108 protein-coding genes and 1 pseudogene (2 of these 109 only partly in view) are annotated in these 113,170 nt (G+C 73.6%); 50 read left to right on the top strand and 59 right to left on the bottom strand.

Going from position 1 to position 113,170, the window contains the following annotated elements; genetic code table 11:
• On the top strand, window positions 1–709 hold the 3' portion of the coding sequence (locus PVK74_RS06195) for a patatin-like phospholipase family protein (protein WP_274478458.1). It extends 125 nt beyond the left edge of the window; only the last 709 of its 834 coding nucleotides appear in the window; the start codon falls outside the window, past its left edge; it ends in the stop codon at window positions 707–709.
• 6 nt (window positions 710–715) lie between these two features.
• Here the strand turns inward: PVK74_RS06195 and PVK74_RS06190 are convergent, their stop codons facing one another.
• A complete protein-coding gene (locus tag PVK74_RS06190) occupies window positions 716–1,936 on the bottom strand; it encodes an RNA polymerase sigma factor (protein ID WP_274478457.1) in 1,221 nt (406 codons plus the stop codon).
• Window positions 1,937–1,955: 19 nt separating this feature from the next.
• On the bottom strand, window positions 1,956–2,348 hold the full coding sequence (locus tag PVK74_RS06185; RefSeq protein WP_043324033.1) for a YciI family protein: 393 nt from the start codon (window positions 2,346–2,348) through the stop codon (window positions 1,956–1,958).
• 90 nt (window positions 2,349–2,438) lie between these two features.
• Here PVK74_RS06185 and PVK74_RS06180 point away from each other — a divergent pair, with 90 nt between their 5' ends.
• The gene (locus PVK74_RS06180) at window positions 2,439–2,903 is read left to right on the top strand and encodes a peroxiredoxin (RefSeq protein WP_274478456.1); all 465 of its coding nucleotides are present in this window, start codon (window positions 2,439–2,441) and stop codon (window positions 2,901–2,903) included.
• Between the two features lie 65 nt (window positions 2,904–2,968).
• Window positions 2,969–3,655 carry a hypothetical protein gene (locus PVK74_RS06175; protein WP_064446491.1) on the top strand — a complete coding sequence of 229 codons (687 nt, stop codon included), beginning with the start codon at window positions 2,969–2,971 and terminating at the stop codon, window positions 3,653–3,655.
• A 63-nt stretch (window positions 3,656–3,718) separates the two neighbouring features.
• Here the strand turns inward: PVK74_RS06175 and cydB are convergent, their stop codons facing one another.
• Complete coding sequence (gene cydB / locus PVK74_RS06170; protein WP_069089654.1) at window positions 3,719–4,717, bottom strand: cytochrome d ubiquinol oxidase subunit II; 999 nt, start codon at window positions 4,715–4,717, stop codon at window positions 3,719–3,721.
• Between the two features lie 17 nt (window positions 4,718–4,734).
• Entirely contained in the window at window positions 4,735–6,147 is a 1,413-nt protein-coding gene (locus tag PVK74_RS06165) for a cytochrome ubiquinol oxidase subunit I (protein ID WP_043324038.1), read from the bottom strand.
• Window positions 6,148–6,324: 177 nt separating this feature from the next.
• Here PVK74_RS06165 and PVK74_RS06160 point away from each other — a divergent pair, with 177 nt between their 5' ends.
• Entirely contained in the window at window positions 6,325–7,095 is a 771-nt protein-coding gene (locus tag PVK74_RS06160) for a lysophospholipid acyltransferase family protein (RefSeq protein WP_064445965.1), read from the top strand.
• A gap of 62 nt (window positions 7,096–7,157) precedes the next feature.
• Complete coding sequence (locus tag PVK74_RS06155; protein ID WP_274478455.1) at window positions 7,158–7,787, top strand: flavodoxin family protein; 630 nt, start codon at window positions 7,158–7,160, stop codon at window positions 7,785–7,787.
• A gap of 115 nt (window positions 7,788–7,902) precedes the next feature.
• On the opposite strand, the gene PVK74_RS06150 is transcribed toward PVK74_RS06155, so the two are convergent.
• Together PVK74_RS06150 and PVK74_RS06145 are read right to left on the bottom strand one after the other, a co-directional pair.
• Window positions 7,903–8,271 carry a DUF4180 domain-containing protein gene (locus PVK74_RS06150; protein WP_166457442.1) on the bottom strand — a complete coding sequence of 123 codons (369 nt, stop codon included), beginning with the start codon at window positions 8,269–8,271 and terminating at the stop codon, window positions 7,903–7,905.
• Window positions 8,264–8,707, bottom strand: a complete 444-nt coding sequence (locus PVK74_RS06145; RefSeq protein ID WP_262419216.1) for a helix-turn-helix domain-containing protein — start codon at window positions 8,705–8,707, stop codon at window positions 8,264–8,266. Before PVK74_RS06145 ends, PVK74_RS06150 begins: the two co-directional genes overlap by 8 nt.
• A gap of 88 nt (window positions 8,708–8,795) precedes the next feature.
• Between PVK74_RS06145 and PVK74_RS06140 the strand changes: the two genes are divergently transcribed.
• From PVK74_RS06140 to PVK74_RS06130, 3 genes are all read left to right on the top strand, one after another.
• Window positions 8,796–9,563: a glycerophosphodiester phosphodiesterase family protein gene (locus tag PVK74_RS06140; protein ID WP_064446492.1), complete on the top strand. Its 768-nt coding sequence runs from the start codon at window positions 8,796–8,798 to the stop codon at window positions 9,561–9,563.
• A 20-nt stretch (window positions 9,564–9,583) separates the two neighbouring features.
• The gene (locus PVK74_RS06135) at window positions 9,584–10,975 is read left to right on the top strand and encodes an MFS transporter (protein WP_043324045.1); all 1,392 of its coding nucleotides are present in this window, start codon (window positions 9,584–9,586) and stop codon (window positions 10,973–10,975) included.
• 83 nt (window positions 10,976–11,058) lie between these two features.
• Window positions 11,059–11,745, top strand: coding sequence for a thymidine kinase (locus tag PVK74_RS06130; RefSeq protein ID WP_369799353.1), 687 nt, complete (start codon window positions 11,059–11,061; stop codon window positions 11,743–11,745).
• A gap of 3 nt (window positions 11,746–11,748) precedes the next feature.
• Here the strand turns inward: PVK74_RS06130 and PVK74_RS06125 are convergent, their stop codons facing one another.
• The 6 genes from PVK74_RS06125 to PVK74_RS06100 all read right to left on the bottom strand — a co-directional run bounded on the left by PVK74_RS06125 (window position 11,749) and on the right by PVK74_RS06100 (window position 15,556).
• Window positions 11,749–12,207, bottom strand: a complete 459-nt coding sequence (locus tag PVK74_RS06125; protein WP_274478454.1) for an Rv0361 family membrane protein — start codon at window positions 12,205–12,207, stop codon at window positions 11,749–11,751.
• A gap of 165 nt (window positions 12,208–12,372) precedes the next feature.
• A complete protein-coding gene (locus PVK74_RS06120; RefSeq protein WP_274478453.1) occupies window positions 12,373–13,362 on the bottom strand; it encodes a tyrosine-type recombinase/integrase in 990 nt (329 codons plus the stop codon).
• Between the two features lie 104 nt (window positions 13,363–13,466).
• On the bottom strand, window positions 13,467–13,901 hold the full coding sequence (locus PVK74_RS06115; protein WP_030504676.1) for an Hsp20/alpha crystallin family protein: 435 nt from the start codon (window positions 13,899–13,901) through the stop codon (window positions 13,467–13,469).
• 74 nt (window positions 13,902–13,975) lie between these two features.
• Entirely contained in the window at window positions 13,976–14,485 is a 510-nt protein-coding gene (locus PVK74_RS06110; RefSeq protein WP_274478452.1) for a GNAT family N-acetyltransferase, read from the bottom strand.
• A complete protein-coding gene (locus PVK74_RS06105; RefSeq protein WP_274478451.1) occupies window positions 14,482–15,009 on the bottom strand; it encodes a DUF2087 domain-containing protein in 528 nt (175 codons plus the stop codon). Before PVK74_RS06105 ends, PVK74_RS06110 begins: the two co-directional genes overlap by 4 nt.
• A gap of 58 nt (window positions 15,010–15,067) precedes the next feature.
• The gene (locus PVK74_RS06100) at window positions 15,068–15,556 is read right to left on the bottom strand and encodes a GNAT family N-acetyltransferase (RefSeq protein WP_274478450.1); all 489 of its coding nucleotides are present in this window, start codon (window positions 15,554–15,556) and stop codon (window positions 15,068–15,070) included.
• Between the two features lie 108 nt (window positions 15,557–15,664).
• On the opposite strand from PVK74_RS06100, the gene PVK74_RS06095 reads away from it, so the two are divergent.
• From PVK74_RS06095 to PVK74_RS06085, 3 genes are all read left to right on the top strand, one after another.
• The gene (locus PVK74_RS06095; protein ID WP_274478449.1) at window positions 15,665–17,206 is read left to right on the top strand and encodes an ArnT family glycosyltransferase; all 1,542 of its coding nucleotides are present in this window, start codon (window positions 15,665–15,667) and stop codon (window positions 17,204–17,206) included.
• Between the two features lie 13 nt (window positions 17,207–17,219).
• Window positions 17,220–18,038 carry a TIGR04222 domain-containing membrane protein gene (locus PVK74_RS06090; protein ID WP_274478448.1) on the top strand — a complete coding sequence of 273 codons (819 nt, stop codon included), beginning with the start codon at window positions 17,220–17,222 and terminating at the stop codon, window positions 18,036–18,038.
• A 134-nt stretch (window positions 18,039–18,172) separates the two neighbouring features.
• A complete protein-coding gene (locus PVK74_RS06085; RefSeq protein WP_013286318.1) occupies window positions 18,173–18,481 on the top strand; it encodes a hypothetical protein in 309 nt (102 codons plus the stop codon).
• 66 nt (window positions 18,482–18,547) lie between these two features.
• On the opposite strand, the gene PVK74_RS06080 is transcribed toward PVK74_RS06085, so the two are convergent.
• Window positions 18,548–20,116, bottom strand: a complete 1,569-nt coding sequence (locus PVK74_RS06080; RefSeq protein ID WP_187692679.1) for an MDR family MFS transporter — start codon at window positions 20,114–20,116, stop codon at window positions 18,548–18,550.
• 68 nt (window positions 20,117–20,184) lie between these two features.
• Window positions 20,185–20,793, bottom strand: a complete 609-nt coding sequence (locus tag PVK74_RS06075; RefSeq protein WP_274478445.1) for an acyl-CoA-like ligand-binding transcription factor — start codon at window positions 20,791–20,793, stop codon at window positions 20,185–20,187.
• 328 nt (window positions 20,794–21,121) lie between these two features.
• Between PVK74_RS06075 and PVK74_RS06070 the strand changes: the two genes are divergently transcribed.
• Window positions 21,122–21,658 carry a DUF1062 domain-containing protein gene (locus PVK74_RS06070; RefSeq protein ID WP_274478444.1) on the top strand — a complete coding sequence of 179 codons (537 nt, stop codon included), beginning with the start codon at window positions 21,122–21,124 and terminating at the stop codon, window positions 21,656–21,658.
• Between the two features lie 46 nt (window positions 21,659–21,704).
• On the opposite strand, the gene PVK74_RS06065 is transcribed toward PVK74_RS06070, so the two are convergent.
• Window positions 21,705–22,877, bottom strand: coding sequence for a macrolide family glycosyltransferase (locus PVK74_RS06065; protein ID WP_420800531.1), 1,173 nt, complete (start codon window positions 22,875–22,877; stop codon window positions 21,705–21,707).
• A gap of 127 nt (window positions 22,878–23,004) precedes the next feature.
• On the opposite strand from PVK74_RS06065, the gene PVK74_RS06060 reads away from it, so the two are divergent.
• Window positions 23,005–23,598 (top strand): TetR/AcrR family transcriptional regulator, encoded by a 594-nt coding sequence (locus PVK74_RS06060; RefSeq protein WP_274478442.1) that lies wholly within the window; start codon window positions 23,005–23,007, stop codon window positions 23,596–23,598.
• On the opposite strand, the gene PVK74_RS06055 is transcribed toward PVK74_RS06060, so the two are convergent.
• The gene (locus PVK74_RS06055) at window positions 23,578–24,324 is read right to left on the bottom strand and encodes an SDR family oxidoreductase (RefSeq protein WP_274478441.1); all 747 of its coding nucleotides are present in this window, start codon (window positions 24,322–24,324) and stop codon (window positions 23,578–23,580) included. The two genes, PVK74_RS06060 and PVK74_RS06055, sit on opposite strands and share 21 nt — an antisense overlap.
• A gap of 254 nt (window positions 24,325–24,578) precedes the next feature.
• Between PVK74_RS06055 and PVK74_RS06050 the strand changes: the two genes are divergently transcribed.
• Window positions 24,579–25,301 carry a hypothetical protein gene (locus PVK74_RS06050; protein WP_274478439.1) on the top strand — a complete coding sequence of 241 codons (723 nt, stop codon included), beginning with the start codon at window positions 24,579–24,581 and terminating at the stop codon, window positions 25,299–25,301.
• A 3-nt stretch (window positions 25,302–25,304) separates the two neighbouring features.
• Here PVK74_RS06050 and PVK74_RS06045 read toward each other — a convergent pair whose 3' ends face one another.
• From PVK74_RS06045 to PVK74_RS06035, 3 genes and pseudogenes are all read right to left on the bottom strand, one after another.
• Window positions 25,305–26,165, bottom strand: a complete 861-nt coding sequence (locus PVK74_RS06045; RefSeq protein WP_274478438.1) for an MBL fold metallo-hydrolase — start codon at window positions 26,163–26,165, stop codon at window positions 25,305–25,307.
• 54 nt (window positions 26,166–26,219) lie between these two features.
• Window positions 26,220–26,711, bottom strand: a complete 492-nt coding sequence (locus PVK74_RS06040; protein ID WP_146074848.1) for a hypothetical protein — start codon at window positions 26,709–26,711, stop codon at window positions 26,220–26,222.
• Window positions 26,712–26,940: 229 nt separating this feature from the next.
• Window positions 26,941–27,872, bottom strand: a pseudogene (locus PVK74_RS06035) (TerC family protein).
• A gap of 226 nt (window positions 27,873–28,098) precedes the next feature.
• On the opposite strand from PVK74_RS06035, the gene PVK74_RS06030 reads away from it, so the two are divergent.
• Together PVK74_RS06030 and PVK74_RS06025 are read left to right on the top strand one after the other, a co-directional pair.
• Complete coding sequence (locus tag PVK74_RS06030) at window positions 28,099–28,875, top strand: class I SAM-dependent methyltransferase (RefSeq protein WP_274478437.1); 777 nt, start codon at window positions 28,099–28,101, stop codon at window positions 28,873–28,875.
• Entirely contained in the window at window positions 28,872–29,438 is a 567-nt protein-coding gene (locus PVK74_RS06025; protein ID WP_274478436.1) for a DinB family protein, read from the top strand. The genes PVK74_RS06030 and PVK74_RS06025 overlap by 4 nt, the downstream gene beginning before the upstream one ends.
• A 4-nt stretch (window positions 29,439–29,442) precedes the next feature.
• Here PVK74_RS06025 and PVK74_RS06020 read toward each other — a convergent pair whose 3' ends face one another.
• Together PVK74_RS06020 and PVK74_RS06015 are read right to left on the bottom strand one after the other, a co-directional pair.
• Window positions 29,443–29,913 carry a DnaJ family domain-containing protein gene (locus PVK74_RS06020; RefSeq protein WP_104114074.1) on the bottom strand — a complete coding sequence of 157 codons (471 nt, stop codon included), beginning with the start codon at window positions 29,911–29,913 and terminating at the stop codon, window positions 29,443–29,445.
• A 234-nt stretch (window positions 29,914–30,147) separates the two neighbouring features.
• Window positions 30,148–30,684 (bottom strand): GNAT family N-acetyltransferase, encoded by a 537-nt coding sequence (locus tag PVK74_RS06015; protein ID WP_064445981.1) that lies wholly within the window; start codon window positions 30,682–30,684, stop codon window positions 30,148–30,150.
• Between the two features lie 199 nt (window positions 30,685–30,883).
• On the opposite strand from PVK74_RS06015, the gene PVK74_RS06010 reads away from it, so the two are divergent.
• Window positions 30,884–31,534: a LysE family translocator gene (locus PVK74_RS06010; RefSeq protein ID WP_043324080.1), complete on the top strand. Its 651-nt coding sequence runs from the start codon at window positions 30,884–30,886 to the stop codon at window positions 31,532–31,534.
• Between the two features lie 54 nt (window positions 31,535–31,588).
• Here the strand turns inward: PVK74_RS06010 and PVK74_RS06005 are convergent, their stop codons facing one another.
• Complete coding sequence (locus PVK74_RS06005) at window positions 31,589–33,583, bottom strand: beta-galactosidase (protein WP_274478435.1); 1,995 nt, start codon at window positions 33,581–33,583, stop codon at window positions 31,589–31,591.
• A 115-nt stretch (window positions 33,584–33,698) separates the two neighbouring features.
• On the opposite strand from PVK74_RS06005, the gene PVK74_RS06000 reads away from it, so the two are divergent.
• The 5 genes from PVK74_RS06000 (at window position 33,699) to PVK74_RS05980 (ending at window position 43,150) form a co-directional block, all read left to right on the top strand.
• Window positions 33,699–36,062 carry a TIM-barrel domain-containing protein gene (locus PVK74_RS06000; RefSeq protein WP_274478434.1) on the top strand — a complete coding sequence of 788 codons (2,364 nt, stop codon included), beginning with the start codon at window positions 33,699–33,701 and terminating at the stop codon, window positions 36,060–36,062.
• Window positions 36,063–36,110: 48 nt separating this feature from the next.
• Entirely contained in the window at window positions 36,111–37,310 is a 1,200-nt protein-coding gene (locus PVK74_RS05995; protein WP_274478433.1) for an ROK family transcriptional regulator, read from the top strand.
• A 241-nt stretch (window positions 37,311–37,551) separates the two neighbouring features.
• Window positions 37,552–39,960: a beta-glucosidase family protein gene (locus PVK74_RS05990; RefSeq protein WP_274478432.1), complete on the top strand. Its 2,409-nt coding sequence runs from the start codon at window positions 37,552–37,554 to the stop codon at window positions 39,958–39,960.
• Window positions 39,957–40,976, top strand: a complete 1,020-nt coding sequence (locus PVK74_RS05985; RefSeq protein WP_274478431.1) for a LacI family DNA-binding transcriptional regulator — start codon at window positions 39,957–39,959, stop codon at window positions 40,974–40,976. Before PVK74_RS05990 ends, PVK74_RS05985 begins: the two co-directional genes overlap by 4 nt.
• Window positions 40,973–43,150, top strand: a complete 2,178-nt coding sequence (locus PVK74_RS05980) for a glycoside hydrolase family 95 protein (protein ID WP_274478430.1) — start codon at window positions 40,973–40,975, stop codon at window positions 43,148–43,150. The genes PVK74_RS05985 and PVK74_RS05980 overlap by 4 nt, the downstream gene beginning before the upstream one ends.
• Here the strand turns inward: PVK74_RS05980 and PVK74_RS05975 are convergent.
• From PVK74_RS05975 to PVK74_RS05960, 4 genes are read right to left on the bottom strand one after another with little or no spacing between them, the layout of a single operon-like run.
• On the bottom strand, window positions 43,147–43,656 hold the full coding sequence (locus PVK74_RS05975) for an NUDIX hydrolase (protein ID WP_274478429.1): 510 nt from the start codon (window positions 43,654–43,656) through the stop codon (window positions 43,147–43,149). The two genes, PVK74_RS05980 and PVK74_RS05975, sit on opposite strands and share 4 nt — an antisense overlap.
• Window positions 43,657–43,666: 10 nt before the next feature.
• Complete coding sequence (locus tag PVK74_RS05970; protein ID WP_240925950.1) at window positions 43,667–44,587, bottom strand: SDR family NAD(P)-dependent oxidoreductase; 921 nt, start codon at window positions 44,585–44,587, stop codon at window positions 43,667–43,669.
• A complete protein-coding gene (locus PVK74_RS05965) occupies window positions 44,584–45,891 on the bottom strand; it encodes a flavin-containing monooxygenase (protein ID WP_274478427.1) in 1,308 nt (435 codons plus the stop codon). The genes PVK74_RS05970 and PVK74_RS05965 overlap by 4 nt, the downstream gene beginning before the upstream one ends.
• A gap of 54 nt (window positions 45,892–45,945) precedes the next feature.
• Complete coding sequence (locus tag PVK74_RS05960) at window positions 45,946–46,596, bottom strand: TetR/AcrR family transcriptional regulator (RefSeq protein WP_227457361.1); 651 nt, start codon at window positions 46,594–46,596, stop codon at window positions 45,946–45,948.
• Between the two features lie 73 nt (window positions 46,597–46,669).
• Here PVK74_RS05960 and PVK74_RS05955 point away from each other — a divergent pair, with 73 nt between their 5' ends.
• Genes PVK74_RS05955 through PVK74_RS05945 form a run of 3 tightly spaced genes read left to right on the top strand, consistent with a single transcriptional unit; the run spans window position 46,670 to window position 49,910 of the window.
• Window positions 46,670–48,022 (top strand): MFS transporter, encoded by a 1,353-nt coding sequence (locus tag PVK74_RS05955; RefSeq protein WP_069089682.1) that lies wholly within the window; start codon window positions 46,670–46,672, stop codon window positions 48,020–48,022.
• A gap of 12 nt (window positions 48,023–48,034) precedes the next feature.
• Entirely contained in the window at window positions 48,035–49,261 is a 1,227-nt protein-coding gene (locus tag PVK74_RS05950; RefSeq protein WP_274478426.1) for a hypothetical protein, read from the top strand.
• Window positions 49,262–49,319: 58 nt separating this feature from the next.
• A complete protein-coding gene (locus PVK74_RS05945) occupies window positions 49,320–49,910 on the top strand; it encodes a pyridoxamine 5'-phosphate oxidase family protein (RefSeq protein WP_043324102.1) in 591 nt (196 codons plus the stop codon).
• Between the two features lie 6 nt (window positions 49,911–49,916).
• Here PVK74_RS05945 and PVK74_RS05940 read toward each other — a convergent pair whose 3' ends face one another.
• On the bottom strand, window positions 49,917–51,398 hold the full coding sequence (locus PVK74_RS05940; RefSeq protein ID WP_043330143.1) for a peptide MFS transporter: 1,482 nt from the start codon (window positions 51,396–51,398) through the stop codon (window positions 49,917–49,919).
• A 224-nt stretch (window positions 51,399–51,622) separates the two neighbouring features.
• Between PVK74_RS05940 and PVK74_RS05935 the strand changes: the two genes are divergently transcribed.
• On the top strand, window positions 51,623–51,964 hold the full coding sequence (locus PVK74_RS05935) for an RNA polymerase-binding protein RbpA (RefSeq protein ID WP_007070998.1): 342 nt from the start codon (window positions 51,623–51,625) through the stop codon (window positions 51,962–51,964).
• A gap of 180 nt (window positions 51,965–52,144) precedes the next feature.
• Here the strand turns inward: PVK74_RS05935 and PVK74_RS05930 are convergent, their stop codons facing one another.
• Genes PVK74_RS05930 through lnt form a run of 3 tightly spaced genes read right to left on the bottom strand, consistent with a single transcriptional unit; the run spans window position 52,145 to window position 55,151 of the window.
• Window positions 52,145–52,690 (bottom strand): FxsA family protein, encoded by a 546-nt coding sequence (locus PVK74_RS05930; protein ID WP_274478425.1) that lies wholly within the window; start codon window positions 52,688–52,690, stop codon window positions 52,145–52,147.
• Between the two features lie 53 nt (window positions 52,691–52,743).
• On the bottom strand, window positions 52,744–53,535 hold the full coding sequence (locus tag PVK74_RS05925) for a polyprenol monophosphomannose synthase (protein WP_043324106.1): 792 nt from the start codon (window positions 53,533–53,535) through the stop codon (window positions 52,744–52,746).
• 26 nt (window positions 53,536–53,561) lie between these two features.
• Entirely contained in the window at window positions 53,562–55,151 is a 1,590-nt protein-coding gene (gene lnt, locus PVK74_RS05920) for an apolipoprotein N-acyltransferase (RefSeq protein WP_274478424.1), read from the bottom strand.
• A gap of 112 nt (window positions 55,152–55,263) precedes the next feature.
• Here lnt and PVK74_RS05915 point away from each other — a divergent pair, with 112 nt between their 5' ends.
• The 4 genes from PVK74_RS05915 to PVK74_RS05900 are packed head-to-tail and all read left to right on the top strand — an operon-like array spanning window position 55,264 to window position 61,554.
• A complete protein-coding gene (locus tag PVK74_RS05915) occupies window positions 55,264–56,580 on the top strand; it encodes a low temperature requirement protein A (protein WP_069089687.1) in 1,317 nt (438 codons plus the stop codon).
• Between the two features lie 51 nt (window positions 56,581–56,631).
• Window positions 56,632–59,742: an ATP-binding protein gene (locus PVK74_RS05910; protein ID WP_274478421.1), complete on the top strand. Its 3,111-nt coding sequence runs from the start codon at window positions 56,632–56,634 to the stop codon at window positions 59,740–59,742.
• A 58-nt stretch (window positions 59,743–59,800) separates the two neighbouring features.
• Window positions 59,801–60,775, top strand: a complete 975-nt coding sequence (locus PVK74_RS05905) for an ATP-binding cassette domain-containing protein (protein WP_274478420.1) — start codon at window positions 59,801–59,803, stop codon at window positions 60,773–60,775.
• On the top strand, window positions 60,772–61,554 hold the full coding sequence (locus tag PVK74_RS05900) for an ABC transporter permease (RefSeq protein WP_140946602.1): 783 nt from the start codon (window positions 60,772–60,774) through the stop codon (window positions 61,552–61,554). Before PVK74_RS05905 ends, PVK74_RS05900 begins: the two co-directional genes overlap by 4 nt.
• Window positions 61,555–61,971: 417 nt before the next feature.
• Here the strand turns inward: PVK74_RS05900 and PVK74_RS05895 are convergent, their stop codons facing one another.
• Genes PVK74_RS05895 through kdd form a run of 6 tightly spaced genes read right to left on the bottom strand, consistent with a single transcriptional unit; the run spans window position 61,972 to window position 68,636 of the window.
• The gene (locus PVK74_RS05895; protein ID WP_274478419.1) at window positions 61,972–63,306 is read right to left on the bottom strand and encodes a glutamate mutase L; all 1,335 of its coding nucleotides are present in this window, start codon (window positions 63,304–63,306) and stop codon (window positions 61,972–61,974) included.
• Window positions 63,303–63,695 carry a 3-aminobutyryl-CoA ammonia lyase gene (gene kal, locus PVK74_RS05890; RefSeq protein ID WP_043324122.1) on the bottom strand — a complete coding sequence of 131 codons (393 nt, stop codon included), beginning with the start codon at window positions 63,693–63,695 and terminating at the stop codon, window positions 63,303–63,305. Before kal ends, PVK74_RS05895 begins: the two co-directional genes overlap by 4 nt.
• Window positions 63,692–64,447 (bottom strand): lysine 5,6-aminomutase subunit beta, encoded by a 756-nt coding sequence (gene kamE, locus PVK74_RS05885; protein ID WP_043324123.1) that lies wholly within the window; start codon window positions 64,445–64,447, stop codon window positions 63,692–63,694. Before kamE ends, kal begins: the two co-directional genes overlap by 4 nt.
• Entirely contained in the window at window positions 64,440–66,002 is a 1,563-nt protein-coding gene (gene kamD / locus PVK74_RS05880) for a lysine 5,6-aminomutase subunit alpha (protein WP_274478418.1), read from the bottom strand. Before kamD ends, kamE begins: the two co-directional genes overlap by 8 nt.
• Window positions 65,999–67,570, bottom strand: coding sequence for an amidohydrolase (locus tag PVK74_RS05875; RefSeq protein ID WP_274478417.1), 1,572 nt, complete (start codon window positions 67,568–67,570; stop codon window positions 65,999–66,001). The genes kamD and PVK74_RS05875 overlap by 4 nt, the downstream gene beginning before the upstream one ends.
• A 4-nt stretch (window positions 67,571–67,574) precedes the next feature.
• Window positions 67,575–68,636 (bottom strand): L-erythro-3,5-diaminohexanoate dehydrogenase, encoded by a 1,062-nt coding sequence (gene kdd / locus PVK74_RS05870; RefSeq protein WP_064446002.1) that lies wholly within the window; start codon window positions 68,634–68,636, stop codon window positions 67,575–67,577.
• A 143-nt stretch (window positions 68,637–68,779) separates the two neighbouring features.
• Here kdd and PVK74_RS05865 point away from each other — a divergent pair, with 143 nt between their 5' ends.
• Window positions 68,780–70,186 (top strand): KamA family radical SAM protein, encoded by a 1,407-nt coding sequence (locus PVK74_RS05865; protein ID WP_104115743.1) that lies wholly within the window; start codon window positions 68,780–68,782, stop codon window positions 70,184–70,186.
• A 59-nt stretch (window positions 70,187–70,245) separates the two neighbouring features.
• Here PVK74_RS05865 and PVK74_RS05860 read toward each other — a convergent pair whose 3' ends face one another.
• Window positions 70,246–70,440 (bottom strand): CsbD family protein, encoded by a 195-nt coding sequence (locus PVK74_RS05860; protein WP_043324133.1) that lies wholly within the window; start codon window positions 70,438–70,440, stop codon window positions 70,246–70,248.
• 160 nt (window positions 70,441–70,600) lie between these two features.
• Between PVK74_RS05860 and PVK74_RS05855 the strand changes: the two genes are divergently transcribed.
• Window positions 70,601–71,212, top strand: a complete 612-nt coding sequence (locus PVK74_RS05855) for a histidine phosphatase family protein (protein ID WP_274478415.1) — start codon at window positions 70,601–70,603, stop codon at window positions 71,210–71,212.
• Here PVK74_RS05855 and PVK74_RS05850 read toward each other — a convergent pair.
• The 5 genes from PVK74_RS05850 to PVK74_RS05830 are packed head-to-tail and all read right to left on the bottom strand — an operon-like array spanning window position 71,145 to window position 74,424.
• On the bottom strand, window positions 71,145–71,648 hold the full coding sequence (locus tag PVK74_RS05850) for an Lrp/AsnC family transcriptional regulator (RefSeq protein WP_043330145.1): 504 nt from the start codon (window positions 71,646–71,648) through the stop codon (window positions 71,145–71,147). The two genes, PVK74_RS05855 and PVK74_RS05850, sit on opposite strands and share 68 nt — an antisense overlap.
• A gap of 59 nt (window positions 71,649–71,707) precedes the next feature.
• Complete coding sequence (locus PVK74_RS05845) at window positions 71,708–71,923, bottom strand: DUF433 domain-containing protein (RefSeq protein ID WP_030502405.1); 216 nt, start codon at window positions 71,921–71,923, stop codon at window positions 71,708–71,710.
• A 9-nt stretch (window positions 71,924–71,932) separates the two neighbouring features.
• Window positions 71,933–73,075, bottom strand: coding sequence for an acyl-CoA dehydrogenase family protein (locus tag PVK74_RS05840; RefSeq protein ID WP_187693806.1), 1,143 nt, complete (start codon window positions 73,073–73,075; stop codon window positions 71,933–71,935).
• Window positions 73,072–74,181 carry a M24 family metallopeptidase gene (locus PVK74_RS05835; protein WP_274478413.1) on the bottom strand — a complete coding sequence of 370 codons (1,110 nt, stop codon included), beginning with the start codon at window positions 74,179–74,181 and terminating at the stop codon, window positions 73,072–73,074. Before PVK74_RS05835 ends, PVK74_RS05840 begins: the two co-directional genes overlap by 4 nt.
• 9 nt (window positions 74,182–74,190) lie before the next feature.
• The gene (locus PVK74_RS05830; RefSeq protein ID WP_274478412.1) at window positions 74,191–74,424 is read right to left on the bottom strand and encodes a hypothetical protein; all 234 of its coding nucleotides are present in this window, start codon (window positions 74,422–74,424) and stop codon (window positions 74,191–74,193) included.
• Window positions 74,425–74,509: 85 nt separating this feature from the next.
• On the opposite strand from PVK74_RS05830, the gene PVK74_RS05825 reads away from it, so the two are divergent.
• From PVK74_RS05825 to PVK74_RS05785, 9 genes are all read left to right on the top strand, one after another.
• Window positions 74,510–74,890 (top strand): YccF domain-containing protein, encoded by a 381-nt coding sequence (locus PVK74_RS05825; RefSeq protein ID WP_274478411.1) that lies wholly within the window; start codon window positions 74,510–74,512, stop codon window positions 74,888–74,890.
• 450 nt (window positions 74,891–75,340) lie between these two features.
• Window positions 75,341–76,063, top strand: a complete 723-nt coding sequence (locus PVK74_RS05820; RefSeq protein WP_210883278.1) for an FkbM family methyltransferase — start codon at window positions 75,341–75,343, stop codon at window positions 76,061–76,063.
• Between the two features lie 228 nt (window positions 76,064–76,291).
• Window positions 76,292–77,293 (top strand): LacI family DNA-binding transcriptional regulator, encoded by a 1,002-nt coding sequence (locus tag PVK74_RS05815; RefSeq protein ID WP_043324146.1) that lies wholly within the window; start codon window positions 76,292–76,294, stop codon window positions 77,291–77,293.
• A gap of 117 nt (window positions 77,294–77,410) precedes the next feature.
• The gene (locus PVK74_RS05810; protein ID WP_274478410.1) at window positions 77,411–79,087 is read left to right on the top strand and encodes an ABC transporter substrate-binding protein; all 1,677 of its coding nucleotides are present in this window, start codon (window positions 77,411–77,413) and stop codon (window positions 79,085–79,087) included.
• 87 nt (window positions 79,088–79,174) lie between these two features.
• Window positions 79,175–80,281, top strand: a complete 1,107-nt coding sequence (locus PVK74_RS05805; protein WP_209961861.1) for an ABC transporter ATP-binding protein — start codon at window positions 79,175–79,177, stop codon at window positions 80,279–80,281.
• Window positions 80,278–81,255: an ABC transporter permease gene (locus PVK74_RS05800; protein WP_043324151.1), complete on the top strand. Its 978-nt coding sequence runs from the start codon at window positions 80,278–80,280 to the stop codon at window positions 81,253–81,255. The genes PVK74_RS05805 and PVK74_RS05800 overlap by 4 nt, the downstream gene beginning before the upstream one ends.
• 3 nt (window positions 81,256–81,258) lie before the next feature.
• Window positions 81,259–82,305, top strand: a complete 1,047-nt coding sequence (locus PVK74_RS05795; RefSeq protein WP_209961859.1) for an ABC transporter permease — start codon at window positions 81,259–81,261, stop codon at window positions 82,303–82,305.
• Complete coding sequence (locus PVK74_RS05790) at window positions 82,302–83,309, top strand: ABC transporter ATP-binding protein (protein WP_210882980.1); 1,008 nt, start codon at window positions 82,302–82,304, stop codon at window positions 83,307–83,309. Before PVK74_RS05795 ends, PVK74_RS05790 begins: the two co-directional genes overlap by 4 nt.
• Before the next feature lie 39 nt (window positions 83,310–83,348).
• Complete coding sequence (locus PVK74_RS05785) at window positions 83,349–84,761, top strand: GH1 family beta-glucosidase (protein ID WP_113974051.1); 1,413 nt, start codon at window positions 83,349–83,351, stop codon at window positions 84,759–84,761.
• A gap of 27 nt (window positions 84,762–84,788) precedes the next feature.
• Here the strand turns inward: PVK74_RS05785 and PVK74_RS05780 are convergent, their stop codons facing one another.
• On the bottom strand, window positions 84,789–86,027 hold the full coding sequence (locus tag PVK74_RS05780; protein WP_069089703.1) for an ROK family transcriptional regulator: 1,239 nt from the start codon (window positions 86,025–86,027) through the stop codon (window positions 84,789–84,791).
• Window positions 86,028–86,172: 145 nt separating this feature from the next.
• On the opposite strand from PVK74_RS05780, the gene PVK74_RS05775 reads away from it, so the two are divergent.
• Complete coding sequence (locus PVK74_RS05775; RefSeq protein WP_274478409.1) at window positions 86,173–87,543, top strand: glycosyl hydrolase family 18 protein; 1,371 nt, start codon at window positions 86,173–86,175, stop codon at window positions 87,541–87,543.
• An 81-nt stretch (window positions 87,544–87,624) separates the two neighbouring features.
• Entirely contained in the window at window positions 87,625–89,028 is a 1,404-nt protein-coding gene (gene sthA, locus PVK74_RS05770) for a Si-specific NAD(P)(+) transhydrogenase (protein WP_209961855.1), read from the top strand.
• A gap of 123 nt (window positions 89,029–89,151) precedes the next feature.
• On the opposite strand, the gene PVK74_RS05765 is transcribed toward sthA, so the two are convergent.
• Genes PVK74_RS05765 through PVK74_RS05740 form a run of 6 tightly spaced genes read right to left on the bottom strand, consistent with a single transcriptional unit; the run spans window position 89,152 to window position 96,367 of the window.
• Window positions 89,152–90,939 carry a gamma-glutamyltransferase family protein gene (locus tag PVK74_RS05765; RefSeq protein WP_274478408.1) on the bottom strand — a complete coding sequence of 596 codons (1,788 nt, stop codon included), beginning with the start codon at window positions 90,937–90,939 and terminating at the stop codon, window positions 89,152–89,154.
• 11 nt (window positions 90,940–90,950) lie between these two features.
• Window positions 90,951–91,991 (bottom strand): ABC transporter ATP-binding protein, encoded by a 1,041-nt coding sequence (locus PVK74_RS05760; protein ID WP_274478406.1) that lies wholly within the window; start codon window positions 91,989–91,991, stop codon window positions 90,951–90,953.
• Window positions 91,988–93,010, bottom strand: a complete 1,023-nt coding sequence (locus PVK74_RS05755; RefSeq protein ID WP_274478405.1) for an ABC transporter ATP-binding protein — start codon at window positions 93,008–93,010, stop codon at window positions 91,988–91,990. The genes PVK74_RS05760 and PVK74_RS05755 overlap by 4 nt, the downstream gene beginning before the upstream one ends.
• Window positions 93,007–93,888, bottom strand: a complete 882-nt coding sequence (locus tag PVK74_RS05750) for an ABC transporter permease (protein ID WP_210882995.1) — start codon at window positions 93,886–93,888, stop codon at window positions 93,007–93,009. The genes PVK74_RS05755 and PVK74_RS05750 overlap by 4 nt, the downstream gene beginning before the upstream one ends.
• Window positions 93,885–94,829 (bottom strand): ABC transporter permease, encoded by a 945-nt coding sequence (locus PVK74_RS05745; RefSeq protein ID WP_030502381.1) that lies wholly within the window; start codon window positions 94,827–94,829, stop codon window positions 93,885–93,887. The genes PVK74_RS05750 and PVK74_RS05745 overlap by 4 nt, the downstream gene beginning before the upstream one ends.
• On the bottom strand, window positions 94,829–96,367 hold the full coding sequence (locus PVK74_RS05740) for an ABC transporter substrate-binding protein (RefSeq protein ID WP_043324168.1): 1,539 nt from the start codon (window positions 96,365–96,367) through the stop codon (window positions 94,829–94,831). The genes PVK74_RS05745 and PVK74_RS05740 overlap by 1 nt, the downstream gene beginning before the upstream one ends.
• Window positions 96,368–96,544: 177 nt before the next feature.
• Here PVK74_RS05740 and PVK74_RS05735 point away from each other — a divergent pair, with 177 nt between their 5' ends.
• Both PVK74_RS05735 and PVK74_RS05730 read left to right on the top strand, forming a co-directional pair.
• A complete protein-coding gene (locus PVK74_RS05735) occupies window positions 96,545–98,173 on the top strand; it encodes an acyl-CoA dehydrogenase family protein (protein ID WP_274478404.1) in 1,629 nt (542 codons plus the stop codon).
• A gap of 6 nt (window positions 98,174–98,179) precedes the next feature.
• Window positions 98,180–99,004 carry an MOSC domain-containing protein gene (locus PVK74_RS05730; protein ID WP_187692908.1) on the top strand — a complete coding sequence of 275 codons (825 nt, stop codon included), beginning with the start codon at window positions 98,180–98,182 and terminating at the stop codon, window positions 99,002–99,004.
• A 9-nt stretch (window positions 99,005–99,013) separates the two neighbouring features.
• Here the strand turns inward: PVK74_RS05730 and PVK74_RS05725 are convergent, their stop codons facing one another.
• Complete coding sequence (locus PVK74_RS05725; RefSeq protein WP_274478403.1) at window positions 99,014–99,568, bottom strand: GNAT family N-acetyltransferase; 555 nt, start codon at window positions 99,566–99,568, stop codon at window positions 99,014–99,016.
• A gap of 34 nt (window positions 99,569–99,602) precedes the next feature.
• On the opposite strand from PVK74_RS05725, the gene PVK74_RS05720 reads away from it, so the two are divergent.
• The gene (locus PVK74_RS05720; RefSeq protein ID WP_274478402.1) at window positions 99,603–100,811 is read left to right on the top strand and encodes a MalY/PatB family protein; all 1,209 of its coding nucleotides are present in this window, start codon (window positions 99,603–99,605) and stop codon (window positions 100,809–100,811) included.
• Between the two features lie 47 nt (window positions 100,812–100,858).
• Here PVK74_RS05720 and PVK74_RS05715 read toward each other — a convergent pair whose 3' ends face one another.
• Complete coding sequence (locus PVK74_RS05715) at window positions 100,859–101,437, bottom strand: DinB family protein (protein WP_274478401.1); 579 nt, start codon at window positions 101,435–101,437, stop codon at window positions 100,859–100,861.
• Window positions 101,438–101,523: 86 nt separating this feature from the next.
• Here PVK74_RS05715 and PVK74_RS05710 point away from each other — a divergent pair, with 86 nt between their 5' ends.
• Window positions 101,524–102,522, top strand: coding sequence for a helix-turn-helix transcriptional regulator (locus PVK74_RS05710; protein WP_274478400.1), 999 nt, complete (start codon window positions 101,524–101,526; stop codon window positions 102,520–102,522).
• 17 nt (window positions 102,523–102,539) lie between these two features.
• Here the strand turns inward: PVK74_RS05710 and PVK74_RS05705 are convergent, their stop codons facing one another.
• The 5 genes from PVK74_RS05705 to PVK74_RS05685 all read right to left on the bottom strand — a co-directional run bounded on the left by PVK74_RS05705 (window position 102,540) and on the right by PVK74_RS05685 (window position 105,432).
• Window positions 102,540–102,851 carry an NIPSNAP family protein gene (locus PVK74_RS05705; protein WP_113974039.1) on the bottom strand — a complete coding sequence of 104 codons (312 nt, stop codon included), beginning with the start codon at window positions 102,849–102,851 and terminating at the stop codon, window positions 102,540–102,542.
• Between the two features lie 23 nt (window positions 102,852–102,874).
• Window positions 102,875–103,075, bottom strand: coding sequence for a flavin reductase family protein (locus PVK74_RS05700; RefSeq protein ID WP_233514761.1), 201 nt, complete (start codon window positions 103,073–103,075; stop codon window positions 102,875–102,877).
• Between the two features lie 162 nt (window positions 103,076–103,237).
• On the bottom strand, window positions 103,238–104,407 hold the full coding sequence (locus tag PVK74_RS05695; protein WP_274478398.1) for a YeiH family protein: 1,170 nt from the start codon (window positions 104,405–104,407) through the stop codon (window positions 103,238–103,240).
• On the bottom strand, window positions 104,407–104,553 hold the full coding sequence (locus PVK74_RS05690; RefSeq protein WP_176722891.1) for a hypothetical protein: 147 nt from the start codon (window positions 104,551–104,553) through the stop codon (window positions 104,407–104,409). The genes PVK74_RS05695 and PVK74_RS05690 overlap by 1 nt, the downstream gene beginning before the upstream one ends.
• Window positions 104,554–104,640: 87 nt before the next feature.
• Entirely contained in the window at window positions 104,641–105,432 is a 792-nt protein-coding gene (locus tag PVK74_RS05685; protein ID WP_210883021.1) for a TetR/AcrR family transcriptional regulator, read from the bottom strand.
• Between the two features lie 222 nt (window positions 105,433–105,654).
• Here PVK74_RS05685 and helR point away from each other — a divergent pair, with 222 nt between their 5' ends.
• Window positions 105,655–107,826: an RNA polymerase recycling motor ATPase HelR gene (gene helR, locus PVK74_RS05680; RefSeq protein ID WP_274478397.1), complete on the top strand. Its 2,172-nt coding sequence runs from the start codon at window positions 105,655–105,657 to the stop codon at window positions 107,824–107,826.
• Window positions 107,827–107,865: 39 nt separating this feature from the next.
• Here helR and PVK74_RS05675 read toward each other — a convergent pair whose 3' ends face one another.
• From PVK74_RS05675 to PVK74_RS05665, 3 genes are all read right to left on the bottom strand, one after another.
• Window positions 107,866–108,675, bottom strand: coding sequence for an ABC transporter permease (locus PVK74_RS05675; RefSeq protein ID WP_064446023.1), 810 nt, complete (start codon window positions 108,673–108,675; stop codon window positions 107,866–107,868).
• Window positions 108,672–109,589 carry an ATP-binding cassette domain-containing protein gene (locus PVK74_RS05670; protein WP_274479251.1) on the bottom strand — a complete coding sequence of 306 codons (918 nt, stop codon included), beginning with the start codon at window positions 109,587–109,589 and terminating at the stop codon, window positions 108,672–108,674. Before PVK74_RS05670 ends, PVK74_RS05675 begins: the two co-directional genes overlap by 4 nt.
• A gap of 122 nt (window positions 109,590–109,711) precedes the next feature.
• On the bottom strand, window positions 109,712–110,590 hold the full coding sequence (locus PVK74_RS05665; protein WP_274478396.1) for an alpha/beta fold hydrolase: 879 nt from the start codon (window positions 110,588–110,590) through the stop codon (window positions 109,712–109,714).
• 97 nt (window positions 110,591–110,687) lie between these two features.
• On the opposite strand from PVK74_RS05665, the gene PVK74_RS05660 reads away from it, so the two are divergent.
• Together PVK74_RS05660 and PVK74_RS05655 are read left to right on the top strand one after the other, a co-directional pair.
• Window positions 110,688–112,643, top strand: coding sequence for an ATP-binding protein (locus PVK74_RS05660; protein ID WP_274478394.1), 1,956 nt, complete (start codon window positions 110,688–110,690; stop codon window positions 112,641–112,643).
• Window positions 112,644–112,681: 38 nt separating this feature from the next.
• A protein-coding gene (locus PVK74_RS05655; RefSeq protein WP_274478393.1) for a pyridoxal phosphate-dependent decarboxylase family protein crosses the window boundary here: on the top strand, window positions 112,682–113,170 show its 5' end (the start). The gene runs 903 nt beyond the window's last position; only the first 489 of its 1,392 coding nucleotides appear in the window; it begins with the start codon at window positions 112,682–112,684; its stop codon lies beyond the right edge, outside the window.

Below are 113,170 nucleotides of genomic sequence, written 5' to 3'. Positions count from 1 at the left end.
GGCCGGGTCGGTGGTCGGGGCGCAGGTGCGTTCGGGTACGCCGGTGACGCAGTTGTACGAGGCGCAGCTGCGGCCGCCCCGCGAGGAGGTGCCGGCGCGCCTCGGGACGGGGGTGCTGTTGCGCTGGGCGTGGGCCGGTGGGCGGGGCCGGGACGCGGCGCGGGCCCGGGCGCGTATCGGCGCGATGGCGTTGTCGGCGCGTACCCCGTCGGAGCAGTCGCGGCGGGCGGTGATCGCGGCGCGGCTGCCGTCGTCGGACTGGCCGGCGGCGCGGCTGCTGGTCACCGCCGTCGACGCGGCCTCCGGCGAGTTCGTGGTGTTCGACGCGGACAGCGGGGTGCCGCTGGTGGACGCGGTCGGGGCCAGTTGCGCGGTGCCGGGGGTCTGGCCGCCGGTGACGATCGGTGACCGGCGTTTCGTCGACGGCGGCGTCCGGTCGCCGGTGAACGCGGACCTGGCGGCCGGGTGCGAGCGGGTGGTGGTGCTGGCGCCGACCCGTGCGGCGGTCGGACCGATGCCGCGGCTGTCGGCGCAGGTGACGGCGCTGCGGGCGGCCGGCGCGCGGGTGGCGGTGGTGTCGCCGGACCGGGCGGCACGCACGGCGATCGGCCGTAACGTGCTGGATCCGGCGCGGCGGGCCGCGTCGGCGCGGGCCGGGTTCGCCCAGGCCGACACGGTGGCCGACGAGGTGGCCGGGGTGTGGCGGTGACCGCGATCAGGAGTCGCTGGTCAGGCGCGCCAGCCGCCGGTTGAGGTAGCGCTGTTCGGGCAGGCTGCCGGTGAGCCGGGCGGCCAGCCGGTAGTGCTCGGCGGCGGCCCGCGGGTCGCCGTGCAGCTCCAGCAGGTGGGCGCGGACGGCGTGCAGCCGGTGGTGGCCGCGCATGGCCGGGTCGGTCAGCAGCGGGCCGAGCAGCGCCAGCCCGACGTCGGGGCCGTGCGCCATGGCCACGGCGACGGCCTGGTTGAGTGTGACGAACGGGCTGGGGGCGACCCGGCTCAGCATGTCGTAGAGGACGCTGATCTGCAGCCAGTCGGTGCGGTCGAACGTCGGGGCCTCGGCGTGGGCGGCGGCGATGGCCGCCTGGAGCTGGTAGCGGCCCACCGGGCCGTGGGGCAGGGCCCGGCCGAGCAGCGCGACGCCCTCGTCGATCAGGTCGGCGCGCCAGCGGGAGCGGTCCTGGTCGGCGAGCGGCACGAGGTCACCGGCGGCGTCGGTGCGGGCGGGCGACCGGGCGTGGGTGAGCAGCATCAGCGCCAGCGCGCCGGTCACCTCGTGGTGCTCGGGCAGTGCGGTGTGGACCTGGCGGGTGAGCCGGATCGCCTCCTCGGCGAGTGCGACGTCCAGGAGCTGGTCGCCGGAGGTGCGGGTGTAGCCCTCGCTGAACACCAGGTGGCACACGTCGAGCACGGCGGCCACCCGGGCGGGCAGCGCGTGCGGCGGCGGCATGGTGAACCGGGCGCCCGCCTCGCGCAGCGTCGCGCGGGCCCGGCTCAGCCGCTGCGTCATGGTCCGGGCCGGCACCAGGTAGGCGGCGGCGATCTGCTCGACGCGCAGGCCGGCCACCGCGCGCAGGGTCAGCGCGACCTGTGAGGGGCGGCTCAGCGCCGGGTGGCAGCACAGGAACAGCAGCCGCATCGTGTCGTCGGCGCCGGTCACCGGCGTGTCGTCGACGGGCGGTACGAGGCCGGCGTCGGGTTGCCGGGCCGCGTCGAGCCGCTCGCGGCGGGTACGGGCCGCGTCGGCGCGGATCCGGTCGATCAGCCGCCGCGCGGCGACCCGGATCAGCCAGGCGCGGGGGTCGTCGGGGACGCCGGTGCGCGGCCAGTTGGCGGCGGCCGCCTCCGCCGCGTCCTGCAGGGCGTCCTCGCAGGCGTCGGGGTGCCCGTAGCGGCGCAGCAGCGCGGCGCGGACGTGCGGCGCCTCCCGGCGCCACACGTCCGCCAGCGCTGTGGCGCTACTGATCGGAGCCGCCCGGCCACATCAGGGGCCGCAGCTCGACGGTCTCCCCCGGGCCGGCGAACTTCGCCGCGACGGCCTCGGCGCGGGCCTGGTCCTCCACGTCGATCAGGAAGAACCCGGCGAGGTGTTCCTTGGCTTCGGAGTACGGGCCGTCGGTCACCAGCGGCGCGCCGTCGCTCCACCGGTACAGCCGTGCGGTGGCGGGGTCGGCGAGCGCCTCACCGACGACGAGCTCACCGTTGGCGTGCAGCTCGGTCAGCACCTGCTCGAAGTCGGCGTTGAGCCGGTCCCGTACCTCGGCGGGCAGCTCCTGGTAGGAGGCCAGATACTCGGAGGTGGGGTGGCCCCACGGCTCCGGGTTGGAGTGGATCATGATGACGTACTTCACTGTTGGTCCTTCGCGTCGTGCGGCGGTGCCTCCCCGCCGCTCGCCGGGTACGACGGAGCCGGATCGCCGATGTCTACATATCCTCGCGTCATGAGTAACGCGTTGGGTGTCGGTGACCTGGTCGAGGATTTCACGCTGCCGGACGAGACGGGGACGCCGCGTCGCCTGTCGGAGTTCCTGGCCGCCGGGCCGGTGGTGTTGTTCTTCTATCCGGCGGCGATGACGCGGGGCTGCACGGCGGAGAGCTGTCACTTCCGGGATCTGGCGGCGGAGTTCGCGGCGGTGGGCGCGCAGCGGGTGGGGATCAGCCGTGATCCGGTGCAGCGGCAGGCGGAGTTCTCCCGCCGGCACGGGTTCGACTATCCGCTGCTCTCCGACGTCGACGGCGCGGTGGCGGACGCGTTCGGGGTGCGGCGGCGGCTGCCGCTGGGGCCGCTGAGCACGCGGCGGATGACGTTCGTGATCGGCACGGACCGGCGGGTCCTCGCCGTGGTGCGCAGCGAGCTGAGCATGAGCGAGCACGCCGACGCGGCGTTGCGGGCCCTCGGGGGCTGATCATCGTGGTGTCGCAGCCGGCTGGTATCAAGGCTGCGTCAAACAGGTGTACGGAAGAGGGCGTGATGGCGGGTCAGGGTTTGTCCACTGACGAGGTTCAGGGGATCCGGGAGGCGCTCGCGGCGGGCCGCAAGCCCCGGGTGGTGTTCACCGAGGCGGCCGGGCAGATCGCCGGGCAGATCGGGCAGGTGGTGGAGCTGACCGACCCGGAGGCGTCGGAGGAGTTCGTGGTGGTGCGGTTCGGCCGCGACGAGCTGCCGTTCTCCCCCGCCGACGTGGCGGTCGCGCCGAAGGGCGCCGGGCGGCGTCCGGCCGCCGAGGCGAAGCCGGAACCGGAGCAGCCGCCGGCCGCGCCGGAGCCGGAGTTCGTGCTGGACACCCCGCGGGTGCCGGCGCCACGACGGGAGGAGCCAAAGACCGAGGCGCCGCAGGCGGAGCCGAAGCCGGCGAAGCGGGCGGTGAAGGCCGCGAAGCCGAAGACCCCGCCGGGGTTGACGGTGACGCTGGCGTACGCCGAGGGCGAGTGGACGGTGGCCGCGCAGCAGGGCACGAAGGCGCTGGCCCGGCCGTACGTGGTGAAGCCGGCCGAGGCGCTGCGGATGGTGGCGCTGGTGGACGTGCCGGGGGTGCAGGAGGCGGTGGAGCAGATCCTCGCCGCCGAGCGGGCCGAGGCGGAGCAGCAGGCGGAGAAGCTGCGCGCCGAGCTGGCCGAGATCGAGGCGCGGCTGGCGGAGCTGCGCGAGGCGCGCTGAACGCCCCGCGGGGCCGGTGCGACCCCCTCGCACCGGCCCCGCGCCCCTGCGCCCACAGGTCGATCAGTGTTGCGGAATGTTCTGTACCCCGATCCGGCGGCGGAACACCCAGTACGTCCAACCCTGGTACGCCAGCACGATCGGCGTGAAGATCACCGCCACCCAGGTCATGATCTTCAGGGTGTACGGGGTGGACGCGGCGTTTGTGGCGGTGAGCGTGCCGGCCGCGTCGAGCGTGGACGGCATCACGTTCGGGAACAGCGCCGCGAACAGCGTCGCCACGGCCAGCGCGATCGCCACGGCGGTGCCGGTGAACGCCCAGCCCTCCCGGCGTACCTTGGCTGCGGCCAGACCGCCGAGCAGGGCGAGGGCGGCGCCGACGGCGAGCACGACGGCGGCGGCGCTGGAGCGGATGGTCAGCGACCAGCTCAGGAACGCCACCGCGGCCACGGCCGTGCCGACGCCGAGCTTGACGGCGAGGGCGCCGGCGCGCTCGCGGATGTCGCCAGTGGTCTTGAGCGCCAGGAACACCGCGCCGTGGGTGAGGAACAGCCCCAGCGTGGTCAGGCCGCCGAGCAGCGCGTACGGGTTGAGCAGGTCGAGCAGCCCGCCGACGTACTCGTGGTCGGCGTCCAGCGGCACGCCGCGGAAGATGTTGGCGAACGCCACGCCCCACAGCACGGCCGGGATCGCCGAGCCCCAGAAGATGGCCTGGTCCCAGCGGCGCTTCCAGGACGCCTCGGGCCGCTTGTGGCGGTACTCGAAGGCGACGCCGCGGGCGATCAGGGCCAGCAGGATGAGCAGCAGCGGCAGGTAGAAGCCGGAGAACAGGGTGGCGTACCACTCGGGGAAGGCGGCGAACATGGCGCCGCCGGCGGTGATCAGCCACACCTCGTTGCCGTCCCAGACCGGGCCGATGGTGTTGATCAGGACACGGCGCTGCCGGTCGTCGCGGCCGAGCACCGGCAGCAGCATCCCGACGCCGAAGTCGAAGCCTTCGAGGATGAAGTAGCCGGTGAAGAGCACTGCTACGAGGAGAAACCAGACGGTCGTCAGTTCCACGGTTGGGCTCCGGGGTGTCAGTAGGCGAACGCCAGCGGGCGCTCGGCGTCGTCGGTGTCGTCGTCGTCGGTCTGCGGGGTGACGTCCGGGACGCCGGCGCGGGCATAGCGGACCAGCAGCTTGAACTCGACCACCGCGAGGACGGCGTAGATGAGCGTGAACGCGGTGAAGGAGGTGAGGACCTCGGTCAGGGAGACGCTGCGGGACACGCCGTCACGGGTGAGCATCTCGCCGAAGACGATCCACGGCTGGCGGCCCATCTCGGTGAAGATCCAGCCGAAGGAGTTGGCCAGCAGCGGCAGCACGGGCATGACCAGGCCGGCGCGCAGCAGCCACTTGCTGGTGGGGGTGCGGCCCTTGCGTTGGCTCCAGAGCACCAGCAGCGCGATCGCGGCGGCGGCCAGCCCGAAGCCGATCATGAAGCGGAAGCTCCAGTAGGTGACCGGGATGATCGGGGCGTAGTTGCCGGGGCCGTACTGGCTGGCGTACTGGGCCTGGAGGTCGTTGATGCCCTGCACGGTGCCGTTGGGGTCGCCGGTGCCGAGGAACGACAGCAGGTACGGGATCTTGAGAGCGAAGATCTCGCGGCTGCCGTCGAGGCTGCCGACGGTGAGCACGGAGAACGAGGCGGGGCTCTCGGTGGTGTAGAGGCCCTCCGCGGCGGCCATCTTCATCGGCTGCACCTCGGTCATGATCTTGCCCTGGATGTCGCCGGTGAGGATCACCAGCGCCGAGGAGATCAGGACGACCCAGGAGCCGAGCTTGGTGGCGAAGCGGTACGCGCCGGTGTCGGCGCTGTCGCGGTTGCGCATCACGTGCCACAGGCCGACGGTGACCATCAGCGACCCGGCGACCAGGAACGAGCCGGCCAGCGTGTGCGGGAAGGTGACCAGGGCGACCTTGTTGGTGAGCACGGCGACGAAGTCGGTCAGCTCGGCGCGGCCGCTCTCCGGGTTGATCCGGAAGCCGACCGGGTTCTGCATGAACGAGTTGGCGGCGAGGATGAAGTACGCCGACAGGTTGGTGCCGATCGCGGCGGCCCAGATTGCGGCCAGGTGCAGGCGTTTGGGCAGCCGGTCCCAGCCGAAGATCCACAGGCCGATGAACGTGGACTCCAGGAAGAACGCGACAAGGGCCTCGATGGCCAGCGGCGCGCCGAAGATGTCACCGACGAAGCGCGAGTAGTCACTCCAGTTCATGCCGAACTGGAACTCCTGCACGATGCCGGTGACCACACCCATCGCAAAGTTGATCAGGAAGAGCTTGCCGTAGAACTTGGTGAGTTTGAGGTACCGCTCGTTGCCGGTGCGGTGCCACATGGTCTGGAGGATCGCCACCAGCACGGACAGGCCGATGGTCAACGGCACGAACAAGAAGTGGTAGACGGTGGTGACACCGAACTGCCAGCGGGCGACGTCCAACGCGTCCACCAGAAAACCCCCAGCTGTGCATACTACGAGACGTAGTAGATACTACTCGGCGTCGTAGCGAAAGCAGCAGGGCCGCAGGGCCCCACCCGGCCCGGGACCAATGACCCTGATCACCCTTGCCGGAGGACCCCCACCGGCTCCCGCCGCCACCCCTGCACGTGCGACCATCCAGCACTGATGAACAGCACCCTCTGGCGCGCGCCGCTGCTGTGGCGGGGCGCGCAGACGCTCGCCCGCGCCGCCGTCGGGCTGGTCGGCCGGCTGGAGGTCACCGGCGACGTGCCCGACGCGCTGCGCCGCGGCCCGCTGATCCTGGCCGCCAACCACATCAGCCCGTTCGACCCGGTCGTGCTCGCCGCCGCCTGCCGGGTCCGCGACGTCGCGCCACGGATCATGGCCACCGGCGGCCTGTTCCGCACCCCGGTGATCGGGGCGCTGATGCGCCGCGCCGGGCACATCCGCGTCGACCGCGGCACCGCCGCCGTGCACCGCTCGCTGGAGGTCGCCGCCCAGGCCGTGGCCGGCGGCTCGGTGGTGCTCGTCTACCCGGAGGGACGCATCGGGCTCGACCCGGGCATGTGGCCCGAGCGGGGCAAGACCGGCACGGCCCGGCTCGCGTTCGCCAGCGGCGCCGCCGTCGTACCGGTGGCGCAGTGGGGTTCGCACGAGGTACTGCCGTACCGCGCGCCGAAGGGGATGCTGCGTGGGGTGGCCCGCGCGCTCGTCCGCCGGCCCGCCATCCGGGTGCACTTCGGCGCCCCGGTGCCGATCGACGACCTGCGGTCGGGCTCTCCCGGCGCGGCCCGGCACGCCACCGACCGGATCATCGACGCGATCACCGACGACCTGGTCCCGCTGCGCCCCGACGAGCCGGACCTGCCGCGCCACGTCGACCCGGGCCGGCCGGTCGACACCGCCCGCGCCCACCGCCGCCACCGCCCCGGCTGACGCATCCCGGCCCCGGAGGCGGGTATCAAGTCCCGCAATCCCGAGGCGGAGAGGATCCGGCCATGACCGCTGTTCGAGCACTCGTCCTCAACTGCACCCTGAAGCGCTCACCGGCGACGTCCAGTTCCCAGGTGCTCGGTCAGGAGGTGCTCGACGCGCTGGCCGATCAGGGTGTCGACGGCGAGATCGTCCGCGTGGTCGACCACGACGTGCGCTTCGGGGTCGCCGTCGACGAGGGTGCCGGCGACGGCTGGCCCGCCATCCGCGCCAAGCTGCTCGCCGCCCAGATCCTGATCATCGCCACGCCCATCTGGCTCGGTCAGCCCTCGTCGGTCACCAAGATGGTCCTGGAACGGTTGGACGCCGAACTGTCCGAGACCGACGACCAGGGCCGCCTGCGTACCTACGGCAAAGTCGGCGGGGTGGCAGTGGTCGGCAACGAGGACGGCGCGCACCACACCATCGCCGAGGTGCAGCAGGCCCTCAACGAGGTGGGGTTCACCTGCCCGGCCGCCGGGGCCACCTACTGGGTCGGCGAGGCGCTGCACAAGACCGACTACGTCGACGCCCGCCCCAAACCCGACACGACCGGCCGTACCACCGCCGCGCTGGCGCTCAACAGCGCCCACCTGGCCCGGCTGCTCGCGGAGCAGCCCTACCCGCCGCCGGGAACCCGCGACGCAGGCAGCTGACCCGCCACTCCCGCGCCCCATTGCTCCGCCGATCTTGCGGTTGGTGCCCCGGCAAACCGGGCCAATCGCCCCCGACGAGGGCCGCAAGTGCAAGATCAGCGAGGCGGGGCGAAGGTCAGCCGGTGGCGCGCAGGCGGGCGTCGAGGGCGGTCAGGTCGGGCACGAACCACACCTGGTCGTGCCGGTTCGACTCGGCCACCAGCGCCCGCAGCGCGCCACTGCGCTCCAGGTGCGCGGAGATGTCGCCGACAATCGCCAGGCGCAGCCGGTAGTTGACGAACTTCTGCATCACCTCGCCCGCGAAGCGGGTGCCGAGCGTGAAGAAGCCGGGGTCGAGCCGCTCGGCCGGCACCGCCACCACAGTCGCGCCGAGGAACGCCGCGCCGATCAGGTCCAGCGCGTCGCGCTCGGTGGCGATCGGCGGGCCGTCCGGATCGCAGACCAGCACCGCCACGCCGGCGCGCTCCTGCATCAGGTCAGTCACGGCCGCCGCCGAGCAGGTCGTTGCCGCCGCCCAGCACCCCGTCGACCAGGCGCAGCAGGTCGGCGGTGGCGGTGAGGTCGCCCAGGATCATGATGGTCATGCGCTGCCGCTCCTCGTCGTGGACCGTCTGCACCCGCAGCGGACGGTCCGGGTCGTGGTGGGTGTTCACGCCGGCCAGCACCAGCGTCGCGAGCCGGTCGGCGGCGGCCCGGTCGACGCCGTCGAGCCGCAGGACGCTCGACACCTCCGCCGCCGGTCCGGTGGCCGCGACGGCCGGCCGGCCGGTCAGCGCGTCCAGGTCAGCGCGCGCGATCCGGTACTGCTTGCCGATCCGGGTGGCCCGCAGCCGCCCGGATCGGATGTAGCCGCGCACGGTGCGCACGTGCAGCCCGAGCAGGTCAGCGACCTGCTCAACCGAATACATGTCGTTACTCATCGCACCCTATCCTAGTCACGATAGGGAACGATAGGTAATTTCATCGCCCGGCCATGTGCGCGCCACCCGGGCCGGGCATACTGCCCGCGTGCAGCCCCGTCACGGCTACCTCGACGCGCCCGCGCCGCTGGCGTTCGCCCACCGCGGCGGCGCGGCCGACGGCGACGAGAACACCGCCGCCGCGTTCGCCCGTGCCGTCGCCCTGGGCTACCGGTACGTGGAGACCGACGTGCACGCCACCGCCGACGGCGTACCCGTGGTCTTCCACGACCCGACGCTGCGCCGGGTCACCGGCGAGCCCGGTCGCATCGCGGACCTGCGCTGGGCCGACCTGACCTCGGTGCGCGTCGGCGGGGCCGCCCTGGTGCCCCGGCTGGACGACGTGCTGAACGCCTGGCCGCAGGTGCGGTTCAACATCGACGTCAAGTCCGACGGCGGCGTGGCGCCCACGGTCGCCACCGTCACCCGGGCCGGCGCGGGTGACCGGGTGCTGCTCGCCTCGTTCAGCGACGCCCGGCTGTCGCGGCTGCGCGCGCTGGCCGGCCCGACGGTCGCCACCAGCCTCGGCATGCGCGGCGTGGCCCGGCTGCGGCTGGCCTCGCTGCACGGGCGACCGGTGCGGCTGCCCCCGTCCGTGGTCGCCGCGCAGGTCCCGGTCTCCTTCGGGCGGGTGCCGGTGGTGGACCGGCGGTTCCTCGCGTACTGCCGCCGGATCGGGTTGCACGTGCACGTCTGGACGATCGACGAACCCGCCCAGATGCACCACTTACTTGATCTTGGTGTGGATGGCATCATGACCGATCACGTCAGCGTGCTCCGCGACGTCTACCGCAGCCGCGGCCACTGGGCCGCCTGACCCCCCGAGGACGACCCCCGATGGCCGATACGGTCACCCCCGCCGTCGCCGACCCCGCCGGACCGGGCAGCACCCGCCGCGAGCGCACCGGCTGGTACTTCTACGACTGGGCGAACTCCGCGTTCCAGACCACGGTCATCACGGTCTTCCTCGGGCCGTTCCTGACCACCGTCACCGAGCTGGCCGCCGGCTGCGAACTGGGCGCGGACAGCTGCGACGGCGCCGTGTACCCGCTGGGCGTCAAGGTCGCCGCCGGCTCGTTCTACCCGTACCTGATCTCGCTGTCGGTCTTCCTCACCGTGTTCGTGCTGCCGGTGATCGGCGCGATCGCCGACCGGTCGGCGCACAAGAAGCGGCTGCTCGCCGCGGCGGCCTTCACCGGCGCCGGCGCGACCATCGCGTTCGCGTTCGTCACCGGTGAGCGCTACCTGCTCGGCGGCGCGCTGTTCCTGGTCGCGAACATCTCCTTCGGCGCCGCCGTGGTCGTCTACAACTCGTTCCTGCCGCAACTCGGCGGCCCGGACGAGCGCGACGGCATCTCCAGCCGCGGCTGGGCCATCGGCTACCTCGGCGGCGGTCTGCTGCTCGCGCTGAACCTCGTCGCCGTCACCATGCTCAGCGAGGAGGGCAACGCCCAGCGCACGCTGGACCTGGCCCGCTGGTCGATCGTGTCCGCCGGCGTGTGGTGGGCGGCGTTCACCCTGGTCCCGCTGCGCTGGCTGCGCGAGCACCCCACCGCCGCCGCCCTGCAGGCGGGCGGCAACGTGCTCACCGACGGGTTCCGGCAGCTCGGGCGCACCCTGCGCGAGCTCAAGACGTACCCGCTGACGCTGTTCTTCCTGCTCGCGTTCCTGGTCTTCAACGACGGCATCCAGACCGTCATCACCCTGGCCAGCCAGTACGGCACCGAGGAGCTGCGACTGGACCAGAGCACGCTGATCGTCACCATCCTGCTGGTGCAGTTCCTCGCGTTCGGCGGCGCGCTCGCCCTCGGCGCGCTCGCCAAGCGCATCGGCGCCTGGAAGACCGTGCTGCTGTCGCTGGTGCTCTGGACCGGTGTGATCATCGCCGCGTTCCGGCTGCCGGCCGAGGCGCCCGTGCCGTTCATGATCCTCGGCGGCTGCATCGGCCTGGTCCTCGGCGGCAGCCAGGCGCTGAGCCGGTCGCTGTTCAGCCAGCTCATCCCGGCCGGCAAGGAAGGCGAGTACTACGGCTTCTACGAGATCAGCGACAAGGGCACCAGCTGGCTCGGCCCGCTGGCGTTCGGCCTGGTGTTCCAGCTGACCTCGTCGTACCGGGTGGGCCTGGTGTCGCTGTTGATCTTCTTCGTGGTCGGCTTCGCGCTGCTCGCCGCCGTGCCGATGCGCCGGGCCATCATCGCCGCCGGCAACACCCCGCCCCGGGTGCTCTGACGGGTCGATCATCGCGGACCGGATCCGGCGGCGTCGATGGACTAGGCTGCCCCGACGTGACCGACGACGCCGCCCCGACCTGCCTGGCCCGTCCCCTGCCGGGGCCGGGCGACGACCGAGCCGCCGGCTGCGCCGCCGCCCGCGGCGTCGACGGTCGGCCGCTGCACGCCGCCGCCCTGAAGTTCTTCTGGGGGCCGATGGACTGCGGCAAGTCCACCATGGCGTTGCAGATGAACCACAACCACGCCCGCCAGGGCCGCCGCGGCCTGGTCACCACCCGCATCGACCGCTCGCTGGGCCCGCAGGTCACCACCCGCATCGGCCTGGCCCACGAGGCCGTCGAGGTCACCGACGACCTGGACCTGCGCGACCTGGTCCGCGACGCCTGGGCCGAAGGGGTACGGGTGGACTACCTGATCTGCGACGAGGCGTCGTTCTACAACCTCGAACACGTCGAGCAGATGGCCGAACTGGTCGACCGGTTCGACGTCGACGTCTACGCCTTCGGGCTGGCCACCGACTTCCGCTCCTGCCTGTTCCCGGCCGCGCAGCGGCTGTTCGAACTTGCCGACGAGGTGGCCCGGATCCAGGTCGAGGTGCTGTGCTGGTGCGGCCGGGAAGGGCTGCTCAACGCCCGGGTCGTGCAGGGCGCGGTGGTCCGCGAGGGCGCCCAGGTCGTCATCGGCGACACCGTGGACACCGCCGACGTGCGCTACCAGGTGCTGTGCCGGCGGCACTACCGCTCCGGGGACCTCGGCCCCCGCGCCTGAGCCTCAGAACGGGTCCCCGCACACCCGCCACGACCCGCCCTCCGACACGATCGGCAACTCACGTTCCTCGCTGCCGCCGCCGTCACGGTTGATCCGCACGATCACCGTCCCGGTCGGCTTGCCGGCGCGGGTCGCCACCGACACGTCGACGATCTCGTAGCCGCTGACCTGCGGCGGCGTACGCACCCAACTGCCGAAGCCGGCCTTGCTCCACCTACCCCGGGCCTCGGCGCACAGCCGCTCGTACGCCGCGTCGGTGTCCCCGGCGGCGACGTCGCGGAAGAACCTGTCGGCGGTCTCCCGGACCGGCCCGTCGGACTGGAGCACCACCTGCGCGTTCCACACCGCCAGCCCGGCCACCCCGATCAGGCAGGTGCCCACGCCGAGACCGGCGATCAGCACGCCCGCGCGTAGCGGCCGGCGCCGCCGGGCCGTGTGGTGCCACTCCTGCTGCCTGCCCATCACCGTCGACGGTAGGCAACCGGAACGCGCCGCGCAGGCGGTTGCGCCGCGCGCCCGTGACGGGCCGAAGACGTCAGGGGGGAGCGGCAGACTGCCGGTACGCCCGATCGGGCAGCCGTTCTGCCTCTGCCCCCGCCCGCAGGGCTGACCGGTCCGCGCGACGGCTCAGCCGCGACGGCGGGCGCGGGCCGCCCAGATCGCGTACGCCGGGTCGCGGTCCAGGTTGTGCCGGTCCCGGTCGTAGCGGCGGGTGGTACGCGGATCGGCGTGCCCCATCGCGTCCTGCACGTCCTCCAGCGGCACCCCCTCCGAGCGGGCCGTGGTGGCGAACGCGTGGCGCAGCGAGTGCGGCGACAGTTTCGCCCAGGCGGCTATCCCGGCGCGCTGCGCGAGGCGGCGCACCAGCCGGAACACGGCATGCCGGTCCAGCCGGCCGCCGGTCGCGGTGACCAGCAGCGGACCGGCCAGCTCCGGCACCGTCACGCCCTGCGCCTCGGCCCGCGCGGTCAGGTAGGCGTCGAGGGCGTACGCGGTGCCCGGGGTGAGCGCGCGACGGCGTACCTTGCCGCCCTTGCCGACGAAGCGGACGCTGCGGTGACCGCGCTCGGTGCCCAGGTCGGACACGTCCAGCGCGACCAGTTCCCCCACCCGCAGCCCCAGGTCGGCCAGGAGCGCGACGGCGGCCCGGTTGCGGGCGGCGGTCGGGCCGGTGTCCGTCTCGGCGGCGGCGATCAGCGCGTCGACCTCCTCCGGCGTGAGGCCGACGGTGGCGGAGTGGTCCCGGTCGACGCGGGGCCGGTCCGCCGCCGAGACCGGATTGGCGGTCACCGCGCCCAGTTTGGCCAGGAAGTCGTACCAGCTCGACAACGCGGACAGCCGGCGCGCCACGGTGGCCGGCGTGAGCGTCCGGCCGTCGCGCCCGCGCGGCGTGGACTCCAGCTCCCGGCCGTAGGCGTTGACGTCGAGGAAGGTGGCCCGCAGTGGGTCGAGCCCACGCTCGGCGCACCAGGTCAGCCAGCCGGTGACGTCGCGGCGGTACGCGTCGCGGGTGTGCTCGGACAGCCGCCGGTTGCGCAGCCACGCCTCGGTGACGTCGGCCGGGCCGGCGGGCAGGGCGGCGGTGCGGGCGCGCGGCAGCACCTCGGGGCGAAGCATGTGAGAAAGGCTCTCAGCCCGCGGATGGTTTGGCGATCAGGCGCGCTGGTACGACAACGCGGGGTCGGCCGGCGCTCCGGCCTCCCCCGCGTCGGCGTGGACGATCAGGCGGTGGTGAGCTGGCGGCGGCCGTTGCCCTCGGCGGGCGTGGCCACGGTGATCCGGCGCGGCTTGGCGCGCTCGGCGATCGGGATGCGCAGCGTCAGCACGCCGTTCTCGTAGCCGGCCTCCAGCCGGTCGGTGTCGAGCGTGTCGCCCAGGAACAGCTGCCGGGTGAACGTGCCCATCGGACGCTCGGCGGCGACCAGCTCGACGTTCTCGCCGCTGGGGCGACGGCGCTCGGCGCGGACGGTCAGCACGTTGCGCTCGACGGTGCAGTCGATGCTGTCCGGGTCGACGCCGGGCAGGTCGAACGCCGCGTAGAAGTGGTCACCGTCGCGGTAGGCGTCCAGGTGCATCACGGCGGGCCGGGCGGCGGTGCCGAAGAACTGCTCGGCGATCCGGTCGATCTCGCGGAACGGGTCGGTACGCATCAACATGGCTCTTGCCTCCTCGGTTCTCCTTGCCCAAGGTCTCAAGTTGAGTCTTGGTGACTCAAGTTCCTGGTTCTGTTTTAACGCGCCCGCGCCGCGTCGTCAACTCGCGCCGGCAGTGACTTCTCGAACCAGTGCTGCGCGTACGGGCCGCTGGTGAAGGCGGGGATCTCCCGGTAGCCGTGCCGGGCGTACAGGGCCCGCGCCTCGACCAGGTCGGAGCGGGTGTCCAGCCGGATCCGCGTCGCCCCGCCACCGACGGCGTACGCCTCGACCGCGGCGATCAGCGCCGCTCCACCACCGGCGCCACGGTGCTCCGGGCGCACGTACACCCGGGTCAGCTCGGCCCAGTCCGGCTGCCACCGCAGCCCGGCGCACCCGGCGAGGCGACCGTCGCGGCGGGCCAGCACCAGCAGCCCGCTCGGCGCGACCAGGTCGTCGCTCGGGTCCTCGGCCAGCGCGGCGTCCACCTCACCCGGCTGCTCCGGACGCCCGTACCAGCGGCGCACCATCTCCGCCATGTACTCGCGCAGCACCAGCGTCGCGTCCGGCTGCTCCGGGCGTACGACGTGCGTGCTCCAGCCGCTCACGGCCCGGTCCGCCAATAGACGCCCTGCTCACGGGTGAGCAGCATGTCGTCGATCAGGTAGCGGCGCAGCGTCACGTGGTCGGCCTCGCCGCCCTCGCACCACCGGCGCAGCGCGTCGTCCACCTCCCGCTCCGGATAACGACGTCCCGGCTCGAAGGTGCGTTCGGTGATGTGCTCCAGCAGCACGCGGCGGCGTCCGCGCTGCGCGGGCAGCCGGGTCAGCGCGCCGTCGCGCAGGAACGTGCGCAGGATCGTCTCGCGCGGGTTCGCCGCCGGGGCTACCGGCGACGCCGCCCCGGCCCGGGCGAACTCGCGCAGCTGCTCGGCGTCGACCCGCAGCCCGCCCCCGTCATCGGCGAGCACACCGGTGTCGGTGAGACGGCGTACGGCCACCGCGGCGTCGCGGGCCGGCAGCCCGGTGCGGGCCACCACGGCAGACAGGTCGCGGGCGCCGAGCACGATCGCGGCGAACACGGTCCGGCGGCGCTCGTCGGCGAGCGCCCCGGCGAGGGCATGAGCGGTCATGGCGGGCAGCCTGTCAGCAACCCACCCGGTCCGGCCAGGCGTTTTCCGGCCGCCGATGTCACAGCCGCCGGTGCATGACGTGCAGCCCCACCCGGCCCAGCGTCGGGTGGGCGAACGACTCCGGCACGGTGCCGATCACCGTGAAGCCCAGCCGCCGGTACAGCTCCACCGCCGCCGTGTTGGTCTCCACCACGGCGTTGAACTGCATCGCGGCGAAGCCCTGCCGCCGGGCCCAGTCCAACGCGTCCTCGCACAGCGCACGGCCCACGCCCCGGCCGCGCGCGTGCGCCGCCACCATGAAGCTCGCGGTCGCCACGTGCGACCCCGGCCCCGGCCGGTTCGGGCCCATCTTCGCGGTGCCGCGCACCGCGCCGTCGTGGTCCACCGCGACCGAGGTACGCCCCGGCGGCCGCTCCACCCACACCTCGCGCGCCGTCCCCGGCGACCAGTCCGGGTCGTACGCGAACGTGTCGGCGGCGGTCACGACGTCGGCGAAGATCGGCCAGACCTGGTCCCAGTCGGCATCGGCGTAGTCACGAATCCTCATCGCCGGGCACGCTAACCGTCGCCCCGGCCGTCCGGCCACCGGTTTCCGTCCACCCGGCCGAGGGTCACGGGGCATCGACGGCCCACCGGTGCGGTCCATCATGGGCAGGTGGCCGAATCAGTCGCCGACGTCGATCGGAGCCAGGCCGCCGCGCCCGCTGGCCCGCCGCCCGCCGGTCCGCGTACCGCAGCGCCCCTGGTGGTGGGCGCGGTCCTCACCGTCGTGCTGCTGTCGCTCGCCGGCCGCTACGGCTACCACCGCGACGAGCTGTACTTCCTGCTGTGCGGCCGGCACCTCGACTGGGGCTACGTCGACCAGGGGCCTCTCGTGCCGGCGCTGGCCCGGCTGGCCGACACGATTGCGCCGGGCAACCTGGTGGTGCTGCGTACCCCGTCGGCGTTCATCGGCGGCGCGGCGGTGGTGCTGGTCGCCGCCATCGCCCGGCAGTTCGGCGCCGACCGCGTCACCCAGACGGCCGCGGCGGTGCTCGCCGCCGCCTCGGGCATCGTGCTGGCCGGCGGCCACCTGCTCAGCACCACGAGCGTCGACCTGCTGGTGTGGCTGGCCGCGGCGCTGTGCGTGGTGCGGATGCTGCGCACCGGCGACAGCCGGTGGGCGCTCGGCGCCGGGCTCGCGCTCGGCGTCGGCCTGCTCAACAAGCCGCTGCCCGCCCTGCTCGGCGTCGGCCTGGTCGCCGGTCTGCTGATCGCCGGGCCGCGCCGGCTGCTGAGCGACCGGTGGGTGCTCGCCGGCACGGGCGTCGCCGTGCTGCTCGCCGTGCCGTACGTGGCGTGGCAGGCCGCGCACGGCTTCCCGCAGCTCGACGTTGCCGCGTCGATCGCCGGCGGCGACAGCTCCTACAGCGGCCGGATCGACGCGGTGGTGCTCCAGTTCCTGATCATCAGCCCGTTCGCGGTTCCGGTGTGGGTAGCCGGGCTGGTCGCGCTGCTGCGCCGGCCGGACTGGGCGGCGTACCGGTCGCTGGCCTGGGCCTGGCTGGTCGTCGTCGCGATCGTGGTGGTGGCCGGTGGCAAGGGCTACTACGACGCGCCGCTGCTGCTGGTGCTCACCGCCGCCGGGGTGGTGCCGGCCGTCGAATGGGCGCGGCGGGGCGCGCCCCGGATCCGGCAGGCGCTGCTGGTCACCGCCGCCGTGCTGATGGCCGCGAGCAGCGCGGTGCTGCTGCTGCCCACGCTGCCCGCCGACCGGCTGCCCGGGTTCGTGGTCGCGGCGAACTACGACGCGGGCGAGACCATCGGCTGGCCCGAGTTCGCCGACTCGGTCGCCGCCGTGCACCGCGCACTGCCCCCGCCCGAGCGGGACCGGGCGGTGGTGCTGACCGGCAACTACGGCGAGGCCGGCGCGCTGGCTCGGTACGGGCCGCAGCGGGGACTGCCCCGCGCGTACTCGGGGCACAACAGCATGGCCACGTTCGGCCGGCCGCCCGACGACGCCGACGTGGTGATCGTCGTCGGCTGGTCCCGCCCGGACCGGTTGCGCGCCTGGTTCACCGAGGTCACCGAGGCCGGCCGGGTCGACCAGCGGGTCGACGTCGACAACGACGAGAACGGCGAGCCGATCTTCGTCGCCCGAGGGCTGCGCCGCCAGTGGTCGCAGATCTGGGACTCCGAGGTACGGCACGGCTCCTGACATACTTGCCGCCATGCTCTGGGGAGTCAGCGGGTCGATCTTCCTCCTCGACTACCTCGGCGCGGTCGCCGTGGCCGTCGCGATCGCGATCGCGGTACGCGAACTGACCGGCCGCCGTACCCGGGGCGCGACGCCCGACCGGGTCGAGCTGGCGTACCTGACCGACCGGGCGCTGCTGGCCTGCCAGCTCGGGGTGGCCGCGCTGCGCCGCGCCGGTGGCGTCGAGATCGGCGAGCTGGCCACCCTGCACGCGCAGGGGCGTCCCCCGGCCGGTTCGCCCGCGCTGGTGCGCGCCCTGCACAGCGCGCTGCGCCGCCCGCAGACCTGGGCCGCGGTGCTCGCCGACCCGGAGGTGGGCCGGGCGCTGCGCCGTATGGTCGGGCGGCTGGTCCGCGACGGCTGGCTGCTCACCCGCGCGCAGCGACGGCGGATCGCGCTGGGCACGGTGCCGCTGTTCGCGGTCGCCGTGGTCGGGCTGACCCGGCTCGTGGACAGCGCCGTCGAGGGGCGCTCCGCCGGTGGTCCCGCCTCGGTCGCCGGACTCCTGCTGTGCTGCCTGGCCACCGCGCTCGGCGGCTGGTGGCTGACCGAGGTACCGGAGACCGGGTCCGCCGCCCGGCGCCTGCTGCGGCGGCTGCGCCGCGAGCACGCCGACCTCGACCCCGAGCGCCGCCCGGTCTGGCAGGGCCGCGACACCGACACGCTGCTCACCGGAATGGCCCTGTTCGGCCCCCGCCCCCTGCTCGCCGTGGACCCGGCGTTCGCCGTCCAGGTGGGGATCGACCCGGACCGGGACCGTCCCCGCCCCGACCGCAAACCCGCCCGCCGCTGACCGAACCTCCCATTTCGCGTCGATCATGAGGTTGACGGTGTCCGGCGCCCGGTTTGTCCGGTACAACTTCATGATCGACCCGGCGGTGGCAGGCCCGCCGGTTTCCTTGTCTTGAGGGGCGGGAAGGCTCGGGCATGGCCGAGACATTCGTGAGCGAAGACCTGAAGACACTGCAGGCGATTGCGCGCGGGGCCGGGATACAGGAGGTCGACCGCCTGTCGCCGGACCAACTGGTCGAGGCGCTGCGCCGCGCCGGGGTGACCGACGGTACGCAGGACCAGTGGCCGCCCCAGCCGATCGAGGACCCGGCACACCTGGCCGGGCTGCCCCGCAGTTCGCTGAAGCAGGGCGACGAGAGCACCGGCGGCCGGGCCGCCGAGGAGTCGATCGGTGCCATGCCCGGCGAGTCCGGCACCGAGATCAACGACCGTACGGAACGCTGACCGCAATCGCACAAGGGGCCGCCCCCGGTGACTCCCGGGGGCGGCCCCACACTCGACCGTGCGGGATCAGTGCATCCCGGCGGCCGCCGCCTCCTCACGGACCCGGCGCTCGTCACCGCTGAGCGTGTTCAGGGGCTTCTCCTTGATGAACAGCACGACGACCAGGGCGAGCAGCGCGAACGGCGCGCCGATGAGGAACATCTCCGACGTGGCGGTGCCGTAGACCTCCTGCACGATCCGCAGCACCGGCTCCGGCAGGGCCGACAGATCCGGCACCTCGGCCGATCCGCCGCCGGTGGCCAGCGGCCCGAGCTTCTCGGTGGTCAGCGACGTCACCCGGTTGGCCAGGACGGCGCCGAGCGCGCTGACCCCGACCGCGCCGCCCATGCTGCGGAAGAACGTCAGCACCGAGGTCGCCGCGCCCAGCTCGGCGGCCGGCACATCGTTCTGCGCGGCCAGCACCAGGTTCTGCAGCAGCATGCCGACGCCGACACCCAGCACCGCCATGTACACCGAGAGCATCGGCACGCTCGTGTTCGCGTCGATGGTGCTCAGCAGCAGCATGCCGACCGTCATCACCGCGGCGCCGGCGACCAGGAACATCTTCCACCGGCCGTACTTGGTGATCAGCTGACCCGCCACGGTCGAGGAGACCAACAGGCCGAGGACCATCGGCAGGCTCATCAGGCCGGCCACCGTCGGCGACTTGCCGAGCGAGGTCTGGAAGTACTGCGACAGGAACACGGTGCCGCCGAACATCGCCACGCCGACCAGGATGCTGGCCACTGTGGTGAGGCTGACGGTGCGGTTGCGGAAGATGCCGAGCGGGATGATCGGTTCCTCGGTGCGGGACTCGACGAACACGGCGAGCGCGAGCAGCGCCAGCCCGCCGCCGACCAGCAGCGCGGTCCAGCCGGACGCCCAGTCGAACTTGTTCCCGGCCAGCGACGACCAGATCAGCAGCGTGGACACACCCGAGGTGATCAGCAGGGCGCCGAGCCAGTCGATGCGGACCCTGCGGCGGACCACCGGAAGGTGCAGCGTCTTCTGCAGCAGCGCGATGGACAGCAGGCTGAACGGCACACCGATCAGGAAGCACCAGCGCCAGCCGAGCCAGGACGTGTCGACCAGGACGCCGCCGATCAGCGGGCCGGCGATGGTGCCGACACCGAAGACCGCGCCGAAGATGCCGGCGTACCGGCCCAGCTCACGCGGCGGGATCATGGCCGCCATGACGATCGTGGCGAGCGCGGTCATGCCGCCCGCGCCGATGCCTTGGATGACCCGGCTGAGCAGCAGCACCTCGACGTTCGGGGTGAATCCGGCGACCAGCGAGCCGACCACGAAAAGGCCGAGGGACAACTGGATCAGCAGCTTCTTGCTGTAGAGGTCGGCCATCTTGCCCCACAGCGGGACCGTCGCGGTCATCGCCAGCAGCTCGCTGGTGACGATCCAGGTGTAGACGGTCTGGCTGCCGTTGAGGTCGGCGATGATCCGGGGCAGCGCGTTTGCCACCACCGTCGAGGCGAGGATCGCCACGAACATGCCGACCATCAGGCCGGACAACGCCTGGAGGATCTCCCGGCGTGACATCCGCGTACCCGTCTCGGCGGGTGGAACAGTGGCGGTGGTCATCGAACTCCTTGTCGGTGTGCACGTGCGAGCGGCCGCGCGACGGCGGCGGCCGGTACGGATGGGAGGGGTCAGGACGGATCGGGCAGGCCGGCGGCGACGGCGGCGAACGCCTCGGCGGTCAGCTCGCGCAGCGTCGTCGTGTCGGGTCGCTCGACCCACTGCATGAGGGCCGTGCGGAAGACCGCGCCGGCGACAGTGGTGACGAGCGTCGGGTGGCCGTGGCACGGGTCGAGGCCCAGCCGGGCGGCCACCGCCGCGACGATCACCTGTTCGGTCTCGGCGTTGCCGCTGATCAGACGCGGAAGAAGCGACGGGTTTGCCGCGATGACCCGCAGCCGCAGCAGCCACACCTCCCGGTCGGCCTCGACGGCTTCGACGACGTCGCCGAAGGCCAGCCGCAGCGCGTCGAACGCGGACATCTCCGGCGGCGCGGCGACGATGTGGGCGGCAAGCACCTCGCGGTCGGTCGGCTGGTCGCCGAGCAGCGCCTCGTCCTTGCTGGGGAAGTAGTTGAAGAAGGTGCGGGCCGACACGTCGGCGGCCTCGCTGATCTCCTCCACCGTCACCTGGTCCAGGCCGCGCTCGGCGACCAGGCGCAGCGCGGCGGCGCTGAGGGCGGCGCGGGTCTGCCGCTTCTTGCGGTCGCGCAGGCCGGGGCGGCTCTGATCCGTGGTCACGCCACGACCCTACGAGCGATCTTGCAGGGACTGCAAACTTTTAGTCAGTGAAGTGATGTGTGACGCAGCGGTGCCGGAAAAACGGGTTGAGAGCGGTTCCGCACGTCCCGTACGTTTCCCGCACTCCTGTCGCAGCGAAGAAGGACGATTCCGCGTGACCCCTCCTGCTCTCTGACCCTGACACGTTCCCCACGCCTGTAGCCGTCGCCTGCGCGACGGCTCCCCGGGCTGCCCTCGCGCGCCCGGCCACAGCGTCCGAGGCCGCGCGTAATCGGCCTCGCGTCAGGTCTTCAGAGATCAGGTCTCCATGTCATCCCAACCTCATATCGTGCTGCCCTGGGTCGTACGCCGGACCCGCCTTCCGCTGCTGTCGCTGCGCTGCGTCATCTGCCGGGCGGAGACGGCCACCGCCGCCCGGGGCCGGTTCCGCGTCAACGCCAACGGCAAGCTGCTGGACGTCTGGCTGCTGGTGCACTGCGTGTCCTGCGGCCGGACCAGCAAGCTCACCGTCCGTGAGCGGGCGGCGGTCAGTTCGTTCGATCCCACCGATCTGCACGGCCACCAACTCAACGATCCCGACCTGGTGGCGGCCACACTGCTGGACCCGGCGTTCGCCCGGCGCTGCCACTTCACCCTCGACTGGACCGGAGCGTGGCGCCTGGACGCGCCGGTCGTGCCGCTCGACGGGTGGCCGTTGCAGGTGAACGTCACGTTCGACGACCCGGTGCCGGTGCGCCCGGACCGGCTCATCGCCCACCGGTTCGGCCTCACCCGGTCCGAGGTGCTGCGCCGGGTCAAGTGCGACATCCCGCTGAAGCGTCCGACGAGCACCGCATTCACCTTCACGGTGCTGGCGGAGGACTGACCGCGCCGTGGTCGCGGCGGCCCGGGCCGCCGCCGCGACCACGGCTCTACCCGCCGAGCGCGACGGCGAGTTCGGCCTCGATCAGGTCGGCGGCCCGGTCGGCGCCCCCGGCGGCGCGGGCCTGCCGCTTCAGCTCGGCGCTGCGGACCGCCACGGCCGGGTCCGACGTGAGGGCGAGCAACGTCTCGCGCAGCTCCGCGGCGGTGACGGTGCCCGAGTCGACGACGCGGGCGACGCCGAGCGCGGCCAGCTGCTCGGCGTTCGCGAACTGGTCGGCCGCCTGCGGTACGGCGATCATCGGCGTCCCGCAGTAGAGACCTTCGCTGCTGCCGCCCATGCCGGCGTGGGTGACGAAGGCATCCGCCTGCTCCAGTACGGCCAGCTGCGGCACCCACCGGTGGACCTCGACGCTGTCCGGGACGGGACCGAGTTCGGCCGGGTCGACGTGCTCGCCGATCTGCAGGACGGTGTGCCAGCCGGGCAGGTCGCCGAACGCGGCGACGCAGCGGCGGTAGAACTCGGGCTGCCGGGTGAAGGCGGAGCCGAGCGAGACGAGCAGCACCTTCCCGGCGTGCTCCGGTCGTACCCAGGAACCCTGCTCGGCGCGGTCGCCCAGCACCGGGCCGACGAAGCTGTAGACCGACCGGTCCACGCGGTCGGCGTTCGGCTGGAGCGCCTCCGGCGGCAGGACGAGGCTGCGGGGCGGCCGCCCCTGGAACGCCATGCTGTCGGTGACCGACGAACTCTGCGCGGTCAGCCATGCCGTGAACCGCCGGTAGTAGTCGGCGCCGCGCGGATCGGCCCGCATCGCCTCCACAGCGGATGCCATCTCCTGCTCGTAGCCGTCCCAGGCCACGAACGTCGAGGACAGCTGGACGGCCGGGATCCCCCACTGTTCGCCGAGCAGCCGGGCCGGCGCGCCGGCGATGTCGTAGAGGAACAGGTCCGGCCGGTCGTCGGTGTAGGCGGCCCGCAGCTGCGGCAGCATGGCGATCGCGTCGTCGAGGAAGAGCGTGAGCTGCGCGATCGGGTCGTCGATGCCGGCGCCGCCGTCAGCGGGCAGCGTCGAGGCGTACGCCTTCAGCTCCGCGCCGGTTGACCGGATGACCTCGCCGAAGGCGGGGTCATTGGCGTACGTGACCCGGTGGCCGCGCCGCACCAGGGTACGGATGATCTCCAGACTCGGGTTGACGTGCCCGTGGAACGGGATGCTGACCATGGCGATGTGCGGCAAGTGATCTCCTGATCTCTGCTGAGACGAGACGTCCCGTCTCGCTTGCCCAGCAGAGCATGGCACGACCACCTCCGTCAAGACGATACGTCTCGTCTCGCGGTAGGCTGCCGCTGTGACTCCGCAGCCCACCCGCCGCAACGAGCAGTCCCGCCGCGCGATCCTCGCCGCCGCCCTGGAGCTGCTGACCGAGACCGGCTATTCGGCCCTGACCGTCGAGGCGATCGCCGCCCGCGCCGGGGTCGGCAAGCAGACCATCTACCGCTGGTGGCGCGGCAAGGGCGCGGTCATCCTGGACGCGCTCGCCGACGACATGCCGGAGGTGATCGCGCTGCCCGACACCGGCGACCTGCGGGCTGATCTGCGTGCGGTTCTCCGGGCCACAGTCGCCGAGTTCGCCGATCCCCGGCTGTCCGCCACCACGCGTGCCATCACCATCGAGACGCTCGCCGATGAGGAACTGGCCGCCCAGGCGCGCGACCGGCTGCTCCGTCCTCAGTTGAATGCGGTCCGCGCCCGGCTGGAGGCCGCCCGCGAGGCCGGCCAGGTACGCCCCGACGCGGCGCTTGACCTGGTGGTGGAGCTGCTGTTCGGTCCGCTGTACCACCGCTGGCTGCTGCGCAACGGCCCGCTGACCGACGACTACGCCGACGGGATCGTCGACCTGGTCGTCACCGCGGTCACCCCGTCACCGGGCACCCGCGGCTAGCCAGTCGTCGAAGCTGGTCGGCGCGATACGCACGCCGTCGCCCGGCAACAGCACGTCGCCGGACATCGACGTGCCGAACACGCCGGACCACGTCGGGACGAGCCGGACCCGGCGCCCCCGCGCCTCATTGGTACGCCGGGCCATGTCCACGAGGTCCTCCGTCGCGGGCCCGGCGATGTCCACGTGGCGCCCCCGCGGTTCGCCGACGGCGACCTCGGCGAGGATGTCGGCGACGTCTCGGGGTGCGATCGGTTGCACCAGCAGCGGCGCGACGGTGGCGACGCCGTCGCGTTCGGTCCAGCTCGTGACCATGGCGGCGAAGTCGTGGAACTGGGTGGCCGGAACGATCGTCCACGGCACCGGCCCGCATTCGACCAGTCGTTCCTGCTCCCTCTTGCCCGCGTAGTGGGCGTTGTCGTCGACCCGGTGGATGCCGACGATCGACAGCAACACGTGGTGCCGCACGCCGGCGCGCTGTTCGGCTGCCAGCAGGTTGCGGGTGAGGCCACCGAGGTACGCCATCGTCTCGGAACGCTCCCCTGCCGCCACATTGGTCGCGTCGACCACCGACTCGACGCCGGCGAGCGCCTCGTCCAGCCCGTCGCCCGTCATCACGTCCACGCCCAGCGAGCGGCTGATGCGTACGACGTGGTGACCCTGCCGCTGCAGCGCGGCGACGGTGAGGGCCCCGATGCGGCCCGTCGCTCCGGCAACCGCGATCCGCATTGCCAGTCGACCTCCTCCCGGACGCGATCGCCTCACCGTAGTCGTTCGAGGACCGAGAGGTGGTCCCTCGCCGCGCATCTCGCGCCACACCCACCGCGCGCACATAACTGTCATTATGGTGTAGCGCCGATTCGTCCTATTTGACCGGCCAGGTAGGTCGATTACTGTTACCGGTAATCCGATAATAGTCGCGGCACCGAAAGTGTTCGGCGAGCCGGGCACCGTCGGCTCCCGGCCTGCTCGACAATCCACGGGTGACGACGACATCCCCCGCGCGCCAGATGGCCGGCTCACCTCCCGCACTGCACTACTACGTGCTGTACGACGCCGCCGGCGCGCCGGAAGGACTGTTGGCCGAGGAGTTCCTGCTCGCGGCGGACTACTCCTCCGCCGGGCTGGTGAGCGTTGGCTGGATCCGGTCCGAGGGGCGTTGGCACGAGGCGTCGGCCACCAGCCGGCGGCTACGTGCGGACGCCGGGTTACGCGAGCGGGTGACGCCCGTCGACCGCGACGCGGCGGCGGCGCTCTATCGAGATCTCTGCGGCGCGGACCTGCCGGACGAGGACACGCTGCGGGAGTGCTTCGGCGCCCCTCCGGCTCAGCCGCCCTCCCCTTTGCGGCTGGGCGACTCCGGACCCCGGCCGGGGTTCCGTGAGACGCGCGTCTACCGGATCCTGTTCGCCGGCGAGCTGAGCCCGGACGATCTCACGGCACTCAGCGAGGCGTGGCAGATGCCGATCACCGGCGACCCGGCGGATCCCGGCACGCGTGTCCTGGGAGCGGCGCGCCGACAGGTCCGCGGCGACGCCTTCCGCTGGGATCTGCGCCGCGTTGCCGCGGGTGCCGCCTGGGGACTGGACGTGACCTGCGACCTTCTCGGCGACCGCGATGAGGCCGTAGGTGTGCTGCTGTACGGTCTGACGACTCGGATGCGCGAGCAGGGGATGCTTCCCGTCACCGTCGACCGGTTCCGCTGACGCCTACCTCGCGAACGGCCTGGTCACCTCGAAGGGCTCGGGGAACCGCACGGGGATCCGGGCCTCCGCACTCCTGCGGTCGAGGAACGCCTTCGTCACGGCGAACCTGTCGAAGACGGGCGGCAGCGGGCGGAGCCTGCGGTCCAGCGACACGAAGAAGTTGTCCCAGTGGATCGGCACGATGACGCCGGGCCGCGTCGCTTCCACCACGTGCCGCCAGTAGTCGTCCTGGAACCGCCGCGGCTGAACACCCAGAGCGCCTGTCGCGAGGTAGAGGACGTCGACGTCGAGCCCGTCGAACTTGCCGGGTACGAAGTTGGCGCTCGGATGGATCAGCAGCGAACCGCCGGGATGGGTGACGAAAAAGGAGAAGCATCCGCCGTCGCGGTAGCTGCTCGCCCTGACCGGTGGGACGAGCGGTTCGTCGATCGTGCCCGGGAACCTGTTGCCGGGGCTGTGGACGGCGGCGAGCACACGCACGGTGAACGCGCCGACCGTGTGCTCGTCGCCGTCCGCGATGCGTGTCATCGACTCCTCGGCGAGGCCCGCGCCACGCCCCACGTTCAGGGTCGACTCGGAACCGAAGAGCCTGCCCCCGAGATGCTTGACGACCTCGGGGGCGTCCATGACGTGGTCGTAGTGGGAGTGGGCGACGAAGAGCGCGTCGAGACGGGTCACCCCGGCCCGGGCGAGAGCGCCGGTGATCCGCCCGAGGTCGGGAGCGACGCGACCGAACGCGACACGGAGCAGCGAGGGCCTGCTCAGGAAGCCGTCGATCAGGATGCCGGACGCCCCGTCGGACAGCCAGACGGTCGTGGTGCCGAAGAACACGGCTTCGACAGACGTCCCGCCGCCCGAGCCCATGCGCAGATGGTAGTGCGCTGGGGCGGTGTCAAAGTCAGTAGTGCTGGGCGCACCTCACTCGCTGGTCGACAGCGCCTCCAGCCACGGGTCGTCTCGCCCGGTGGAAAGGTGCTGGACGTACCCAGGACCGAGGATGAGGTGGTCGATGAACCCGGCAACGTCGTCGGCCAGCTTGGCGAAACTGGCAAGGTCGCTGTCGGTGTACCAGACGATGTTCAGGTCGGAGAACCACCACACCTCGCCGGTTGCACGCTCAACGAAGACGGGATTCTGCAGGACGTCCGCGACCACGCACCAGCGCGTAGCACCGCCCGGCAGGTCGTCGGCCATCCACGGTGTATGGCGCACTGATGCTGCCGACCACAGCCGCATGTCGCCGGTGCTTCCACAGTCGGCCCCGTCGGCGAGGCGGAGGAACTCGGCGTAACCGGGGGCGATGTCGTCGAGCGGCTCGTCCAGAGGGACCGGCGGTGGCAGCTCCAGCGGCCCGTACGGCGGTGCAAGCCGTGCCAGAGCCGCAGCGATTCGACGGACGGAGTCGATCAAGCGCATCCCTCACTTACTGGTCACCGGTCCGGTAGGCGTCGGCAGCGGCTGTCACGTCGGGGCCGCCGCCCGTCGGACTTCTGCGCCACTGCATGACAGCTCAGACGGCGATGGTGCCTGAGCTGGAGTGACCGCTCGGCGTGTCGGAGATCGAAATGTGGCGAGGTCTCCGATGGATGGTTCAACCTCGGCGCCGACAACGAATGGCTGTGACCGACTTCGACACACCCTAATGGCCGTCCGGAACGGCGCCGCGGGTGCTGCGCAGGCTCCACAGGATCGACACCGCGATCGTCACCACGATCACGCCGAGGGTGACCGGGATGGGCAGCTTGCCGACCGGCGTCTCCGACAGGATCAACTTCACGCCGGCGAAGGCGAGCAGGACGGCCAGGCCGTAGTGCAGGTGCACGAAGCGGCGCAGCAGCCCGGCGAGGCAGAAGTAGAGGCTGCGCAGGCCGAGGATGGCGAAGGCGTTGGCGGTCCAGACGATGAACGTGCTGGTGGTGATGGCCAGGATCGCGGCGACGCTGTCGATCGCGAAGATCAGATCGGTGGTCTCCACCGCGATCAGGACCACGAACAGCAGCGTCGCGACCCGCTTGCCGTCGATCCGGGCGAAGAACCTGTCACCGTGGAATGCGGGGTCGGTCGGAACGACCCGGCGGACCAGCCGGACGACGGGGTTGCGGTCCGGCGGGGTCTGCTCGTCGTGGCGGAACGCCATCTTGTAGCCGGTGTAGACGAGGAACGCGCCGAACACGTACGCGGTCCAGAAGAACGTCTCCAGCAGCTCGGCGCCGACGAAGATGAAGACCAGCCGGAACACCAGGGCGCCGATGACACCCCAGAACAGCACCTTGTGCTGGACGCGGCGGGCACGGCGAAGTAGCTGAAGATCAGCGCGAAGACGAAGACGTTGTCGATCGACAGCGCCTTCTCGATCAGGTAGCCGGCGTAGTAGGTGCCTGCCACGTCACCGCCCTGCCAGACCCACAGGACGACGCCGAAGAGCAGACCGGCGGCGATCCAGATGCCGGACCAGACCGCTGCCTCACGAAATCCGATGACGTGGTTGTCGCGGTGCAGGAACAGGTCGACGGCGAGCATCGCCGCGATCGCCAGCATGAGTACGGCCCAGATCCACAGGGACACGGACATACCGAAGGGAGACCTCTCGCCCCGGGCCGGCGGGGTGCCGGCGCTGCTGGACGAAGGTCTCCCCGGGCCACTGACAGCGGTGGCTGCACCGCCGGGATCCGGATGGGCCGGGCCCGTACTGACGGCGATGCGTGGATCCTCGGGTACTCCCCCTCGAACTACGATCCATTATTCACGAAGTATGCTTCGCACGTCAAGGAGCCCGGCCCGTCGATAGGGTGACCCGATGGACGAAGACGCACGACGCCGGCACTCCTCGTCGTTCGGCGCAGCGGCCACCGCGTACGCCGAACACCGGCCCGACTACGCGCGGGCCGCCCTGCGGTGGGCGCTCGAACCCGCACCCGGCGCGCGGGTGCTCGACCTCGGCGCGGGCACCGGCAAGCTCACCGCCACGCTGGTCGAGGTGAGCGACGACGTGACAGCCGTCGAGCCGGACCCGGCGATGCTCGCCGAGCTCCGCCGCACCCTGCCGGGGATACGGGCGCTGTCCGGCAGCGCCGAGGCGATCCCGCTGCCGGACGCCTCCGTCGACGCCGTGGTCGCCGGCAACGCCATGCACTGGTTCGACATGGCAGTGGGCGGGCCGGAGATCGCCCGCGTCCTCTCCCCCGGCGGTGTCCTGGCCGGACTGTGGAACGTCGTGGACGACCGGGTCGACTGGGTCGCCGGGCTCGCGACGGTCAGCGGCAGCGCCGCCATCGGCCCCCGGGACACGCCCGCGAGCTGGCGCGACGCCACGGCGACCATGCACCTGCCGAAGACCGGCGAGGCCCGGTTCGGCTCGCCCGAGCAGGCGGAGTTCCCGCACGGGCAGCGCCGGACCGCCGACTCGCTCGTGGCGACGCTCGCCACCAGGGCCGGGATGCTGGTCATGCCGGAACGGGAGCGCACGGAGACGCTCGACCGTATCCGCGCGTACCTGGCGAGCCGGCCGGAGACCGCCGACGGCGAGTTCACGCTGCCGATGCTCACCTGTGTGCTGCGCGTGCGGCGATTGTGAACGGCGCGGACCTCCGCGCCGCCGCCGCGGCGACGACTGCCGTGCTGCGGCCCGCCGCCGACCGGGACTGGACGGTACGCGCGGGAGACCTGGACTGGTCCTGCTGGACCACCGCCGCGCACATCGCGCACGACCTGATCGCGTACGCCGGTCAGGTGTCCGGCCGGCCCGACGGCGGCTACCTCCCGTACGACCTGCGGGTACACGCGGACGCCGCGCCCGCCGAGGTGCTCACCGTCGCGGCGGCCGCGGCCGGGATCCTGGCCGCCACTGTCGACGCCGCGAGCCCGGACGACCGGGCGTGGCACTTCGGCCCCTGCGATCCGGGCGGCTTCGCCGCGATGGGCGTGGCCGAGATCCTGCTGCACACACACGACCTGACCCGAGGGCTCGGCCTGGACTGGTCGCCACCCGCCGAGCTGTGCGCCCGGGTGGTGAGCCGGTTGTTCCCGGATGCGCCCGACGGCAGGCCGGCGCCGGTGCTGCTGTGGCTGACCGGCCGCGCGCCGCTCGGCGACCGGCCACGGCGTACCTCGTGGACCTGGCAGGCGGCGCGCCCCTGAACGCTCAGCGGCGCCACCAGCGCCAACGGCGGCGCGGGCGGGCCGACGCGGCACGGGCTGGCTCCGGCGTCGTGACGACCGGCGCGGCGCGTTCCCGGTCGGCGCGCCAGCCGCGCACCGCCTCCTCGACGTTCACCGGGCGTACCACCACACGTGGCCCGGTCGGGGTACGCAGCCAGGCGACCACCTCGGTGTTGAGCGCCGCCACGTACGAGCGGACGGCCTCCTCGGTGGGCAGGTCACGCAGCTCGACCGGAAGCTGTTCGATGCGGCGGCGCAACTGCAGCGGCGTGGGCAGCAGCAGGTCGGACGGGATCTGCTCGCGCTCCATGAAGCTGCGGATCCACCAGCCCTCGTCGTAGGGCGTGTCGCGCCCCGGGATGGGCTTGCCCGCGCCCGGCAGGTTGTCGAACTCGCCGCGTTCCTGGGCCGAGCGGATCTGCGCCTCGACCGCGGCCTCCCAGGCTGTCGTCACCGCCGTCACCTCCCGTACCCACGGTAGCCGCCGCCGTCCGACAAGAGTCAGCGTCGCGCGGGGCCGAGCTGTTCCCGCGCGGACCGCCGCGTAGCGTGCCCCCGGGGTGAGGGGGCGCCGGCGTGCGCGACTGGCTCATCGGCCTCGCTGTGGCGACGGCCTGCCTGGTCGGGAGCTGGGCGGTGCTGCTGCGCCTGCTCGGCTCATGAGAGCAGCGGCGGGCCGGACCCGGCGTCAGGGCAGGTGGCGGACGTGGCGGTGGCCGTCGCGGGGAAACGGCGCGCGGGCCGGCAGGACCTCGGCGAACGCGTACCCGCTCTTTTCCGCCACGCGGCAGGACGCCGGGTTGTCGACCTGGTGCAGCAGCTCCAGGTGGGTCAGCCCGGTGGCGGCGAACCGGGCGAACGCCCATCCGGTGACCGCCTCCACCGCGCGTGGCGCGACGCCCCGGCCCCGTGCCGGCGCGGCCGTCCAGTAGCCGACCTCGGCGGCCGGGCGGCCCGGGCGGACGTCCTTGAGCACCACACAGGCCGCCACCCGTTCCTCCTCCAGCACCGCGAACATGAACCGGTGACCGGCGGCCCAGCCCTGGTGGCTGCGGCGCAGGAACACCCGCGCCTGCGCCGGTCCGGTCACCGGATGTCTGGTCCAGGCACGCAGCACCGGATCCCGGTACGCCTCGATCAGCGCGTCGGCGTCACCGTCGCGCCACGGGCGCAGCAGCAGACCGGGCGCGGTCGCGGTCGCCGGCGCGGACAGCACGATCGACATGCGACAAGTATCCCCACCGCCCCCGCCCCGCGCTGACCCCCGACTCCGGCGATCATGAAGTTGGCGGCCGTCGGTGACCGATTTGTCGCCGTCAACCTCATGATCGCCGGAGTGGGAGCAGGGGTGAGGGCGCGGCGGGGCGGTGGGTGTCGGCGGGTGGGCGTAGGGTCCGGTTCACGGTCGGCAACGGGGAGGCGACATGGTTACAGTCGGCGCGGTGATGGGGATCGCCCTGGTGGCGCTCGGTCTGGTGCTCACGCCCGGGCCGAACATGGTCTACCTGGTGTCCCGCTCGGTGACCCAGGGGCGGCGGGCCGGACTGGTGTCGCTGCTCGGGGTGGCAGCCGGGTTCCTGGTCTACCTGGCCGCCGCGGTGGCCGGCATCGCCACCGTGTTCGTGCTGGTCCCGCCGCTGTACACGGCGGTGAAGCTGGCCGGCGCGGCGTACCTGCTGTGGCTGGCCTGGCGCACGCTGCGCCCGGGCGGCACGTCGGCGTTCACCCCGACGCCGTTGCCGCCGGACCGGCCCCGGCGCCTGTTCACCATGGGCCTGGTCACCAACCTGCTCAACCCGAAGATCGCCATCCTGTACGTGTCGCTGCTGCCGCAGTTCGTCGACCCGGCGCGCGGGCACGTGGCGGTGCAGAGCCTGCTGCTCGGCCTGACCCAGATCGTCGTGGCGCTCACCGTGAACGCGCTGATCGTGCTGAGTGCCGGTTCGGTGTCGGCGTTCCTCACCCGGCGGCCGGGCTGGGCGCGCCTGCAGCGGTGGGTCATGGGCACGGTGCTTGCCGCGCTCGCGGTGCGGATCGCCGCGGACCGCTCCCGCGCCGCCGTCGCCACCCCCTGACCGGGGTACGCGCACCCAAGCCGTCCGTCACGAACGCATGCCGCCGGGGCGACGTCACGACGGCTCCTCGCGCACGACCGCAACACCACCCGGCGGCACCGTCAACGAGCCGTCGGCCGTCGCGCCGGTCAGCAGGTCGAGCCCGGTGACCGGCACCCGCTGCGGCCGGTCGGTGTGGTTGAGCAGGTAGAGCAGGCCGTCGTGGCGGCGTACCGCCTCGACACCCTCGGGCGCTCCGGGACAGGTCGGGGTCACACCGGCGAGCCCTGCTGCCTCGGCGAGCAACCGCCGATAGGTGTCGTCGTCGGGGCGGGTGGAGACGTACCAGGCGTACGCGTCACCGATCCGGTGCCGGGTGATCGCGGGACGGCCGTCAAGCACTCCCCCGGCGTACGCGCTGATCGTCTCCGCGCCGGCCGGGTGCACCGTCTCGGACCAGATCCGGCCGGTCCCGCCGCCGGTCAGCGGCACGTGTTCGTCGTCGGCGAGCGGGTGGAACTCCTCCACCCGTACGCCGAGCAGGTCCCGGTACGCGCCCGGGTAGCCGCCGAGGCGTACCCGGGCGTGCTCGTCGGCGACACCGCTGAGCCAGGTCACCAGCAGGTGCCCGCCGGCGTGGACGTGCCGGCGTACCCAGTCGACTGTGGCGTCCGAGGCCAGGTAGAGGGCCGGGAGAACGAGCAGCCGGTGATCGTCGAGCGGCGCGCCGGGCGGCACCACGTCGGCGGTGACCCCCGCGTGCCACAGCGCTCGGTGCGCGGCAGCCGCCTCGCCGGGGTGGTCGAGTCCGGCGCGGGGCATCCCGGGGTGCCGCAGCGCCCAGCCGCTCGCCGCGTCGTACGCGATGGCCACGCCCGCCTCGACGCGGCCCGGCGCGGTCCCGGCGAGCCGGCCCAGCGCGGCGCCCAGGTCGGCGGCCTCGCGGAACACGCGGGTGTCCGCCCCGGCGTGCGACACCACGGCGGAGTGGAACCGTTCCGCGCCGCCGGCCGGGGCGCGCCACTGGAAGAACATCACCCCGGCCGAGCCGCGTGCCACGTGGGCGAGGCTGTGCCGGGTCATCCGGCCGGGTTCCTTGGTGTGCATCCGCCCGGCGGTGTGGATCTGGTTGGGGGCGCTCTCCATCAGCAGCCACGGCCGCCCGGTGCCGTGGCGGGCCCAGCCGCGGGCCACGTCGGCGGCGAACGCGGTCTGCTCCTGCGCGCCCGCGCCGACCGCGGACGGGTAGTGGTCGATCGCGACCACGTCCACCTCGCGCGCCCAGCGGGCGTGGTCCACCGGCACCCAGTCGCCGAGCACGTAGTTGGTGGTGACCGGCACCGCCGGGTTCGCCGCCCGCAGCAGGTCACGCTGCTCGGTGTACGCGGACAGCAGTGTGTCGGACCAGAAGCGGCGGAAGTCGAGCAGCTGGCCGGGGTTCGCGAGATATTGCGTGGCGCGGGGCGTGCCGACCTGCGCCCAGTCGGAGTAGTGCTGGCTCCAGAAGCTGGTCACCCAGGCGTCGTTCAGCGCGTCGAGGTCGCCGTACCGGCCGGTGATCCAGCGGCGGAACGCCGCCTCGGTGTGCGGGCAGTGGCAGGTGGTGCCGTACTCGTTGTGCACGTGCCACAGCGCGAGCGCCGGGTGGTGCGCGTACCGGGCGGCCAGCACCTCGGCGATGCTGCGGGCGGCGTCGCGGTACGCGGGCGCGGCGGCGCAGTAGGTGTCGCGGCTGCCGTGGGTCAGGCGGACGCCGTCGGCGGTGACCGGCAGCGCGTCCGGGTGCCGCAGCGAGAACCACGGCGGCGGCGACGCGGTCGGGGTGGCCAGCGCGGCCCGGATGCCGTTCGCGTGCAGCAGGTCCAGGACGCGGTCGAGCCAGTCGAACGTGTGGCGGCCGGGTTCGGGTTCCAGCCGGGACCAGGCGAACACGCCGACGGTGACCAGGTTGACCCCGGCGGCGCGCATCAGGGCGACGTCCTCGCGCCACACCTCCGGCGGCCACTGTTCCGGGTTCCAGTCCCCGCCGTAGCAGAGCCGCCCGTCGCTCCACGGCGCTTTAGTTGTCATCCCGGCCAAAATAGGAACAGGTGAGAAGGAAAGTCAATGGCGTCGATCATTGACAGTTAGTTGGGCTTCCAAAGAAACTGGCGGGACCGCCCGTGGACGCCGCGAGGAGACGCCCATGCCGTACCGCCCGCCGCTGGTCCCGTACGAGACCTTCGTGGCCGACCCGCCCGACCTGCCGGTCCGCGCCCCCGGCGAGGAGGGCGCCGACGACGTGCTGCAGGCCGAGGTCGCCGCGACCGACGCGCACGGGGTCACGCTCACCGCGACCTGCGCGTCCGGCCGCACGCTGGTCACGCGCGTCGAGGCCGCCGGGGACGGGATCATCCGGGTACGCCTCGCCGACGACCCCTCGGTACGCAGCCGGTCCGCACCGGCGCTGACACTGGTCCACCCGCAGCCCCACCCGGCCACCGTGACCGTCGCTGACGGGCAGGTCCGGGTGGCGGCCGGTGGCATGGTCGCCGAGCTGAGCCTGGACCCGTGGGGGCTGCGGTTCCACACTCCGGACGGACAGCTGCTGCTGGCCTCCGACGCCGGCACCCGCGACATCAGCGGCCGCCGCCGCACGCTGCCGCTGGGCCGCTCCACTGTCGACGGGGAGCCGGTGGCCTGGCACGAGAGCTTCGTCGCGCCGGGCGACGAGCGGTTCGTCGGCTTCGGCGAGAAGTTCACCCCACTGGACAAGCGCGGCCAGCGGCCGCTGATGTGGAACTTCGACGCCTTCGGTGGCGAGTCCGACCGGTCGCACAAGAACGTGCCGTTCTACCTGTCCGACCGCGGCTACGGCGTACTCGTCGACAGCGGGCTGCCGGTGCAGTTCGACATGTGCGCCAGCACGCACAGCAGCGTGCAGATCCTCGTCCCGGACGACCTGCTCGACTACTACGTGCTCGCCGGACCCACCCCGGCGCAGGTGCTCGACCGGCTCGACACGCTGACCGGCCGGCCGTACCTGCCGCCGCGATGGGCGTTCGGCGCGTGGATCTCCTCCGGCTTCTTCCCGGACAGCCAGCAGCGCGTACTGGAACGGGCCCGGCGCATCCGCGCGGACGACATCCCCTGCGACGTGCTGCACCTGGACTGCTACTGGCAGGTCGCCGGACACTGGTCGGACCTGCGCTGGGACACCGACGCCTTCCCCGACCCGGACGGCATGCTCAAGGACCTCACCGAGCAGGGTTTCCGGGCGTGCCTGTGGATGAACCCGTACCTGATGACCGGCAGCCCGCTCTACGCCGAGGCCGAGGCCGCCGGCTACTTCCTGCGCCGCCCGGACGGAAGCACGTACGTCGCCGACACGTGGCACGGCAGCTACCCGGTCTGCGCGATCGTGGACCTCACCAACCCGGCCGCGGTGAGCTGGTTCCAGGACCTGCTGCGCCCGCTGCTCGCCCAGGGCGTCGCCGTGTTCAAGACCGACTTCGCCGAGGGCGTGCCCGCCGACGCCGTCGCCCACAACGGCATGACCGGCGTCGAGCTGCACAACGTGTACGCGCTGCTGTTCAACGACGCGGTCGCCGACGTCACCGAGGAGGTGGCCGGGCACCGCACCGTGTGGGCGCGCTCGTCGTACCTGGGCGGCCAGCGGCACAGCGCCCAGTGGAGCGGCGACGTCAACGCCACCTGGCCCGGCATGGCCAGCACGCTGCGCGGTGGTCTGTCCCACGGGCTGTCCGGCGTGCCGTTCTGGAGCCACGACACCGGCGGCTTCCACGGCACCCCCGAACCGGACCTGTACGTGCGCTGGACCCAGTTCGGCGCGCTCTCACCACTGGTACGGCTGCACGGCACCACCAGCCGGCTGCCGTGGGAGTTCCCGCCCGAGGCGCAACGGCACGCGGTGGACGCGCTGCGGCTGCGCTACCGGCTGCTGCCGTACCTCTGGTCGGCGGCAGTGGACAGCGCCCGCACCGGCAGCCCGATGATGCGCGCGCTGCTCGTCGACACCCCGGAGGACCCGGCCGCCTGGACCGCCGACCTCCAGTACCGCCTCGGCCCGGACCTGCTGGTGGCGCCGGTGCTCGACAGGTCCGGCGAGCGCACCGTCTACCTGCCGACCGGCGACGACTGGCTGGACGCGTACACCGGGCAGCGGCACACCGGCGGACGGCACCTGCGGGTGAGCGTGCCGCTGGACCGGCTGCCGCTGTACGTGCGGCACGGCGCGCTGATCCCCACTGTGGCGCCCGCGACGACGGTCGGAACCGGCCCGTTCCGGGACGTCACGGTGGTGGCCTGGGGCGGCGTCGACGGCGTGAGCGTGGTGCGCGACCCCGACGGCGACACCACGGTCACCGCCGTGCGCGACGGCGACACGCTGCGCGTACGCGTCGACGGGCCGCTGGACGTACGGCAGGTCAGCGTGGTCGGCACGGACCCGCCGCGCCGGGTGGTGCTCGACGGCGAGCCGGTCCCGGTGACGCCGTTCGTGCCGTGGTTCCCCGGCCGGGCCCACCCGGCCGGGATCGCGCCTATTTAGTTTAAGCTTTAGCCGAACCCAGGGCCGGGCGCAGGAGGCGGGCAGTACGTGATCAGCATCGACCGGCCGACGGCCGACCTCGGCGACGTGCGGGTGACGAACCGGGCCGCGGTGCTCCGGCACGTCCGCCGCCACGCCCCCTGCTCCCGGGCCGACGTCGCCGCACGCACCGGACTGAACAAGGCCACCGTCTCCAGCCTGGTCGCCGAGCTGATCGAACACGGGCTGCTGCGCGAGACCGGGCTGACCGAGAACCGGGTGGGCCGCCCCGCCACCATGCTCGTCCTCGACGGCGCCCGCTACGTCGGGCTCGGGCTGCGCGTCGGCGCGGACGAGCTGGTCGCGGTGGCCGCCGGGCTGGGCGGCGACCCGGTGCTCACGTGGCGGCGCGCGTTCCCCGCCGCCACCGCCGGTGCCGAGGAGACGGTGAAGGCGCTGGCGGCGCTGACCCGCCGCGCCGTCACCCGCGTCACCGGCGCCGAGCGCACGGTGCTCGGCCTCACCGTGGCCGTGCCCGGGCTGGTCGACGCCGACGGCGACGTGCCGGCCGCCCCGGCGCTCGGCTGGCGTGGCGTACCGCTCGCCGCCGCGTTGCGCCGCGCCCTGCGTGATCCGGGCTTCCCCCTCACCGTCGACAGCGAGGCCAACCTCGCCGTCCTGGCCGAGCAGCGGCACGGCCCGTACGCCGGCACGGCCGACCTGGTGCACCTCACCGGCGGCCCGGTGATCGGCGCGGGCCTGATCAGCGGCGGGCGGCTGCTGCGCGGCAGCAGGGGCTTCGCCGGCGACATCGGGCACCTGCCACTGGCCGCCGACGGCCCGCCCTGCGCATGCGGGCGGCGCGGCTGCCTGACCGCGCTGCTCGGCGTGGACGCGGTGATCGGCCGGCTGCTGCCGGACGCCGGCCCGGTCACCGATCACCTGCCGGAGATCGAACGGATTCAGGCGCTCGCCCGCGCCGGGGACGAGCCGGTACGCACCGGGCTCACCGAGATCGGCCGGCTGCTCGGCCAGGCGGTGTCGGTGCTGGCCGGGCTGCTCGACCCGGACGTGGTGGTGGTCGGCGGGCACCTGGCGGCGCTCTCGCCGTGGCTGCTGCCGGCCGCCCACGCCGAACTCGCCGCCCGTACACCGGTCCCGCCCGGCGTGCGGCTGGAGGCCAGCACGCTCGGGTCCGCGGCCGGCGCGCTGGGCGGGGCCACCGCGGCGCTGGCCACAGTGGAGGCGGGACGCCTGCCCGCCGGGTGACCCCTTGACCGCACCGGCCGGAAGGTGTCAACCTCGGTAGCGCCGCGTTCCGGGATCGGGCAACCTGCGAAAGCGGCGTGTTTTTCGGCGGTTGTCGAAGCGCTTCACCACCGCTCCGGGCCGACCCTGCCGACACCGACCACCACCCTTTTTCGCGTACGCGCCGCCCCGTCACCGGCACGGTCGTCGAAGCGCTTCGACGGCTGGGCGGCGGCCCGTACGCCGACCGGAGGCGCCCACCATGACCGACCCCGTCCCCCACCGTCTCGACGACCTGCTGGCCCGGCTCACGCTGCCGGAGAAGCTCGGCCTGCTGCACCAGTGGCAGGCGCCGGTGCCCCGGCTCGGCCTGCGCGCGTTCCGCACCGGCACCGAGGCGCTGCACGGCGTCGCGTGGCTCGGCACCGCCACCGTCTTCCCGCAGGCGATCGGCCTGGCCGCGAGCTGGAACCCGGACCTGATCCGGGCGGTCGGGGCCGCCGTCGGCGACGAGGTACGGGTCAAGCACCGCGCCGATCCGGTCCGGGTCGGCCTCAACGTGTGGGCGCCGGTGGTCAACCCGCTGCGCGACCCCCGCTGGGGACGCAACGAGGAAGGCTGGTCCGAGGACCCGTGGCTGACCGGCAAACTGGCCACCGCGTACGCGATGGGGCTGCGCGGCGACCACCCGATCCGGCTGCGCACAGCGCCGACGCTCAAGCATTTCCTCGGCTACAACAACGAGGCCGACCGGGCCACCACGTCCAGCGACCTGCCACCCCGGGTGCTGCACGAGTACGAGCTGCCGGCGTTCCGCGCCCCGCTGGCAGCGGGCGCGGCGGTCGCGGTGATGGCGTCGTACAACCTGGTCGACGGCGTACCGGCGCACCTGAGCCCGCTCATCGAGGGCGAGCTGCGCGGCTACGCCGACGACGACATCATGGTGGTCGGCGACGCCGGGGCGGTCGGCAACATCGCCGGCGTGCAGGAGTACCTGCCCGACCACGTGGCCGGGTTCGCCGCCGCGCTGCGCGCCGGGATCGACAGCTTCACCGAGGACGACGAGGACAGCGCCCCCACGGTGGAACGCCTCACCGAGGCGCTGGCCCGCGGTCTCATTGAGCCCTCCCACGTGGACCGGGCGGTACGGCGGATCCTGTCCGTCCGGTCGCGCCTGGGCGACCTGGACCCGGACCCCCACGACGACGTGCCGCCCCACACGCTCGACAGCCTCGCCCACCGGGAACTCGCCCGCGAGGCCGCCCGCCAGTCGGTCGTGCTGCTGCGCAACGACGGCCTGCTGCCGCTGCGCCCCGGCACCCGCGTCGCGGTGCTCGGGCCGCTCGCCGACACCGTGCTCACCGACTGGTACAGCGGCACCCCGCCGTACACGATCAGCGCGTACGCGGGGCTGCTCGGACGGCTGCCGGAGGTGACCACGCATCCCGGCACGGACCGGATCACGCTGCACACCGGTGACCGGGCGGTACGCCTCGACGGCGACGGCCCGCTGGCGCTCGGCGACACCGCGGCCGAGTTCGAGGTGGTCGACTGGGGACAGGACGTGGTGGCGCTACGCGCCGTGGACACCGGCCGGTACGTCGGCGCCGACGACGCCGGGGCCCTGGTGGCCGACCGCGAGGGACCGGGCGGCTGGGTGGTACGCGAGACGTTCCGCCTGGACCACCGGCCCGACGGCACGGCGGTGCTGTACCACCTGGCGACAGGACGGCACGTCGGCATCGCCCGGGACGGAACCCTGAGCGTGGCCACCGGTGATCCGGCCGCGTTCACCGTGACGCTGCGCGCCGACGGGGCGGCCGACGCCGCCGCGCTCGCCGCCGCCGCCGACGTGGCGGTGGTGGTGCTCGGCAACCACCCGATGGTCAACGGCCGGGAGACCGAGGACCGGGCCGACCTGACGCTGCCCACCGGCCAGGAGGAGCTGCTGCGCGCGGTGCACGCCGCGAACCCGCGTACCGTGCTGGCGCTGACCAGCAGCTACCCGTACGCGGTGGGCTGGGCGCAGGCGCACCTGCCGGCGGTGCTGTGGAGCGCCCACGGTGGACAGGAGCACGGCAACGGGCTCGCCGACGTGCTGCTCGGCGCCGCCGACCCGGGCGGGCGGCTCACCCAGACCTGGTACGCCGACACGGCCGAACTGCCCGACCTGCTCGACTACGACGTCATCGGCGCGGACAGCACCTACCTCTACCACCGGGGTGAGCCGCTGTACCCGTTCGGGCACGGGCTCAGCTACGCCGAGTTCGACTACGATGACCTACGGTTGAGCACCGCCACGGCACGTGCCGGCGAGGAGGTGGAGGTGAGCGTCGAGGTCACCAACACGGGCCGCCGCCCGGGCACCGAAGTGGTGCAGCTCTACACCCGGCAGCGGCGTTCCCGGGTCAAGCAGCCGCTGCGGCAGCTGCGCGACTTCGCCCGCGTCACGCTCGATCCGGGCTGTGCGGCCCGGGTGACGATGCGCCTGCGTACCGCCGATCTGGCCTGGTGGGACGAGACCCGCGCGGCGATGGTGGTGGAGGACACCGTCCACTCGGTGCTGGTGGGCCGGTCCGCTCGCGACATCCGGCTCGTCGGCGCGCTCGCCGTGACCGGAGACGCCACGACGGTCGCCCCGGCCGACCGCAGCTGTGGAGCCGCCCGGTGAGCGGGCGCGTCCCCGGCGAACAGGTCACCATCGCCGACGTGGCCCGGCACGCCGGAGTGGCCGCCAGCACCGTCTCGTACGTGCTCAGCGGCAAACGCAGCATCTCGGCCACCACCCGGGGACGGGTCCTCGACAGCGTCCGCGCGCTGGGCTACCACCCGCACGCCGGGGCGCGCGCCCTGGCCAGTCGCCGCGCCAACGTGATCGCGCTGGTGCTGCCGCTGCGTACCGGCATGCAGGTGCCGGTGGTGATGCGGTTCGCCACCGCAGTGGTCACCACCGCCCGCCGCTACGACCACGACGTGCTGCTGGTCACCGCCGACGAGGGCCCGGCCGGGCTGCACCGCATCGCCGGCAGCGCGCTCGTCGACGGCGTGCTGCTGATGGACGTCGAGCTGGAGGACTCCCGGGTGCCGCTGCTGCGGGAGCTGGCGCTGCCGGGTGTCCTGATCGGGCACCCCGCCGACAGCACCGGGCTGGCCTGCGTGGACCTGGACTTCCGGCGCGCCGGTGAGCTGTGCGTGGAACACCTGGCCGCCGCCGGGCACCGGCGGATCGCGCTGCTCGGCGCGCCCGCCGCGGTCTACGACCGGGGCACCGGGTTCGCCCACCGCACCCGCGCCGGGGTACGCGCCGCCGCCGGGCGGCTCGGCGTCGACGCGGTGACCCGGCCCTGCGAGGAGGGACCGGCTGCGGTACGCCGCGACCTGGAGGCGCTGCTCGCCGACCACCCGGACGTCACCGGCCTGGTGGTGCAGAACGAGTCGGCGGTCGGGCCGGTGCTGGCCACGCTGCCGCTGCTGGGCCGCCGGGTGCCGCGCGACGTGTCGGTGGTGGCGATCTGCCCGGACGAGCTGGCCGAGCAGTCCGGGCTCACCTGCGTACCGGTGCCCGCCGAGGAGGTCGGCCGGCAGGCGGTGGCGTTGCTGATGCGGCGGCTGAGCGGCGAGGGAGTGCCGGAGGTGACGTTGCTGGAACCGCACCTCACCGTGCGGGACACCAGCGCCCGCCGGTGACCGTGCACCGCGTCCACGACACCGCGCCGGCCGCCGACTGGACCGACGCGTTCCTCACCGGCAACGGCGAGCTGGGCCTCATGGTCCACGGGCAGCCGTACGCGGAACGGATCGTGGTGAACCACCACCGGCTCGTCCTGCCCAACGGCACCCGGGACGCCCGCGCGCCCGAGCTGGCCGGCCGGATGCCGGACATCCGCGCGCTGGTGCTCGCCGGGCGCCGCGCCGAGGCCGCCCGGCTGCTCACCGGCGGCCGGGAGCTGGAGTGGACCCAGTCGTTCCACCCCGGGTACGCGCTCACCGTCGACGCACCGCCGGGCCCGGTACGCGGCTACCGGCGCGACACCGACTTCACCACCGGGGAGGTGGAGGTGCAGTGGTCGGGCGGGCGGCGGCGTTGCTTCGTCTCCCGCGCCGACGGCGTGGCGGTGCTCCACCTCGACCAGGGCGACTGCGTGGTCGGTGTGACCGGTGAGCTGCCCGGCCGGCCCGCCGACGTGGTGTACGAGCAGGCCGCGTACCGCCGCGACGGGCTGGTGTTCCTGCGGGTACGCGCCCGCTACCCGCACGCCGGCGGCGCGTACGGATTCGAGGGGTTGACGCTGCTGCGCGGCGACGTGAGCGTCGACGGCGACCGGGCGCGGGTACGCGGACCGGCCCTGCTCACCATGCTCGTCGACCGGCCCGACGCGCCGCCGTGGCGCACCCGGGACTCGGAACGGCGGCTCGCCGCGCTGACCGGGGACTACGACGCGCTGCTGGCCCGGCACGTGCCGCGCCATCGCGGGCCGTACACCCGGGTCGGCCTGGACCTCGGCGTGCCCGCCGCCGACCGGGCGCTGCCGGTGGGTGAGCTGCTGGCCCGGCAGGCCGCCGCGCCGCACCGGCTGGACCCGGCGCTGCTGGAGCGGCTGTTCCACTCCGGCCGGTACCTGCTGTTCAGCGCCAGCGGGGTGCTGCCGCCCCGGCTGACCGGGCTGTGGCTGGGCTCCTGGGACGCGGCGTGGGCCGGTGACTTCACCACCGACGCGAACCTGAACCTGCAACTCGCCGGGGCGAACGTGGGCGCGCTGCCGGAGGTGACAGCGGCGCACGCCCGGCTGGTCGCCGCGCAGGTGGCCGACTGGCGCGCCAACGCCCGGGCCGTGTACGGCGCGCGCGGGCTGCTGGCGCCCAGCCGCACCGACGGCGAGCACGGGCACCTGTTCCACGTCCACCCGGACTGGCCGTTCACCGCGTGGCTGGCCGGCGCGGACTGGCTGCTGCACCCGCTGCACGAGCATCATCTGGTCACCGGTGAGCCGCTGGGCGAGGTGGCCGGGTGGCTGGCCGAGGTGGCGGACTTCTTCGCCGACGTGCTCACCGCTGTGGACGGGCAGCCGGCGCTGGTGCCGTCGTACTCGCCGGAGACCGGCCCGTACGACGACACCGGCCGGACCGCGCCGGTCGCGATCAACGCCACCATGGACGTCGCCGCCGCCCGGCACGCGCTGCGGCTGGCCGCCGAGGTGACCGGCACCGACCGGTGGGCCGGGGTACGGCCGCCCGGCTACCTGGTGGACGGGCGCGGCGCGCTCGCCGAGTGGGCGTGGACCGGCAGCACCGGCGACGAGAACCACAGGCACGTCAGCCACCTGTATCCGGTGTGGCCGCTCGACGAGATCAACAGGGACGACACCCCGGAACTGGCCGCCGCCGCGCACCGGGCGCTGACGCTGCGCGGCGACGAGGACGGTTCCGCGCACGGCAGCCTGCACCGGGCGCTGGCGGCGGCGCGGCTGCGCGACGGCGACCTGGTAGCGGCGAACCTGGGCAAGATCCTCGGCGCGGACATGTTCTTCCGGTCGCTGATGAGCGCGCACAACCCGGGCCGGACCACGTACAACGCCGACGCCGCGCACGCGCTGCCGGCGGTGCTGATCGAGTCGCTCGTGCAGTCGCGCCCGGGAACGCTGCGGCTGCTGCCCGCGCCGCTACCTGAACTGCCCGCCGGGACGCTGCGCGGCGTCACCTGCCGGGGCCGGGTCACCGTCGAGGAGCTGACCTGGGCGCCGGGCCGAGTCCGGGCCCGGCTGGTGTCGCCGGTGGCGCAGCGCGTGGTGGTGCACGCACCCGGGGACCGCCGTGCGGTGGAACTGGCCCCGGACCGGCCGTACGAGGTGGCGTTCGGCTAGAGGTTGGCGGGCTGGCGCAGCGCCGGGTGGCTCTCGCCCGGCGCGGCGTACCAGGGCGGGGCGTCGTCGGTGAGCGCGGTGCCGATCCGCAGCCGCGACCAGTCGTCCAGTTCGGGCAGCGCGTCCGGGGCGAACCAGGCCACCGCCAGCGACTCGTCACCGTCGGCCGTCGGCGCGCCGCCGATCGCCCGGCAGCGGAACCAGACGTTCAGGTATTCGCAGGCGTCACCGTTGGGGTAGACCACCGGGTGGGTGGCGACACCGGCGAGCCGGTCGATCGCCACCTTGACGCCGGTCTCCTCGTGGACCTCGCGCACCAGCGCGTCGGCGGGTTGCTCGCCCGGGTCGACGGTGCCGGCCGGGACCGACCAGCGGCCGTTGTCGCCCCGGCGGGCCAGCAGCACCCGTCCCGCGTCGTCGGTGACCACGCCGCTGACGCCGTACAGCATGAGCAGGTCGTGGCCGATGTGGCGGCGCAGCCGGGCGATGTAGGGCGAGACGGCCATGGCGAGCAGGCTACCGGCGGTCCTGCCGGTGCCGCCGGACCATGCCCTCGGCCAGCGCCGCACCGTCCAGGTCACCGGCGGCCAGCCTGCCGGCGACGGTACGGCGCACGATCCGGTCCGCGAGGGCCGGGGCGTGCCGGGCCAGCGCCAGTTCGATCCGGCCGCGCCGGGTGGTGGCCACGTCCCGTGGCGCGCGGCGGGCGGTCGCGGCGCGCAGGATCGCCGCCACCACTCCCTCCACGGGTTCCGGGCGGGACACTCCGCTCAGCGACAGCCCGGCCGCCACAGTGCTGTCGTGGATCGGGGAGGCGACCATGCTGGGGTAGACCACGCTGACGCCGACGTGGGTGCCTACTTCGTGGCGCAGCGCGTCGGCGTACGCGACGAGCGCCCGCTTGCTGACCCCGTACGCGGCTGCGAGGGGCAGCGGCAGCACGGCCATCCGGCTGGCCACGAAGATCACCCGTCCGCGGGCGGCCTCCAGGGCGGGCATCGCGGCGGCGGTGGTCCGCCAGGCGGCGAGCAGGTTCACCTCGATCTGGCGGCGTACCACCTCGTCCGGCGGCAGCTCGGCGGGTGCGGGCCCGCCCACACCGGCGTTGTTGATGAGCAGGTCGAGTCCGCCGAGCCGGTCGATCGCGGCGGCCACGGCCGGTGGCGTCGCGGCCGGGTCGGTCAGGTCGACGCCGAGCACCGCAGGGGTGGCATCGGGGTCGGCGTGCAGGTCCAGCCCGACCACGTGCGCGCCTGCGGCGGTGAGCGCGGCACCCAGGTGCTGCCCGAATGTGCCGCGCGCGCCGGTGACCAGCACGCGTCGTCCGGCCAGGGCGCTGCGGCCCGGCGTGCCGGATCCGGCGGCCGAGCCTCGGCCTGCCGCGCCGGATCCGGTCCGCTGCGCGTCCTCGGCCGGGGGCCGTCCCGGGGCGTTCATCGTGCCGCTCCGGCGCGGCGCCGGCCGGCGGCCAGTTCGCGGCCCAGTTCGGCCAGGTAGACGTCGAAGTCGACGCGCATGTGCGGTCGGCGTTGCCCCCACCGGGCGGTGGCGGCGCGCAGCTCGTCGCGGCAGGCGGCGGCCTGCCGGGCCGCGTCCGGTGGCGTCCAGGTGCCGGCCAGGCGTGCGGCGACCAGCCGGGCCTGCGCCTCGACCAGGGGGAACGCGGCGCCGGTGGACTGCATCAGCCCGACGAACGCCAGCCCGGGGGCGTCCAGGTGGAACACGTGCCGGTACAGCGGCAGCCGGTCGGGGCCGTCGCCGAGCAGCGCCGGGTCGAGGAACGGCATCTCGACGCGGTAGCCGGTGCACCAGACGACCAGGTCGACCTCGTCGTGGCGGCCGTCGGTGAACTCGACCCGGTCGCCGTCGAAGCGGGCGATGCCGGGCCGGGCCTGGATGTCGCCGTGGGTGAGGCGGGACAGCAGCGCGTCGGACAGCGTCGGGTGGTCCTGGAGGAAGCCGTGCGCCGGTGCGGGCAGCCCGTACCGGGTGGGCGGCCCGACCGCGGTGGTGATCATGGTTTGGCTGATCCGCTGCCGCAGCCGCCACGGCAGCCGGCGGGCCAGCGCGCCGTTGAGCGTGTCCGACGGGCGGCCGAGCAGGTACTTCGGCACCACCCAGACGCCGCGGCGCAGCGACAGCAGCGTGCGTGCGGCGGCGTACGAGGCGTCGACGGCGATGTCCATGGCGGAGTTGCCGCCGCCGACCACGAGGACCCGTCGACCGGCGAGCTGTTCCGGCCCTCGGTAGTCGTGGCTGTGCATCTGCTCGGCGGCGCACTCGCCCGGGTACGGCTCGGGCCGCTTCGGCACCCGGTTGTGCCCGTTGGCGACCACCACCGCCTCGACGTCGACAGCGACCGGGCCGTCCGGGCCGGTGGCGCGTACCCGCCAGCCGTCGCCGGTGCGGGTGACCCGCTCGACGGTGTGGCGCAGCCGTACTGCCTCGCGCAGGCCGAACCGGTCGGCGTAGTCGGCGAGGTAGCCGGCGACGCGGGTGTGGTCGGGGTAGTCGGGCCAGTCGGCGGGCATCGGGTGGTCGGCGAACTCGGTGCGCCCCTTGCTGGTGTTCAGGTGCAGCGTCCGGTACGCGGGCGAGCCGGGTGCGCCGTACACCCAGAGGCCGCCGAGCGTGTCGGCCGCCTCGAACGCGACGGCCGGGATGCCGGCGTCGGCGAGCGCCTTGAGCGTGGCCAGTCCGGCGGCTCCGGCGCCGACGACGGCGACCCTCGGTGTGGCCATACCCGCCTCCTTAATCCAACGACTGATGGATAATCCCCGGAGCGCGGGCCGGCGTCAAGGCCGGGCGCCGCCGTACAGCGCGTCGAGGAAGCGGTGCACGAACGCCCGGAACTCCCGCCGCTCGCGCGCGCCCGAGCCGGTCCCAGCCGCCAGGGCCACCACGTGCCCGTGCACCGTCCAGACCAGGGAACGCACCGTCACGTGCGGCGTCGGCTCGGTCAGCGCGCCCGCCTCGGCCGCCGCGACGAGCAGCTCCTCGACCAGCCCGTACAGCGGCGCGGCGTAGCGGCGGTCCAGCTCGCCGTGCCGCTGCGGCTCCAGCCAGCGGCGCAGCCACAACGCGGTGGTCTCCGGACGGTCCTCCAGGAAGTCGACGAACACGTCCAGCAGGTCGTGCAGCGCGCGCAGCGCGTCGTGCGGCCCGGCGGACAGGGCCGCCCGGGCGCGCTCCCCGGCTGCCTCGATGACCTCCCGCTCGGCGCTGAACACCCGGGCGAAGCAGGCGTCGTAGAGCTGCGCCTTGGTGCCGGTGTGGTGCACCACGGTGGCGGCGTCCACCCCGGCCGCGGCGGCGACGTCGCGGACGCTGACCGCGTCGAAGCCCCGCTCGGCGAACAATGCGGTGGCGGCGGCGAGCACCAGGTCACGGGTCGGGCGCTGGTCGTCGCGGCGGGGCCGACCGGGCCGGCGGCGAGGCATGGTCATCCGGCCATTGTTCCCCCTACAATCCAGCAACCGTTGGATTGGGGGCGGCGTGCCCCGAGGACAGGAGGCCGCGATGACCGGGCTGGATCAGCGCTCCGACGCGCTCACCCTGCCACGCGGCCCGCTCGCCGGGTTCGCCACCGGCTCACTCGGCATGGGCGTCTGGGTGACAGTGCCCGGGCTGCTGCTGCTCTACTTCCTGACCGACGTGCTGGCGGTCGCCCCGTGGCTGGCCGGGCTCACCCTGCTGCTGCCGAAGATCGCCGACGTGCTGCTGCACCCGTGGATCGGGCACCTCTGCGACGTCGAGCAGGCCCGCCGGGGTCACCGCCGACGGCTGCTGCTGGCCGGGTGCGCGCTGCCGCTGGCGTTCGCCGCGCTGTTCGCCGTGCCCGGCGGCCTCACCGGCGCCGCCGCGGCCGGCTGGGTGGCGGTGTTCTTCGTCGCCGGCAACCTGCTGTTCGCCGCGTACCAGGTGCCCTACCTGGCGACCCCTGCCGATCTGCGGATCGGCTACCACGAGCGGACCCGGCTGATGGCGTTCCGGATGGTGGTGCTGACGCTCGGCATCCTGGTCTCCGGGCTGCTCGCGCCGCTGCTGGCCGGCGGCGACGACGCCACCCGCGACGGTTACCTGCTGATGGGCGTGGTGCTGGCGGCCGGGATGCTCGCCGCGATGCTGGTCGGCGTCGCCGGGATCGGCCGGCTGCGCCGTACCGCCGCCGACACGGCCCCGCCGCACGGTCCGGGCGGGTGGCGGGCGCTGGCCGCGAGCCTGCGGGACCGGCAGTTCCGCTGGCTGGTCGGCGCGTACCTGGCCATGTCCACCACCACCCACCTCGTGCTGGCCGGCGTGCCCTACTACGCCGAGTACGAGCTGGGCCGCCCCGGACTCACCACAGTGCTCGTGGCCGCGTTCGTCGCGCCCGCGCTGCTGGTGACCCCGGTCTGGCTGACGGTGGCGCGGCGGATCGGCAAGCAACGCGCCCTGCTCGCCGCGCAGGCCGCGTTCGCCGCCGGGTCCCTCGTGCTGGCGATCGGCCGTCCCGCCGGACTGCCGGTGCTGGTGGCCGCCGTGGCGGTGCTCGGGGTGGCGTTCGCCGGCATGCAGTTGCTGCCGTTCTCCATGCTGCCCGACGTGATCCGCGCGGGCGGCGGCGCCGAGCGGGCCGGCACGTACACCGGGGTGTGGACCGCCACCGAGGCCACCGGCGCGGCGCTCGGCCCGTACGCGTACGCGCTGTGCCTGGCCGCCGGCGGGTTCGTGGCCTCGACCGCCGGGCAGACCGTGACCCAGTCCCCGGCCGCGCTGGACGCGCTGCGCTACGGCTTCGGGCTGCTGCCCGCCGCCGTGATGGTGGTAGCGGTGCTGTTGCAGCGCCGCTACACCCTCGACGGCGCGGCCCGCGCCGACGCCGCCGGATAGACTTCGCCCCCGATGGACGCCGAGCCCGCCACCGACACCCGACCCTGCGCCCACTGCGGACGCGACGTGCCGCAGCGCGTCAGCGCGGGCCGCCCGTTCCGCTACTGCCGGGACAACGACGGCGCCTGCCAGCGGGCCGCGCGCAACTCGCGGATGCGTCACCGCAACTCCCCCGGCCTGCCCGGGCAGGTGGCGCGCACCTGGGAGGCGGTGGACCGGCTCGACCAGATCGTCGAGACCCTCACCGAGGCGCTGCACGCCGAGCTGTCCCCGGCGGGTGTGGAACGGCAGCTCGCCGAGCTGCGCGCGGAGACGTCCGCGCAGGTGGCGGCCGCGCACGCCGAGCGCGACGAGGCGCGCCGCGAGGCCGAGGACGCGACCGCGGCGGCGGCCCGCGAACGGCAGCAGGCCCGCGCCGCGTACGCCGAACGCGACGCCGCCGCCGACCGGGCCGAGCGGGCGGAGGCGGCGGCCGCGACGGCCGCCGAGCGGGTCGCCGCCGCCGAGGACGCCCGCGACGCGGCCCGTGCCGAGGCGGGCGCGGCGCAGGCGCTGCGGGTGCAGGCCGAACGCGACCGCGACGCCGCCCGGCACGACCTGCGCACGGTACGCGCCGAACGCGACGCCGAACGCCGCCGCGTCGCTGAGCTGACCACCGAACGGGACACCGCCCGCGCCGACGCCGAGCGGGCCACCCGGTCCGCCGCCGAGGCCCTGGACCGGGCCGAACAGTCCCGCGCCGACGCCGACCGGGCGCGCGCCGACGCGCAGGCCGCCCAGGGGCGGGCCACCGAGGCCGAGCGCGCGGCGCGGACCGCCGCCGAACGCGCCGACGCCGAGGCCACCGCAGCGCGGGCGGCGCGCGCCGAGCGGGACCGGGCCGACGCGGTACGTGCCGACGCCGAGGCGGCGCTGGAGCGGGCCCGCGCCGAGGCGAGCGCGGCGATCGAGGCGGTCCGCGCCGAGGCTGCCGCTGCCGTCGAGCGGTTCCGGGCCGACGTGGCCGCCGCGGTGGAGCAGGCCGCGGCCCGTACCGCCGAGCGGGACGCGCTCGCCGCGGAGCTGGCCGACGTGCGGCGTGCCGCGAGCGCCGCCGAGGCGCGGGCGGCCGACCTGGCCGCGCGCACGGCCGTGATCGAGGCGGACCGGGACGCCGCGCAGCGGCGCGCCGGGCAGCTCGCCGACCAGGTCAGTGACCTGGCGACGGCGCTGGCGCGGCTCGGCACCCGCACCGGCTGACCGCCACGGGCTGGGAAGGGGGCAGCGCCGGACCCGTGCCGGCGGCGAGGATCGGGGCATGGGAAAGACATACGAGCGCATCGACGGCCGGCTGCGGGACTTCATCGAGGCGCAGCCGATGTTCTTCGTCGCCACCGCCCCGCTGTCCGGTGACGGCACCGTCAACCTGTCCCCGAAAGGGCTGCGCGGCTGCTTCGCGGTGCTCGACGAGCACACGGTGGCGTATCTGGACTTCGCCGGCAGCAACGCCGAGACCATCGCCCACCTGCGGGAGAACGGCCGGATCACGCTGATGTGGTGCGCGTTCGCCGGCCCGCCGAACATCGTGCGGGTGCACGGGCGCGGCGAGCCGGTGTTCCGCGACGACCCGCGCTGGCCCGGCCTGCTGCGGCACTTCCCCGACATCGACCCCGGCCCGCACGGCCTGCGGGCGATCATCGTGGCGCACGCCGAGCTGATCCGCGACACCTGCGGCTACGCGGTGCCGTTCATGACCTACGACGCCGACCGCGACCTGCACGAACGCCGGTTCGCCCGGGAGGACGACACGTCGCTGAGCGCGTACTTCGCCGGCAAGGACCACGTCGCCACCAGCATCGACGGGCTGCCCGGCCTGCCGCTGCCACTGCCGCCCACTCCGTCGGTGTGAGCCAGGTCAGTGGATGCCGGCCATCAGGGTCCGGATCTGGCGGGTGAACATCACCGCGGCCAGGCCCAGCACCACCGAGGCCAGCCCGAAGGTCAGGAAGTACACCGGCTGCGACCAGGCGCCGGCCAGCCGGGCCACCTGGCCGCCGATCGCGTCGCCGACGGCGGTGGCGAGGAACCACAGGCCCAGCATCTGACTGGCGTACTTGACCGGGGCCAGTTTGGTGGTGGCGGACAGGCCGACCGGGCTCAGCGACAGCTCGCCGGCCACCTGGATCGCGTACACCGCGACCAGCCACAGCGGTGAGACCAGGTCGCCGCCGACGGCGGCCCGCGCGGCGGCGGCCATCAGCACGAACGACAGACCGTTGAGCACCAGGCCGACCGCGAACTTCGTGGGCGTGGACACCCGGTGCCCGAGCTTGAGCCACAGCGCGGCGGCCAGCGGCGCGCCGATGATGATCAGGATCGGGTTCACCGACTGCAGCCACGACGCCGGGAAGGTGAACCCGCCCACCGAGCGGTCGGTCTGGTCGGCGGCGAAGATGTTCAGCACCGATCCGGCCTGGTCGTAGATGAGCCAGAAGGAGGCGGCGAACACGAACAGCCACACGTACGCCTTCATGCGGCTGCGTTCGGTGCCGCTGATCTCCCGGTCGGTGAGGATCCGCGCGAAGTAGCCGACCGTCACCAGCACCGTCACCACGGTGAGCAGGTTGACCACGGTGTCGACGGTGAACCAGCCGGCCAGCAGCAGCACCAGCAGCACCGCGAGCAGAATCCCTGTGGCCACGCCGATGCGGGTCAGCGCGCGTCGCCGGTCCGCGCCGAGCAGTGGGTCCGCCGGGCGGGCGCCGGCGTCGCCGAGGTTGCGCCGGCCCAGCACGTACTGGAGTACGCCGAAGGTCATGCCGACCGCTGCCGCGCCGAACCCCAGATGCCAGTTGATCTTCTCGCCGAGGAAGCCGGTGATCAGCGGCGCGATGAACGCGCCCAGGTTGATGCCCATGTAGAAGATCGAGAACCCGGCGTCGCGGCGCGGCGAGTCCCGCTCGTACAGGTCACCGACCATGGTGGAGATGTTCGGTTTGAGCAGGCCGGTGCCGAGCACGATCAGCGCCATGCCGGCGAACACGCTCCACCCGGTCGGGATCGCCATCACGTAGTGGCCAGCGGCGATCACCACGCCGCCCCACAGCACACTGCGTCGCGCGCCGATCAGCCGGTCCGCCACCCAGCCACCGGGCAGGGCCATCAGGTAGACCATGGCGTTGTAGGTGCCGTACACGGCGTTGGCGCTGGACTCACCGATGTCGAGTCCGCCGTCGGCGACCGCGGCGGTCAGGTACAGCACCAGGATCGCCCGCATGCCGTAGAAGCTGAACCGCTCCCACATCTCGGTGAGGAAGAGCGTGGACAGCGCACGGGGATGACCGAAGAAGGTCTTGCCCGCGGGTGGCCGGGCCCCGACCGGCGCGTCACTGCTCATCGTCACCTCCGGCACGCAAACAGGTGGGTAACATCCCCATTGACAGGCGAAACACTCCACCGATTCGGCCCGGCCGGGGACGACCCCGCCGGGCAGCTGTCATGGCCGGTTACCCTTGGTTCTTCCGACCCGCGTACGGCCCTGCCGACGTGGGTGGGGAATGGGCGAACGGTGACCGGCCGTTACACCTGAAGACCAGCACCACGGACGAGGGGAAGTCGATCATGGGCGAGCGCATGCTGCGCGGTAGCCGGCTGGGCGCGGTCAGCTACGAATCCGACCGCAACACGGAGCTCGCGCCGCGCCAGACCCGCGAGTACCTCTGCGCCAAGGGCCACCAGTTCGAGGTGCCGTTCGCCGTCGACGCCGAGGTCCCGACGACCTGGGAGTGCAAGTTCGACGGCAGCGTCGCCCGCCTGGTCGACGGCACCGAGCCGGAGCAGAAGAAGGCCAAGCCGCCGCGTACCCACTGGGACATGCTGCTGGAGCGGCGCTCGATCGCCGAGCTGGAGGACATCCTCGCCGAGCGGCTCCAGGAGGTCCGGACCCGTCGCGGTCGCGCCTGAGCATCTCCCGCATGACCGAAACGCCCCCGGGATCACCCGGGGGCGTTTCCGTTGCCCGGGCGGGGCGCGGTCGCCAGTTCGGGGTGGTGGCGGGGTTGGGCGCGGTCTGATGCCACCACCTCGGCGAAGTGGAGTCGATCAAGCCGGTGGCCCGGCGCAACGCAGCGCGGCGGGCGTGCGTCAGCGGTCGACGATTTCGCCCTCGATGGCCTTGCCGGGGTCGGTGACCGGCTGGGGCGACGGCGAAGGCGCGGGACCCGGCGACGGTGACGGTGTGGGCTGCGGGGTCGGCTGCGGCGCGCCCCGGTACACCCGTACCCGGCGTGGCCCGAACAGGTCACCGGCGACCATCGACGACACCCGCCGCTCGGTGGCCCGGCGCACCCCGCCACCGGCCAGCCGGCGCATCGGCGGCAGCAGCAACAGCAGGCCCACCACGCCGCTGACCAGGCCCGGCATCGCCAGCAGCAGCGCACCCAGCAGCCCGACCAGCCCGTCGGTCACCTCGGGGCCCGGTGGACGGCCGGCCTGCGCCGCCGCGCGGAATCCGCGCCACGCCCGCATGCCCTCGCGGCGCAGCAGCACCAGGCCCAGCAGGGACGCGCCGAACACCAGCAGCACCGCCGCGCCGAACCCGACAGCCCGGCCGACCAGCACGAAAACGGTCAGCTCCAGCAGCGCCAACAGCAGCAGGGCCGGTGGTACGTACTTCAGTCCTCGGCGCATCTCACCTCATCCGCCCGGGGTCATCACGCCCCTCAAGCATGACACGCCTCGGCTCAAGGCCAGCGGGCGAGCGCGTCCGGGCGGGCGGACGCGGTCGCCAAACGATCCCGCACTCCCCACCGGGTGACCCGCCACAGCGCCTCGACCACGATCAGCGGGCTCATCTTGCTGTCGCCGTGTTCCCGCTCGGCGAACGTGATCGGCACCTCCACGATGCGTACCCCGGCTCGGTGCGCCAGCCGGGACAGCTCCACCTGGAAGGCGTACCCCTGGGAGCGCACCGAGTCCAGGTCGATGGCGTCCAGCGCGCTGCGCCGGTACACCCGGTAGCCGCCGGTGGCGTCGCTGACCGGCATGCCCAGCGCGAGCCGCGCGTACAGGTTGCCGACCCGCGACAGCAGCAGCCGCTGCCACGGCCAGTTCAGCACCCGCGCGCCGCGCGTCCACCGGGAGCCGATCACCACGTCGGCGTCGCGGGCGGCGTCCAGCAGCGCCGGCAGGTCCTCCGGCGCGTGCGAGCCGTCGGCGTCCATCTCCACCACGGCGTCGTAGCCGCGTGCGCGGGCCCAGGCGAAACCGGCCAGGTAGGCCGCGCCGAGCCCTTCCTTGCCTTCGCGGTGCAGCACGTGCACCCGCGGGTCGTCCCCGGAGAGCCGGTTCGCGATCGCGCCGGTGCCGTCTGGGCTGTTGTCGTCGGCGACGAGCACGTCCACCCCCGGCGCCGCCGCGCGTACCCGGGCGACGATCCGTTCGACGTTGTCGGCCTCGTTGTAGGTGGGGATGACCACCAGGACCCGCCCCACCCCGGGGTGGCCGGCCGTCCGCCTGTCGGCTGTCACCGCCACCGTCGCACCGCCTCCCGCTCGTCGGCTCAGCCGGGAGCGACCTCCCGGCGCCGGCGCAGCACGGCCGCGCCGGCCAGGGCCGCGACCGCCAGCGCCGTGAGCGCCACCTCCGGCCACACCCCGGCCGTGGTCGCCGGGGTACGCCCGTTGCCGAGTTCCATCTGCCGCACCACCACCGCGGCGGTGTTGAACCCGGTCGCACCGTCTACCCGCCCGTCCGGGGAAATGAACCCGGACACCCCGACCGTGGAGGCCATCAACGCGGCCCGGCCGTGCTCCACCGCCCGCAACCGCACCATGGCCAGCTGCTGGCGGGCCTCGGCCACGTCGAACGTGGCGTTGTTCGTCTGCACCACCAGCAGCTGCGCGCCGCCGGTCACGGTGTCCCGGACGATCCCGTCGTAGGCGACCTCGAAGCAGATCACGTCGCCGAGGACCGCCGCGCCCGCGTCGACCACGCCGGGCCGGTCACCGGGGACGAAGTCGGAGCTGACCCGGTCGACCTGCGAGCTGACCATGCGGGCGAGGGATCGCAGCGGCACGTACTCGGCGAACGGCACCGGATGCCGCTTGACGTACGTCTGGTCCAGGTCGACGCCCGTGCCGGGCCGCCACAGCAGCCCCACGTTGCGCACCTGCCCCGCCTCCGGGCCGGCGAGCACCGCGCCGACCAGGATCGGCGCGCCGATCGCGTCGGCGGCCTGCCCGATCCGTTCCCCCGCGGCCGGGTTGCGCAGCGGGTCGATGTCGCTGGAGTTCTCCGGCCACACCACCAGGTCGGGGCGGGGCTGCCCGCCCTCGGTGACCCGTTCGGCCAGTTCCAGCGTGGCGTCGACGTGGTTGTTGAGCACCGCCTGCCGCTGCGCGTTGAAGTCCAGCCCGAGGCGCGGCACGTTGCCCTGCACGATCGCGACGGTGACGGTGCCGTCCGCGCCGCGTACCTCGGCGGGCACGGCCGGGCCGGCGGCGAGCAGCGCGACCAGCCCGGCGGTGAGCCCGGCCACCGGCCGCCACTGCCCGGGCGCGCGACGCCAGTCCCGCCACGCCACCGCGACGAGGATCCCGCCGGCGACCGCTACCGCGAACGTGACCAGCGGCGCGCCGCCGAGCGCGGCCAGCCGCAGCATCGGCGACGTGTCCTGGCTGAACGCCAGCCGCCCCCACGGGAACCCGCCGAACGGGGTCCGGTCACGCAGCGCCTCCTGCCCCACCCACAACACGCCGGTGAGCAGCGGCCATGCCGCCCGGTGCCGGTCGGCCAGCGGCGACACCCAGGCGGTGGCGGCGCCCAGCAGCGCCAGGTAGGCGGCCTGCAGCAGCGACAGCAGCGCCCACGGCAGGTAGCCGGTGTGCAGGTTCGTCCACTCCAGCAGCGGCGCGAACAGCGCCACGCCGGTGAGGAAACCCAGCCCGGCGCCGGCACGCAACCGCCGCCGGTGCGCGGCGGCCGCCAGCAACGCCACCCCGACCGGGGCGAGCGGCCACATCCCGTACGGCGGGAACGCCAGCAGCAGCGCCACCCCGGCCAGTACGGCGGCCGGCACGGCCAGCGTCAGCGGCAGGGGACGCGCCCCGTCGGCGACGGTGCGCGACTGCTCCTGCTCCAGCGTCGTCACCGGCTTCTCCCCACGATCACGGGCCGAAGGCTACCCGCCCGTACCGGCCGTCGGCCCGCGCCCCTGCGCCACCGATCGGGCAACTGCGCCTCGGTGGGCGGGGCCCGCTGCCATGCTCGGCAGCATGAACGCTGAGCGGGGACGGGGTCGTGTCCTGCCGACCGCGCCCGGCTCGCGCGTCACCCGGGTGGAGTTGTTCTACGACCTGGTGTTCGTGTTCGCGTTCCTGAACGTCACGAACGTCCTCTCCGAAACCCTGAGCGGCAGGTCGTTGCTGGCGGGACTGCTGTTGCTGTTGCTGCTGTGGTGGTGCTGGGTGTCCTTCGCCGCCCTGGGCAACGTCGTCCGCACCGACCAGGGGGTGATGCCGCTTGTCGGCTCGGTGACGGTGGCCGCGCTGTTCGTGCTGACGCTGAGCACACCGTCGGCGTTCGCCGAGGAGCAGGCGCAGCAGCAGTCCGGTCCGCCCGGTCTGGTCTTGTTCGCCTGCTGCTACCTCATCATCCGGGCGGCCCAGGTGCTGGTGTTCCTGGCCCGCAGCAGCCGCCGCGGACGGACCGCCCTGCGCCTCGGTCTCCCACCGCTGACCAGCGTGGCGTTGATCCTCGCCACCAAGGCACTGCCCGAGTCACCCCAGCAGCCATGGGCGAGGTGGCTGCCGCTGGCGCTGTGGCTGGCCGCGGTCTGCGTCGAGTACACCTCCGGGGGCCTCGCCCCCAGCGCCGGGCTGACAGTCGTGTCCGCCGCCCACTGGGCCGAGCGATACGCGCTGATCCTGCTCATCGCGCTCGGCGAGTCGATCATTTCGCTCGGGCTGGGACCGAAGCTGAGCGCCGGCTTGCCGGCCACGTGGCCGGTGATCGTGGCGTCGGTGCTCGGCGTCACCATCATCGCGTCCCTGTGGTGGCTGTACTTCGACACTCTGGCACCCGCGCTGGAGCAGCGGCTGCATCGCACCCGCGACGTCCGGGCACGAGCGGCGCTCGCCCGCGACGCCTACGCCTACCTGCACCTGCCGCTGATCACCGGGATCATCCTGTTCGCCCTCGGGCTCAAGCGCTACCTCACCGTCATCTCCCACCCGCACGGCGATCCCTGGTGGGAACACGCCGCCGAGCTGGACAGCCGGGTGCTGTTCGCCGGGGTGGTCATCTACATGTTGGGACTGCTGGCGCTGGCGGTGCGGGCGACCCAACGGATTCCGGCGGTCGCCACCTGTGTGGTGCTCGTGCTGGCGGTGGGGCTGCCGTGGGCGGGCCGGCTGCCGGTGGTGGCCGCTCTGGCGATCCTGGCGGCGGTCAGCGTCTTCCTGGTGCTGTTCGGTCTGCGCGCGGGTGACCCGTGGCGTCGTCAGGTGCGCCGGACCGCGTTGGACGAGCAGGTCGCCGCCGAGCGGGAGCAGTCCGAATGGCGCCGGCGTCACCTGTGACCGGCGGGTGGGGAGTGTGGGCGGTACCGGCGACAGGCGACAATCGGGCCCATGCGGTTCGGTGTGCTCGGCGCGACCCAGGCGTACGCGGCCGACGGCAGCGCGCTCCCGGTCGCCGGTGAGCGGCTGCGTGCCCTGCTGGTGCTGCTGCTGCTCGACGCCGACCGCACGGTGCCGCCGCGGCGGCTCATCGACGGCGTCTACGGCGACCGGCCGCCGGAGCAGGCCGCGAACGCGTTGCAGTCGCAGGTGTCGCGGCTGCGGCGGCTGCTGCCCGGGGCGCGCATCGAGTTCGGTCCGGCCGGTTACCGGCTGGCCGTCGACCCGCAGCGGGTGGATGTGCACCGGTTCACCCGGCTGGCCGGGGCGGGACGGGCGGCGCTGGCCGACGGTGATCCGCGCGGCGCGGCGGCGCTGCTGCGCGACGCGCTGGACCTGTGGCGCGGTGAACCCCTCGCGGATGTCGCCGGGGCGCCGTTCGCCGACGTCGAGGCGGCCCGGCTGCGCGAGCTGCGCCTGGCGGCGATCGAGGACCGGGTCGAGGCGGACCTGGCGCTCGCGCCGCCCGGGGCGCCGCTGATCGCCGAGCTGCGGACCCTGGTGGCGGCGCATCCGCTGCGGGAGCGGCTGCACGGTTTACTGATGCGCGCCCTGCACGGCGCGGGCAGCCGCGCCGAGGCCCTCGCCGCGTACGCCGACGCGCGCCGCGTGCTGGCCGAGGAGCTGGGCGCCGACCCGTCGGCGGAGCTGGTCGCGTTGCACGCCACGCTGCTGCGCGACGACCCCGCGCCGCCGGCGCGGCTGCCCGCCCCGCTGACCAGCTTCGTCGGCCGGGAACGGGAGTTGCGGCGCGTCGAGGAGCTGCTGGCCTCGGCGCGGCTGGTGACGTTGCACGGCCCCGGCGGCGCCGGGAAGACCCGGCTGGCCACCACCGCGGCGTCCCGGCACGACGGGCCGGTGTGCCTGGTGGAGCTGGCCGCTGTCGCGCCCGGCTCGCCTGTGGCGCCGGCGGTGCTGACCGCGCTGGACCTGCGCGACGCCGGGCTGCGCGCCCCGGGCGGGCCCCGGGACCTCACCGACCGGCTGGTGGCGGCGCTGGCCGGCCGGCGTCTGCTGCTGGTGCTGGACAACTGCGAGCACGTGATCGACGACGCGGCCCGGCTGGCCGCCCGGCTGCTCGCCGCCGCTCCCGGGCTGCGGGTGCTGGCCACCAGCCGGGAGCCGCTGGGCCTCACCGGTGAGGCACTGTGCCCGGTCGGTGGCCTGGCCGTCCCGGACGCGCCGAGCGCACCGGAGACGGCGGCCGCGTACCCGGCGGTGCGGCTGTTCGCCGACCGGGCCGCCGACGTGGCGCCCGGGTTCACCCTCGACGCCGACACCACCCCGGCGGTGCTGCGGATCTGCCGTACCCTCGACGGGCTGCCGCTGGCCCTGGAGCTGGCCGCGGCGCGGCTGCGGGCCCTGCCGGTGACGCAGGTCGCGGCCCGGCTGGACGACCGGTTCCGGCTGCTGCGCCGCGGCGACCGCGCCGCCGCGCCCCGCCACCGCACGCTGGAGGCGGTGGTGGGGTGGAGCTGGGACCTGCTCGACGCCCCGGAGCGGCTGCTGGCCGCCCGGATGAGCGTGTTCGCCGGCGCCGCCGACCTGGCCGCCGTGCAGGCGGTGTGCGGCCCGGACGCCGCCGACGTCCTGGACACCCTCACCGGCCTGGTCGACAAGTCGCTGGTGGAGGCGGCCGGCGGGCGCTACCGGATGCTGGAGACGATCCGCGAGTTCACCGCCGCCCGGCTGGCCGAGCACGGCGAGACCGGGCGGGTGCGCGACGCGCACGCCGCGTACTTCCTGGGTCTGGCGCAGGCCGGCGACGCGGGCCTGCGCGGCGGCGGCCAGGAGCGGTGGCTGCGCCGCCTCGACGCCGCCCGCGACGACCTGCACGCGGCGCTGCGCCACGCGGACACCGCGACCGGCCTGCGGCTGGTCGCGGCGCTGGCGTTCTACTGGTGGCTGCGGGGCCTGCGTGGGGAGGGCGCGGCGCCGGCCCGGCGGCTTGTCGACCGGCTCGGCGGCCCGCCCGACGGCCTGGCCGAGGAGTACGCGCTGGCCCTGCTGATCGCCACGCTCGCCGGTGGCGGCGAACGCAGCGAGGTCGACGCCGCGTCGCGGATCCTGTGGACCATGGCCCGGCCGCCCCGGCATCCGTTCCTGCTCTACCTGTCCGGCATGGCCAGCGGCCCCCCGTCGCCGCAGGACGCGGCGGCGCTGCACGAGCGGGCCGTCCGGGACCGGCTGCTCGGCGCCGACCCGTGGAGCCGGGCGCTGGGCCGCCTGGGCACCGCGATGGTCAGTCTGCTGCACGGCCGTCACGCCCAGGCCCACGCCGACCTGGACGGCGCGCTGGCCGGTTTCCGGGCGCTCGACGACCGCTGGGGCATGATCGTGACGCTGTCCACCCGCGCCGAGGCGGCCTACCGCACCGGTGACGTCGCGTCGGCGGCCGCGCCGATGGCCGAGGCGCTGGAGCTGGCCGAGCAGCTCGGCTCCACCCTGGACCTGGCGGAGCTGCTGCGGACCCGCGCCGACGGGCGGCTCGCCGCCGGTGACCTGACCGGCGCGGCCGAGGACTTCCGGCGGGTGCGGCGCATCGCCGGGCCGGCCGGCGCGCCGGAGCTGGTCGCCGCCGCGTACCTGGGGCTCGGTGAGATCGCCCGCCGCGACGGCGACCCGCGGCGGGCGCGGGCGTTGTGCGAACGGGCGGTCGCGCAGTGCCCGTCGGGCTGGTTCGGCGCCGATGTGGTGCGGCTCGCGGCGCTGGTGACGCTCGGGCAGCTCGCCGACGCCACCGGCGACCCGGCTACGGCCCGCGCCCACTACCGGCAGGTCCTCACCGCCGGCGTCGGTGTGTGGGACGTGCCGGTGGTGGCCGCCGCCGCGGACGGGCTGGCCGGGCCGCTGCTGCGCGACGGCGACCCCGAGTCGGCGGCCCGGCTGCTGGGCGCGGCGGCGGCGCTGCTGGCGGGCACCGGCGCGGCCGACGCGCCGGCCGGCACACCCACCGCCGTCGAGCTGCGGGAACACCTGGGTGAGGCGGCGTTCGCCACCGCGTACGCCGGGGGCGCGGACCTGCCCCGGCAGCGGGCGCTGGCGCTGGTCGACGGGCGCTGACCGGCCCGGTGCGCGCGCGGTGCGCGCCCGGTCAGCGGCACCGGTGACGCTGACCGGCATGACCGACGACGCGACGGCCGTGCTGGCCGACGGGATACGAAAAACGTACGGACGCACCACCGCCCTGGACGGCTTCGACCTGGCCGTGCCGGCCGGCACCGTGTACGGGGTGCTCGGCCCGAACGGGGCGGGCAAGACCACTGCGGTGCGGATCCTCACCACGCTGCTGCGGTTCGACGCCGGCCGGGCCCGGGTCGCCGGGTACGACGTGGCCTCCGAACCGGACCGGGTCCGTGAGGCGATCAGCCTGACCGGGCAGTACGCGGCGGTCGACGAGGTGCTCAGCGGGCGGCAGAACCTGGTGCTGTTCGGGCGGCTGCGGCGGCTGTCCGCGCGGCGGGCCCGCGACCGCGCCGAGGAGCTGCTGGACCGGTTCGGGTTGACCGAGGCGGCGGACCGGTCGGCGGGCGGCTACTCCGGTGGGATGCGCCGCCGCCTGGATCTGGCGGCCAGCCTGGTGGTGCCGCCGCGGGTGCTGTTCCTCGACGAGCCGACCACCGGCCTGGACCCGCGCAGCCGCAACGGTCTGTGGTCGGCGGTGCGGGAACTGGTCGCCGACGGCACGACCGTGCTGTTGACCACCCAGTACCTGCAGGAGGCCGACCACCTCGCCGACCGGGTGTGCGTCATCGACTCCGGCCGGGTCGTGGCCGAGGGCACCCCGGAGCGGTTGAAGGCCCGCATCGGCGCGGACCGGCTGGAGCTGATGGTCCGCGACGCGGCGGACCTGCCCACGGCGGCGGCGGTGGTGGAACGCGCCACCGGCGCGGCGGTGACGGTGGACGCGGAGCTGCGGCGCGTGGACGCGCCGGTGGCCGACCGGATCGCCGTGCTCATGACCGTGCTGCGGACCCTGGAGGACGCCGGGGTGGCGGTGGAGGACGTGCTGGTGCGCCGGCCGACGCTGGACGAGGCGTTCCTGCGCCTGACCGGCGGCCGGGCCGACGCGCAGCGGATGGAGGTGGCGTCGTGAGGGCGCTGACCGACGGGTGGCTGATGGCCGGGCGGAACATGCGGCACGTGGTCCGCGCCCCGGAGGAGATCATCATCTACTTCAGCCTGCCGATCATGTTCGTGCTGGTGTTCGGCTACGTGTTCGGCAGCGGCATGTCCGTGCCGGGCGGCGGCAACTACCGGGAGTTCCTGCTGCCCGGCGTGTTCGTGATGACGATGCTCTACGGGCTCGGCGCGACCGCGTCGGCGATCGCGGCGGACGCCGGCCGGGGCGTGGTGGACCGGTTCCGGTCACTGCCGATGGCCCGTTCGGCGCTGCTGTCCGGCCGCGCCGGCGCCGACCTGGTACGCGCGTGCCTGGAGATGACCACACTCGTGGTGTGCGGGCTGCTGGTGGGCTGGCAGTGGCGCGACGGAGTCGGCCCGGCCCTGACGGCGGTGGCGCTGATCCTGCTGCTGCGCGTCGCAATGACCTGGGTGGGCATCCTGTTCGGGCTGCTCGTGCCGAACCCGGACACGGTCGCGGTGGTGGTGTTCCCGCTGGCGTTCCCGCTGACCGCCCTGTCCAACGTGTTCGTGGCGCCGGAGCTGATGCCGGACTGGCTGGGCGCGATCGCCGCGTGGAATCCGCTGTCGGCGACGGTGGCGGCGGCCCGGGACCTGTTCGGCAACCCGGGCCTGAGCGGCGACTCGTGGCCGGCCCGGCACGCGCTGGAACTGGCGGTCGCCTGGCCGCTGGCGCTGATCGCGGTGACCGCACCGGCGGCGGTGCGCCGCTACCGGCGGCTCGGCCGCTGACACGGGGAGCATCGGGGGGATGAAATCGGGGCGCGGCCGAAGCCGCGCCCCGATGCTCCCAGGCCCTTCCCGGCCGGTGGGGCGAAGACGATCAGCGCCGACCTTCGGACCGACCCGACGTGGACTGGCTGCCCCCGCCTGGCCGTTGTCTACTGGCCGTGCCTCTCACCTTGCCCGTACACCGGTAACCGCGGCCGGTTCGCGCCGCCCCGCCGACCCCCGCCCGCTGGACCTGGCCGCCGCAACCTTCCGGTCGCTCGGCCAGCGGACGAAGGGACGAAGCGAACAACAGCCGCTTCCCGTGGTAGGACTCAAAGACGGTACGGCGTAGACCCCCGCCGCTGTCAACCCACCCGGGCCTGTCGTGTGTTGCGACACGGCGTGTCGCGTCGGCGCGTCTCGATTCCTGAGCCTGCTTCAGGCGCCGAGGTGGTGCCGCAGCATCGCCGCCGCCGCACCCGGATGATCGTCGGCGAGCAGCCCGGCGGCGGCCAGCACGTAGTCCACGTCGACGACCGGGCGGGCCGCCCGCGGCAACGCCCACCCGCCGGCGTGGTCGGTGAGCACCGCGTCGAGCACCGCCGCCGCGTCACCCGGGTCGGCGTGCCGCAGCACCCCGCCGGAGCCGACGAGCAGCTTCACCTCCCGCAGGTCCCGCCCGGCCCGCTCCCCCGTCGCCGCCCCACGCGCGTGCCGCCGCAGCGCCACCGTCGCCGCGAGGGCCGCGATGCGCCGGTCCACGGCCCGGTCGGCGTCACCGGCGGGCAGGAACCCCGGGTCGGCGGCCCGGACCGCCGCCGCGGCCGCCAGATCCGCCTCCTCGGCCGCGTCGAGCAGCCGCTCCTCGACCGCGGCACGCACCACACCCGGCGCGCTCCACCGCATGCCCAGGTCACCCTCCACGGTGCGGGCCCGCCACAGCGTCCCCGCCACCTCCTGGCTCGGGCCGCTGTCCCGCTCGTCGGGGGTGAGCACCGAGTACACGTCGGTGGTCGCGCCACCCACGTCCACCACCGCGAGGTCACCGCCGAGCGTCCCGGCGAGGACCTCCACGCCGGTCAGCACCGCGTCGGGGGTGGCGGCGCGGACCAGCCGCGCGAACCGCGTACCCCGGGACAGCTTCTTGCCGCCGATGACGTGCCGCAGGAACACCTCCCGGATCGCCGCCCGCGCCGACGCCGGCTCCAGCACCCCGATGCGCGGCAGCACGTTGTCCGCCACCGTCACCGGCACCCCCGCGCCGGCCAGCAGCGCGTGCAGCTCGTCGCGCACGTCGGCGTTGCCCGCCAGGACCACCGGCACCCGCAAGCGGGCCTTCGCCAGCCGCGTCGCGTTGTGCGTCACCGTCTCGGCATCGCCGCCGTCGGTGCCGCCGACGAGCAGCACCACGTCCGGGCGGGCCGCCCGCAACGCCGCCACGTCCGCCCCGGACAACCGTCCCGCCGCCACGTGCACCACGTTCGCGCCCGCCGACAGACCGACCCGCCGGCCCGCCTGAGCGGTGACGAGGGGCTCGTAACCCACCACCGCCAGGCGCAGCCCACCCCCGGCCGACGAACACACGTACCAGGGCGCCTCAGCGACCCCGGCCGACGCGGTGGCCGCGCCGACCGCGGCGTCCAGACCGTGCAGCACGTCAGTGCCCACAGTGGTGGGCGCGGACGCCGCCGCGACCAGCCGGCCGCCGTCGAGGTCCACCACCGCGGCCTTCGTGTACGTCGACCCCACGTCGGCGCAGACGACGACGCTCACGGCCGTTGGGGCACGACCACCGTGCCGGTCGCGGTGACCGCCACGATCGGCTCGCCGAGCACCTCGGCGGCCGACTCGCCCTTGTCCGGGCGGCCCCGGCACACCACGGTCGCGGCGAAGTCGATGGTGCGGCTGCGGGTACCCACCCGGGTCACCGTCGCCGTCACCTCCAGCACGTCACCGGCCTTCATCGGCGCCCGGAACTGCACATCCGCGTACGAGGCGAACAACCCCTCGTCACCGTCGGTGCGGATGCACACCTCGGTCGCCACGTCCCCGAACAACCCCAGCGCGTACGCCCCGTCGACCAGGTTCCCCGCGTAGTGGGCGTGGGAGTACGGCACGTACCGGCGGTGGGTGACTGTCAGACCGACACGCGGATCGCTCATGCGACGTTCGCCTTCCTGGAGGTGATCAAAGCGTGGACGAGGTAACTGGCCACCTCGCCCGGAGTGGTGCCACGGCCGAAGATCCGGTCCACGCCCAGCTCGCCGGTCATCGTCTCGTCGAACCGCGGCCCGCCGACGATCAGCAGCGGCCGGCGCCCGGCCGGCATCGCCTCCCGGAACGCCGCCGACATCTCCCGCGTGTTGTGCAGATGCGCGTCGCGCTGCGTCACCACCTGCGACACCAGCACCGCGTCGGCGCGCTCCCGCCGGGCCGCCTCGACCAGTTCCGGCACGCTCACCTGCGCGCCCAGGTTCGTGACCTTCAGCTCCCGGTAGTACTCCAGGCCCTTCTCCCCGGCGATGCCCTTGACGTTGAGGATCGCGTCGATGCCCACGGTGTGCGCGTCCGTGCCGATGCAGGCGCCCACCACCGACAGCTTGCGGCGCAGCCGCCGCTTCACCACCGCGTTGACCTCCTTGGCCGACAGCAGCGGATAGTCACGCTCCACCACCTGCACCTTCGCCAGGTCCACCAGGTGGTTCACCCGCCCGTACACCACGAAGAACGTGAACCCGTCACCGATCGGTTTGGCGTGCACCAGCATCGCCGGGTCCATGCCCATCTTGTTCGCCAGCTGCACCGCCGCGCCCTCGGCCCGCTTGTCGTGCGGCACCGGCAACGTGAACGACACCTGCACCATGCCGTCACCGGTGGTGTCCCCGTACGGCCGCACAACCGTCTTCTCACTCATGGGGCTGCTCCAGGATCTCCGTGGCCGGGTTGTAGTAGTCCGCCTCGTGCCGGGCCACGCCGTCCAGGCCCTTCCCGCGGTCCGCCGGCCGCTTCATGATCCCGAACGTGCCCTCGGCGATCGCCGTCAGCAACGACTGGTCCCCGATGCGCTCCAGCAGATCCACCGCCTCACCGAGCACCCGGTGCGCCCGCGCCTGGATGAACCCGCCCGGCGCCGGCACGAAGTCCTCGTGCAACCCGCCCGCCGCGCCCAGCACGTACCGCACGTTCTGCAGCGCGATGTCCCGGTCCGACAGCCACGGCGTCACCACCGCCTCGGTCATCATCCCCACCAGCAGAATCCCCTGCCCGGTCATCGTGCCCACCAGGTTGAAGAACCCGTCCAGCAGGTTGCCCCGGAACACGTCACCGGTCATGTGCTTCGTCGGCGGCATCCACTTCAACGGCGCGTCCGGGAACAACTCCCGCGCCAGCAGCGCGTGCGCCAACTCCAACCGGAACGACTCCGGCACGTCCGGGTTGATCTCGAACGCGTGCCCCAGCCCCAGCTGCCAGTCCGCCAGCCCCGCCTCGTGCGCGAAGAACTCGTTCAGCAACTGCGACACCGTCACCGTGTGCGCCTCGTCCACCGCGTCAGCGGTGGTCAGGTAGTTGTCCTCACCGGTGTTGATGATGATCCCCGCCCGCGCGTGCACCTGCCGCGAGAACCGCTGGTCCACGAACGTGCGGATCGGGTTGATGTCGCGGAACAGAATCCCGTACATCGAGTCGTTGAGCATCATGTCCAGCCGCTCCAGGCCGGCCAGCGTCGCCATCTCCGGCATGCACAGACCCGACGCGTAGTTCGTCAACCGCACGTACCGGCCCAGCTCCTTCGACGTCTCGTCCAGCGCCGCCCGCATCAGCCGGAAGTTCTCCTGCGTCGCGTACGTGCCCGCGAACCCCTCCCGGGTCGCCCCCTCCGGCACGTAGTCCAGCAGCGACTGCCCCGTCGACCGGATCACCGCGATCACATCGGCGCCGGCCCGCGCCGCCGCCTGCGCCTGCGGAATGTCCTCGTAGATGTCACCCGTGGCCACGATCAGGTAGATCCACGGCCGACGCGCCGGATCCCCGAACCGCTTCACCAAGCGGTCCCGCTCCGCGCGCCGCCGGTCGATGCTGCGGATCCCCGCCGCGACCGCCTTGCGCGACGCCCGCCGCGCCGCCGTCACCGCCTTCCCCGACGGCTGCGCGAACCGCACCGACCCGGCCGCCGCCTTCTGCGCCAGCAACGTCACATCGGCGATGCCCTCACGCGCCAGCGCGTCGAACACCGGCGCCGCCACCCCGTGCCCCAACCCGACGTCCGCGACCACCGCGTCGACCAGCCGGTTCACCCACGGAATGCCGTCCGGGTCCGCGCCGGTCACCCCGGCCAGCCGCAGCACCGCCCGCTCCACCGACACCGTGGTGTGGCTACGCGCCAGATCCACCACCGGCTGCCCGGCCCGGCGCGCCAACTCCCGCGCCCGCGCCACCAACGCCGGATCCAGCCCAAGCTTGCCTGTCACGAAGACCCTTCCTGATAGATCACGTCACCGCGCAACACAGTGGTCCGGCACACCGGCAGCGGCGTCGGATCATCCGCGCCCCGCAACTCCGGATCCTCGGCCAGCACCACCGGAAGCCCCCGCTCCACGCCCGCCGGGGTGTCCCACACCGCGAACGTCGCCGGCGCCCCCAACGCCAGCACACCCTCGTTGTCCAGGTGCACCGCCCGCCACCCGCCGCGCGTGTGCGCCGCGAACGCCGCCCGCACACTCATCCGCTGCGCCGGGTTGTGGTGCGCCGCCGCAGCCCGCACCGAACCCCACGGATCAAGCGGCGTCACCGGCGAATCCGACCCGAACGCCAACGCCACCCCGACACCGTGCATCGCGCCCATCGGATTCGACTCCAGCGACCGCGCCAACCCCAGCCGCGACTCGTACATCCGGCCCGCGCCGCCCCACAACCTGTCGAACGCCGGCTGCATCGACGCCACGATCCCGTACTCCACGAACCCGGCGATCAGCGCCTTGCTCATGATCTCCGCGTGCTCCACCCGGTGCCGCGCCGCCCGCAACCGGTCCACACCCAGCGACCGCGCCGCCATGCCGAAGCCCTCCAGCACCGTGCCGATCGCCGCGTCCCCGATCGCGTGGAACCCGCCCTGCAACCCGTGCGCCGCACAATCCAGCAGATGATCACGAACCTGCTCCGCCGACACGTACCCGTGCCCGCACGCCCCCGCCTCACCGTCCAGGTACGCCGCCGACACGTGCGCCGTCCGCGACCCCAGCGCCCCGTCGGCGAACAGGTCACCACCCGCGCCCACCGCGCCCAGCTCCCGGGCCTTCGCCGCACCCAGCAGCTCACCCCAGTACCCGTACACCTCCGGCACCCCGGCCCCCGAGATCGCCAACAGCCCGGTGAAGTCCTCCTCGTCGGAAATGTCCGGCCCACCGCACTCGTGCACCGCCGCGACACCCAGCGACGCCGCGTGCGCCAGGGCCCGCCGCTGCGCCGCCACCCGCTGCGCCCGCGAAACCGACGCGAACGCCGCCGCCCGCACCACATGGTGCGCGTCGCGCCGCAACCACCCCGACGCCTCGTACCCGGCCGCCGACACCACCTCCGGGCACGCCGCCAGCAACGCCGCCGACACCAGCGCCGAATGGATCGACGCCTGCGACAGATACACCCGCCGCCCACCCGCAGCACGGTCCAGCGCCGCCGCATCCGGCAACACCGGATCCGCCCAGCCCGACTCGTCCCAGCCGTGCCCCAGCACCACCGCGTCACCCGGCAGACCCGCCGCGAACGCCGACACCGCCTCCAGCAGCCCACCCGCCGACCGCACCGCCGACAGATCCAGCCCCGACAACGCCAACCCGGTATCAGTCGCGTGCACATGCGCGTCCACGAACGCCGGCGTCACCAGCGCACCGCCCAGCTCCACCACCCGGTCCGCCCGCGGCGCCTCCGCGTCCGTGCCCAACCAGGCGATCCGCCCGTCCCGCACCAGCAGCGCCGTCGCGCTCGGGTCGGCCGGACAGTGCAGCACTCCACCGCGATACAGCGTCGAGGGGTTCGTCATGGTCTCAGTCTGCCGCCAGACGCGCCTCGAACAGACCGCGCACCCCCGGCTCGGTCCGCAACAAATCCAGCGCCAGCGCCGCGTGCCCCGGCACATACCCGTTGCCCACCAGCATCGTCACGTCCGCCGCCAGGCCCTCCGCACCAAGCGCCGCCGCCGCAAAGCTCGTCGCCATCGAAAAGAAGATCACCGTACCGCCGTCCGCCGTGGCCAGCACCGCGCCGTGCTCACACCCCGGCACGTCCACGCACACCACAGTCACGTCCGCCGGCACCCCCAGCGCCGTCGTCACCGCCGTCGACAGCCCCACCGGATCCCGCGCGTCGGCCAGCGCCACCACGTCGGCCAGCCCGGCCGCCGCCAGCGCGTCCCGCTCCGCGGCCACCGGAACCACCCCGACGGTACGGGCGGCGCCCGCCCGCCGCGCCGCCGCCAGCGACAGCGACCCGCTCTTGCCGGCCCCGCCGATCACCGCCACCGACACCGGACGCGGATCACCCTCACGTGAGCGCCGCGCCACCTGCTCGGCCACCACCCGCGCGGTGAGCGCCGGCGCCCCGCACACGTCCAGCACGGCGAGGGACAACTCGGGGTGCAGGTCCGCCGGCAGCACCGCCGCGATCGACCGCGCGAACAGGATCGCGTACCCGTCACACGGCACCTGCTCGCTGCGCCCGTCCCAGCGGGCCAGCCCGTCGAGGATCGTCAGCGGCGTCAGCGTCAGCGACACGAGCGTCGCCACCCGGTCGCCCGGCTTCAGCCCCAGCGGCGACCGGCGGCCCGCCTCCTCGACGGTGCCGATCAGCATCCCGCCGGAACCGGTCACCGGGTTCTGCATCTTCCCCCGGGTCGACACGATCTCCAGCACCTCGGCGCGGACCTTCTCCCCGTCGCCGCCGTGCTTCTCCGCCAGCTGCCGGAAGCTCGCCGCGTCCAGGTTCAGCCGCTCGACCCGGATCCGCACCTCGTTCGCCGCGATCCGCGGGTCCGGGTCCAGCCGCCAGGCCGCCTGCGGGAGCACCCCCGCCGGTTCCACGACTCGGTGCAGTCCCACCGGTGACGTCACGCCGACCCCCTATGTCCAGCCGCCCGAACCCCTGGTCAGGACTCGCATCGCGGGAAAACTTACGGCAGACTAATTTCTTCACCGCAGATTTTCCAGTAGCCTACGCATCCGTTGATCAACCCGCACACTGACGAGGAGGGGCCGTGACCCAGACCCAACCGGTGGAGACCATCCCGACGCCCCGCCACGCGCCGGCCGCCGTCCCAGCCGCCGGACAGCCCTACGAATACCGCCGCGCGCCCCTCGTCGAACCCGACTGGACCCGCTTCCCCGGCTGGCGCCACGTCACCCGCGACCAGTGGGAGAGCGCCCAGTGGCAGCGGGTCAACTGCGTCAAGAACATCAAGCAGCTGCGCGCCGTCCTCGGCGACACCGTCGACGAGACCTTCTACGCCGACCTGGAGGCCGACCAGAAGGCCCTGGCCACCATGTCCATGCTGGTGCCGCCGCAGATGCTCAACACCATGGTGCCGTTTGAGCCGATGAGCACCGAGGCGCTGCTCGCCGACCCGATCCGCCGCTACATGATCCCGGTCGCCTCCGACCGCCGCACCGACTGGCCGTCGCACCCGTACGCCAGCCGCGACAGCCTCCACGAACACGACATGTGGGTCGCCGAGGGCCTCACCCACCGCTACCCCACCAAGGTCCTCGCCGAACTGCTCTCCACCTGCCCGCAGTACTGCGGCCACTGCACCCGCATGGACCTCGTCGGCAACTCCACCCCCGCCGTCGACAAGCTCAAGCTCACCCTCAAGCCCGTCGACCGCTACGACGCCCACATCACCTACCTCAAGGCCCACCCCGGCGTACGCGACGTGGTCGTCTCCGGCGGCGACGTCGCCAACGTGCCGTGGCGCAACCTCGAGTCGTACCTGATGCGCCTGCTGGAGATCGAGACGATCCGCGACATCCGGCTCGCCACCAAGGCGCTCATGGGCCTGCCCCAGCACTGGCTCCAGCCCGACGTGGTCGAGGGCCTGGAACGGGTCGCCCGCACCGCCGCCCGCCGCGGCGTCAACCTGGCCATCCACACCCACGTCAACCACGCCCAGTCGCTGACCCCGCTGGTCGCCAAGGCCGCCCAGACCGCGCTCGACGTCGGCGTACGCGACGTACGCAACCAGGGCGTGCTCATGCGCGGCGTCAACGCCACCAGCGCCGACCTGCTCGACCTGTGCTTCGCGCTGCAGGGCGAGGCGGGCATCCTGCCGTACTACTTCTACATGTGCGACATGATCCCCAACGCCGAGCACTGGCGCGTCCCGGTGTGGCACGCCCAGCAGCTCCAGCACGACATCATGGGCTACCTGCCCGGCTACGCCACCCCGCGGATCGTCTGCGACGTGCCGTTCGTCGGCAAGCGGTGGGTGCACATGCTCACCGACTACGACCGCGAGCGCGGCATCTCGTACTGGACGAAGAACTACCGCACCTCGATCGAGTCGGCCGACCTGGAGGCGCTGAACAAGCGCTACGCCTACTACGACCCGATCGACACGCTGCCCGAGGCCGGCCAGGCCTGGTGGCTCGCCCACCGCGACGACTGACCCCGGACACCCGAACGGCGGGCCACCTCTGCGATGAGGTGGCCCGCCGTTCCGCGTACTCACTTGTTGAAGGCGTCCTTGACGTCGCGGCCCGCCTGCTTGGCGTGCTCCCCGGCCTGCCGGGCCCGGGCCGCGCTCTGCTCGGAGGCGCCCTCGGCCCGCAACCGCTCGTTGTCGGTCACGTCGCCGATCCGCTCCTTGGCCATTCCGCTCATCTCCTGGGCCTTGTTCTTCGCCTTGTCGGTGAAGCTCATGTCGCCCTCCTCGTTCCGGCCGAGCGTTGCCCTTGTCGTGTCCCCGGTGACTGTCGGGTGAAACGCTGTTGTGCTGCGCACATCGCGTAATGCGTCCTAGGACAATAGGTTGAAGGCTGGACGCCCGGCCGACGCCGACCCACCGTGGTTGACTGGGCCGGTGAACGAGATCCTGCTGATCCGGCACGGCGAGACGACCTGGAGCGCCGCCCACCGGCACACCTCGTACACCGACCTGGAGCTGACCCCCGACGGCGAGCGGCAGGCCCGCGCGCTGGCTCCCCTGCTCGCCGGCCGGCGCTTCGCCCGCGTGCTGTCCAGCCCCCGGCAGCGCGCCACCCGCACCGCCACCCTGGCCGGGCTCACCGTCGACGCGATCGAGCCCGACCTCGCCGAATGGCACTACGGCGAGTACGAGGGACGCACCAGCGCGGACATCCAGACCGAGCGGCCCGGCTGGTCGATCTGGACCGACGGCGGCCCCGGCGGGGAGTCACCGGAACAGGTGGGCGCCCGCCTGGACCGCGTGCTGGACCGGGTCGCGCCGCTGCTGGAGCAGGGCGACGTGGCGCTGGTCGGGCACGGCCACAGCCTGCGGGTGCTCGGGGCACGCTGGATCGGGCTCCCGCCGTCGGTCGGCGGACTGCTGCGGCTGGACACCGCCACGCTCAGCGTGCTCGGGCACGAGCACGGCCGGCGGGTGATCAGGCGGTGGAACCTGCCGGCTCCGCCGACGGGCGCGGACGACCCCGGCCGGTCAGCTCGCCACTGATCTTCGGCGGCCGGTTCTCGTACGGCGTCGACAGCACCACAGTGGTGCGCGTGGTGACGTTCGCCGAGGTGCGGATCTCCTGCAGTACCCGCTCCAGGTCGGCCGGACCGGCCACCCGCACCAGCAGGAGATAGAAGTCCTCCCCCGCCACCGAGTAGCACGAGTCGATCTCGGGCAGGTGCGCCAGCCGCTCCGGCGCGTCGTCCGGCTGGGACGGGTCGAACGGCCGGATCGCCACGAACGCGGTCAGCGGCAGGTCCAGCGCCTCGAACGACACCCGCGCGGCGTACCCCTTGATCACCCCGCGCTGCTCCAGCCGGCGGACCCGCTGGTGCACGGCCGACACCGACAGGCCCACCCGCTCGGCCAGGTCCGTGTACGACAGCCGACCGTCCCCGGTCAGCGCGGCGACGATGGCGCGGTCGATCTCCTCCACGCGCTGCACAGTAGCCGGTAAAACGCTCTCCCGCCGCACCCGGCCCGCCGTGGTGACGCTCAGCGCGCCGTCCGGTCGCGTACCGCGTCCGCGGCGTAGTTCAGGACCTCCGCCATGTCCTCCTCGTCCAGGAACGGCAGGTCGGTGAGGATGTCCGTGACGGACATGCCCTCGGCCATCATGGCCAGCAGGGTGGCCACGGGGATGCGCGACTGCCGCACGCAGGGCGCACCCCCCATGACGTCGGGGTCGGCGGTGATCCGGGGGAAGGTCACCGCGACAGGCTAGCCCTTGGCCAGCGCGCGCGAGATCACCAGCCGCTGGATCTGGTTGGTGCCCTCCACGATCTGCAGCACCTTCGCCTCACGCATGTACCGCTCGACCGGGTGGTCGGCGACGTACCCGGCGCCGCCGAGCACCTGCACCGCGTCGGTGGTCACCCGCATCGCCATGTCGGTGGCGAACAGCTTCGCCTTCGCCGCCTCGATCGAGTACGGGCGGCCCGCGTCGCGCAGCCGCGCGGCCGCAAGGGTGAGCGCCCGCGCGGCGGAGATCTGGGTGGCGGCGTCGGCCAGGTTGAACCCGAGCCCCTGGAAGTCGATGATCGCGCGGCCGAACTGGCGCCGCTCCCGGGCGTAGCCGACCGCGTAGTCGAGCGCGCCCTGGGCCAGGCCCACCGCGCACGCGGCGATGCCCAGCCGGCCGGAGTCCAGCGCCGACATGGCGATGGTGAACCCGGCGCCCTCGCCGCCGATCAGCCGCTCCGCCGGCACCCGGGCGTCGTCGAACGCGATCTGCGCGATCGGGGAGGCGTGCAGGCCCATGGTGCGCTCGGCGGCCTGCGGGTGGATGCCCGGCGTGGCCCGGTCGGCCAGCAGGCAGGAGATGCCCTTCGGGCCGGGGCCGCCGGTGCGGCAGAAGATGTTGTAGAAGTCGGCGACCCGGGCGTGCGTGATCCACGCCTTGGTGCCGGTGACCACGTACTCGTCGCCGTCGCGCACCGCCCGCGTGGTCAGGGCCGCCGCGTCCGAACCACCCTGCGGCTCGGAGAGACAGTACGCCCCGAGCAGCTCCCCACCGATCATGTCCGGCAGCAGTTTGCGCTGCTCGTCGGTGCCGAACTGGGCCACCGGATAGCAGGACAGCGTGTGCACGCTGACCGCCTCGGCCACTGCCAGCCACCGGCTGGCGAGGATCTCCAGCACCTGCAGGTACACCTCGTACGGCTGGGCGGCGCCGCCGTGCTCCTCGGCGTACGGCAGGCCGAGCAGCCCGGCGCGGCCCAGCGTGCGCAGCACCTCCCGGGGGAACTCGGCGCGGGTCTCGAAACCGGCGGCGGCCGGGGCCAGCTCCCGGTCGGCGAGTTCGGTGGCGAGGTCCAGCAGGTCGTGGGCCTCGTCGGTGGGCAGGATCCGGTCGACGTTCATAGCGCGATGAGCTCCGTGGGGGTGGTGTTGAGCCGTTGCCCGCCGTCCGTCGTGCAGACGACGATGTCCTCGATCCGGGCGCCGTGCCGCCCGGCGAGGTAGATCCCGGGTTCGACCGAGAAAGCCATGCCGGCCTCGAGGGGCCGGGGGTTGCCGGTCACCACGTACGGCTCCTCGTGGCCGTCGAGGCCGATGCCGTGACCGGTGCGGTGCAGGAAGGCGTCGCCGAACCCGGCGGCGGTGATGACGTCGCGGGCGACCGCGTCGAGGGCCTCGGCGGTCACGCCCGGCGCGACGGCGGCCACGGCGGCGCGCTGCGCCTCCCACAACACCGCGTAGTAGTCCATGAACTCGGCCGGGGCCGGGCCACCGGCCACGTACGTGCGGGTGCAGTCGGAGCGGTAGCCCGACGGCATGGTGCCGCCGATGTCGACCACCACCGGCTCGCCGACGCCGATCGGGCGGTCCGAGACACCGTGGTGCGGGCTCGCGCCGTTCGGGCCGGCGGCGACGATGACGAAGTCGACAGTGGCGTGCCCGGCGGCCCGGATCGCGGCGGCCAGGTCGGCGGCGACCTCCCGCTCGGTGCGGCCGGGACGCAGCCACTCGGCCATCCGCCGGTGCACCGCGTCGATCGCGGCGCCCGCCTCGGCCAGCGCGGCCACCTCGGCCGGCGACTTGCGGATCCGCATCTCGCGCAGCACCTCGGAGGCGAGCCGCTGCGCCGCGCCGGGCAGCACGTCGCGCAGCGCGAGGACCTGCTGCGCCCACATCCGGTCGGCCAGCCCCACCGCGCGGACCGGGCCGGGCAGCGCCGCGCGCACCAGCGGCCACGGGTCGGCGCCGTCGGCGTGGTCGACGATCCGGTACCCGGCGCCCGGCGCGGCCTCGGCGTCCGGCCGCTCCAGCACCGGCACGATCAGCGTCGGCTCACCCTCGGCGGGCAGCACCAGGCAGGTCAGCCGCTCCCCCTCGCGGGCGTCGTAGCCGGTCAGGTAGCGCAGGTCCGAGCCCGGGGTGAGCAGCAGCGCATCCAGGCCCGCCGCTGCGGCGGCGCGCTGGGCCTCGGCGAGTCGCCCGGCCGGGTACAGATCGTCGGTTCCCACAACCGAAGCTTAACGGTCGTTTGGGCCAGCGCGGGAGTCCGGTTGATGATCGAAGCCGAGGCCCGCCGCCCGGGCCCGGCCGGCCTGCTCGGCGGCCTCCCGCGCCCGGGCCCGCGCGATGTCCGGCAGGCGACCGGCCAGGAAGTCGCGGTGCAGCAGCGCCACGATGAAGTACCGGCGCAGCCGCTCGTACGACTCCCGGAACTCCCGGCGCGCCGCCGGAGCGACAGGGGTCACAGGCACGACGGCTCGGGCTCGATCACGCCCTCCTCTACCCGCCGCTCGCACCGATATGCGCGCGCTTGCGGGCACGAGCGACCATGGAGTGGTGATCCGCTTTCTGCTGAACCTGCTGTGGCTCGTCTTCGGCGGCGGCTTCGTCCTGGCCCTCGGCTACGGCGTCGCCGCCCTGGTCTGCTTCGTCCTGGTCGTCACCATCCCCTTCGGCGTCGCCTCGCTGCGGCTCGCCACGTACTCGCTGTGGCCGTTCGGCCGCACGATCGTGCGCAAGCCGGGCGCCGGGCTTCCCTCCGGCCTGGCCAACGTGCTCTGGGTGGTGCTGGCCGGCTGGTGGCTGGCCCTGTCGCACATCCTCGCCGGCGTCGCGCTCTGCGTGACGATCATCGGTATCCCGTTCGGCGTGGCGAACTTCAAGCTGGTCCCGGCGGCGCTGTGGCCGCTCGGCCAGGAGGTCGTCGAGAACCCGTAACCCCTCCTCGCCACGCGGGTCCACCCGCCACTGGAACGCCATGGGTGTCTCCGGCCCTGTTTGACACCCATGGCGTTCCACTCTGCGACGGTTACGCGGCGAGTTGACGTTCGCACCCGAGGACGACCCCCACGATCTCGGCAACCGAGATCGGCGTCCCGCGCCACGGGACGGCTTGGAGATCTTGGTACGGAGTCGCCCCTCCGAGGGCCGTCTCGTACCAAGATCTCGCAGGTAACGAACGCGAGCACCGAAGGCGCGCCGCAGCGGCCAGCTCCCCGTTCGCGGTGAACGGCCGGCCTCACCATCCCTACAGCATCCTAGGAGGATGGGGTGTTGGCGGGCGCTGGCCGCAGGAAGGATGCGAATGTGGCTCGCACCAACGCCTCGCTGACTAGCGTCGGGAGGGTGCGGGACGGGGTGATCGAGACACTGAAGGCGGACCCGGCGATGTCGGGACTGCGCCGGTCGCTGGACTTCTACCACGGCGACCCGGCGCGCGACGCCGCGCTCGACCGGTTCTACGCCCCGCTCGTGCACGCCGGTGACCTGGTCTTCGACGTCGGCGCGCACGTGGGCGACCGGCTCGGCAGCTTCCGCCGTCTCGGCGCGACGGTGGTGGCCGTCGAGCCGCAGCCGTTGTGCGCGCGGGCGCTGCGCGAGCTGTACGCGGACGACGGCGCGGTGACTGTGGTCGAGGCGGCGTGCGGGCGTACCGCCGGGCCGGTGCGACTGCACGTGAACTCGGCCAACCCGACGGTCTCCACCGCCTCCCCCGGGTTCGTCCGCGCCGCCGACGGCGCGCCCGGCTGGGCGGGCGAGACCTGGGACGCACAGATCGAGGTGCCCGGCACCACGCTCGACGCGCTGATGGCCGCGTACGGCGTGCCGGCGTTCGTGAAGATCGACGTGGAGGGCTTCGAGGACGCCGTGCTGGCCGGGCTGAGCCGGCCGGTCCCGGCGCTGTCGTTCGAGTTCACCACCATCGCCCGGGTGGCGGCGGCACGCTGCCTGGACCGGCTCACCGCGCTGGGCTTCACCCGCTTCACCGCGGCGATCGGCGACGAGACGACGTTCGCGCTGCCGGGCTGGCGGCCGGCCGCCGAGGTGGCCGCGTACCTGGGGACGCTGCCGGACGAGGCCAACTCCGGCGACGTGTACGCCCGCCCCTGAACCTCCACTTCGGACCAGGCGCGATCGGGCCGGAAGGCATCGACCCTGCTCATCGCGCGGATCGGCGCAGACGCAGCCCGGGCGCTTTTTTCACGGCTCGAACTTAGCTATACATCGTTACCCATCTGTGATTGACGTGACCCGCGCCACTTGGGTTGACTGCCACGGAACCGCTTCCGCAACCGGTTCCGAAACATCCCGCTCATCCCTTCGACCCGGGAGCGCCACGTGCCGATCACGATCGCCGACGTCGCCGCCCGCGCCGGGGTGAGCAAGACGACGGTGTCCCGGGTGCTGAACGGCAAGGGCGAGGTGCACCTGCGCACCGCCGACCGGGTCCGCGCCGTGATCAACGACCTCGGGTACGTGCCGAGCGCACGCGCGGTCGGGCTGGCCCGCGGGCGTACCCGGGTGGTCGGCATGCTGGTGCCGGCGCTGACCTGGCCCTGGATGGGCGAGGTGCTCCAGGGCGCGGCCGACGTGGTCGAAGCCGCCGGCTACGGCATGCTGCTGTTCACCTGCACCCACGGCGACGAGTCGATGCGCCGCTTCGCCTCCCAGGTGTCGGCCAAGTCGTTCGACGGGCTGCTCGTGGTCGAACCAGAGGGGACGCTGGACTACATCACCGAGCTGCACCGGCGCGGCCTGCCGGTCATCCTCATCGACGACCGGGGACACCAACCCGGCTTCCCGTCCGTGCGCACCACGAACGAAGCGGGGGCGCGGGCCGCCGCGACGCACCTGCTGGCGCTCGGCCGGCGGCGGCCGCTCGTCGTCACCGGCCTGCGCCGGTTCGGCTGCACCCGGGAACGGCTCGCCGGGTTCGCCGGCGCGTACGCCGAAGCCGGCCTGGCGATCGACCCGGGCCGGGTGGTCGAGGGTGACTTCACGTTCGAGTGCGGGCGCGCGGCGGTGCGGCGGCTGCTCGCCGACGGCGTACCCTTCGACGCCGTCTTCGCCCACAACGACCTGTCGGCCGCCGGCGCGCTGCAGGCGCTGCGCGACGCCGGGCGGCGCGTCCCGCAGGACGTCGCGGTGGTCGGCTTCGACGACCTGCCGCTGGCCGGGCACACCCACCCGCCGCTGAGCTCCGTGCGCCAACCGCTGCGGGAGATGGGTACGGCCGCCGCCCGGCTGCTCATCGCCCACCTCGCCGGCACCCCGCTGCCGGAGGGCCCGACCGTCATCCCCACCGGCTTCACCACCCGCGACTCGACCGGCGTCACCTGACCCACCCCGCCGTACCCGGCGACCACGCCGGCGGGCCCGCCCGCCGGTGGCTCCACCGCACACCCTCCATCCACCACATCCCGCCCGAGGAATGCGGGACCACCGAGGGAGACCTCCATGAGAAGACGGCAACTCCTCGCCCTCGCGCTGGCCGGCGCGATGGTCACCACCGCCGCCGCGTGCGGCGACAGCCCGAACGCGAACAAGAAGAGCGGCCAGGCCGCGACGGTGCTGAGCGTCGGCATGCCCAACGGCCCGCAGGCCGAGAACAACAACCCGTTCCTCACCACCTCGGCCGCCGCCTCGCTGGGCTACCGGTGGCAGATCTACGAGCCGCTGATGATGTGGAACCCGGTGAAGCCGGCCGAGCCGTTCAAGCCGTGGCTGGCCACCAAGGCCGAGTGGTCGTCGGACTACAAGTCGGTGAAGGTGACCATCCGCGAGAACGCGACCTGGTCGGACGGGCAGAAGGTCACCGCCGAGGACGTCGCGTTCACCTACAACCTGGTGAAGAAGTTCCCGGCCATCAACGACCAGGGCGTGCCGTACACCGACGCCGTCGCCAGCGGCAACGAGGTCACCATCTCGATGGCCAGCCCGCAGTTCGTCAACCAGCAGAAGGTGCTGTGGCGGGTGCCGATCGTGCCCAAGCACCTGTGGGAGAAGATCGCCGACCCGGCCAGCGACCCGGTGAAGCAGCCGGTCGGCAGCGGCCCGTACACGCTCAAGTCGTTCACCCCGGCGAGCATGACGCTGGCGGTGCGCGAGAGCGGCTACTGGCAGGACCTGCCGAAGGTGAAGGAGCTGCGGTACACCTCGTACACCGACAACAGCGCGCAGACCACCGCGCTGGCCAACGGCGAGGCGGAGTGGAGCTTCGTCTTCATCCCGAACTACCAGACCGTGTTCGTGGCGAAGGACCAGAAGAACCACAAGATGTGGGCGCCCCCGGTGCTCGGCATCCACGGTCTCTACCTGAACACCACGAAGAAGCCGTTCGACGACCCGACGCTGCGCAAGGCCATGAACATGGTGATCGACCGGGCGGACATCTTCACCACCGCCGAGGCCGGCTACTTCCACCCAGAGGTCAAGAGCGTGACCGGCCTGCCCAGCCCGGCCGGTGACTCGTTCATCGCGCCCGAGTACAAGGGCCAGGAGCACAAGGTCGACGTCGAGGGCGCCAAGGCGCTGCTCACCGGCGCCGGCTACAAGCTGGACGGCAACACGCTGAAGGACAAGAGCGGCAAGGCGGTCACGATCCGGCTGACCGACCCGGCCGGCTGGTCGGACTACCAGACCAGCCTGGAGATCGTGAAGGGCAACCTGGCGAAGATCGGCATCGCGGCGACCATCGACAAGGCCAACCAGGACGCCTGGTTCCGCAACGTCGAGCAGGGCAACTTCGAGGCCACGTTCCGGTGGACCGAGAGCGGCGCCACGCCGTACGACATCTACCGGACCATCATGGACGGCCGCGTGCTCAAGCCGATCGGCACCGCCTCCCCGGCGGGCAACTTCGGCCGGTTCGACAGCAAGGAGGCCACCGACGCGCTGGTGTCGTACGCAAACGCCACCGACGACGCCACCCGCGCCACCGCGCTGGCCACGCTGCAGAAGATCTTCGTCGAGCAGATGCCGATGATCCCGGTCGGCGCGGACAACATCGGCGGCGCGTACAGCACGAAGAACTGGGTCGGCTGGCCGGACGACTCGAACCCGTACGGCGCGCTCCAGCCCACCCAGCCCAACGCGGTGGACGTGGTGCTGCACCTCAAGCCGGCCAACGGCTGACCCGGCGTCGCCGGCCCGGCCACGATCGCCCGGCCGGGCCGGCGACGCCCGCCCCTCGCTACCGGCAACCCCAGACAGGAATTCGGCATGACGTTGACCGAGAGCGCACCGGCGCCGGCCGACGAGGTGGTGCTGGAGGCCGTCGGCCTGACCAAGCACTTCCCCGTCCGCCGGCGGCTGCGTGACCTTCTCTCCCGGACCCCGGCGGTGGTGCACGCCGTCGACGACGTATCGATCGAGTTGCGCCGTGGCCGGGTGACCGCGCTGGTCGGCGAGTCCGGCTCCGGCAAGTCCACAGTCGCCCGGCTGCTGGCCCAGCTCTACCCGCGCACCGGCGGCGACATCCGGCTGCACGGCCGCTCGACCCGGGTACGCGGCGGACGCCGGTTCCGAGCGTACGTGCGGCGGGTGCAGTTGATCCTGCAGGACCCGTTCGCCTCGCTGAACCCGGTGCACACGGTCCGCTACCACCTGACCCGGTCGCTGCGCATCCACGGCAACGCCGGGACCGGGCCGGACGGGCTGGACAAGGCGCTGGCCGACCTGCTGACCCGGGTCAGCCTGACCCCGCCGGAGCGCTACCTCGACGCGTTCCCGCACGAGCTGTCCGGCGGGCAGCGCCAGCGCGTCGCGATCGCACGGGCGCTCGGCGCCGACCCGGAGGTGCTGCTCGCCGACGAGCCGGTGTCGATGCTGGACGTGTCGATCCGCCTGGGCGTGCTCAACCTGCTGCAGGACCTCAAGGACCGGCTCGACCTGGCGATCCTCTACATCACCCACGACATCGCCTCGGCCCGCTACTTCGCCGACGAGACGATCGTCATGTACGCCGGGCGGATGGTCGAGGGCGGCGACAGCGAGACGGTCACCCAGCGGCCGGCGCACCCGTACACCCGGTTGCTGATCGAATCGGCGCCCGACCCGGAGCGGATCACCGGCGCGGGCGGCGACGGCGCGGCGGCGGGCGAGCGGGGCCACGGCGAGCCGCCGAGCCTGATCCGCCCGCCGGCCGGCTGCCGGTTCCACCCGCGCTGCCCGGCGGCCATGCCGCGCTGCGCCACCGACCTGCCGCCGCCGATCCCGGTCGACGACGCGCCCGGGCACTGGGCCGCGTGCTGGCTGTTCGACGCCGAGACCGTCGCGACACAGAAGGCGGAGAACGCGGAGCAGGCCGGAACGGAGACGGCCCGGTGAGGTTCCTGCTGCAACGGGTGGCCTTCTACCTGTTCACCGCCTGGGCGGCGATCACGCTGAACTTCTTCATCCCGCGGATGGTGCCGGGCGACCCGGTCCAGTCGCTGATCTCCCGCAACCAGGGCCGGATCAGCGCCGACGCGATCGCGTCGCTGCGGGTGCTGTTCGGGCTGGACTCCGACCGCTCGCTGTGGGAGCAGTACGTCGCCTACTGGGGACAGCTGCTGCGCGGCGACCTGGGACTGTCGTTCACGTTCTTCCCCGCGCCGGTGTCGGAGGTGATCGGCAGCAGCCTGCCGTGGACGGTCGGCCTGGTCGGCGTCACCACGATCGTGAGTTTCCTGCTCGGCACCGCGCTCGGCGTCGGCGCGGGCTGGCGGCGCGGCTCCTGGATCGACGGACTGCTGCCGGCCACCACGTTCCTGTCCTCGATCCCGTACTTCTGGCTGGGCCTGGTCGCGATCGCGTTGTTCGCCGGGCCGGGCAGCTTCTTCCCGTCCTCCGGCGGCTACGAGCCGGGCCTGGTGCCGGCGTTCGACGCGTACTTCATCCCGAGCGCGATCCAGCACAGCATCCTGCCCGCGGCGACCATCCTGGTGTCGTCGATGAGCGGCTGGATCCTCAGCATGCGCAACATGATGGTGACTGTCGCCAGCGAGGACTACATCACCGTCGCGCACGCCAAGGGGCTCTCCGAGCGCCGGGTGGCGCTCAGCTACGCCGCCCGCAACGCGCTGCTGCCGAACGTGTCCGGGTTCGCGTTGTCGCTCGGTTTCATCGTCGGCGGCACGCTGCTCGTGGAGATCGTCTTCTCGTACCCGGGTCTGGGGTTCCAGCTCTTCCAGGCCGTCGGGTCGAAGGACTACCCGCTCATGCAGGGCATCTTCCTGATCATCACGATCTCGGTGCTGGTGGCGAACCTGCTCGCCGACGTGGCGTACCTGCTCCTCGACCCGCGGACCCGAAAGAGCTGAGCGATGACACTCTCCCCGTCCAGCATCGAGCAGGTCATCCCCGGCCAGGGCGCGATGGCGCAGCCCTCGGCCCGGGCCCGCCGCCGCCGGTTCCGCTTCGTCGCCAACGGCAAGGCCGCGACCGGCCTCGCCGTCCTCGGGGTGTACGTGCTCCTGGCGGTGATCGGACCGTGGATCGCGCCGTACGACCCGGACGCGCGCAGCGCCGACGTGCTGCAGGCCCCCTCGGCCCGGCACTGGTTCGGCACCACCCACCTCGGGCAGGACATCTTCAGCCAGATCCTGGTCGGCGCGCGCAGCGTGATGGTGGTGGGCCTGACCGCCGGCGTGCTCGCCACGATCCTGTCCATCCTGATCGGCGTGACCGCCGGTTACCTGGGCGGCGCGGCCGACGAGGGCCTGTCGGCGGTGTCGAACGTGTTCCTGGTGATCCCGGCGCTGCCGCTGATCATCATCGTCACGTCCCTTGTCGACCAGGCCAGCGACACGCTCGTGGCGCTCATCATCGGCCTCACGTCGTGGGCCTGGGGCGCCCGGGTGCTGCGCGCCCAGACGCTGTCGTTACGCCGCCGCGACTACGTCGAGGCGGCGCGGGCCACCGGCGAGCGGACCTGGCGGATCATCGGCTTCGAGATCCTGCCCAACCTGACCGCGATCATCGCCTCCGGCTTCGTCGGCACCGTCATCTTCGCGGTCATGTCGGAGATCACCCTCGCGTTCATCGGCGTCTCGTCGGTCTCGTCGTGGAACTGGGGCACGATCCTGTTCTGGGCGCAGGGACAGCAGGCCCTCGCGCAGGGCGCCTGGTGGTGGTTCGTGCCGGCCGGGCTGGCCATCGCGCTGCTCGGCACCGCGCTCGCGCTGATCAACTTCGGCATCGACGAGTTCGTCAGCCCCCGGCTGCGCACCGGCGGCCGGACCCGGATCCGGACCGCCGACGGTCGGACCGTCGCGATGCGCGTCGGGTTCACCCCGGTGCTCGCGCCGAATCCGGCGCCGGTCCCGATGCAGCGGCCGGCGGACCCCACCCGAGAGGACGCGACCTCATGAGCGACCAGGTGCTCCAGATCCGCGGGCTGTGCGTCGACTACGGCGTCGGCGCGGACGCGGTGCGCGCGGTCCGCGACGTCGACCTGACACTGCACCGCGGCGAGGTGCTCGGGCTGGCCGGGGAGAGCGGCAGCGGCAAGTCCACCCTGGCCTACGGGCTGACTCGGCTGCTGCCCCCGCCCGGCGTGGTCAGCGGCGGCCAGGTCATCTACCACCCGGCCGACGGCCCGCCGGTCGACGTGCTCACGCTCAGCCCGGCGAAGCTGCGCGAGTTCCGCTGGGCGGAGACGTCGATCGTGTTCCAGGGCGCGATGAACTCGCTGAACCCGGTGCACAAGGTCTCCACCCAGCTGCTCGACGTGATCCGGGCCCACGAGCCGAAGAGCACGGCGGCGAGCCGGCTGGCCCGGGCGAAGGAGCTGCTGCGCCTGGTCGGCATCTCCGCCGACCGGCTGGACAGCTACCCGCACCAGCTCTCCGGCGGCATGCGGCAACGCGTCATGATCGCGATGGCGCTGGCGCTGGAGCCGCAGGTGGTCATCATGGACGAGCCGACCACCGCGCTGGACGTGGTGATGCAGCGGCAGATCCTCGGCCAGCTCGCCGAGCTGCGCGAACGCCTCGGCTTCGCGGTGCTGTTCATCACCCACGACCTGTCGCTGCTTGTCGAGTTCTCCGACCGGATCGCGATCATGTACGGCGGCCGGATCGTCGAGGAGGCGCCCGCCGCCCGGCTGTACGTCGAGCCGCTGCACCCGTACACCGAGGGGTTGCTGCACTCGTTCCCGGCGCTGCACGGTCCGCGCCGGGAGCTGACCGGCATCCCCGGCTCCCCGCCGGACCTGCGCGCCATGCCGTCCGGCTGCGCGTTCCACCCCCGCTGCCCGAAGGCGTTCGACGGGTGCGACGAGCAGGTGCCGGTGCTCGGCGCGCCGTACGTCGACGACCCGGCGCGGGCCGTCGCGTGCCGGCTGCACCCGGCCGTCGCGCCCCTGTCCCGCTGACCCGCCCGACACCACCACCCGCTACCCGCGAGGAGAGCCATGGACACCGACCTCACCCGCCCGTCGTCAGTCGCCGGCGCGGACCCGATCGACACGCTGCCGCCGACCTTCCGGTGGGGGGTGGCGACGTCGTCGTACCAGATCGAGGGCGCGGTGGCCTCCGACGGCCGCACGCCGTCCATCTGGGACACGTTCTGCCGGGTGCCGGGCGCGGTGGCGAACGGGGATCACGGCGACGTGGCCTGCGACCACTACCACCGGATGCCGCAGGACGTCGCGCTCATCGCCGACCTGGGGCTGGACACGTACCGGTTCTCGGTGGCCTGGCCGCGGGTGCAGCCGGGCGGGCGCGGCCCGGCGAACGTGGCCGGGCTGGCCTTCTACGACCGGCTGGTGGACGAGCTGCTCGGCCGCGACGTCGAGCCGTGGGTGACGCTGTACCACTGGGACCTGCCGCAGGAGCTGGAGGACGCGGGCGGCTGGCCGAACCGGGACACCGCGTACCGGTTCGCCGACTACGCCGAGCTGGTCTTCGCCGCGCTCGGCGACCGGGTCCGCACCTGGACCACGCTCAACGAGCCCTGGTGCTCGGCGATGCTCGGGTACGCCTACGGCGACCATGCCCCCGGCCGGCGGAACCTGGGTGACGGCATCGCCGCGGCGCACCACCTGCTGCTCGGGCACGGGCTGGCGACGCGGCGGCTGCGCGAGGCGGCCTCGGCGCCGATCGAGCTGGGCCTCACGCTGAACCTGGCCACCGCCGACCCGGCGACCGACAGCGCCGCCGACCGGGACGCGGCGCGGGCCGCCGACGGGCTGGGCAACCGGCTCTACCTCGACCCGGTGCTGCGCGGGGAGTACCCGCAGGACGTGATCGCCGACCTGGCCGCCGAGGGCGTGCGGATTCCGGTGGAGGACGGCGACCTGGACGTCATCGCCACCCCGATCGACGTGCTCGGCGTGAACTTCTACTTCGGGCAGCTGCACTCCGGCGTGGACGAGCAGGGCCGCGACCGCGACGACGACGGCAAGCCGGTACGCCGGGTGGTCCGGCGTGACCTGCCGCGTACCGCGATGGACTGGGAGATCGTGCCGGAGTCCTTCACCGACCTGCTGGTGCGGCTGCACCGCGACTACCCGGGCACGCCCATGGTGATCACCGAGAACGGCGCGGCGTTCGACGACGAGCCGGACGCAGACGGGTTCGTCGCCGACGACGACCGGGTCGGCTACCTCGCCGAGCACCTGCGGGCGGTGGCCCGGGCCCGGGCGGCCGGGGCCGACGTGCGCGGCTACTTCGCCTGGTCGCTGCTGGACAACTTCGAGTGGGCGTACGGCTACGACAAGCGGTTCGGCATCGTCCGGGTCGACTACGACACGCAGCGCCGCATCCCCAAGCGCAGCGCGCTGTGGTACCGGGACACCGTGCGGCGGGTACGCGGCCGGCGCTGACGGCGCGCGGTGTGGGGGCCGGGCCGGTCAGTGACGGCGGGCCGGCCCCCACGCCGGGGAGGGGCGGGCGGCCGGGTCGCGGGGCACGCCGCCGTCGCGCAGCAGCCGGGTCATCGGCAGGGTGGCCGCGCCCATCGCGACCGCGTCCGGTCCGAGCCGGCACAGCTCGATCGAGGTCTGCGCGTACGGCTGGCGCAGCGCGTGCCGCGCGGTGGCCGCACGGATCGCGGGCAGGTGCCGCTCGCCCAGGGCCAGCCCGGCCCAGCCGCCGAGCACCACCCGCTCCGGGTTGAACAGGTTCACCAGGTTCGCCACCCCGGCGCCCAGGTAGCCGACCGTCTCGTCGATCACCTTCGCGGCGGTGCCGCTGGTGGAGCGCAGCAGCTCACCGAAGGCGGTCTCCTCGTCCGCGCCCGGCGCCGGGCGGCCCCGGTTGGCCTGGCGGAACCGGTCCAGCACCGCCTCCGCGCCGACGTACGCCTCCAGGCAGCCGAGGTTGCCGCAGCGGCAGCGGCGGCCCCCGTACACGATGGTGGTGTGGCCCCACTCCCCGGCGCTGCTGTGCGCGCCGCGGTAGCCGACGCCGTCGGCGACCACGCTCGCGCCGACGCCGGAGCCGACCAGGGCGACCACCGCGTGCCGGACGCCGCGGCCGGCGCCGAACCACATCTCGGCCTGGCCGAGCGTCTTCGCGCCGTTGTCCACGTGCACCGGCACGTCGGCGCGCAGCATCGCGCCGAGCGGGACGCCGTCCCAGCCGAGTGTCTGGGCGTGCACCACGGCGTCGGCGGTGCGCTCGACCGTGCCGGCGACGGCGACGCCGAAGCCGAGCACCGCGGCCGGGTCGACGCCCGCCTGTTCGGTCACCGCGGCGAGGCCGTGCCGCAGGTGGGCGGCGACCCGCTCGGGGTCGGGCCCGGTCGCGGCGATCGGGTACTCGGCCTTGGCCAGCGCGGTCATGCTCAGGTCGAACAGCTCGACCTGGACGCGGGTTTCGCCGACGTCGGCGCCGACCAGGTAGCCGTAGCCGGGGGCGACGCGCAGCAGCACGCGGGGACGGCCGCCGTCGGACTCGACCGAGCCGGCCTCCTCGACCAGGCCCTCGTTGATCATCTCGCCGACCAGGTTGCTGACGCTGGCCAGGCTGAGCGCGGTGGACTGGCCCAGCTCGTGCCGGCTGAGCGGGCCGTCCAGCCAGATCCGGGTCAGCAGCACCGACCGGTTGGCCCGGCGCATGTCGCGCACCGTGGTGCGTCTGGCGTCCACGTCGCCGCCGTCCCTTCCCGGCCGCCCACGGCGACCTGCGTTCGTCTGCGTTCACGCCGTGAACCAAGCGGTGACAGCGTACTGCGCATTTACACTTAACAAAGTTAACTGATAACCTCCGGCGCATCGATGAGGAGGTATGTCAATGCGACTCGGACGCGGGATGACCGCACTGCTCGGTGGCGTCGCGCTGCTCGCCGCCACCGCCGCCCTGCCCGCCACCGCCGCCACCACGACCGGCGCCGTCGGCGCGCTCGTCGCGTGTGACGCGCCGGCCTGGGCCGAGGGCGTCACCTGGACCGCCGGCAGCCGGGCGACCTACGGCGGCCGGCTGTACCAGGCGCTCGTCACGCACACCCCGCCGGCCGGCGCGGGCTGGAACCCGGCCGCCGTACCGGCGCTCTGGACCGACCTCGGCGCCTGCACCGGCGGCACGCCGTCGCCGAGCCCCACCACCCGCCCGCCGTCGCCTTCCCCGTCCGCCTCCACCTCCCCTTCCCCGACCCGGACGCCTACCCCCACGCCCACGGTGTCGTCCAGCCCGACCACCCCGGGCGGGGACACCTGCGCGCTGCGGTCCCGGCCGACCGGCAAGGTGCTGCAGGGCTACTGGGAGAACTGGGACGGCGCCGCCAACGGCGTACACCCCGGCCTCGGCTGGATCCCGATCACCGACTCCCGGATCACCGGCCACGGCTACAACGTGGTGACCGCCGCGTTCCCGGTCATCCGCGCCGACGGCACCGTGCTCTGGGAGGACGGCATGGACGCCGGCGTCAAGGTGCCCACCCCCGCCCAGGTGTGCCAGGCCAAGGCCGCCGGACTCACCGTGCTGCTGTCCATCGGCGGCGCCACCGCCGGCATCGACCTCAGCTCCAGCGCCGTCGCCGACCGGTTCGTCGCCACCGTCGTGCCGATCCTCAAGCGGCACAACTTCGACGGCATCGACATCGACATCGAGACCGGCCTCACCGGCAGCGGGAACATCAACCAGCTCTCCCCCTCGCAGGCCAACCTGATCCGGATCATCGACGGGGTGCTGGCCCAGATGCCCGCCGGGTTCGGGCTCACCATGGCGCCGGAGACCGCGTACGTCACCGGCGGCAGCGTCACCTACGGCTCGATCTGGGGCGCGTACCTGCCGATCGTCAAGAAGTACGCCGACAACGGGCGGCTCTGGTGGCTCAACATGCAGTACTACAACGGCTCGATGTACGGCTGCGCCGGTGACTCGTACCCGGCCGGCACCGTCGCCGGTTTCGTCGCGCAGACCAACTGCCTCGACGCCGGCCTGGTCATCCAGGGCACCACCGTCCGCGTACCGCTGGACCGGCAGGTCCCCGGGCTGCCCGCGCAGGTCGGCGCCGGCGGCGGGTACATGAGCCCGGCGCTGGTGGCGCAGGCGTGGAACACCTACCAGGGCCGGCTGAAGGGCCTGATGACCTGGTCGGTGAACTGGGACGGGTCGAAGGGCTGGACGTTCGGCGACAACGTCCGCTCCCTGCAGGGCCGCTGACCCGGCAGGGCTCCGCGTTCCACCCCCGGCGCGGAGCCCTGCCGCTGGAGCGGGTTGCGAGACCCTGCGAGGCTGGCGCTCGTGTATGACTACGACCTGCTGGTGCTGGGCTCCGGACCGAGTGGACAGAAGGCGGCGATCGCCGCGGCCAAGCTGGGCCGCCGCGTCGCCATCGTCGATCGCCGCGACATGCTGGGCGGCGTGTGCATCAACACCGGCACCGTGCCCTCGAAGACGCTGCGCGAGGCGGTCCTCTACCTGACCGGGCTGAGCCAGCGCGACCTCTACGGCAGCAGCTACCGGGTCAAGGAGGACATCACCGTCGCGGACCTGGCCGCCCGCACCCAGCACGTGATCACCCGGCAGACCGACGTGATCCGCGACCAGCTGGCCCGCAACAAGGTCGCGCTGATCACCGGCACCGGCCGGTTCGCCGACGCCCACTCCGTCTGGGTGGACGCCGGCTCCGGTCGGGAGACCCGGATCAGCTTCGACAAGGCGGTCGTCGCCGCCGGCACCCGCCCGGCCCGACCGGACAGCGTCGACTTCGACGACCGGACCATCGTCGACTCCGACGGCGTGATCAACCTGCAGGCCGTCCCGCGCAGCATGGTCGTGGTCGGCGCCGGGGTGATCGGGATGGAGTACGCCTCGCTGTTCGCCGCGCTCGGCACCAAGGTGACGGTGGTCGAGCGCCGCCCGCGGATGCTCGACTTCTGCGACGAGGAGATCGTCGAGTCGCTGAAGTACCACCTGCGGGACCTGTCGGTGACCTTCCGCTTCGGCGAGGAGGTGGCCGCCGTGGAGAAGCACCGCACCGCAGCGCTCTGCGTGCTGCGCAGCGGCAAGAAGATCGTCGCGGACACGGTGATGTACTCGGCCGGGCGGCAGGGACAGACCGACGACCTCGCGCTGGACGCGGCCGGGCTCACCGCCGATCACCGCGGCCGGATCGCGGTCGACGCGAACTACCGCACCGCCGTCGAGAACATCTACGCGGTGGGCGACGTGATCGGCTTCCCCGCGCTGGCGTCCACGTCGATGGAGCAGGGCCGGCTGGCCGCCCAGCACGCCTGCGGCGAACCGGCCCGCGGCATGTCCGACCTGCAGCCGATCGGCATCTACACCATTCCGGAGATCAGCTTCGTCGGGAAGACCGAGGAGGAGCTGACCGAGGCGTCCACTCCGTTCGAGGTGGGCATCGCCCGCTACCGGGAACTGGCCCGGGGGCAGATCGTCGGCGACTCGTACGGGATGCTGAAACTGCTCGTCTCACCGGAGGACGGGCGGCTGCTCGGGGTGCACGTGTTCGGCACCGGCGCCACCGAGATCGTCCACATCGGGCAGGCGGTGATGGGCTGCGGCGGCACCGTCGACTACCTGCTGGACGCGGTGTTCAACTACCCGACCCTGGCCGAGGCGTACAAGGTGGCCGCCCTGGACGCCGCCAACAAGATCCGCAACATAACCCGAATCAACGACTGACCCCTGCTGCCCCGCCCTCCACCCCGTTGATCTTGCACTTGCTGCCCCGGGAGCGCCCGTTATGACCGCTGTGCCCGGGCCGCAAGTGCAAGATCGACGAGGAAGGGAGGGGCGCGGGAGGGGTCAGCGGCCTGTGGCGTAGCCCTGGGCGCCTCGGGGGTTTGCCGCCGCGGAGAGGACTCCGGTGCTCGGGTCACGGGTCACGGCGCACATGCGGCCCAGGCTCCACGGGTCGGACAGGCGGACTGTGTGGCCCCTCGCGCGCAGGCCGGCCAGCACATCCGGGTCGATCCGGTCCTCCAGCACCAGCACGCCGGGCTCGACCTCGCGCGGGTAGAACGACGCCGGGAAGCTGGTGGTGTGCCAGGTGGGGGCGTCGATCGCCTCCTGCAGGTCCTGCCCGCCGGCCAGGTGCCGCAGCAGGAACAGCAGCTGCCACTGGTCCTGCTGGTCGCCGCCGGGCGTGCCGCACGCCATCACCGGTTCGCCGTCGCGCAGCACGAGCGTCGGGCTGAGCGTGGTACGCGGACGCCGGCCCGGCCGCAGCGTCGAGGCGAGCCCCTCCTCCAGCCAGCACATCTGCAACCGGCTGCCCAGCGGGAAGCCCAGCTCCGGAATGGTGGGTGAACTCTGCAGCCAGCCGCCGCTGGGCGTGGCGGAGATGATGTTTCCCCACCGGTCCACCACGTCGACGTGGCAGGTGTCGCCGCGGGTCACGCCGTCGGCGCGTACCGTGGGTTCGCCGGTGCTCGGGTCCTGCGGGACGGCCCGCCGGTCCGCGTCGGCCCGCAGGTGCGACGGCAGCCGGGGCGGGCTGCCCGCCGGGCTGCCGGGACGCAGCGACGTGTCGGCGCGATCGCCGATCAGCGCGGCCCGCGAACGGGCGTAGCCGGCCGACAGCAGCGCGGAACCCGGCACGTCGGTGTCGCCGTACCACGCCTCCCGGTCGGCGAACGCGAGCTTCAGCGCCTCGGCCTGCGCGTGGATGCCGTCCAAGCTGGACGGATCGTAGACCGCCGGGTCGTCGAGCGCGTCCAGGACGGCCAGGGTCTGCAGCAGCACCGGGCCCTGCCCCCAGAAGCCGGTCTTGGCGATCGTGTGCCCGCGCCAGTCCAGCGTGACCGGCGCCTCCCAGGTGGCCGAGAACCCGGCCAGGTCGTCGCCGGTGACCAGCCCGGCGTGTGCGCGCCCGCTGGAGTCGCGGAACGGCAGCCGGCTGAACGCGTCGATCGCCTCGGCGACGAAACCCTCCCGCCAGGCGCGCCGGGCCGCCTCGATCTGCGCCTCCCGGTCCGCACCGGCGGCCCGTCCCGCGTGGACGAGGCGGCGCAGCGTGTCCGCGTACGCCGGGTTGGTGATCATCTCCCCCGGCGCGGGTGGGCGGCCGTCGCGCAGCCAGAGCCGCGCGGACGTCGGCCAGTGGTCGGTGAACAGCGACCGGACCCGCGCGACTGTCTGCCCGGCGGCGCCGGCCAGCGGGTGGCCGACGGCGGCGTAGCCGATCGCCGGTTCCAGCACCTCGGCGAGCGTGCGGGTGCCGTGGTCGCGCAGCAACAGCAGCCACGCGTCGACAGCGCCGGGCACCACGGCGGCGAGCGGGCCGGCGCCGGGGACGAGGTCCAGGCCCAGCGACCGGAAGTGCGCGACGGTGGCGCCCGCCGGCGCGGGGCCCTGGCCACACAGCACCCGCGGAGTGGGGTCGGCAGCGGTGGCGAGGATCGCCGGCACCTCGCCGGCCGGGCCGTTGAGGTGCGGCTCCACGACGTGCAGCACGAACCCGGCGGTCACGGCGGCGTCGAACGCGTTGCCGCCGCGCTCCAGCACGCCCATCGCGGACTGGCTGGCCAGCCAGTGCGTGGACGAGACCATGCCGAACGTGCCGCGCAGCGTCGGCCGGGTGGTGAACGTCATCGGCGGTGAGCCTACGCCGTGCCGGCGATGTCGGCGCGGTCCGTCGCGCCGCCCTCCTCCCCCGGGCTGCCGTCGCGCTCGCCGTCGAGCGGGAACAGGCACGCGGCCTCGTGGCCCGGACCCACCTCGGCCAGCGCCGGATCGGTCTCGGCGCACGCGGGGCGGGCCTGGGGGCATCGGGTACGGAAGTGGCAGCCGCTCGGCGGGTCCACCGGGCTGGGGATGTCGCCGGTGAGCACGATGCGGCGGCGCTGCCGCTCGACCCGGGGATCGGCCACCGGCACCGCCGACAGCAACGCCGCCGTGTAGGGGTGCGCCGGGCGTCGGTAGATCCGCTCCGGTGGGCCGGTCTCCACGATGCGGCCCAGGTACATGACCGCGATCCGGTCGCTCATGTGCTCCACGGCGGCCAGGTCGTGCGCGATGAACAGGTAGGTCAGCCCGAGGTCGCGTTGCAGGCGCCGCAGCAGGTTCATGATCTGCGCCTGGACGCTCAGGTCGAGCGAGGCGATCGGCTCGTCCAGGACGATCAGATCCGGCTCGCCGGCCAGCGCCCGGGCCACGCCGACGCGCTGGCGCTGGCCGCCGGACAGCTCGTGCGGATGCCGGCCGGCCGTGTCGGCGCGCAGGCCGACCAGGTCCAGCAGTTCGGCCACCCGCTCCCGCCGGGCGGTGCGGGACGTGGCGAGCCGGTGCACGACAAGGGGTTCGGCGATGCTGTCGCCGACGGTGCGGCGCGGGTCCAGCGACGCCTGCGGGTCCTGGAACACCATCGCCACGTGGCGGCGCGTCGCGCGCAGGCGGCGCCGGGACCAGCGGGTCACGTCCGCGCCCGCCACCCGGACCCGCCCGGCGCTCGGGTCGACCAGCCGCAGCAGCGCCAGCCCGGCGGTGGACTTGCCGCTGCCCGACTCGCCGACCAGCCCGAGCGTCTCGCCCCGGTGTACGGCAAGCGTGACGCCGTCCACGGCGCGGACCGTTCCGGCCGGGGTCGGGAAGTGCACGGCGAGGTCGTCCAGCTCGGCGATCACGTCGGGGGTGTCGTCGCTCATCCGGCCTCTCCACGATAGAAGGTGCGGACCGTGTGCCCGTCGCCGACCGGCGTCAGCGGTGGCAGCTCGTGCTCGCAGCGCGGGTCCGCGCGAACCGGGCAGCGCGGCCAGAACGCGCAGCCGGCCGGCAGGTCCAGCGGGCTCGGCGGCGCGCCGGGGATGGCGACCAGGTCCTCGCCGCGCCGGGACGGGTCGGGCCGCGCCGCCAGCAGCGCCCGGGTGTACGGGTGGGTGGGCGTGTCGAACACCGCGTCGACCGGGCCCTGCTCGACGATGCGTCCCCCGTACATGACCGCGACGGTGTCGGCGATGCCGGCGACCACGCCCAGGTCGTGGGTGACCCAGACGACTGCGGTGCCCAGCCGCGCCTGCAGGTCGGCGACCAGCTCGATGATCTGCGCCTGCGTGGTGACGTCCAGCGCGGTGGTCGGCTCGTCGGCGATCAGCAGGTCCGGCTCGCACGCCAGCGCCATGGCGATGGCGACGCGCTGGCGCATGCCGCCGGAGAACTGGTGCGGGTACGCGTCGACGCGCCGCGCGGCCGACGGGATGCCGACCAGCTCCAGCAGTTCCACCGCCCGGTCGCGGGCGGCGCGGCGGGTCAGCCCGAGGTGCTCCTCGGCCGCCTCGGTGACCTGCCGGCCCACCGGCAGCACCGGGTTGAGCGAGGTCATCGGGTCCTGGAAGACGAACCCGACGTGCCGGCCGCGCAGCCCGCGGCGGCGGTCGTCGGGCAGCGCGGTCAGTTCGTGGTCGAGCAGCCGCACCCGGCCGGTGACCGTCGCGGCGCGCGGGGCCAGACCGGTGGCGGCGAGCAGGGTCATGCTCTTGCCGCTGCCGGACTCGCCGACCAGCGCGAACGTCTCCCCCTGCCGTACCTGCCAGGACACGCCGGCCACGGCGCGGGCCGGGCCACGGCGGGTGCCGATCGTGACGGTGAGGTCGTCCACGGACAGCACCGTCGAGTCGGTCCTGGGCCGCTGGCGCTGGCTCGGCATGCGTTCGGTGCGCTCGCTCATGGGGTGCTCCGGCGGGCCTCGGCGAGGGTGAGCTGGCGCGGGTCGAGCACGTCCCGCAGCGCGTCGCCGACCAGGTTGAACGCCAGCACGGTGAGGAAGATCGCCGCGCCCGGGAACACGCCCAGCCACCAGGCGTCGGTGACGAAGCCGCGCCCGTCGAACAGCATCCGGCCCCAGGCCGGCGCGGGCGGCTGGATGCCCAGGCCGAGGAAGGACAACGCGGCCTCGGAGAGGATCGCGAACGCCAGCGACAGCGACGTCTGCACAATCAGCGGCGCGGCGATGTTCGGCAGCACGTGCCGGCGCATGATGCGCAGATCGGACGCGCCGATGGACACGGCGGCCCGGACGAACACCTGCTCGCGTACGGACAGCACGCCGGCGCGGGTGATCCGGGCGAAGATGGGCGTGTAGACCACGCCGATGGCGACCATGGCGGTGAGCAGGCCGGGGCCGAGCACCGCCACGATGGCCACCGCCAGCAGCAGCACCGGGAACGCGAACAGCACGTCCATGCAGCGCATGAGGACGCTGTCCAGCCAGCCCCGGTAGTAACCGGCGAGCAGCCCGAGCGTCACGCCCGCTACCAGCGCGATGCCGACGCTCACGGCGCCGACCTGCAGTGACACGCGGGCGGCGACGAGCACCCGGCTGAGCACGTCGCGGCCCAGCTCGTCGGTGCCGAACGGGTGCGCGCCGCTGGGCGGGCGCAACATCTGGTCCACGTCGACGTCGTTGACGCCGGCCGGGGCCAGCCACGGGCCGGCCACACCGACCACGACGAGCAGCACGAGCACGATGGTGCCGCCGACGGCGAGCGGGTCGCGGCGCAGCGCGTCCAGGACGCGGCGCCCGGTGCTCTCGGTCGTGGCGCTCACTTGACCGTGATCCTCGGGTCGAGGCGGGCGTAGAGGATGTCCACCAGCAGGTTGACCAGCAGGAACAGGGCGGCCACCAGCAGCACCGCGCCCTGCAGGACGGGATAGTCGCGAGCCTGCACGGCGTCGAAGGTGAGCCGGCCGATGCCCGGCCAGGCGAACAGCACCTCGATGACGATGACGCCGCCGAGCAGGCTCGCCAGTTGCACGGCGACCACAGTCACCACCGGGATCAGCGCGTTGCGCAGCACGTGCCGCACGATCACCACCCGGTTGCGCAGCCCCTTCGCCTCGGCGGTCCGCACGTAGTCGGCGGAGAGCACCTCCAGCACCGAGGAGCGGATGAACCGGGTGAGGATGGAGGCGGTGACCAGGCCGACGGTGACCGCCGGCAGCGCCACGTGGGTGGCCCACCGGCCGGGGTCCTCGGTCAGCGCCACGTAACCCGACGGTGGCAGCCAGCCGAGCACCCCGGCGAACAGCAGGATGCCCATGATGCCCATCCAGAAGTCCGGCACCGAGACGCCGAACTGGCTGAACACGCGGGCGGCGTGGTCCACGGCGGAGCCGCTGCGTACCGCCGCGACGATGCCCAGCGGGAACGCCACCAGCAGCGCGAACAGCACCGCGGTGACGGCCAGGGACAGCGTGGCGGGCAGCCGTTCCAGCACGATCTGGCTCACCGGCTGGCCGGTGCGGAAGCTGACCCCCAGGTCACCGGTGAGCGCGTGCCCGAGGTAGCTGGCGTACTGCACCGGCAGCGGCTGGTCGAGGCCGGCCCGTTCCCGCAACGCGTCGTACGTCTCCTGGTCGAACCGGGTGCCGAGCGCCACCCGGACCGGGTCGCCCGGCACGAGTTGCAGCAGCAGGAACACCACAAGGGTCACGCCGATCAGCACGACCGCCGACTGGAGTGCCCGCCGCAGGACGAAGCGGGCCATCACTTGGCCAGGGCGACCGACCGGAACCGGATCGCCCGGTCGGTGCGCACCTCGTAGCCGGAGACCTTCTTCGACCAGCCCTGCACCACGTCCGGGTTGTAGAGGTAGAGGTAGCTGGCGTCGTCGACGATCTGCTTCGCCGCCTGCTCGTACGCCTGCTTGCGGGCGCCCTGGTCGGTCTGGGTGCGCGCGTCGTCCAGCAGCTTGTCCACCGCCGGGTTCTTGTACTTGTGGAAGTTGAACGTGCCGCCGCTGTGGTGCTGGGCGTAGTAGAACTCGTCCGGGTCGATGTTGCCGAGCCAGCCCAGCATGAACCCGTCGAAGTTGCCCTTGGCCTGCTCGTCGAGCCACTGGGCGAAGTCCAGCGTACGGATCTTCACGGTGATGCCGACGTCCTTGAGCTGGGCGGCGATGACCTGGGCGGCGCTGACCGTCTCCGGGTACTCGCTGGTGACCATCAGGTCCATGGTCAGGTTGCTCACGCCCGCCTGGCCGAGCATCTGCTTGGCCTTGCCCGGGTCGTGGCTGTAGGGCGCGTAGTCGTAGTAGAACGCGCTGTCCTTCGGGATGGCGGTCTGGTTCACGGTGGCCAGGCCGAACTTCGCCGCCTTGGTGATCGCCTCCCGGTCCAGGGCGTACCCGATGGCGCGCCGCACCTCGGGGTTGTCGAACGGCTTGCGGGCCTCGTTGAGCGCCACGTACCAGTAGTCGGTGGAGGCCGCCGACTTCACCACCGGGTCGTCGCCGTCCTGCAGCGACTTGACCTGCTGCGGCGGCAGGTTGTCGGTCCACTGCACCTGGCCGCTGCGCAGGTTCTGCAGCGCCACGGTGGGGTCCTTGACGAAGGTGAACGTGACGCCGTCGAGCTTCGGCTTCTCACCCCAGTAGGCGTCGTTGCGCACCAGCTTGATGCTGTCGCCGGAGGTGTAGCCGGCCACCGTGAACGGGCCGCTGCCCACCGGCGCGGTCTTCACCTTGCCGGACTCCACGTTGGACTTCTCCACGATCGCGACGCCCTTGAACCCACCGAGGTTGGCGAGCAGGTTCGGCGTGGGCGCGCTGAGCGTCACCACCACCGTCGCGGGGTCGGGCCCGGTGACCGACTTGACGGTGGCGAACTTGTACGCGTTGTTCAGCTTCTCCTTGATGATCCGCTCGAAGGAGTAGACGACGTCCTCGGAGGTCAGCGGCGACCCGTCGGAGAACTTCACGCCCTCGCGCAGCGTGAACGTCCAGGTGAGCTGGTCGTCGCTGGTGGTCCACTTGGTCGCCAGCGACGGCACCATCTTCAGGTCGGCGTCCGGCTCGACGAGCGTGTCGTAGACGTTCTCCAGCACCTGGAAGCTGTAGTAGGCCGAGGTCTTGTGCGGGTCGAGCTGGTCGGGTTCGCCGCCGATCGCGGCGTTGAGGATTCCGCCTTCGCCGCCGGCGTTCCCCCCGCCGCCGACGTCGACCGCCTCGCCGCCGGTGCATCCGGACAGGACGCCGACGGTGAGGATGAGTGCGGCGCCGAACGCGCCGAGCTTGTTCCTGGACACAGGCCCCCCTTGCCACTTCCCGGACAAAAGAAAGTTTCGGCGAGTCTTGTCTCCGAGCCGGATGATGTCAAACGAATCCAGCCAAAATGACTGGTCGATCGGTGTTGCCGGTGCGGAGTGAACGGTGGTTCAATCCGGGCCCCGACCCGATCCGCCACCGCGCTGGGAGTTGCCGCCGTGACCACACACGAGGTCGTCAACCAGGTCCCCCCGATGGTCGGCCACGACACCGCCGACGACCCGGCACTGCGCGACGGCGTGACCCGGGAGGGCGCCGAATGGGCGCTGCCCGGGCTGCACGAGCTGGGCCGTCTCGCCGGTGGTGAGGAGGCGGCCGAACACGGGCGGCTCGCCAACGAGCACCCGCCGGTGCTGCGCACCCACGACCGGTACGGCAACCGGATCGACGAGGTGGAGTTCCACCCGTCCTGGCACGAGCTGATGCGTACCGCTGTCGGGCACGGCCTGCACGCCGCGCCGTGGGCCGACGACCGACCCGGCGCGCACGTGGCCCGCGCGGCCGGCTTCTACCTGTGGCGGCCCGACGCCGGGCACGGCTGCCCCGTCTCGATGACCTACGCGGCGGTGCCCGCGCTGCGGCACAGCCCGGAGCTGGCCGACCGCTACGAGCCGCTGCTCACCACCCGCGAGTACGACTTCGGGCTGCGCCCGCCGCAGACCAAGCGCGGCCTGCTCGCCGGCATGTCGATGACCGAGAAGCAGGGCGGCTCGGACGTGCGCGCCAACACCACCACCGCCCGCCCTGAGCCGGACGGCAGCTACCGGCTCGTCGGGCACAAGTGGTTCACCTCCGCGCCCATGTGCGACCTGTTCCTCACGCTCGCCCAGGCGCCCGGCGGCCTCACCTGCTTCCTGGTCCCCCGCGTGCTGCCCGACGGCGCCCGCAACCCGATGCGGCTGATGCGGCTCAAGGACAAGCTCGGCAACCGCTCCAACGCCTCCGCCGAGGTCGAGTACGAGCACGCGGTGGCGTGGCGCGTCGGCGACGAGGGCCGGGGCGTGCGCACCATCATCGACATGGTCAACCTGACCCGGCTCGACTGCGTGATCGGCGCGGCGGCCGGGATGCGTCACGGCGTGACCACCGCCGTGCACCACGCCACCCACCGCCGGGCGTTCGGCGACTACCTGGCCGACCAGCCGCTGATGCGCAACGTGCTGGCCGACCTGGCCGTGGAGTCCGAGGCCGCCACCGTCCTGATGATCCGGCTGGCCGGGGCGACCGACCGGTCGGCGCGCGGCGACGACGGCGAGACCGCGTTCAAGCGCCTCGCCCTCGCAGTCGGCAAGTACTGGGTGTGCAAACGCTGGCCGGGGCACGCCGCCGAGGCGCTGGAGTGCCTGGGCGGCAACGGCTACGTGGAGGAGTCCGGCATGCCGCGGCTGTTCCGCGAGTCGCCGCTGAACTCGATCTGGGAGGGCTCCGGCAACGTCGCCGCGCTGGACGTGCTGCGCGCGCTCACCCGGGAACCGCAGGTCCTCGCCGCGTACGAGGCGGAGGTGGCCGCCGCGGCCGGCGCGGACGCGCGACTGGACGCCGCGGTGCGCCGGGTGCGCGACGAGCTGGCCGACCACACCGACCTGGAGCTGCGCGCCCGGCGCGTGGTGGAGCGGCTGGCGCTGGTGCTGCAGGGCGCGCTGCTGGTACGCCACGGCCACCCCGCGGTCGCCGACGCGTTCTGCGCGTCCCGGCTCGGCGGCGACCACGGCCAGGCGTACGGGACGCTACCCGGCGGACTGGACCTCGCAGCGATCATCGACCGCGCCACCCCGAAGATCGGCTGAACGGCGATGACGCGTCTGGTCTCGGCCCACCTGTATCCGGTCAAGTCCCTCGGCGGCGTCGACGTCGACCGGGCCGAGGTCCAGCCGTGGGGGTTGCGTCACGACCGCCGCTGGGTGGTGCTGCGCCCCGACGGCGGCAAAGTGGGCTCGACCGCCCTGCCGGCGCTGCTCGGCCTGACCGCCGCGCCCGGGCCCGGGTCGCTCACGCTCACCGCCCGCGACGGGTCGTCGCTGACGGTCGCCGAGCCGGTGGACGGGCCGCTCGTCCCGACGGACGTGTCCCGGCTGGACACGGTCCGGCTCGCCGCCGACGAGGCTCACGACTGGCTCTCCGCGCGGCTGGGCCGGCCGGTGCGGCTGGCCTGGCTGGACGACCCGCGCCGCCGGCCGATGTCGGCCGAGCACGGCGGCCGGCCCGGTGACCCGCTCAACCTCTCCGACGCCGGGCCGCTGCTGGTCGCCACGGCGCCGTCGCTGCGGCGGCTGCGGGACTGGATCGTCGAGGGCGCGCTGGAACGCGGCGAACCGGCCCCGGAGCCGCTGGCGATGGCCCGGTTCCGGCCCACTGTGGTGCTCGACGGGCCGTTCGAGCCGTTCGCCGAGGACGGCTGGACACGGGTGCGCATCGGCGCCGTCGACTTCCGGGTCTCCGAACGCTGCGACCGCTGCTCGGTGACGCTCATCGACCCGCAGACCCTCGCCAGCGGGAAGGAGCCCATCCGCACGCTGGCCCGGCACCGGCGCCACGACGGCAAGACCTGGTTCGGCATCCGGCTGGTCCCGGAGACCACCGGCGAGATCCGCGTCGGCGATCCCGTCACCGTCTCCTGATCCGGCCGCTCAGCGGCCACGCCACTCGTCGGCCAGGATCGCGTGGACGAGCTGGTCGGCCCACCCGCCCCGGAACCGGTAGCTGCGCACGTGCCGCGCCTCCCGCCGCATCCCGAGCCGGGCCATCAGACGCGCCGACGGCTCGTTGTCCGCGTGGCAGCGGGCCACCACCCGGTGCAGCCCGAACTCGCCGAAACCCCAGTCCAGCAGCGCCCCGGCCGCCTCCGTGGCCAGCCCCCGGCCGCCGTGGTCGGGGTGGAACACGTACCCCAGCTCGGCGGTGCGGTCCGCCGCGCTGCGCCACACCAGCTCGACCGCGCCGATCGCCCGCCCGTCGCGCACCACGGCGAGCGTCAGGCAGTCGCCCTCCGCGCGCAGCGCGTCCTCGCCGGCCATCGCGGTCACCGACGCCAGGGACTCCGCCCGGGTACGCGGGGCGGCGCCCGCCATCCAGCGGACCACGTCCGGACGGCGCTGCCAGGCGTGCACGTCGTCGAGGTCGTCGAGCGTCACCGGGCGCAGCAGCAGCCGGGTCGTGCGCAGCGGGTACGCCGGGTGGGCCATCGGGCGATGGTAGGAGGAACCTAGGGTGAGCCGCATGGTCGTTTCCGCCGACGACGGCAACCCACTCACCCAGCTCACACTCGACCAGCTCCGGGCACGCACCAGCGTGAAGTGGCGGCTGTACCCGCCGGACGTGCTGCCGCTGTGGGTGGCCGAGCAGGACGTGCCGCTGGCGCCGCCGGTGGCCGAGGCGCTGCGCCGCGCGGTCGACCTGGGCGACACCGGCTACGCGTACGGCACGGCGTACGCCGAGGCGGTCGGCGGGTTCGCCGCGCAGCGGTGGGGCTGGGCCGACTTCCCGGTCGGCCGGACCACGCTGGTGCCCGACGTCATGATGGGCACGGTCGAGGTGCTGCGCCTGGTCACCGGGCCGGGCGACGCGGTGGTGGTCACTCCCCCGGTCTACCCGCCGTTCTACGCGTTCGTCACGCACGCCGACCGGCAGGTGCTCGAGGCGCCGCTCGGCGCGGACCTGCGGCTCGACCCGGCCGCGCTGAAGGAGGCGTTCCGGCGCGCTCGTGCGATCGGCGAGCGGCCGGCGTTCCTGCTCTGCAACCCGCACAACCCGACCGGCGTGGTGCACCGGCCCGACGAGCTGGCCACCGTCGCCGAGCTGGCCGCCCGGCACGGCGTCCGGGTGGTCTCCGACGAGATCCACTCGCCGCTGGCGCTACCAGGTGCGCGGTTCACCCCGTACCTGACGGTGCCCGGCGCCCAGAACGCGTTCGCGCTGCTGTCGGCGTCCAAGGCGTGGAACCTCGCCGGGCTCAAGGCGGCGCTCGCCGTTGCCGGGCCGGACGCCGCCGACGACCTGGCCCGGATGCCGGAGGAGGTGAGCCACGGCCCGAGCCACTTCGGCGTGCTCGCGCACACCGCCGCGTTCCGGGCCGGCGGGCCGTGGCTGGACCGGCTGCTCGACGGCCTGGACGCCAACCGGGCGCTGCTCGGGTCGCTGCTGGCCGAGCACCTGCCGGCCGTGTCGTGGCGGCCGCCGGAGGGCACGTACCTGGCCTGGCTGGACTGCCGCGCCCTCGGCGTGCCCACCGAGGCGGGCGACGGCCCGGGGGTGGCCAGCGACCTGGCCGGGCCGGCGCGGATGTTCCTCGACCGGGCCCGGGTGGCGCTCAGCTCCGGGCACGTCTTCGGCGCCGGCGGCGCCGGATTCGTCCGACTCAACTTCGCCACCTCCCCCGCCGTGCTCACCGAGGCGGTGACCCGGATGGGCCGGGCGGCGACCGGCTGACGGCCGGGCCGGCACCGGCGCCCCGCGGCGCCGGTGCCCCGGCCGGCTCAGGTGGTGGTCTGCCCGTCGATGCTCTCGCGCAGGATGTCCGCGTGCCCGGCGTGCTGGGTGGTCTCGGCGATGACGTGGATCAGCACCCGCCGGATGCTGCGGACCGAGCCGGGCTCGTTCCACGGCGCGTCCGGCACCGGCCAGGTCGCCGACAGGTCCTCGACGCCGGCGACGATCTCCTCGGTACGGGCGGCGATGCGGGCGTAGCGGTCCAGGATGGCCGGCAGCGTGTCCTCGGGCAGCATCTGGAAGTCCCGTCCCCGCTCGATCGCCCACTGCGGCAGCTCGCGGGCCTTGCCGGCCAGGAAGTCCTCCCAGGTGACGCCCTCGGGCATGGCGAAGGACATCGCCGACGGGCCTTCGACCACGAACCGCAGCCACGCCTCCTCGGTGGACGCGACGTGCTTGATCAGGCCGCCCAGGCAGAGCGCGCTGACCGTCGGCTTCTGCCCGGCCTGCTCGTCGGTCAGGCCGCGCACCGTGTTGGTCAGCATGTTCCGGGCCTCGGCGAGCTCGGCCAGCAGGTCGGTCCGCTCGGCGTCCAGGGTGGTGGGGGTCGTGGTGGTGCCGGTCATCGTCATCGGTTCCTTCCGGTCCTGATCGGGTACGGGCCCACACTCGCAGGCATAGCGGTCAGGATGTGTCCTCTTCTGCGGGCAGAATGCGTGTCGTGCCGACGACTTCCGCGCGACTGCTCTCCCTGCTGTCCCTGCTTCAGGCCCGCCGGGACTGGCCGGGCGCGCTGCTCGCCGAACGGTTACGGGTCAGCGCGCGTACCGTGCGCCGCGACGTCGACCGGCTGCGGGAGCTGGGCTATCCGATCGAGAGCACCAAGGGCCCGGAGGGCGGCTACCGTCTCGGCGCCGGCTCGGCGCTGCCGCCGCTGCTCTTCGACGACGAGCAGGCGGTCGCGCTGACCGTGGCGTTGCAGACCGCCGCCACCGGCGTGACCGGCATCGAGGAGGCCGCCGCGCGGGCGCTGACCACGGTCCGGCAGGTGATGCCGCCCCGGCTGCGCCACCGGGTCGACGCGCTGCGGGTGATCGCCGTGGAACGGGCCGGCACGCCCGCCGCGGCCCGCGTGGAGCCGGGACTGCTGATGACACTCAGCGCCGCCGTGCACGCCCGGGAGGAGCTGCGCTTCGACTACGACTCGGTGTCGGCGTCCGCTCCCGACGCGCCGCCGCGCCGCGCGCAGCCGCACCACCTCGTCACCTGGGGCGGGCGCTGGTATCTCGTGGCCTGGGACCTGGACCGCGACGACTGGCGCACGTTCCGGGTCGACCGGATCAGCCCGCGTACGCCCACCGGCCCCCGGTTCACGCCCCGCGAGCTGCCCGGCGGGGACGTCGCGGCGTACATCGCCGGCCGGTTCAAGGGCGCCACCGGGCCGGGTGACTGGCCCTGCCGGGGCGAGGTGATCCTCGACCTGCCCGCCCGGACGGTCTCCGCGTGGACCCGCGACGGCATCGTCGAGGAGCTGGGGCCCGATCGCTGCCGTCTGACCCAGGGCGGCTGGTCGTGGGCCGGGCTGGCCGCCCTGCTCGGCCGCTACGACGCCGACATCGAGGTGGTCGGGCCGCCCGAGTTGCGGGAGGCGTTCGCCCACCTGGCCCGCCGCTACGCCGCAGCAGCGGAGGGCCCGAACCCGCCTCGATAGCCGGGCCGGCCGGGGTGTCAGTCGGTGGGCAGGAGCGGGCGCATGAACGTGCGCTCGTACCGCAGGACACAGCCCGACTCGTCGCGGATCCGGTCGGCGGCGACGAACTCCGGGTCCACTCCGAACCGGGCCCGGTACTGCTCGTACGCCGCCAGGCTCTCAAAGCTGAACAGCGCCTCGGCCCGGTCGCTGGCGCCCTCGGCGGGCAGGAAGTAGCCGTGGTGCACGCCGCCGTGCCGTGCCACCAGCCGCATCCAGGTGCGGGCGAAGCGCTCGAACGCCTCGATCTGTGCGGGGTTGATCGTGTAGTGCACGACGCAGGTGATCACGCGGCCACGATAGCGACGGTCGGTCAGGCGGCGCAGCGGCGGTCGCCGGGGTCGGTCGTGTCGGCCAGGCCCGCGTACCGGCCCCGGTGGTAGAGCAGCGGCGACCCGACCTCGGCGTGCCGCAGCAGCTCCGGCTCGGCCAGCACGACGGCGTGGTCCCCGACGACGACCCGGTCCACCACCCGGCACAGCAGCCAGGCCAGTGTGTCGTCGGGGACCGGCACCCCTTCCGGGCCGGGACGCTAGCGGGTCGGCTCGGCGAACCTGTCGATCCCGCTGGCGGCGAACCTCCGGGCCACCTCGTGCCGGCCGTGCCCGAGCAGGTGCACCGCGACGTGCCGGGCCCGGGACACCACCGGCCAGCTCGACGAGCCAGGTCCAGCCGGTCAGACCGTGAAGCCGTGGAACAGCACCGAGGCCAGTCCGAGCGCGAGCACCAGGTTGAACACGGTGGCCGCGCCGAACACGGTGACCGGCCGCCAGCCGGCCTCGCGCAGCGACGACACACGGACCTCCAGGCCGATGCTGACGAAGGCCAGGATGAGGAACCAGACCCGCAGGTCGGTGACGATCGCCATGGTGGCCTTGCCGTCCGCCCCGGCGACGTCGAGGTACCAGGTGGCGATCACCGAGGCGGCGACGAACCCGAGGACGAACTTCGGGAACCGACGCCACAGCTCGCCGAGCCCCGGCCGCGGGGTGTCCGGACGGCGCTCCACGCGCAGCGCGAAGTACGCGGTGAGGGCCACCGCCACCACGCCCATCAGCGCGTTCTGGGTGACCTTGACGATGCTGGCGATCTGGAGCGCGTCCTCACCGGCGAGCGCCCCCGCCGCGGTGACGGCGGCGGTGGTGTCGATGTTGCCGCCGATCCAGGCACCGGCGACCGCGTCGGAGAGGCCGAGCACGTCGGCCAGCCACGGCAGCAGGAAGATCGACGGCAACGCGAACGCGATGACCAGGCTGGCCGTGTACGCGAGCTGTTCCCGGCGTGCCCGGACCGCGCCGGCGGCGGCGATCGCGGCGCTGACGCCGCAGATCGACACGGCCGAGGCGAGCAGCGCCCGCAGTTTGTCGTCCAGGCCGAAGCGCCCGGCCAGCCACCAGGTGAACAGGAACACGCCGCTGATCAGCAGCAGCGCCTGGGCGATGGCGGGACCGGCGGCGCTCGCGATGACTGCCAGGTTGATCGAGGCGCCGAGCAGCACCAGGCCGGTCTTGATGAAGAACTCGGTCCGGAACGCGGCGGAGATTCGGTCGCGCAGGCCGGTCACGGTGACCACCAGGTTGCCGAGCAGGCCGAGCAGGATCGCATAGACCGGGTACTCGATCGCGGCGGCCACCTCCTCGACCGCGCTGCCCTCGGCCCAGACCGGCACGTTCTGTTCCAGGTAGCGGGTGAGCGCGGCCAGCCCGAGCACCACCAGCAGACCCACGGCGGTCCAGGCCCAGAACGCGCCGGAGCGCAGGTCGGCCGGGGGCGGCGCGTCCGCGGTGGAGGCCGCGGACGGCCCGGCGGCGGTGCTGCGAACGGCGGGCTCCGGTGCGGCGGCCATCACGGCACCAGCCCGGCGGGGATGACGCCGACCAGCACCAGGAGCAGCAGCGCGAGGCCGAGGACAGTGGCGGCCCAGTCCTCGCTGAAGGCGAGCCGGGACGTGCCTGCGGTGGGCGGTTCGGGTGGCGTGGGCGCGTTGCTCATGGAGGGCTCCTACGGGTACGCGCGGGCGAGGGAGGGCAGCCGAGGGCTCATCGACCCCACGGAGAGTTTCCTACTTAACCAGTAGGATTACAAGGTCTTCCCGCGCCCCGGCTCACCCGCGGCACGTTCGGCGACCACCACCGAGATGCCGTCGAGCACCCGCTGCAGACCGAACTCGAAGGCGTGGTCCGGCCCGTACGCCGCGCCGTGCGCCATGCCCGCGGCCGTGCCGACCCGCGCGGCGAGCGGGAAACTGCCGACGGTCATGAACTTCTCCAGCCAGGGCCCGTGCGTCTGCCACCACTGGTCGTCGGTCATCCCGGTCTCACGTTCCAGCTCGGCCACGTCCAGCGCGACCCGCGCCGCGCTCTTGGCGTGCCCCAGCACGAGCGTGAGCACCGCGTCCATCTCCACGTCGTCGAGCCCGATGTCCGCGACGGCGCGCAGCTCGTAGTCGTACTTGGCGAGCACGTTCGGGCCGAGCACCGGCCGGGTCGTCTCGGCGCGCAGCAGCCACGGGTGGGACCGGTAGAGCGCCAGATTGTCCCGCGCGATCCGTTCCAGCCGGCCCCGCCAGCCACCCGGCACGTCGGCCGGGCGCGGGAGGTCACCGAGAACGGCGTCCACCATGACGTCGAGCAGTTCCGCCTTTCCCGGCACGTACGTGTAGACGGACATGGTGCCCACGCCGAGCGCCTCGCTGACCCGGCGCATGGTGAGCGCGTCGATGCCCTCGGCGTCGGCGATCTCGATCGCGGCGCGCACGATCCGGTCGACGCTGAGACCGGGACCGGCGCCACGGCTGGCCGGCTCCCGGGTGCGCCACAGAAGGGCCAGGCTGCGGGCGGGATCGGCCTTGCGCCGGCGCTCCTTCGACATGGTGCCGTCATCCTACCGGCCACGCCGGTCGCGGCCCGTCGGCGGGACGCCGGGCAAAAGCCACGAGAATTGTTCGGGCAAAAAGAATGGCGGGTTCTCCCGCCACTACCAACATATAGCGCACCCCCGGTCTTGCGGCAAGCCCCGGGTGGTGGCGCAGAATTGCCGGCCGTAACCCATTGCCGAGGCATTCGAAAAGCCGCGAAGAGCGGAGGCTCGGCCGTGCCCGTGATCGGAGACGAGTTGAATCTGCCTGCCACCAGCGTTTTCGATCTTCCCGAGCGTCTGTCGGCCAAGGCCGACCCGGATCTGATCGCCGCCGACGAGCGGCACTTCGCCGTCATCGCCGACAGCCTGCGCCGCTCGATCGCCGAGTTGACCGACCGGCTCGACGCGACGCGCCGGTCCGCCGGCGGCCGGGGCCGGCAGGCCGTCGACCGGGACCAGGAGGTCCGGCGGCTGAGCGCGCGCCTGCGTACGCTGCGCCGTTACGGCCTGGACCTGTGCCTGGGCCGGATGGTCGGCGCGGACGGCGGCGAACCGGTGTACGTGGGCCGGCTCGGCCTGACCGACGGCGCGGGCGGCCGACTGCTGCTGGACTGGCGCTCCCCCGCCGCCGAGCCGTTCTTCGGCGCCACCCACGCCGACCCGATGGGCCTGGTCAGCCGCCGCCGGTACCGGTGGAGCCGAGGGCGGATCACCGACTACTGGGACGAGGTGTTCACCGCCGACGCTCTGGCCGGGCACGCCGCGCTGGACGACCAGTCGGCGTTCATCGCCAGCCTGGGCGCGACCCGGTCGGCGCGGATGCGTGACGTGCTCGGCACCATCCAGGCCGACCAGGACGCGATCATCCGGGCCGGTTCCCGGGGCGCGCTGGTGGTCGACGGCGGTCCCGGCACCGGCAAGACGGTGGTGGCGCTGCACCGCACCGCGTACCTGCTGCACGCCGACCCGCGCCTCGGCGAGCGCCGCGGCGGGGTCCTCGTCGTCGGGCCGCACCAGCCGTACCTGAACTACGTCTCCGACGTGCTGCCCAGCCTGGGCGAGGAGGACGTGCAGATCTGCACCCTGGCCGACCTGGTGCCGGAGGGCGCGGCGGCGGCGCCGGAGACCGACCCGGAGGTGGCCCGGTTGAAGGCATCGGCGGACGTCGTGCGGGCTGTCGACGCCGCGGTCCGGTTCTACGAGGAGCCGCCCGCGACCGGGATGACGGTCGGTGTCGGGGACGCCGAGCTGCGGCTGACCGCCGACGACTGGGCGACGGCGTTCGAGGCGGCCGGCCCGGGCGTCGGGCACAACGAGGCCCGCGACGACGTGTGGGAGGAACTGGTCACGATCCTGGTGGAGAAGTACCGCGGGGACGAGCCGGAGGAGGCGGTCCGCCGGGCACTGGGACGCGACCGGGAACTGGTGACCGCGTTCGGCCGGGCGTGGCCGCTGCTCGACCCGCTCGACGTGGTGGCCGACCTGTGGTCGGTGCCGGCCTACCTGCGCCGGTGCGTGCCCTGGCTGAGCGTCGAGGAGATCCGTACGCTGCGGCGGGCCGACGCCCGGGCCTGGACGGTCGCGGACCTGCCGTGGCTGGACGCGGCCCGGCGGCGGGTCGGCGACCCGGAGGCGTCGCTGCGGCGGCGCCGCGACGAGGCGGTGCTGGCGGCGCAGCGCGCCGAGATGGACACGGTGGTCGACGCCCTGATCGCGTCGCACGCCTACGACGACGGCGAGGGTCTGATGACCATGCTGTACGGCGAGGACATGCGCACCAGCCTGGTCGACTCCAGCGCGCTGAGCGTGGCCGATCCGGACCTGCTGGCCGGGCCGTTCGCGCACGTGGTAGTGGACGAGGCGCAGGAGCTGACCGACGCGCAGTGGCAGATGCTGCTGGCGCGCTGCCCGTCGCGCAGCTTCACAGTGGTCGGTGACCGGGCGCAGGCGCGGCACGGGTTCACCGAGTCGTGGCCGCAGCGGCTGGCGCGGGCCGGGTTCGACCGGGTCGAGGTGGCGACGCTGACGGTCAACTACCGCACCCCGGCGCAGGTGATGGCGGCGGCCGAGCCGGTGATCCGGGCCGTGCTCCCGGACGCCAACGTGCCCACGTCCATCCGCGACGGCGCGCCCGTGCGGTACGGCGACCGCGCCGAGCTGCGCGCGGTGGTGGACGGCTGGCTCGCCGCCCATCCCGAGGGCGTCGCGTGCGTCATCGGCGATCCCGGGTTCCCGGCGACCGACCGGGTCCGGTCGCTGACGCCGGAGCTGGCGAAGGGGCTGGAGTTCGACCTGGTGGTGCTGGTCGACCCGGAGTCCTTCGGCGACGGCATCTCCGGCGCGGTGGACCGGTACGTCGCGATGACCCGGGCCACCGGCGAGCTGGTCGTGCTCACCGGGCCGTGACCCGTGCCCCGGGGGCGACGCACGCCCCCGGGGTCCGGCTCAGCGGCTGAGCGCCCGGTAGCGGCGCAGCGACAGCGGCAGGAACACGGCGATCAGCGCCAGCGGCCAGAGCACCGCCAGCAGCGGGTGATGCGCGGCCACCCAGGAGTCGCCGCCCCAGCCGGGGTTGCCGAACAGCTCCCGGGTGGCGCCGACGGTGGCGGACAGCGGGTTCCACTCGGCGACCGCGCCCAGCCACGCGGGCATGGTGGACGGCGCCACGAACGCGCTGGACAGGAAACCGAGCGGGAACTCCAGCGTCTGCACGGCCGTGACCGCGCTCTGTCCCTTCACGGTCAGGCCGAGGAAGACGCCCACCCAGACCAGCGCGATCCGCAGCAGCAGGATCAGCCCGAACGCGGTGAGCGTGTCGCCGAGGTCGCCGCGTGCCCGCCACCCGACGGCCAAGCCGACGAGCAGCATGACGGCGAGCGTCACCACCGCGAACATCAGGTCGGCGACAGCGCGGCCGAGCAGCGGCGCCAGCCGCGACACCGGCATGGACCGCAGCCGGTCGGTGACACCGCGCTCCAGATCCGCCGCGACCGCCATGGTGGTCATGCTGATGCCGAAGACCATGGTCATGGCGAACATCCCGGGCATCAGGAACTCGCGGTAACTGCCGCCGCCTGGTACCTGGAGCGCGCCGCCGAACAGGTACGCGAACATCAGCACCATCAGGATGTCGAAGCCCAGCGAGCCGATCAGCGGGCCGGGCTCGCGCCGCCAGTGCGCCAGCGCGCGCCCGGTCAACGTGAGGCCGTCACCGGCCAGCGACGCACGCCGGGCGGGGTTCACCGTCGCGGTCACGCGGTCACCTCCACGCCGGTGCGGGCGGCGGAGGACGTGGCGGTGAGCTGGAGGAACACCTCGTCCAGTGTGGGCCGCCGCAGCGCCACGTCGGCCACGCCCACGCCGTCGGCGTCGAGTGCGCGCAGCACCTCGGTCAGCGCACCGGCCCGCTCGCCGACCTGGGCGCTGACCGCCCGCCGGTCCGGATCGACAGCCGGTTCGGAGCGGGCCACCGCGCGCAGCCGGCTCGCGGCGGCGGCGAGGTCGACGGCGTCCCGGACGACCAGTTCGATCCGGTCGCCGCCCAGGCGGGACTTGAGCGCGTCCGGGGTGCCCTCGGCGATCACCCGCCCGGCGTCGAGCACGCAGACGCGGTCGGCGAGCTGGTCGGCCTCGTCCAGGTACTGCGTGGTCAGCAGCACCGTGGTGCCGCCGCGCACCAGGTCCCGTACCGCCTCCCAGACCTCGTTGCGCCCGCGCGGGTCCAGCGCCGTGGTCGGCTCGTCCAGGAACAGCACCGACGGCGCGAGGATCATCCCGGCGGCCAGGTCGAGGCGGCGGCGCATGCCACCGGAGTACGTGCGTACCGGCCGGTCGGCGGCGTCGGCGAGCCCGAACCGGTCGAGCAGTTCGGTCGCTCGCCGCCGCGCCCCGGCCCGGTCCAGGTGGAACAGGCGGCCGAAGATGACAAGGTTCTCCCGGCCGCTCAGCGCCTCGTCCACCGCCGGATGCTGGCCGACCAGGCCGATGCGGTGGCGCACCCGGTCGGCCTGCCCGGCCACGTCGTAGCCGGCGACCTCGGCCCGCCCGGCGTCGAGGCGCAGCAGCGTGGCGAGGATGCGGACGGCTGTGGTCTTGCCGGCGCCGTTCGGGCCGAGCAGCCCGCACACGGTGCCCGGTGGCACGCGCAGGTCGAATCCGTCCAGCGCCATGTTGTCCCCGTACCGCTTGCGCAGGCCCTCCGCGAGGATCGCGTGTTCCACGTCTGTCCCCCTCCGTTGACGACGGCCTACCGTACAACGTACGGTAGGCCGTCCGCCAGGGACTGCGGCGCCTAGCGCTTGAGGAGCGCGCGCAGCGCCTCGGCGATCTCGCCCGGCGCCTCCTCGGCCATGAAATGCCCGGCCGTGGTGGTGCGATGCTCCAGGTCCGGCGCCCAGGCCCGCCACACCGCCGCCGCGTCGTAACCCAGCGCGGCACCCCAGTCCTGCTGGATGACGGTGACCGGCATGGCCAGCCGCCGCCCGGCGTCCCGGTCCGCCCGGTCGTGCGCCACGTCGATCCCGGCCGACGCCCGGTAGTCGGCGACGATCGAGTCGACCGCCTCCCGGGAGGCCCGCAGGTACTCGGCGCGCACCTGCGCCGGCATCGCCGCCGGGTCACCCGCCCAGGCGTCGAGGAAGTGCCCGAAGAACGCGTCCGCGCTGGCCGCGATCATCTGCTCGGGCAGGCCGGGCGGCTGCGCCATCAGGTAGAGGTGGAACGCCACCGACGCGGACGCGCCGTGCAGCACGTCCCACATGTCGAGTGTCGGCAGCACGTCAAGCGACGCCAGGTGGGTGACCGCGTCCGGGTGGTCCAGGCCGGCCCGGACCGCCACCAGGGCGCCCCGGTCGTGCCCGGCGAGCGCGAACCGCTCGTGTCCGAGCGCGCGGGCCGCCGCCACCACGTCGGCGGCCATGGTCCGCTTGCTGTACGTGTCCTCGGTGTGCGCGGCCGGCTTGTCGCTGGCGCCGTAGCCGCGCAGGTCCGGGCAGATCACCGTGTGCTCGCCCGCCAGGTCGGCGGCGACGTGCCGCCACATCAGGTGGGTCTGCGGGAAGCCGTGCAGCAGCACGACCGGGCTGCCGGAGCCGCCCACCGCCACGTTCAGCGTCACCCCCTCGGCGACCGGAACGCGCTGGTAGTCGAATCCCGCGATGGTGGTGCTCATCTCGATCCTTCTTTCGTCTCGTCGTACCTGACCAGCGTGGCGGCGCCCGATGAGCAACCGATGAGCGCGATACGGTGACCGCTGTCGAGGAGGGTCGGTGCCTGTCGGTTTCGGTGTGCTGGGTCCGGTCACGGCCTGGGACGACGCGGGTGAGCCGGTCGACCTGAAGGGGCCCCGGCACCGGGCCGTGCTGGCCCGGCTGGTCGCCGCCCGGGGCCGGGTGGTGCCGGTCGGGCAGATCGTCGACGACCTGTGGGACGACCCGCCGGCCGGCGCGGTGGGCGCGGTCCGCACGTTCGTCGCGGCGCTGCGCCGCCGCCTCGAGCCGCGCCGTCCGCCACGCGAGGCGGCCCGGCTGCTGGTCACCGAGGGACCGGGGTACGCGCTGCGCGCCGACCCGGGCACCGTCGACGCCTGGCGGTTCGAGGACACGGTCAGCGCGGTAGCCGACGCGCTGCCCCGAGCGGCGCTCGACCGGCTCGACGAGGCGCTGGGCTGGTGGCGCGGGCCCGCGTACGCCGACTTCGACCAGCCGTGGGCTCACGCCGAACGGTCCCGGCTCGACCAGATCCGGCTCACCGCCGTGGAGCGGCGGGCCGAGGCGCTGCTGGCACTGGACCGGGCCGCCGACGCCGTACCCGATCTCGACGCGCACGTCGCCGCGTACCCGTGGCGGGAGGACGGGTGGGCGCTGCTGGCGTCGGCGCTCTACCGGGCCGGGCGGCAGGCCGACGCGCTCGCCGTGCTGCGCCGCGCCCGGGAGCTGCTGCGCGACCAGCTCGGGCTGGACCCCGGACCCCGGCTGCGGCGGCTGGAGACCGACCTGCTGCGCCAGACCGAACCCGAACCGACCGGCGCGGCGCGCGTCTGGGCCGAGACCGCAGCGGCGTACGAGCGCAGTGTGGTGCCCGGCGCGCGGGCCCGGCTGGAGTCCACGGTCGGCTTGCTGCGCAGCCTCGCGGTGACAGGGCCGGGCGGACTGGAGGCCGCCCGGGACCACCGCGAAGCGGCTATCAGCGCCGCCGAGCAACTGGGCGACCCGGAGTTCACCGCGCGCGTGATCGGCGGGTACGACGTACCCGCGATCTGGACCCGCTCGGACGACCCGGCGCAGGCGGCCCGGGTCGTCGCGGCGGCGCAGCGGGCGCTCGCCGGGCTGGGCCCGGACGCGCCGGAGGCGACCCGCGCCCGGCTGCTGGCCACCGTCGCGATCGAGTCCCGCGGTACGGCGTCACCCGGCCCGGCGCAGGCCGCGCGGGAGGCGGAGGCGATCGCCCGGCGGGTGGCCGACCCGGCGCTGCTGGCCCAGGCGCTCAACGGTGTCTACATGCAGACGTTCCACCGCGCCGGGCTGGCCGCCGAGCGGGACGGGATCGGCGCGGAACTGGTGGCGCTCGCCGCCCGGCACGGCCTGGCCACAGTGGAGATCCTCGGGCACCTGATCCGCGTGCAGGCGCGCAGCGCGCTCGCCGACTTCACCACCGCCGACGCGCACGCCGAGGCGGCGGACCGGCTCGCCGCCCGGCATGAGAGCCCCCTCGTCGGCGTGTTCACCGGCGGCTACCGGGCCATGCGGACCGCCGCCACCGGCGCCGCGTACCCGCAGGCGGAGGCGGCGTACCGGTCGTGGGCGACCGGGCTGGCCGGCTGCGGGATGCCCGGCGTGGAGCGCGGCCTGCTGCCGCTGGCGCTGCTGTGCCTGCGGGTGTGGCACGACCGGCCCGCCGACTTCCCGGCCGACACCGACTGGGGCCCGTACGCGCCCTGGGCGCGCCCGCTGGTGCTGCTCGCCACCGGCCGGCGCGACGAGGCAGCCAGGGCGTTGCGCCGCACCCCGACGCCGCCGCGTGACCTGCTGCAGGAGGCGCTGTGGTGCCTCACCGGCCGGGCCGCTGTGGCGCTCGGGGACCGGGACGCGATGCTCCGGGCGCGGGACGCGCTCGCTCCGGCGGCGGGAGAGCTGGCCGGGGCGGGCAGCGGGCTGCTCACCGTCGGGCCGGTCGCCGCACACCTGGACCGGCTCGACGCCGCCCTCGGGGTGACCGGCGGCTAGGGCGCTCGGGACACCCGGCCTGCGGCTAAGGTGCGGCGATGGACGAGCTGAGGCACCTGTTGCGGCGCGCCGCCGACCACGCGGCCGACTACCGGCTGTCGCTGCCGGGCCGGCCGGTCGGCGTACCCGTGGACCAGGCCGCGCTGACCGAGGCGTTCGCCGGTCCGTTGCCGGACGCGCCCACCCCGCCCGGGCAGGTCCTCGCCGACCTGGTGGCCGCCGCCGAACCCGGCCTGGTCGCCAGCGCCGGCCCCCGTTACTTCGGCTTCGTCGTCGGCGGCGCCTCCCCCGCGGCCACCGCCGTCGACATGCTGGCCGTCGGCTGGGACCAGCTCGCGTTCAACGCGGTCACCTCCCCCGCCGCCGTGGCCGCCGAGACGGCCGCCGGCGGCTGGCTGAAGGACCTGCTGGGCATCCCGGCCACGGCGTCGGTCGGCTTCGTCACCGGCGCGCAGGCGGCGAACACCGCCGGGCTCGCCGCCGCCCGCCACCAGGTGCTCGCCGACGCCGGTTGGGACGTGGAGCGG

Source organism: Micromonospora chalcea (assembly GCF_028768405.1).
In the GTDB taxonomy this organism is placed as follows: Bacteria; Actinomycetota; Actinomycetes; order Mycobacteriales; family Micromonosporaceae; genus Micromonospora; species Micromonospora chalcea.
Note: the sequence above shows the minus strand (reverse complement) of the source record. Positions and strands in the feature narration are given on the sequence as shown.

Coding starts and splice junctions, on each gene's coding strand:
- PVK74_RS05790 (WP_210882980.1), top strand. CDS start 82,302: ATGAGCGACCAGGTGCTCCAGATCCGCGGGCTGTGCGTCGACTACGGC.
- PVK74_RS06065 (WP_420800531.1), bottom strand. CDS start 22,877: ATGGTCAGCATCCCGTTCCACGGGCACGTCAACCCGAGTCTGGAGATC.
- PVK74_RS05760 (WP_274478406.1), bottom strand. CDS start 91,991: ATGAGCGACGACACCCCCGACGTGATCGCCGAGCTGGACGACCTCGCC.
- PVK74_RS05785 (WP_113974051.1), top strand. CDS start 83,349: ATGGACACCGACCTCACCCGCCCGTCGTCAGTCGCCGGCGCGGACCCG.
- PVK74_RS06145 (WP_262419216.1), bottom strand. CDS start 8,707: ATGAGTAACGACATGTATTCGGTTGAGCAGGTCGCTGACCTGCTCGGG.
- PVK74_RS05720 (WP_274478402.1), top strand. CDS start 99,603: ATGGTCGTTTCCGCCGACGACGGCAACCCACTCACCCAGCTCACACTC.
- PVK74_RS05755 (WP_274478405.1), bottom strand. CDS start 93,010: ATGAGCGAGCGCACCGAACGCATGCCGAGCCAGCGCCAGCGGCCCAGG.
- PVK74_RS06175 (WP_064446491.1), top strand. CDS start 2,969: ATGGCGGGTCAGGGTTTGTCCACTGACGAGGTTCAGGGGATCCGGGAG.
- PVK74_RS05745 (WP_030502381.1), bottom strand. CDS start 94,829: ATGGCCCGCTTCGTCCTGCGGCGGGCACTCCAGTCGGCGGTCGTGCTG.
- PVK74_RS05670 (WP_274479251.1), bottom strand. CDS start 109,589: ATGGCGCTGGACGGATTCGACCTGCGCGTGCCACCGGGCACCGTGTGC.
- PVK74_RS06080 (WP_187692679.1), bottom strand. CDS start 20,116: ATGACCACCGCCACTGTTCCACCCGCCGAGACGGGTACGCGGATGTCA.
- PVK74_RS05805 (WP_209961861.1), top strand. CDS start 79,175: ATGACGTTGACCGAGAGCGCACCGGCGCCGGCCGACGAGGTGGTGCTG.
- PVK74_RS06005 (WP_274478435.1), bottom strand. CDS start 33,583: ATGACAACTAAAGCGCCGTGGAGCGACGGGCGGCTCTGCTACGGCGGG.
- PVK74_RS05695 (WP_274478398.1), bottom strand. CDS start 104,407: ATGGCCGCCGCACCGGAGCCCGCCGTTCGCAGCACCGCCGCCGGGCCG.
- PVK74_RS05775 (WP_274478409.1), top strand. CDS start 86,173: ATGCGACTCGGACGCGGGATGACCGCACTGCTCGGTGGCGTCGCGCTG.
- PVK74_RS05970 (WP_240925950.1), bottom strand. CDS start 44,587: ATGAACGCCCCGGGACGGCCCCCGGCCGAGGACGCGCAGCGGACCGGA.
- PVK74_RS05685 (WP_210883021.1), bottom strand. CDS start 105,432: ATGTCGAAGGAGCGCCGGCGCAAGGCCGATCCCGCCCGCAGCCTGGCC.
- PVK74_RS05960 (WP_227457361.1), bottom strand. CDS start 46,596: ATGACCATGCCTCGCCGCCGGCCCGGTCGGCCCCGCCGCGACGACCAG.
- PVK74_RS05930 (WP_274478425.1), bottom strand. CDS start 52,690: ATGCGCCGAGGACTGAAGTACGTACCACCGGCCCTGCTGCTGTTGGCG.
- PVK74_RS05905 (WP_274478420.1), top strand. CDS start 59,801: ATGACCGACGACGCGACGGCCGTGCTGGCCGACGGGATACGAAAAACG.
- PVK74_RS05975 (WP_274478429.1), bottom strand. CDS start 43,656: ATGGCCGTCTCGCCCTACATCGCCCGGCTGCGCCGCCACATCGGCCAC.
- PVK74_RS06085 (WP_013286318.1), top strand. CDS start 18,173: ATGGCCGAGACATTCGTGAGCGAAGACCTGAAGACACTGCAGGCGATT.
- PVK74_RS05765 (WP_274478408.1), bottom strand. CDS start 90,939: ATGACGTTCACCACCCGGCCGACGCTGCGCGGCACGTTCGGCATGGTC.
- PVK74_RS06000 (WP_274478434.1), top strand. CDS start 33,699: ATGCCGTACCGCCCGCCGCTGGTCCCGTACGAGACCTTCGTGGCCGAC.
- kal (WP_043324122.1), bottom strand. CDS start 63,695: ATGAGCGATCCGCGTGTCGGTCTGACAGTCACCCACCGCCGGTACGTG.
- PVK74_RS05950 (WP_274478426.1), top strand. CDS start 48,035: ATGGACGCCGAGCCCGCCACCGACACCCGACCCTGCGCCCACTGCGGA.
- PVK74_RS06155 (WP_274478455.1), top strand. CDS start 7,158: ATGACCGCTGTTCGAGCACTCGTCCTCAACTGCACCCTGAAGCGCTCA.
- PVK74_RS05910 (WP_274478421.1), top strand. CDS start 56,632: ATGCGGTTCGGTGTGCTCGGCGCGACCCAGGCGTACGCGGCCGACGGC.
- PVK74_RS05955 (WP_069089682.1), top strand. CDS start 46,670: ATGACCGGGCTGGATCAGCGCTCCGACGCGCTCACCCTGCCACGCGGC.
- PVK74_RS06105 (WP_274478451.1), bottom strand. CDS start 15,009: ATGACCGCTCATGCCCTCGCCGGGGCGCTCGCCGACGAGCGCCGCCGG.
- PVK74_RS06120 (WP_274478453.1), bottom strand. CDS start 13,362: ATGCTTCGCCCCGAGGTGCTGCCGCGCGCCCGCACCGCCGCCCTGCCC.
- PVK74_RS05665 (WP_274478396.1), bottom strand. CDS start 110,590: ATGAGCACCACCATCGCGGGATTCGACTACCAGCGCGTTCCGGTCGCC.
- PVK74_RS06135 (WP_043324045.1), top strand. CDS start 9,584: ATGGCCGATACGGTCACCCCCGCCGTCGCCGACCCCGCCGGACCGGGC.
- PVK74_RS05810 (WP_274478410.1), top strand. CDS start 77,411: ATGAGAAGACGGCAACTCCTCGCCCTCGCGCTGGCCGGCGCGATGGTC.
- PVK74_RS05690 (WP_176722891.1), bottom strand. CDS start 104,553: ATGAGCAACGCGCCCACGCCACCCGAACCGCCCACCGCAGGCACGTCC.
- PVK74_RS05945 (WP_043324102.1), top strand. CDS start 49,320: ATGGGAAAGACATACGAGCGCATCGACGGCCGGCTGCGGGACTTCATC.
- PVK74_RS05875 (WP_274478417.1), bottom strand. CDS start 67,570: ATGACGAACCCCTCGACGCTGTATCGCGGTGGAGTGCTGCACTGTCCG.
- PVK74_RS05730 (WP_187692908.1), top strand. CDS start 98,180: ATGACGCGTCTGGTCTCGGCCCACCTGTATCCGGTCAAGTCCCTCGGC.
- PVK74_RS05860 (WP_043324133.1), bottom strand. CDS start 70,440: ATGAGCTTCACCGACAAGGCGAAGAACAAGGCCCAGGAGATGAGCGGA.
- PVK74_RS05915 (WP_069089687.1), top strand. CDS start 55,264: ATGCTCGGCAGCATGAACGCTGAGCGGGGACGGGGTCGTGTCCTGCCG.
- PVK74_RS05725 (WP_274478403.1), bottom strand. CDS start 99,568: ATGGCCCACCCGGCGTACCCGCTGCGCACGACCCGGCTGCTGCTGCGC.
- PVK74_RS06180 (WP_274478456.1), top strand. CDS start 2,439: ATGAGTAACGCGTTGGGTGTCGGTGACCTGGTCGAGGATTTCACGCTG.
- PVK74_RS06090 (WP_274478448.1), top strand. CDS start 17,220: ATGCTCTGGGGAGTCAGCGGGTCGATCTTCCTCCTCGACTACCTCGGC.
- PVK74_RS05990 (WP_274478432.1), top strand. CDS start 37,552: ATGACCGACCCCGTCCCCCACCGTCTCGACGACCTGCTGGCCCGGCTC.
- PVK74_RS06015 (WP_064445981.1), bottom strand. CDS start 30,684: ATGTCGATCGTGCTGTCCGCGCCGGCGACCGCGACCGCGCCCGGTCTG.
- PVK74_RS06010 (WP_043324080.1), top strand. CDS start 30,884: ATGGTTACAGTCGGCGCGGTGATGGGGATCGCCCTGGTGGCGCTCGGT.
- PVK74_RS05935 (WP_007070998.1), top strand. CDS start 51,623: ATGGGCGAGCGCATGCTGCGCGGTAGCCGGCTGGGCGCGGTCAGCTAC.
- kamE (WP_043324123.1), bottom strand. CDS start 64,447: ATGAGTGAGAAGACGGTTGTGCGGCCGTACGGGGACACCACCGGTGAC.
- PVK74_RS05715 (WP_274478401.1), bottom strand. CDS start 101,437: ATGACCGGCACCACCACGACCCCCACCACCCTGGACGCCGAGCGGACC.
- PVK74_RS06125 (WP_274478454.1), bottom strand. CDS start 12,207: ATGGGCAGGCAGCAGGAGTGGCACCACACGGCCCGGCGGCGCCGGCCG.
- PVK74_RS05820 (WP_210883278.1), top strand. CDS start 75,341: ATGTCGGGACTGCGCCGGTCGCTGGACTTCTACCACGGCGACCCGGCG.
- PVK74_RS05940 (WP_043330143.1), bottom strand. CDS start 51,398: ATGAGCAGTGACGCGCCGGTCGGGGCCCGGCCACCCGCGGGCAAGACC.
- PVK74_RS06160 (WP_064445965.1), top strand. CDS start 6,325: ATGAACAGCACCCTCTGGCGCGCGCCGCTGCTGTGGCGGGGCGCGCAG.
- PVK74_RS05840 (WP_187693806.1), bottom strand. CDS start 73,075: ATGAACGTCGACCGGATCCTGCCCACCGACGAGGCCCACGACCTGCTG.
- PVK74_RS05710 (WP_274478400.1), top strand. CDS start 101,524: ATGCGTGTCGTGCCGACGACTTCCGCGCGACTGCTCTCCCTGCTGTCC.
- PVK74_RS06045 (WP_274478438.1), bottom strand. CDS start 26,165: ATGGGCTCGGGCGGCGGGACGTCTGTCGAAGCCGTGTTCTTCGGCACC.
- PVK74_RS06115 (WP_030504676.1), bottom strand. CDS start 13,901: ATGTTGATGCGTACCGACCCGTTCCGCGAGATCGACCGGATCGCCGAG.
- PVK74_RS05795 (WP_209961859.1), top strand. CDS start 81,259: ATGACACTCTCCCCGTCCAGCATCGAGCAGGTCATCCCCGGCCAGGGC.
- PVK74_RS06030 (WP_274478437.1), top strand. CDS start 28,099: ATGGACGAAGACGCACGACGCCGGCACTCCTCGTCGTTCGGCGCAGCG.
- PVK74_RS05965 (WP_274478427.1), bottom strand. CDS start 45,891: ATGGCCACACCGAGGGTCGCCGTCGTCGGCGCCGGAGCCGCCGGACTG.
- PVK74_RS06055 (WP_274478441.1), bottom strand. CDS start 24,324: ATGCGGATCGCGGTTGCCGGAGCGACGGGCCGCATCGGGGCCCTCACC.
- PVK74_RS06100 (WP_274478450.1), bottom strand. CDS start 15,556: ATGAGGATTCGTGACTACGCCGATGCCGACTGGGACCAGGTCTGGCCG.